Annotated in this window: 71 protein-coding genes (1 of these 71 running past the window's edge); 20 read left to right on the forward strand and 51 right to left on the reverse strand. The window is 62.0% G+C overall.

Going from position 1 to position 115,343, the window contains the following annotated elements:
- The 3 genes from repA to repC all read left to right on the forward strand — a co-directional run.
- Positions 1–1,179: plasmid partitioning protein RepA (gene repA, locus ACVTFQ_RS19820; RefSeq protein ID WP_470423979.1), on the forward strand; the 1,179-nt coding region annotated here is incomplete at its 5' end.
- Positions 1,176–2,180 (forward strand): plasmid partitioning protein RepB, encoded by a 1,005-nt coding sequence (gene repB / locus ACVTFQ_RS19825; protein WP_111560802.1) that lies wholly within the window; start codon positions 1,176–1,178, stop codon positions 2,178–2,180. The genes repA and repB, both read left to right, overlap by 4 nt.
- A 155-nt stretch (positions 2,181–2,335) precedes the next feature.
- Positions 2,336–3,682, forward strand: a complete 1,347-nt coding sequence (gene repC / locus ACVTFQ_RS19830) for a plasmid replication protein RepC (RefSeq protein ID WP_470424168.1) — start codon at positions 2,336–2,338, stop codon at positions 3,680–3,682.
- 34 nt (positions 3,683–3,716) lie between these two features.
- Here the strand turns inward: repC and ACVTFQ_RS19835 are convergent, their stop codons facing one another.
- The 6 genes from ACVTFQ_RS19835 to ACVTFQ_RS19860 all read right to left on the reverse strand — a co-directional run bounded on the left by ACVTFQ_RS19835 (position 3,717) and on the right by ACVTFQ_RS19860 (position 13,697).
- On the reverse strand, positions 3,717–5,255 hold the full coding sequence (locus ACVTFQ_RS19835) for a SpoVR family protein (protein WP_113177381.1): 1,539 nt from the start codon (positions 5,253–5,255) through the stop codon (positions 3,717–3,719).
- 12 nt (positions 5,256–5,267) lie between these two features.
- The gene (locus tag ACVTFQ_RS19840) at positions 5,268–6,587 is read right to left on the reverse strand and encodes a YeaH/YhbH family protein (RefSeq protein ID WP_113177380.1); all 1,320 of its coding nucleotides are present in this window, start codon (positions 6,585–6,587) and stop codon (positions 5,268–5,270) included.
- Positions 6,588–6,624: 37 nt separating this feature from the next.
- On the reverse strand, positions 6,625–8,574 hold the full coding sequence (locus ACVTFQ_RS19845; RefSeq protein WP_018896655.1) for a PrkA family serine protein kinase: 1,950 nt from the start codon (positions 8,572–8,574) through the stop codon (positions 6,625–6,627).
- A 283-nt stretch (positions 8,575–8,857) separates the two neighbouring features.
- Positions 8,858–11,287 carry a glucose/quinate/shikimate family membrane-bound PQQ-dependent dehydrogenase gene (locus ACVTFQ_RS19850; RefSeq protein ID WP_470423980.1) on the reverse strand — a complete coding sequence of 810 codons (2,430 nt, stop codon included), beginning with the start codon at positions 11,285–11,287 and terminating at the stop codon, positions 8,858–8,860.
- 412 nt (positions 11,288–11,699) lie between these two features.
- Positions 11,700–12,269 (reverse strand): hypothetical protein, encoded by a 570-nt coding sequence (locus ACVTFQ_RS19855; protein ID WP_113177378.1) that lies wholly within the window; start codon positions 12,267–12,269, stop codon positions 11,700–11,702.
- A gap of 183 nt (positions 12,270–12,452) precedes the next feature.
- Positions 12,453–13,697, reverse strand: coding sequence for a flavin monoamine oxidase family protein (locus tag ACVTFQ_RS19860; RefSeq protein ID WP_470423981.1), 1,245 nt, complete (start codon positions 13,695–13,697; stop codon positions 12,453–12,455).
- Between the two features lie 271 nt (positions 13,698–13,968).
- On the opposite strand from ACVTFQ_RS19860, the gene ACVTFQ_RS19865 reads away from it, so the two are divergent.
- A complete protein-coding gene (locus ACVTFQ_RS19865) occupies positions 13,969–14,862 on the forward strand; it encodes a LysR family transcriptional regulator (RefSeq protein WP_470423982.1) in 894 nt (297 codons plus the stop codon).
- 104 nt (positions 14,863–14,966) lie between these two features.
- On the opposite strand, the gene ACVTFQ_RS19870 is transcribed toward ACVTFQ_RS19865, so the two are convergent.
- Entirely contained in the window at positions 14,967–21,974 is a 7,008-nt protein-coding gene (locus ACVTFQ_RS19870) for a beta strand repeat-containing protein (RefSeq protein WP_470423983.1), read from the reverse strand.
- Positions 21,975–22,722: 748 nt separating this feature from the next.
- On the opposite strand from ACVTFQ_RS19870, the gene ACVTFQ_RS19875 reads away from it, so the two are divergent.
- The 3 genes from ACVTFQ_RS19875 to yghU all read left to right on the forward strand — a co-directional run bounded on the left by ACVTFQ_RS19875 (position 22,723) and on the right by yghU (position 25,988).
- Complete coding sequence (locus tag ACVTFQ_RS19875; protein WP_112435349.1) at positions 22,723–23,844, forward strand: mechanosensitive ion channel family protein; 1,122 nt, start codon at positions 22,723–22,725, stop codon at positions 23,842–23,844.
- Between the two features lie 206 nt (positions 23,845–24,050).
- Positions 24,051–25,037, forward strand: coding sequence for an LLM class flavin-dependent oxidoreductase (locus ACVTFQ_RS19880; RefSeq protein ID WP_112435348.1), 987 nt, complete (start codon positions 24,051–24,053; stop codon positions 25,035–25,037).
- Positions 25,038–25,112: 75 nt separating this feature from the next.
- A complete protein-coding gene (gene yghU, locus ACVTFQ_RS19885) occupies positions 25,113–25,988 on the forward strand; it encodes a glutathione-dependent disulfide-bond oxidoreductase (protein WP_112435347.1) in 876 nt (291 codons plus the stop codon).
- Between the two features lie 86 nt (positions 25,989–26,074).
- Here the strand turns inward: yghU and ACVTFQ_RS19890 are convergent, their stop codons facing one another.
- Together ACVTFQ_RS19890 and ACVTFQ_RS19895 are read right to left on the reverse strand one after the other, a co-directional pair.
- Complete coding sequence (locus tag ACVTFQ_RS19890; protein WP_112435346.1) at positions 26,075–27,238, reverse strand: low temperature requirement protein A; 1,164 nt, start codon at positions 27,236–27,238, stop codon at positions 26,075–26,077.
- 30 nt (positions 27,239–27,268) lie between these two features.
- Positions 27,269–27,436: a Thivi_2564 family membrane protein gene (locus tag ACVTFQ_RS19895; protein WP_112435345.1), complete on the reverse strand. Its 168-nt coding sequence runs from the start codon at positions 27,434–27,436 to the stop codon at positions 27,269–27,271.
- 174 nt (positions 27,437–27,610) lie between these two features.
- Here ACVTFQ_RS19895 and ACVTFQ_RS19900 point away from each other — a divergent pair, with 174 nt between their 5' ends.
- The gene (locus ACVTFQ_RS19900) at positions 27,611–27,796 is read left to right on the forward strand and encodes a DUF3008 family protein (RefSeq protein ID WP_112435344.1); all 186 of its coding nucleotides are present in this window, start codon (positions 27,611–27,613) and stop codon (positions 27,794–27,796) included.
- A 40-nt stretch (positions 27,797–27,836) separates the two neighbouring features.
- Here ACVTFQ_RS19900 and ACVTFQ_RS19905 read toward each other — a convergent pair whose 3' ends face one another.
- The 11 genes from ACVTFQ_RS19905 to ACVTFQ_RS19955 all read right to left on the reverse strand — a co-directional run bounded on the left by ACVTFQ_RS19905 (position 27,837) and on the right by ACVTFQ_RS19955 (position 38,028).
- Complete coding sequence (locus ACVTFQ_RS19905; RefSeq protein WP_413392080.1) at positions 27,837–28,874, reverse strand: dipeptidase; 1,038 nt, start codon at positions 28,872–28,874, stop codon at positions 27,837–27,839.
- A gap of 122 nt (positions 28,875–28,996) precedes the next feature.
- Positions 28,997–29,341, reverse strand: a complete 345-nt coding sequence (locus tag ACVTFQ_RS19910; RefSeq protein WP_112435343.1) for a hypothetical protein — start codon at positions 29,339–29,341, stop codon at positions 28,997–28,999.
- A 56-nt stretch (positions 29,342–29,397) separates the two neighbouring features.
- Positions 29,398–29,685 carry a helix-turn-helix domain-containing protein gene (locus ACVTFQ_RS19915; protein WP_112435342.1) on the reverse strand — a complete coding sequence of 96 codons (288 nt, stop codon included), beginning with the start codon at positions 29,683–29,685 and terminating at the stop codon, positions 29,398–29,400.
- 65 nt (positions 29,686–29,750) lie between these two features.
- Entirely contained in the window at positions 29,751–30,623 is an 873-nt protein-coding gene (locus ACVTFQ_RS19920; RefSeq protein ID WP_112435341.1) for a glycine betaine ABC transporter substrate-binding protein, read from the reverse strand.
- A gap of 68 nt (positions 30,624–30,691) precedes the next feature.
- Entirely contained in the window at positions 30,692–31,573 is an 882-nt protein-coding gene (locus tag ACVTFQ_RS19925) for an ABC transporter permease (protein WP_112435340.1), read from the reverse strand.
- 22 nt (positions 31,574–31,595) lie between these two features.
- Positions 31,596–32,828: a glycine betaine/L-proline ABC transporter ATP-binding protein ProV gene (gene proV, locus ACVTFQ_RS19930; RefSeq protein ID WP_111560786.1), complete on the reverse strand. Its 1,233-nt coding sequence runs from the start codon at positions 32,826–32,828 to the stop codon at positions 31,596–31,598.
- A gap of 435 nt (positions 32,829–33,263) precedes the next feature.
- Entirely contained in the window at positions 33,264–33,758 is a 495-nt protein-coding gene (locus ACVTFQ_RS19935) for a GNAT family N-acetyltransferase (RefSeq protein ID WP_112435338.1), read from the reverse strand.
- A 20-nt stretch (positions 33,759–33,778) separates the two neighbouring features.
- Positions 33,779–34,657 carry a carbohydrate ABC transporter permease gene (locus ACVTFQ_RS19940; RefSeq protein ID WP_018896683.1) on the reverse strand — a complete coding sequence of 293 codons (879 nt, stop codon included), beginning with the start codon at positions 34,655–34,657 and terminating at the stop codon, positions 33,779–33,781.
- Positions 34,658–34,660: 3 nt separating this feature from the next.
- Complete coding sequence (locus ACVTFQ_RS19945) at positions 34,661–35,551, reverse strand: carbohydrate ABC transporter permease (RefSeq protein WP_018896684.1); 891 nt, start codon at positions 35,549–35,551, stop codon at positions 34,661–34,663.
- Complete coding sequence (locus ACVTFQ_RS19950; protein ID WP_112435337.1) at positions 35,548–36,657, reverse strand: ABC transporter ATP-binding protein; 1,110 nt, start codon at positions 36,655–36,657, stop codon at positions 35,548–35,550. The genes ACVTFQ_RS19945 and ACVTFQ_RS19950 overlap by 4 nt, the downstream gene beginning before the upstream one ends.
- Before the next feature lie 114 nt (positions 36,658–36,771).
- Positions 36,772–38,028 (reverse strand): ABC transporter substrate-binding protein, encoded by a 1,257-nt coding sequence (locus ACVTFQ_RS19955; protein ID WP_112435336.1) that lies wholly within the window; start codon positions 38,026–38,028, stop codon positions 36,772–36,774.
- Between the two features lie 162 nt (positions 38,029–38,190).
- Here ACVTFQ_RS19955 and ACVTFQ_RS19960 point away from each other — a divergent pair, with 162 nt between their 5' ends.
- Entirely contained in the window at positions 38,191–38,988 is a 798-nt protein-coding gene (locus ACVTFQ_RS19960; protein WP_112435335.1) for a GntR family transcriptional regulator, read from the forward strand.
- 31 nt (positions 38,989–39,019) lie between these two features.
- On the opposite strand, the gene ACVTFQ_RS19965 is transcribed toward ACVTFQ_RS19960, so the two are convergent.
- On the reverse strand, positions 39,020–40,309 hold the full coding sequence (locus ACVTFQ_RS19965) for a peptidoglycan L,D-endopeptidase MepK (RefSeq protein WP_413392106.1): 1,290 nt from the start codon (positions 40,307–40,309) through the stop codon (positions 39,020–39,022).
- Between the two features lie 350 nt (positions 40,310–40,659).
- On the opposite strand from ACVTFQ_RS19965, the gene ACVTFQ_RS19970 reads away from it, so the two are divergent.
- Complete coding sequence (locus tag ACVTFQ_RS19970; protein WP_470423984.1) at positions 40,660–41,073, forward strand: hypothetical protein; 414 nt, start codon at positions 40,660–40,662, stop codon at positions 41,071–41,073.
- 64 nt (positions 41,074–41,137) lie between these two features.
- Here ACVTFQ_RS19970 and ACVTFQ_RS19975 read toward each other — a convergent pair whose 3' ends face one another.
- Positions 41,138–42,439 (reverse strand): hemolysin family protein, encoded by a 1,302-nt coding sequence (locus ACVTFQ_RS19975; RefSeq protein WP_112435333.1) that lies wholly within the window; start codon positions 42,437–42,439, stop codon positions 41,138–41,140.
- 250 nt (positions 42,440–42,689) lie between these two features.
- Here ACVTFQ_RS19975 and ACVTFQ_RS19980 point away from each other — a divergent pair, with 250 nt between their 5' ends.
- Positions 42,690–43,610, forward strand: a complete 921-nt coding sequence (locus ACVTFQ_RS19980) for a GGDEF domain-containing protein (protein WP_112435433.1) — start codon at positions 42,690–42,692, stop codon at positions 43,608–43,610.
- A 33-nt stretch (positions 43,611–43,643) separates the two neighbouring features.
- Here the strand turns inward: ACVTFQ_RS19980 and ACVTFQ_RS19985 are convergent, their stop codons facing one another.
- The 5 genes from ACVTFQ_RS19985 to ACVTFQ_RS20005 form a co-directional block, all read right to left on the reverse strand.
- On the reverse strand, positions 43,644–43,904 hold the full coding sequence (locus tag ACVTFQ_RS19985) for a hypothetical protein (RefSeq protein ID WP_112435332.1): 261 nt from the start codon (positions 43,902–43,904) through the stop codon (positions 43,644–43,646).
- A 103-nt stretch (positions 43,905–44,007) separates the two neighbouring features.
- Positions 44,008–46,137, reverse strand: a complete 2,130-nt coding sequence (locus ACVTFQ_RS19990) for a site-2 protease family protein (RefSeq protein WP_112435331.1) — start codon at positions 46,135–46,137, stop codon at positions 44,008–44,010.
- Entirely contained in the window at positions 46,134–47,516 is a 1,383-nt protein-coding gene (locus ACVTFQ_RS19995; protein ID WP_112435330.1) for an efflux RND transporter periplasmic adaptor subunit, read from the reverse strand. Before ACVTFQ_RS19995 ends, ACVTFQ_RS19990 begins: the two co-directional genes overlap by 4 nt.
- Before the next feature lie 10 nt (positions 47,517–47,526).
- Complete coding sequence (locus ACVTFQ_RS20000; protein WP_112435329.1) at positions 47,527–48,288, reverse strand: efflux RND transporter periplasmic adaptor subunit; 762 nt, start codon at positions 48,286–48,288, stop codon at positions 47,527–47,529.
- 21 nt (positions 48,289–48,309) lie between these two features.
- The gene (locus ACVTFQ_RS20005; RefSeq protein ID WP_470423985.1) at positions 48,310–49,521 is read right to left on the reverse strand and encodes a TolC family protein; all 1,212 of its coding nucleotides are present in this window, start codon (positions 49,519–49,521) and stop codon (positions 48,310–48,312) included.
- A gap of 682 nt (positions 49,522–50,203) precedes the next feature.
- Between ACVTFQ_RS20005 and ACVTFQ_RS20010 the strand changes: the two genes are divergently transcribed.
- Entirely contained in the window at positions 50,204–75,403 is a 25,200-nt protein-coding gene (locus ACVTFQ_RS20010; protein WP_470423986.1) for an Ig-like domain-containing protein, read from the forward strand.
- Between the two features lie 160 nt (positions 75,404–75,563).
- Complete coding sequence (locus ACVTFQ_RS20015; RefSeq protein ID WP_112436630.1) at positions 75,564–77,342, forward strand: diguanylate cyclase; 1,779 nt, start codon at positions 75,564–75,566, stop codon at positions 77,340–77,342.
- 342 nt (positions 77,343–77,684) lie between these two features.
- Here the strand turns inward: ACVTFQ_RS20015 and ACVTFQ_RS20020 are convergent, their stop codons facing one another.
- The 8 genes from ACVTFQ_RS20020 to ACVTFQ_RS20055 form a co-directional block, all read right to left on the reverse strand.
- The gene (locus ACVTFQ_RS20020) at positions 77,685–77,924 is read right to left on the reverse strand and encodes a hypothetical protein (protein ID WP_018896699.1); all 240 of its coding nucleotides are present in this window, start codon (positions 77,922–77,924) and stop codon (positions 77,685–77,687) included.
- A gap of 52 nt (positions 77,925–77,976) precedes the next feature.
- Positions 77,977–78,324, reverse strand: coding sequence for a CAP-Gly domain-containing protein (locus ACVTFQ_RS20025; protein WP_112436629.1), 348 nt, complete (start codon positions 78,322–78,324; stop codon positions 77,977–77,979).
- 28 nt (positions 78,325–78,352) lie between these two features.
- Entirely contained in the window at positions 78,353–78,676 is a 324-nt protein-coding gene (locus ACVTFQ_RS20030; RefSeq protein ID WP_112436628.1) for a helix-turn-helix domain-containing protein, read from the reverse strand.
- 49 nt (positions 78,677–78,725) lie between these two features.
- On the reverse strand, positions 78,726–79,712 hold the full coding sequence (locus ACVTFQ_RS20035) for a Gfo/Idh/MocA family protein (RefSeq protein WP_112436627.1): 987 nt from the start codon (positions 79,710–79,712) through the stop codon (positions 78,726–78,728).
- Between the two features lie 367 nt (positions 79,713–80,079).
- Positions 80,080–81,105 (reverse strand): hydroxyacid dehydrogenase, encoded by a 1,026-nt coding sequence (locus ACVTFQ_RS20040; protein ID WP_112436638.1) that lies wholly within the window; start codon positions 81,103–81,105, stop codon positions 80,080–80,082.
- 165 nt (positions 81,106–81,270) lie between these two features.
- Positions 81,271–82,413 (reverse strand): M24 family metallopeptidase, encoded by a 1,143-nt coding sequence (locus tag ACVTFQ_RS20045; protein ID WP_112436626.1) that lies wholly within the window; start codon positions 82,411–82,413, stop codon positions 81,271–81,273.
- Between the two features lie 142 nt (positions 82,414–82,555).
- On the reverse strand, positions 82,556–83,203 hold the full coding sequence (locus tag ACVTFQ_RS20050; protein WP_470423987.1) for a response regulator transcription factor: 648 nt from the start codon (positions 83,201–83,203) through the stop codon (positions 82,556–82,558).
- A gap of 184 nt (positions 83,204–83,387) precedes the next feature.
- A complete protein-coding gene (locus ACVTFQ_RS20055; RefSeq protein WP_047504707.1) occupies positions 83,388–83,936 on the reverse strand; it encodes a cupin domain-containing protein in 549 nt (182 codons plus the stop codon).
- A 149-nt stretch (positions 83,937–84,085) separates the two neighbouring features.
- Between ACVTFQ_RS20055 and aptA the strand changes: the two genes are divergently transcribed.
- Positions 84,086–85,420: an omega-aminotransferase AptA gene (gene aptA, locus ACVTFQ_RS20060; RefSeq protein ID WP_112436624.1), complete on the forward strand. Its 1,335-nt coding sequence runs from the start codon at positions 84,086–84,088 to the stop codon at positions 85,418–85,420.
- Positions 85,421–85,470: 50 nt separating this feature from the next.
- Here the strand turns inward: aptA and ACVTFQ_RS20065 are convergent, their stop codons facing one another.
- From ACVTFQ_RS20065 to ACVTFQ_RS20100, 8 genes are all read right to left on the reverse strand, one after another.
- Positions 85,471–87,768: an FdhF/YdeP family oxidoreductase gene (locus ACVTFQ_RS20065; RefSeq protein WP_112436623.1), complete on the reverse strand. Its 2,298-nt coding sequence runs from the start codon at positions 87,766–87,768 to the stop codon at positions 85,471–85,473.
- Positions 87,769–88,055: 287 nt separating this feature from the next.
- The gene (locus tag ACVTFQ_RS20070) at positions 88,056–88,955 is read right to left on the reverse strand and encodes a Hint domain-containing protein (protein ID WP_413391232.1); all 900 of its coding nucleotides are present in this window, start codon (positions 88,953–88,955) and stop codon (positions 88,056–88,058) included.
- Between the two features lie 321 nt (positions 88,956–89,276).
- A complete protein-coding gene (locus tag ACVTFQ_RS20075; RefSeq protein ID WP_112436621.1) occupies positions 89,277–90,458 on the reverse strand; it encodes a DegT/DnrJ/EryC1/StrS family aminotransferase in 1,182 nt (393 codons plus the stop codon).
- Positions 90,455–91,429, reverse strand: coding sequence for an NAD-dependent epimerase/dehydratase family protein (locus ACVTFQ_RS20080; protein ID WP_112436620.1), 975 nt, complete (start codon positions 91,427–91,429; stop codon positions 90,455–90,457). Before ACVTFQ_RS20080 ends, ACVTFQ_RS20075 begins: the two co-directional genes overlap by 4 nt.
- Positions 91,430–91,431: 2 nt before the next feature.
- A complete protein-coding gene (locus tag ACVTFQ_RS20085; RefSeq protein WP_112949623.1) occupies positions 91,432–92,142 on the reverse strand; it encodes an acyltransferase in 711 nt (236 codons plus the stop codon).
- A complete protein-coding gene (locus tag ACVTFQ_RS20090) occupies positions 92,132–93,238 on the reverse strand; it encodes a DegT/DnrJ/EryC1/StrS family aminotransferase (RefSeq protein WP_112436618.1) in 1,107 nt (368 codons plus the stop codon). Before ACVTFQ_RS20090 ends, ACVTFQ_RS20085 begins: the two co-directional genes overlap by 11 nt.
- Positions 93,235–94,272, reverse strand: coding sequence for a Gfo/Idh/MocA family protein (locus ACVTFQ_RS20095; protein ID WP_047504687.1), 1,038 nt, complete (start codon positions 94,270–94,272; stop codon positions 93,235–93,237). Before ACVTFQ_RS20095 ends, ACVTFQ_RS20090 begins: the two co-directional genes overlap by 4 nt.
- The gene (locus tag ACVTFQ_RS20100; RefSeq protein WP_112436617.1) at positions 94,269–94,775 is read right to left on the reverse strand and encodes an acyltransferase; all 507 of its coding nucleotides are present in this window, start codon (positions 94,773–94,775) and stop codon (positions 94,269–94,271) included. Before ACVTFQ_RS20100 ends, ACVTFQ_RS20095 begins: the two co-directional genes overlap by 4 nt.
- Before the next feature lie 300 nt (positions 94,776–95,075).
- On the opposite strand from ACVTFQ_RS20100, the gene ACVTFQ_RS20105 reads away from it, so the two are divergent.
- Positions 95,076–96,173 carry a glycosyltransferase gene (locus ACVTFQ_RS20105; protein ID WP_112436616.1) on the forward strand — a complete coding sequence of 366 codons (1,098 nt, stop codon included), beginning with the start codon at positions 95,076–95,078 and terminating at the stop codon, positions 96,171–96,173.
- A gap of 52 nt (positions 96,174–96,225) precedes the next feature.
- On the opposite strand, the gene ACVTFQ_RS20110 is transcribed toward ACVTFQ_RS20105, so the two are convergent.
- Positions 96,226–97,386: a glycosyltransferase family 2 protein gene (locus ACVTFQ_RS20110; protein ID WP_112436615.1), complete on the reverse strand. Its 1,161-nt coding sequence runs from the start codon at positions 97,384–97,386 to the stop codon at positions 96,226–96,228.
- A 183-nt stretch (positions 97,387–97,569) separates the two neighbouring features.
- Between ACVTFQ_RS20110 and ACVTFQ_RS20115 the strand changes: the two genes are divergently transcribed.
- From ACVTFQ_RS20115 to ACVTFQ_RS20125, 3 genes are all read left to right on the forward strand, one after another.
- Positions 97,570–98,640: a glycosyltransferase family 2 protein gene (locus ACVTFQ_RS20115; RefSeq protein ID WP_112436614.1), complete on the forward strand. Its 1,071-nt coding sequence runs from the start codon at positions 97,570–97,572 to the stop codon at positions 98,638–98,640.
- 614 nt (positions 98,641–99,254) lie between these two features.
- Positions 99,255–99,767, forward strand: coding sequence for a Wzz/FepE/Etk N-terminal domain-containing protein (locus ACVTFQ_RS20120; protein ID WP_112436613.1), 513 nt, complete (start codon positions 99,255–99,257; stop codon positions 99,765–99,767).
- 111 nt (positions 99,768–99,878) lie between these two features.
- On the forward strand, positions 99,879–101,075 hold the full coding sequence (locus ACVTFQ_RS20125) for a hypothetical protein (protein ID WP_112436612.1): 1,197 nt from the start codon (positions 99,879–99,881) through the stop codon (positions 101,073–101,075).
- Positions 101,076–101,572: 497 nt separating this feature from the next.
- Here ACVTFQ_RS20125 and ACVTFQ_RS20130 read toward each other — a convergent pair whose 3' ends face one another.
- Positions 101,573–102,469 carry a WecB/TagA/CpsF family glycosyltransferase gene (locus ACVTFQ_RS20130; RefSeq protein ID WP_413391226.1) on the reverse strand — a complete coding sequence of 299 codons (897 nt, stop codon included), beginning with the start codon at positions 102,467–102,469 and terminating at the stop codon, positions 101,573–101,575.
- A 138-nt stretch (positions 102,470–102,607) separates the two neighbouring features.
- Here ACVTFQ_RS20130 and ACVTFQ_RS20135 point away from each other — a divergent pair, with 138 nt between their 5' ends.
- Positions 102,608–103,810, forward strand: coding sequence for a glycosyltransferase family 2 protein (locus ACVTFQ_RS20135; RefSeq protein ID WP_112436610.1), 1,203 nt, complete (start codon positions 102,608–102,610; stop codon positions 103,808–103,810).
- 530 nt (positions 103,811–104,340) lie between these two features.
- On the opposite strand, the gene ACVTFQ_RS20140 is transcribed toward ACVTFQ_RS20135, so the two are convergent.
- The 6 genes from ACVTFQ_RS20140 to ACVTFQ_RS20165 all read right to left on the reverse strand — a co-directional run bounded on the left by ACVTFQ_RS20140 (position 104,341) and on the right by ACVTFQ_RS20165 (position 115,256).
- Positions 104,341–105,282: a glycosyltransferase gene (locus tag ACVTFQ_RS20140; protein WP_112436609.1), complete on the reverse strand. Its 942-nt coding sequence runs from the start codon at positions 105,280–105,282 to the stop codon at positions 104,341–104,343.
- 186 nt (positions 105,283–105,468) lie between these two features.
- Positions 105,469–106,872, reverse strand: coding sequence for an HlyD family type I secretion periplasmic adaptor subunit (locus ACVTFQ_RS20145; RefSeq protein WP_047504668.1), 1,404 nt, complete (start codon positions 106,870–106,872; stop codon positions 105,469–105,471).
- On the reverse strand, positions 106,869–109,004 hold the full coding sequence (locus tag ACVTFQ_RS20150) for a peptidase domain-containing ABC transporter (RefSeq protein ID WP_112436608.1): 2,136 nt from the start codon (positions 109,002–109,004) through the stop codon (positions 106,869–106,871). The genes ACVTFQ_RS20145 and ACVTFQ_RS20150 overlap by 4 nt, the downstream gene beginning before the upstream one ends.
- A gap of 30 nt (positions 109,005–109,034) precedes the next feature.
- A complete protein-coding gene (locus ACVTFQ_RS20155; protein WP_018896722.1) occupies positions 109,035–109,328 on the reverse strand; it encodes a hypothetical protein in 294 nt (97 codons plus the stop codon).
- Between the two features lie 34 nt (positions 109,329–109,362).
- Complete coding sequence (locus ACVTFQ_RS20160) at positions 109,363–110,583, reverse strand: GTP-binding protein (protein WP_112436607.1); 1,221 nt, start codon at positions 110,581–110,583, stop codon at positions 109,363–109,365.
- Positions 110,584–110,591: 8 nt separating this feature from the next.
- A complete protein-coding gene (locus tag ACVTFQ_RS20165) occupies positions 110,592–115,256 on the reverse strand; it encodes a DUF4082 domain-containing protein (protein WP_413391222.1) in 4,665 nt (1,554 codons plus the stop codon).
- 16 nt (positions 115,257–115,272) lie between these two features.
- Here ACVTFQ_RS20165 and ACVTFQ_RS20170 point away from each other — a divergent pair, with 16 nt between their 5' ends.
- Positions 115,273–115,343: the 5' end (the start) of a hypothetical protein gene (locus ACVTFQ_RS20170; protein ID WP_413391220.1), read on the forward strand. The gene runs 466 nt beyond the window's last position; the window shows 71 of its 537 coding nt (coding positions 1–71); it begins with the start codon at positions 115,273–115,275; its stop codon lies beyond the right edge, outside the window.

A 115,343-nucleotide genomic window follows, 5' to 3' on the forward strand; every position in this document is an offset into this window, starting at 1 on the left:
GTGAACCGGCACTTGAGCAGCCTCGACTTCATGCAGAGCTTTTCCACGAAGTTGGAACTGGCTCTGCAAAACCTATCGATGGCACAATATCCACCTGACGCCCGCAGAGAGCTGCGGAAGTTCACGTCGTCGGAAGTCGCATCGCTTCTTGATGTCTCCGAAGCCTATATCCGCCAGATCGTCGTGAAGGAAAAAGGGCCCGCGCCGGAGACAACGGCCAATGGCCGCCGCATGTATTCTCTGGAACAGATACTCGAACTGCGCATGACGCTCGCCGAGAAGGGCCGCAAGAAGTGGATGAACCCGCGGCGCGTCAATGGCGAAGCCTGCCAAGTTCTCGCCGTCACCAACTTCAAGGGCGGATCGAGCAAGACCTCGACCACGATCCACCTCGGCCACTATCTCGCCCTCAAGGGCTACCGCGTGCTGGCCGTCGATCTCGACCCGCAGGCATCGCTGACCAGCCTCCACGGGAACCTTGCGGATTTCAATCCGCGCGAAGACGAAACGCTCTATGCCGCGATCCGCTTCGAGGATCCAAAGCCGACGCGTTCGCTTATTCACCAGACCCACATCACCGGCTTCGACGTGATCTGCGCAGGTCTCGACCTCACCGAGTTCGAAACCGCGGTTGCTCTCGAGATGCGCAAGAGCGGTGGCACCAGCTTCCTGCTGCGTGTCTCGCAGGCGCTCGAGCAGGTTGCCGACGACTATGACGTGATCCTCATGGATTCCGCGCCGTCGCTGAACTTCCTGACGCTGTCGTCGCTGACCGCTGCTACCGCCGTCATCATTCCGGTGCCAGCGCATATGCTGGACGTCGATTCCACCGGCAAGTTCCTGGAGCTCGCATCCTCCTACATGCAGATCCTGAGCGACATGGGCGCTTCGGCGCAGTGGGATTTCGCAAAGTTTCTCGTCACCAAGTTCGAAGCCAACGATCACCCGCAGGCCAACATGACCGCACTGATGCGTCAGGTCTTCGGCGATGATCTCTTGCTGAACATGGTGACGAAATCCACGGCCGTTGCCGATGCGCTGACCTGGAAGCAGAGCCTTTACGAAGTGCAGCGCTCCAGGTTCTCCGCACCGAAGACCTACGACCGTGCCATGGAATCGATCAACGCCTCGAACGCCGAGATCGAAAAGCTACTCTGGAATGCATGGGGGCGTGAATGAGCCGCAAGGATTCGCGAGGCATGTTCGCCAATGTGCTCGGTCAGCTCGACCAGCCATCGGCGACACCGCCACAGACCAAGACAACTTCGCCGCACCTTTTGAAGGTCGCTGCCGGCGTGCGCCAGATTCAGGAGAAGGGCGAGGTTCTCGATCGTCTACTGAAGGATGGCGACCATATCGTCGACGTCGATCCCGATGACGTCGCACCCTCAACCATTCCCGATCGCTTCGACGGTGCTTATGACGATAGCGCCATCGAGGATATCGCCGCATCGATCAGCGAGCGCGGCCAGATCGTGCCGGGCCTGATCCGTCCGTTCAAGAATGGCCCCAAGCCGTACCAGATCGTCTTCGGTCGCCGCCGCCTGGCAGCCGCCAAGAAACTCGGCCTGAAGTTCCGCGCCATCGTTCGTGAGCTCACGGACGAAGAAGCGATCGTCTTCCAGGGCGAAGAAAACGCCAACCGCAACGATCTGTCCTTCATCGAGAAATGTGCCTTCGCGCTGTCTCAGGAACAGGCAGGATACAAGCGCGACATCATTTCGGCGTCGCTGGCAACCGGCAAGTCGCATATCTCGGAAATGTTGCGCATCGCATCGGCCGTTCCGCGCACCACCATGCTTGTCATCGGCTCGGCGCCGGATATCGGTCGTCGCCGCTGGATCGAGTTCGTCGATATCTTCGTGGCGCGTCCCGATGCCGCCGAATGCGTGGAAGAGGCCCTCTCGGAGGTCAAACGCAGCTCGGAGACCGATCGCTTCGCTCTGGCACTTGCGGCCCTCAAGACCGCTGCCGCCAAGCCTGCCGTTACAGAGACACCGCAAACAGCCGAGATCCGTGCCAACGGCTTTCTTCTGGCCACCGTCAGTTACCCGAAATCAGGTCCGCGCATCAGCTTCACCAAGGCGGTGCCGACCAGTTTCGTCGATTTTCTGAATGATCGCATGGAGACGCTTCACGGCGAATTCCTGCAGTCCGTAGACAACAAGAGCAAAGGATAACGCCGCAAAAGAAAAAAGCCCCCGGACGTTGCCGTCGCGGAAGCTCTTCTCATTGGTTTAGCAGCTAGAGAATCGCACTTCCTCGAATCACTGTCAAGCATCTTTGGCACCGTTTTGGTGGACGAACTTCTTTTGCCTTGGAAAAGGTGAAGGTGATGGAAGGCCAATTTGTAACGACGCCCTTTGGGCGGCGAGCGATGTCGCTTGGCATGCTCGCAAATCAGGTCAGAGCCCAGCAGATCAAGCCGGGATCTTCGATCGATAAGTGGAAGCTCTATCGTTCGCTGTGCGAGGCCAAGCCCTTGCTCGGTGTGACCGATCGTGCGCTCGCCGTCTTGAACGCGCTTCTGAGCTTCTATCCGCAGAACGAACTGTCGGAAGAAAGCGGGCTGGTGGTGTTTCCCTCCAATGCCCAGCTGTCCCTGCGCTCTCACGGTATGGCCGAACAAACCATCCGTCGCCATCTTGCAGCGCTTGTCGATGCCGGCCTGCTGACCCGCAAGGACAGCCCGAACGGAAAGCGTTATGCGCGCAAGGACCGCTCCGGCTCCATTCGCGATGCGTTCGGCTTTTCGCTTGCGCCTCTGCTTGCCCGCGCCGAGGAGATTGAGCATCTCGCGGCAAAGGTCGTGGCGGAGAAATTGTACGTCCAGCATCTGCGCGAGCAGATCAGCCTGTTTCGCCGGGATATCGCCAAGCTGATCGAAGCTGCGATCGCCGACCAGGTTCCGGGTGAGTGGGCCGAGACCTTCAACGACTTTCGCGACATTGTCGAAAGCGTTCCGCGCGCTCCAACGACCACCGAGCTGGAGGTTGTTTGCGATCTGATCGAACGTTTGCGCCTGAAAGTGCTTAACCATCTGGATCTACAACTAAAATTGCAAAATTTGAGCGCCAATCCCTATCAAAATGAGCGCCACATACAGAATTCCAATTCCGAATCTATTCTTGATTCTGAAGCGCCTCCTCAAATCGAGAACGGGCAAAGCGCGGATGGACATAACCTCGCGCAAGATCGAGAGGATGCGGACAATGCGTCTCCTCGAACGCCTGCTGTTGTCATCAATCCGTCCCTGCCTGAGCCTAAGATGATTGTCTCCCATGACAGAGCTTTGACGGTCGAATCAAAGGCTGGGGATAACCAAGGTTCGGAACTGAAATCCTTACCGCTGAGCCTCGTGCTGCAGGCATGCCCTGATATCGCGGCCTATGGGCCCGGTGGCGGCATTCGAAGCTGGCGGGATCTCATCAGTGCCGCATCCGTCGTCAAATCGATGCTGGGGGTCACACCGTCGGCCTATCACGACGCCTGCACCATCATGGGCTACGACAACGCCGCGACTGTCATCGCCTGCATTCTCCAGCGCGCCACCAAGATCAACTCAGCGGGCGGCTACCTGCGAGACCTGACGCGGCGTACGGAGAAGGGTGAGTTCGCGATCGGACCGATGCTGATGTCGCTCGTCAGAAGCAATGGAGGGCCTATCGCGCTGCAGAGCTGACAGGAGAGGGGCCTCTGGTCCGTCGTCTTCGCGATTATCCGGTCGAATGATCGTAAAGAACGTTGCCGGTCGCGCCATCGACGCCGGAGAGGCTGACCTCATATCCCCAGAGGTGACGGATATGGGTTAGAGTTTCGTTCCGGCTGGTCTCTTCGAGAAGCAGGCCGTCATTGACCGTGTGCTTCAGCCGAAGCCGGCGGTCGCCGAGGAGATCGACGTCGACGACCTGGATATCGGGCTGCTTGGCGCTGACATCGTAGCTGCGGGCGAGAGCCGAGCGGATCTCTGCGTAGCCGCGCTCGTTGTGGATCGAGGAAACCTCGCAGAACTTGTCAGCCGCCATGTCGGACAGTCTGAAGAGCCGGAATTTGCGGATCACGGCTGGGCTCAGATATTGCAGGATAAAGGATTCATCGCGGTGGTTCGCCCATGCGTCGCGCAGCGTACCCATCGGATCGTTGTTGCCGGCCATGGAGGGAAACCAGTTCCGGTCCTCGTCGGTCGGATTGGTGCAGATGCGCTCGATATCCTGCATCATCGCGAAACCGAGCGCGTAGGGGTTGATGCCCGAGAAGCGGGGATCGTCGAAGCCCGGCTGGAAGACGACGTTGGAATGGCTGCTCAAGAGCTCCAGCATGTTGCCTTCGCTGATCTTGCCCTGGTCGAACAGGCGATTGATGATCGTGTAGTGCACGTAGGTCGCGCATCCCTCGTTCATCACCTTGGTTTGGCGCTGCGGGTAGAAATATTGGGCGATGATGCGCACGATCCTGAGGATTTCGCGCTGCCATGGCTCCAGGATCAGGCTGTGCTTCTCGATGAAATAGAGAAGGTTTTCCTCCGGCAGGTTGAGCGCCTTCTTGCGTTCGGAGGCATTGCGCTCCGCCTCGTGTGGATCGCGGCTATCGACGGAAGAGGGCAGGGTGCGCCATAGGTCGCTATAGGTCTGCTCCTCATATTCCAATCGTTCACGCGCCCGCTCGCGCACCTTCTCGGAGGAGAGGCGGGGAGGGCGGCGATAGCGGAAGACGCCATTGTCCATCAGCGCGTGGGCGGAATCGAGGATCGCCTCGACCGCCTCAGTGCCGTGCCGCTCCTCGCATTTGGCGATGTATTTCTTGGCGAAGTCCATGTAGCCGAGAATGGCGCCAGCATCCGTCCATTGGCGAAACAGATAGTTGTTCTTGAAGAAGTGGTTGTGGCCGAAGGAGGCGTGGGCGATGACCAGCGTCTGCATGGCCATCGTGTTTTCTTCCATCAGATAGGCGATGCAGGGGTTGGAATTGATGACGATCTCATAGGCGAGCCCCCGGTGGCCCTTGCGATAGAGGCTGTCCTCGTAAATGAAGCGCTTGCCGAAGGACCAGTGCTGATACATCAGCGGCATGCCGACCGAGGAATAGGCATCAAGCATCTGTTCCGACGAGATGATCTCCAGCTGGTTCGGATAGATATCCAGCCCCATCTCGCCGATCGCGATATCCTGGATGGCGTCGTGGACGATCGATAGTGTTCCGAAATTCCAGTCGGAGCCTTCAAACAGCAGCTCGGAACTCTCCGCTCGCTTCGCCATATCGGTCTTCCCTCAGTTATGCGTACGCGCGCCGGCTTTGCGGCTGAAGAGCTTGCGGAAGACCGGGTAGATGTTGCCGGGTCTTGCGATGCGGGCCATGTGGAAGTTGGGGACCTCGCCATCGACCGTGCGGTAGGCGCGCCATAGCGAAGTGCCGTTGTCGGTGGCGCCGAATATCTCGGTCTCGCGTTCGTCGATGATTTCAACGTAAGCGTAATATTGGCAAAGCCGCATCAGGTCGCCGCGCAGGAGCGCCGCACATCGCTCGGAATCGCCGCTGCTGTTGTCGCCGTCAGAAGCCTGCGCCGCGTAGATGTTCCACATGTCGGCCGGATAGCGCGCCTCGATGATCCGCTGCATCTCCTCGAGAGCTGTCGAGACCACCGTGCCGCCGCTCTGCTTGCTGTAGAAGAAGGTCTCTTCGTCGACCTCATGCGCCTCGTCGGTGTGCCGGATGAAGATGATGTCGATCCGGCCGTAACGGCGCTTGAGAAAGAGGTGCAGCAGCACGAAGAAGCGCTTGGCGAGATCCTTCTCGCGCTCGCCCATCGAGGCCGAGACGTCCATCAGGCAGAACATTACGGCGTTGGCGTTCGGCACCGGCTGGCGCTCGAAGCGGTTGAAGCGAACATCGACGGGATCGACATAGGAAATCCGCCGGCGCCGGCGCTCAAGCGTTGCCAGGTCTTCGCGCAGAGCCGTCAGTTTGCGGCGGGTCTCGGCCGAGAGCGGCGTCTCGGCTTCGAGAGCGGCGATCTCGTCGGTGATCAGCTTCACTTGCCGCTCGCTCGGCCGCTGCAGGGCCATGCGCCGGCCGAAGCTGTTGCGCATCGTGCGGCCGATATTGATGTTGGTGGGAGAGCCCGAGGTGGTGAAGCCGACGCGTTGCGGCTTGAAGGTCACCGTTTCCTTGAGGCTCAGCTTGACCAGATCGGGCAGTTCGAGGTCTTCGAAGAAAAGATCGAGCACCTCTTCGCGCGACAGGATGAACTGAAAATCGTCATCACTTCCGCCGCCGCCCGCGCCATGTCCACCTCCGCCGCCCGCTCCACCATCGGGCTTCGAGATACGATCGCCGGCGGAAAACTCCTTGTTTCCCGGCAGCACATGTTCCCGGTTGCCGGATGTAGAGGAGGGGCGGAAGCTCGGCTCGCCGGCGCCGCGCGCGGGCATCGGAACACCATGGGCGGTGTCGACATCCGCTATCTTGTCGGATTTGATCTGATCCTTGATCGCCCGCTTCAGCTCATCGCGGGCGCGTTTCAGGAATCGTTGCCGGTTGCCGAGGCTCTTGTCCTTCGGGTTAAGCCGGCGGTCGATGAAATTCGGCATGCGCCAATCCCTCGCTTTGGCTCCGGTTTTGGCATCGTCAACCGGCCTTGTTCACCCGCATGTACCAATCGACCAGGCGGCGGACCTGGCGCGCGGTGTAGCCACGCTCGATCATCCGCTGAACGAATTCGTCATGCTGCTTCTCGGTCGAGCTGTCCTTCTTGGAGCCGAAGCTGATGACGGGCAGCAGATCCTCGACCTGACCGAACATCCGCTTTTCGATCACCTCGCGCAGTTTCTCGTAGCTTGTCCATGCCGGATTGCGGCCGCCATTGCGCGCCCTTGCCCGCAGCGTGAACTTCACCACTTCGTTGCGGAAATCCTTGGGATTGGCGATGCCGGCAGGCTTTTCGATCTGCGAGAGCTCGCTGTCCAGGATTTCGCGGTTCAGGATCTGCCCGGTATCGGCATCCTTGAAATCCTGGTCCTCCAGCCAGGCATCCGCATAGGATATGTAGCGGTCGAAGAGGTTTTGGCCATATTCGCTATAGGATTCCAGATAGGCCTTCTGGATCTCGTGACCGATGAACTCGGCATAGCGGGTGGCGATCTCCGATTTGATGAAGTCGAGGTAACTGGCCTCCATTTCCTTCGGAAACTGCTCGCGCTTGATCGCCTGCTCGAGGATATACATCAGGTGCACGGGATCGGCGGCGACCTCCTTGGTGTCGTAGTTGAAGGTCTCCGACAGCACCTTGAAGGCAAAGCGGGTGCTGATGCCGTTCATGCCCTCGTCGACGCCGGCGACATCGCGATATTCCTGCACGGACTTGGCCTTGGGATCGGTGTCCTTCAGGTTCTCGCCGTCATAGACGCGCATCTTGGTGTAGAGCGGTGAGTTTTCGTGACGGATGAGGCGAGTGGCCACCGTGAAGCGGCTCAGATTTTCCAGAACCTCCGGCGCGCAGGCGCTCTTGGCGAGCTCGCTTTCGCGCAGCAGCTTCTCGTAGATCTGCCGCTCCTCGGTCACGCGCAGGCAATAGGGCACCTTGACCACCAGAATGCGGTCGAGGAAGGCCTCGTTGTTGCGGTTGTTCTTGAATTGCTGCCACTCGGATTCGTTGGAGTGGGCAACCACGATGCCCTGATAGGGGAAGGCGCCGAAGTTTTCGGTGCCGTTATAGCTGCCCTCCTGCGTTGCCGTCAGCAGCGGGTGCAGCACCTTGATTGGCGCCTTGAACATTTCGACGAATTCGAGCAACCCCTGCGTCGTGCGGTTGAGGCCGCCGCTGTAGGAGTAAGCGTCGGGATCGGCCTGGCTGTAGTTCTCCAGCTGGCGGATATCGACCTTGCCGACCAGCGCCGAGACGTCCTGATTGTTCTCGTCACCCGGTTCGGTCTTGGCGATGGCGATCTGGCGAAGCCTCGATGGCATCAGCTTCACGACGCTGAAGCGCGAGATATCGCCGCCGATCTCGTCGAGCCGCTTGGTGGCCCAGGGGGAAATCAGCCCGGTGAGGCGGCGTCTGGCAATTCCGTACTTGTCTTCCAGGAGATCGGACATGCGCTCCGGCTGGAAGAGACCCAGCGGTGATTCGAAGACCGGGCTCACCTGTCCGTCGATCGCCAGCGTATAGATCGGGAAACGCTCCATCAGCTTCTTCAGCCGTTCGGCGAGAGACGACTTGCCGCCGCCTACCGGGCCGAGGAGATAGAGAATCTGCTTGCGCTCTTCGAGACCCTGCGCGGCATATCTGAAATAGCCGACGATCCGCTCGATCGTGTCTTCCATTCCATAGAAATCGGCAAAGGCGGGATAAATCTTGACGGTGCGGTTGGAGAATATGCGGCCTAATCGCTCATCGGCGCTGGTGTCGATTAGTTTAGGTTCGCCAATGGCTTCCACCATGCGTTCCTGCGCGGTGGCATATAGTCGTTTGTCATCACGGCAGGCCAGGAGGTATTCCTGGAGACTTAGCTCTTCTTGCGCGGCGTTCGTATAGATCTCCGAAAACAGATCGAATACGTCGCTTTCGCTCTTCTGCATCTTTGCTCTCCCGCGGCCGGTTGAATGAGGACGGGATCGCTACGTGTCGGCTCGCGATATAAGAACGCGTCAGACTATTTTATTACAATGCGCTTACGAAGTTCGGGACAGTCTGTAGCCGATAGCCGCGATACTCGTCAGACTCACATTATGCAGCCGACGCGGCAGATCGCCAAGGGCGCAGATAGGTTTTCACTCTTTTTTGCACGATATGTGACAAATCTCGTCCATGCACAAAAAAGGGGCCGCTGAAGGGCCCCTTTCTGTTGCTTTGCGCTGACGTTTAGTTCGGCAGAGCGTAGGCGATGACGTAGTCGCCACGGATATCCGACTGGCGTGCGCCGCCGGCCGAGATGATGACGTACTGCTTGCCTGTCTTCGGCGACTTGTAGGTCATCGGGCCGCCCTGGCTACCGACGGGCAGACGGGCCTTCCAGACTTCCTTGCCGGTCGCCGTGCTGAAGGCGCGCAGGTAGAAGTCCTGCGTACCGGCGATGAAGATCAGGCCGCCCTGGGTGGCGAGCGTGCCACCGAGCGTCGGCATGCCGATCGGGATCGGCAGACCCATCTTGATACCGAGCGGGCCGGTATCTTCGACGGTGCCGACAGGAACCTGCCAGGCGATTTTCTGCGTCTTCATGTCGATTGCCGTCAGGCTGCCGAAGGGCGGAGCCTGGCAGGGAATGCCGAGCGCCGACAGGAAGCGGTTCTTGTCGACCGCGTAAGGCGTGCCCTTCATCGGCACGAGGCCCATGCCGGTGTTGACGGATTCGCCACCGCTGTTGACGGCCTTGGTCGGTGCGGCTTCCTTCATCTGGATCCACAGGCCGAGGCGCATGTCGTTGACGAAGATGTAGTTGGAGTTCGGGTCGGTCGAAAGACCGCCCCAGTTCATGCCACCCAGCGAGCCCGGGAAGTTGAGCGCGAGGTCGGTGCCCGGAACCGTGTAGACGCCATCGTAGCGCATGCCCTTGAAGGCGATGCGGCACAGCAGCTGGTCAAACGGCGTCGCACCCCACATGTCGCTTTCGGTCAGCGTCTTGGCGCCGATCTGCGGCATGCCGACGGAGAGCTTCTGCGTGGGCGAGTACGGCTCGTTCGGGATGTTGCCCGGCTTCACCGGAACATCGTCGACCTTGGTCAGCGGCTGACCGGTTGCGCGATCGAGCACATAGAGCTGGCCGGCCTTGGTGCCGAACACCAGAGCAGGAACCGTCGTGCCGTCGGCCTTCGGGAAGTCGATGAACGAAGGCTGCATCGGAACGTCGAAGTCCCACAGGTCGTTGTGAACGGTCTGGTAGACCCACTTCTCACGGCCGGTGGTGGCATCGAGCGCCAGCATCGAGGCGCCGTACTTGTGGTCGAGATCGGTGCGGGTCGCGCCGTAAAGGTCGACCGACGGGCTACCAACAGGCATGAAGACGGTGTTGGAAGCCGGATCATAGGACATCGACGCCCATACGTTCGGGGTCGAACGCGTGTAGCTTTCGCCCGGAGGCGGCAGGAGCGTGATGTTGGGGTTGCCCGGGTCGAATGCCCAACGCAGCTGGCCGGTCACGACATCGAAGCCGCGCATGACGCCACCAGGCATGTCGGTGCTGACGTTATCGGCAACGCGGCCGCCGACCACGACCGTGGTGCCGGCAAGCGTCGGCGCCGAGGTCAGAACGTAGCTCGGATCAGCCGCCTGGCCCATGCCGACCTTCAGGTCGACGCGGCCGTTGGTGCCGAAGTCAGGGCAGAACGCGCCGGTGTCGGCGTCGAGCGCGATCAGCTCGGCGGTGATCGTGTTCATCAGGATGCGGCGTTCGCAAAGCGCGCCGGGTGAGACGTTAACCGCGGTGACCGGCGTGGAGTTCGGTGCCGAAGGCTGTTCGAGCGCACGCGTCGAATCGAAGTAAGCGAGACCACGGCAGCGCATCCAGACGGACGACTTGGCGTTGATCTCGGCCTTCCAGATTTCCTTGCCAGTATCGGCATCGATCGAGATGACGTTGTTGTGCGGGGTGCACACGAACACGCGGTCGCCGACCTGCAGCGGGGTTTCCTGGTCTTCCGCGCCGTTGGCGCCGGGGCTGATCGGCGTGTCGCCGGTGTGGTATTCCCACGCAACCTTCAGATCGCCGACATTGTCGAGGTTGATCTGGTCGAGCGCGGCGAAGCGGCTGCCGCCCGAGGTGTTGCCATAGGCTTCCCAGTTCTTCTGTTCGCGAGCGGGATCGACCGGCGTGCGGGCCGGGCCGGCGCCGCTGGCCACGACCGGCGGATGCGGGATGAACATGCCGTAGAAGGCTGCGCCGGTGCCGATCGCGATGATCAGAGCAAGGCCGAACGAAGCGCCGTAAGCGGGCGTGCGGCCAGCCGAGCGACGCAGCAGCGGGAAGGAGAGCGCAACGACGATGGAGCCGACGGCAATCGCCAGCAGTCGCGAGATCAGCGGCCAGAACTCAAAGCCGGCGTCCCAGATGGCCCAGATGGCCGAGAGCACGAAGACGAGCCCGAAGAGCAGGGCGCCCAGCGGCTTGCGCCGGATGATGAGCAGGCCAGCGATCACAAGTCCGATGCCGGCAAGCAGGAAGTACCAGCTGCCGCCCAGCGAGACGAGCTTGCCGCCGCCGACCGCGAAAAACAGCCCGGCGAGCGTGACGATCGCGCCGAGCAAGACCAGCCACAGGCGACCTAACAGCGCCGGTGGGTTCGGTGATTTATCCATTGAATAGCCTCATTGCATATCCGGCAAACGAGAATGGAAAGCCCGCAACGCGAAATGCTCGCCGCGCTCGTCCGCCGTTCGGTTAGCTGTCTTAACGACAGCAGGCGAAAAGTGGCAGTTTCGAGCGCATGCAGGCAGGCGAACCATGATCTACGAAAAGCGGCGCATTCGGCGCCAATCCGGGAAATCTGCAAAAGTCCATCAGGCTCGTCCTACGTGGTTCGAAGATTCACGCGTCAGGCACCGACGGAGGGAGACAGCACCTTAACGTCTCCAACCCTGCGCTGGATATATCGCCAGCGGCTGCATGGTGGCAAGTGCTATTTTAGACGGATGAATAACGAGCGGCGAGGGTGTCGCGGGCTGGGATTCTGCGCTGGAAGAGGCTGCCTGATTCCTGGCACTCAACGTTTCAGAACGGGTTCGTCGTGGCGCTTTCGATCTTCACCGGCTTCTTGTTCGACAGCCGTTCGATGCAGCCGGCATAGGTGGCATGCATGGGATAAATGCGCGACGTCGGAATGACCCAATCGGGCTCATTGCCCTGGAACGAGACATTGATGTCAGCCATTCCGCTGAGTGCGGCGCGAATAATGCCCTGAACACCGCCCGCGTTAGAATTCCCAGGCAGGCTCCAGACACGCAGGCTCTTGCTGTCGGCGCCGATGGCGGGCACCTCCATGCTGTTGCTCTTGCCTGTTACCGAAACCTGTGTGGAAAGGTGCTCCGGGAGCGACCATGCATCGTTCTTGATGATCCAGGAGGCATCCTTGAGGCTTTCGCGGAATTCGACGGTCTTTCCCGTCATGCTGTCCCAAACCAGCGCGCAATAGGGCTCGCCGCCATTATGGACATAACCGATCGACCATTGGCGGGACGATCCGATCCATTCCTCGGTGCCGTTGGCAACCAGCGGAGCGGCGGCGCTGAAGAGAGCGGCAGCAAGAACAACTCTCGCGGAAAGAACGGCGAACGGTCTCATTTTTCCGTACCTCAGTGCAACACGGCTTGGCCTTCAGGGCGTTGCCCTTGAACCGTCCTTGTCGCACGAACAGGTTTCAAACCGGTGAATCGCCGCGCTTCCCGCTCGTCACGACTGCCTGCTTGTGTGTCAGGGTGTCGATCGGCACGTCTCCGCCCGTTGGTATCGAGTAGGCCCGCGGCGCTACGAGTGGATGGCAGTAAGCGCTGCGATGACTTCGCGCGCCGCGCGCTGCCCGCTTTGAAGCGCACCGTGTGCGGTCGAGAAATCGGTCGTGTCGGTGGCCTCGCCGGCGAAAAAAACGCGCTCGTCGAAGGGTTTGGCAAGCGCGATACGGGCGTCGGCCTGGCCGGGCAGGGCGTGGCTATACGCGCCTCCGATCGAAGCCGTTCTTGCCCAATCGGACGCTATGAGTGGACGAAGATTGCGCCTGATGTCGCCGCCGAAGAGACGCACGAGCTGATCCGTCGCGCGGGCGAATACAGCCTCAGAGCCCTCATCTGCCACAAGGCGCGCGCCCGCACCGCCCAGGTAGCACTCGATCACGGGCTGGCCGAACGGCCGAATATAGTAGCTGCCGGTCGATGCATCCCGGGGATCGCCGATGAGGTGGGTCTCATCCTCGAAGGGCGCCGATCCCGTGATTTCGAAAAACAGTTTCTCGTTCCAGCCGAGAGGCAGACGCTGCGCCGCCTGCCGCCAGGTGTCCAAGGCGGATGGCCAGCGGATCGAATCTCCTGCCAATACGTTGGTGGATGTGGTGACGATCACCGCTTTGGCGCGCACCGCCCCTGAAGCTGTCTTGACCTCGATGCGCCGCCCCTCAAGCGCGATCGCCTCAATGGGCGTGGACAGGCTGACGATCGCCTGGGCAGGCATTGCGGCGCTGACAAGCGTGCCGTAGCCCGCGGGCACACGCCAGTTGAGATCAGTCGAGGCCTCGTCGTAGGCGGCGTAGTCCTTGCAGGAAATGCGCTGGAGTTCGTCTCCGCTGATGTAGCCGCTCAGCGCCTGCAGATAACTCGTCCACCCGTCCGCCGGATCGATCGCGTCGGCGGCGACGTCGGAGCGAGGAGGATTGGTCGCAACACGCTCGCTCCACCGTTCAAACGCCAGATACGCATCATCTCGTTCGGATTGGGTAAAACCCAGATCACGGAACTGATCGCCCCAGGCGGACGGTCCGCGATCGACATCAAAGCCGATCTCGCCCGCCAAGCGGACCCAGGGATTTCTGTCGGCGGAGTGCAGCCAGCCGCAGCCGAGATCGACGACACTGCCTGCTGCTCGTTGTGTGAAGGCGCGGCCACCGGTCCGGGGGAGGGCTTCCAGAACCAAGACCTTCAACCCGGCTTCGACGAGACCGCGGGCAGCGCCTGTGCCAGCGGCGCCGGCGCCAACGACTACGACATCAGGATCTTCGGTCATCTACATTGCCTAGGTGGTTCTCTTGGCGGCAAGCCGGGCATGAAACGGCTCGGTAAATATGAACTCTAAAATAACGCATCGATCAATTCCGGTCATGTCCCAACGGTGCCGGCGGCTCTGTGCCGGATCGTGCGGAGCATCGAATTTCTCGTCAAGCGAAATACCACCCAGTGCTTCGTTCTTCCCCTGCTATCCGGTTGCGTTTTCAGCGAGCGAGACAATCCGCGAGATCGGCGCTATACGTCGGTGGAGTTATGTCCGGGGTTCATGAATGCAGCGCGAAGAGTTGGTCGATCTGAATGCTTTCCTGATGGTGGCGGAAGAGCAAAGCTTTACGCGCGCCGCAGCCAAGCTTGGCACCTCGCAATCGGCGCTCAGCCACACGATCAGGCGTTTGGAGACAAGGTTAGGCGTCCGGCTTCTCACGCGCACGACACGGAGCCTTGCGCCGACGGAAGCAGGCGAGCGCCTGCTTGGTACGTTGCGGCCCGCGCTGGATAGCATTGCCACGGAGCTCGGTTCGCTGAGCGAACTGCGCGAAAGGCCGGCTGGAACGATCCGCATCACGACGTCCGAGCATGCGGCCAACACCGTGCTCTGGCCGACGCTCGAACGAATGCTCGTCGACTATCCCGACATTCACGTCGAGCTCAGCATTGATTCCGGCCTGATCGATATCGTCACCGAACGGTTCGACGCGGGCGTCCGGCTGGGAGAGGCGTTGGCGAAGGACATGATCGCGACGCGCATTGGTCCCGCCTTACGTATGGCCGTGGTTGCGTCACCGGCCTATTTCGATGGCAAAACCAAGCCGGTTCTGCCACAGGATCTTGCCGACCACACCTGTATAAACCTGCGCCTGTTAAGCGCGGGCGGGCTCTATACATGGGAGCTGGAAAAGCACGGGCGCGAGGTCAGAGTTCGCGTCGATGGCCAGCTTACCTTCAACAATGTCCGCATGATCGTTCGTGCGGCTGTCGCCGGCTTCGGCCTTTGCTTCGTGATGGAGGATATGGTGGCCGAGCATCTTGCTGACGGCAGGCTTGTGCGCGTGCTGGAGGACTGGTGCCCGCCATTTGCCGGCTATCACCTCTATTACCCCAGCCGCCGCCAGCCATCCGCCGCCTTCGCTGTCCTCGTGGACGCATTGCGGTATCGCGGCTGATCCACAGCGGTGCCGCCTACCCAATGGCGGTGCTCCGGCAAGAAATCAGGCGGCGCGGCATCGAGTAACGCCGCGCCCGCATTCGCATTCGAGCCGTGTCGACCCTATTCCAGATAGGACATGATCACCGACGCAACCTGAGCCTGCTCACTCGTGTCCGATGGCGTTGCGGCAGAGGCCGTCGTAGCCGATGGTGTCGTGGTCGTGGTCGTGGTCGTGGTCGCAGCGGCGGCGCTTGCGCCAGAGAGCGGGCCGTTGGTCAGCGCCTGCACCTGGGCCGAGGTCATTGCGTTGATCTGCGCCGGCGTGAAGGCTTCGGCCTGGCTCACCGTCAGCGCGCTGAGCGCTCTCGTGCTGAGCCCCGAAACCGCACTGGAGCTCAGCGCGATGATGCTCTCGGGTGAGAAGCCAGCGAGGTCATCCGGACCGAGAGCCGCGGCCTGAACAACGTTGAGCGCGCCGATCTGGGTCGTCGAAAGCATACCGATCTGCGCCGTGCTCATCGCCACGACCTGGCTGTAGCTGAGCGCCGCCACCTGGCCCGTGGTCAGCGCAGCGATGTCGTTCGACGGCAGGGTCGAAAACAGCGCTGTCGTCAGTCCCTTGATCGAGGTCGGCGTAATCGCCGCGAACTCTTCGGTTGACAGCGTCTGCAGCTGGTCAGTCGTCAAGCCGGCAAGCCCGGTCGAGCTCAGGGCCGCGATCTGGTTGGTGGAGAAGGTGCTGAACTGATCCGTGCTCAGTGCGTGGATCTGATCGCTGGTCAGGCCGGAAACCCCGGAACTGCCAAAAGCCGCGATCTCTTCGGTCGACAGCGACGCGATGAAGCCCGTCGACAGCCCCTTCATGGCGCCGGAGCTGATCGCCGCGAGCTTGGCGGGCGTCAGCGCGTCGAGGCTCGACGAGGTCAGTCCCTTCAGGGCATCCGAACTCAGCGCCGCGATCTGGCTTGTCGACAGTCTTTCCATCTGGTCGATATTCAGCGCACCGGCCTGGGCGCTGCCGAGACCGGCGATCCCCTGCGCGCTCAGCGCCGCCACCTGCTCGACCGAGAGCACGGCAATGTCGCCGGTGCTGAGCGCCGCGACCTGGGCCGAGCCCAGCGCGCCGATCTGGCCGGTGGACAGCATCTCGACTTGGCTTGTGCTCAGGGCCGCGATCTGGGCGGTGGAGAGACCGGCAATACCCGCCGTGCTCAGCGCGCCGATCTGTTCGGCCGATAGCGAGGCGATCGTCGTCGGCGACAATCCGGAGATGGCGGCCGAGCTGATCGCCGCGATATCGGCCGTCGAGAAGCTGTCGAGGTCATCCGTGCCGAGTGCTGCGATCTGCTTGGAGCTCAGCGCGCCGACTTGCAAGCTGGTCAGCGCTTCAGCCTGGTCGACGCTGAGCGCCGCGATCTGGTCCGTGCTGAGGCCGGCAATGCCTGCGGTGCTCAGCGCCGCGATCTGGCTTGGCGAGAGCGAGGCAAGGGCTGCGGTCGACAGTCCGGAGATGGCGGACGAACTGATCGCCGCGATCTCAGCCGTTGTGAAGCCGTCAAGATTGCCAGGCGTCAGAACCGCGACCTGTCGTGAGGAGAGGGCGCCGATCTGGCTGCTGGTCAGCGCCTCCATCTGGTCGCTGTGCAGTCCGACGAGCTGGCTAGTCGAGAGGCCCGCTATGCCAGCCGTGCTCAGCGCCGCGATCTGTTCCGGCGAAAACGCGCCGATGTCGGCTGTGTTCAGCGCCGCGATCTGCTTGGAGGTCAGCGCGCCGACCTGGGCGGTCGTCAGTGCTTCCACCTGATTGGTGCGCAGCGCGCCGATCTGGTCGCTGGTAAGGCCAGCAATGCCGGTGGGGCTGAGGGCCGAGATCTGGTCGCCCGAGAGTGAGGCGATCGCCGATGTCGAAATCCCCGCGATCGCGCTGGAGGTGATCGCGGCCATATCGGCGGTGCTGAAACTGTCGAGATCATCCGTTCCGAGTGCTGCGATCTGCTTCGAGTTCAGCGCGCCCACCTGAACGCTGGTGAACGCCTCGACCTGGCGCACACTGAGCGCGCCGATCTGATCGCTGGTCAGGCCCGCGATCCCCGCGGTGCCGAAGGCCGCGATCTGGTCGATCGAAAGCGCCGCGATACGGTCGGTGGCAAGCGCCCCGACCTGCCTGGAGCTCAACGCGCCGATCTGCGCTGTTGTCAGTACCTCCACCTGGTTGGAGCCGAGCGCGGCCATCTGGCCGCTGGAGAGACCTGAAATTCCGGCCGAGCTCATGGCGACGATCTGAGCCGTCGACAGCGCGCTGATCGCGGCGGTCGAAAGGCCAAGGATCGCGCCCGAGCCGATGGCGGCGATGTCGGCGGTGGAGAAGTGCGAGAGGTCGTCCGTGCCCAGGGCGGCAATCTGCCTTGAGTTCAAGGCGCCGACCTGCAGGCTGGTCAGGGCCTCGGTCTGATCGGTGCTCAACGCCGCGATCTGGTCGCTGCTGAGACCGGGTAAGCCGGCCGTGCTCAATGCGGCGACCTGGGCGGTCGTCAGCGATGCGAGGTCGTCGGTGCCAAGCGCTCCGATCTGTCGCGAGCTCAAGGCTGCGATCTGGCTCGTGGTCAGCGCGCCGATCTGGTCGCTGCTGAGCGCGCTGATGAGATCGACCGTCAGACCGGCGATGCCAGCGGTGCTGAGCGCCGCGATCTGACTTGTCGTCAGCGTCGCGAGCGCGGCTGCCGACAGGCCGGCGATGGCGCCGGAGTTGATCGCGGCGATGTTCTTCGCCGACAGGATGGCGATATCGTCGGTGCTAAGAGCCGCCGTCTGCTTCGAGCTCAGCGCTCCGATCTGCGCCGACGTCAGCGCTTCCACCTGATCGGTGCGCAGCGCCGCGATCTGGCCGGTCGTCATCCCCGTGATCGCCGCCGTGTTCAGCGCCGCGATCTGGCTCGCCGAGAGCGCCGCGATCGTGCCGGTCGACAGCCCGGCGATGGCGCCGGAGCCGATGGCGGCCATGTCCTTGGTCGAGAAGGTCGCGATGTCATCGGCGGTGAGGGCGGCGAGCTGAGAGGAGCTCAGGCCGCTGATCTGGCTGCTGGTTAGCGCTTCCGCCTGGGCGGTGCTGAGTGCCGCAAGCTGCTGGGTGGTGAGGCCCGCAATCGCATTCTTGCTCAGCGCGGCGATGTGTGCCGTGGTCAGCGCCCTGATCGTGTCCGTCGACATCCCGCCAAGCGCGCTTGATGTGATCGCGGCGATATCCTTGGTGGAGAAGGTCACGACATCATCCGGTCCGAGGACCGATAGCTGGCTGGAATTCAGCGTTCCGACCTGGTTGCTGGTGAGCGCCTCCGCCTGCGCGGTCGAAAGTGCCGCCAGCTGCTGCGAGGTCAGTCCGGTGATGCCACCAACCGAGAGAGCAGCGATCTGCGCTGTCGAGAGTGCCGCGATGTCGTCCGTGCGCAGCGCGCCGATCTGAGACGAGCTGAGTGTGGCCATCTGCTTGGTCGAGAGCGCCAGGATTTGTGTGTTGCTGAGGGCCGCGACCTGGCTGGTCGACAGGCCGGAGACGCCGGACGAGCTCATGGCGGCCAGCTGCTGTGTGGTCAGTCCGGCCATGTCGCCCGTGCTGAGCCCCGCCACCTGCTTGGTGGTCATCGCTGCGATCTGGCTGGTGCTAAGCGTATGCAGCTGCGCGCTGCTCAGCGCGTCGACCTGATCGGATGTCAGGCCCGTAATCCCCGATGGCGTCAGGACGGCGATCTGGTCCGTGGAGAGAACGGCGACATTGTCGCCCACTGCTGCGACCTGCGCCGATGTGAGTGCCTTCACCTGCACGATGGAGAGCTTGGCGATCTGGTCGGTGCCGAGTGCCGCGACCTGGGTGCTTGTGAGACTGGCCAAAGCACTCGTGCTCAACAACGCGATCTGCGCGGTGGTCAGGCCCGCGACCGCATCGGCGCTGAGGCCGGGCAGGCCCTTGTTGGTGATTGCCGCGATATCGGCGGTCGAGAAGGTCGCGATGTCCTCAGCAGAAAGCGCGGAGAACTGAAGGGACGTCAGCGCCGCCACCTGCACGGGCGACAGCGTCTCGATCTGCGATGTGCTCATCGCGCCGATCTGCAGGCTGGTGAGGCTGGCGATGGCACTGGTGTTGAGCGCTGCGATCTGCTCGTTCGTAAGTCCTTCAATAGCGTCGCCGCTGAGGCCCGAAATGGCCTTATTGGTGATCGCGGCGATATCGGCGGTGGAGAAGGTCGCGATGTCATCGGCGCCGAGCGCCGCCATCTGCGCCGAGCTCATAACCTTCACCTGCGCCGGCGATAGCGCTTCGACCTGCGCGGTGCTGAGAGCGCCGATCTGGTCGCTCGTCAGGCTTGCGACCGCACTCGTGCTCATGGCCGCGATCTGGGCGGTGGACAGCGTCGCCAGCACATCCGTGCTGAGGCCCGGCAGTGCCTTGTTGGTGATAGCTGCGATATCGGCCGTCGAGAAGGTCGCGATATCGCTAGCGTCCAGCGCGCCAAGCTGCAGCGAAGTCAGCGACAAGACCTGGAGCGGCAAGAGAGCCTCGACCTGCGCCGAGTTAAGGGCGTTGATCTGGTCGGTCGTCAGGCTGGCGATCGACGTGGTGCTCAAGGCGGCGATCTGGGCGGCGGAGAGGGCCGCGACCTGGTCTGTGCCCAGCGTGGAGATCTGTAGCGTCTTCAGCACACTGATCTGGGCGGTCGTGAAGGCTCCGATCTGGCCCGATGACAGGCTGGACACGTTTAGGCCGGGGACTGCCTTGCTCGAGAGTGCCGCGATATCGGCTGTCGAGAAGGTTGCGATGCCGTCTTCGCCGAGCGCCGAGAGCTGCAGCGAACTCAGCCATGCCACCTGCGCCGGAGTGAATGCCTCGACCTGGCTGGTGCTCAAAACCGCGAGCTGCGTCGTCTTCAGCGCGCTCACCTGCGCCGTCGTCAACGAGGCTATCTGGCCGGTGGAAAAGGTTGCGATGATATCGGTGCTCAGACCGGGGATCGCCTTGCTGGTGATCGCGGCGATATCGGCCGTCGAGAAGGTCGCCATATGATCGGCATCGATCGCGGCGAGCTGTACGGAGGTCAGCGACGCGACCTGTGCCGGCGTCAGCGCCTCGACCTGATCGGTGCTGAGTGCTGCGATCTGCATGCTTGTGAGCCGCGGGATCGTCGTCGAGTTTAGCGCCGCGATCTGGGCGGTGGAGAAGGTCGAGATGATATCGGTGGTCAGGCCGGTAACGGCCTTGCTGGTGATCGCTGCGATATCGTCGGTCGAAAAGGTGGCGAGGTGTTCGGCGTCGAACACGGCGAGCTGAACCGAACTCAGCGCCTTCACCTGTGTCGGCGACAGCGCTTCGGTTTGATCCGTGGTCAGGGCGGCCAGCTGGTCCGTTCCGAGGTTCGCGATCTGCGCGGTGGACAGCGCCGCGATCTGCGCGGTGGAGAGCGAATCCATGCTGAGCCCGGTAAAGCCCTTGCTGGTGATGGCGGCGATGTCGGCTGTCGAAAAGGCTGCGATATCGTCGGCGCCGAAGGCCGCGATCTGCGCCGCGCTCAGCGCCTTGACCTGCGCGGGCGTCAAGGCCTCGGCCTGCTCCACGCTCAGCGCGTCGATCTGGTCGGTCGTCAGGCTGGCGATCGCGGCCGTGCTCAGCGCGGCGATCTTGCCGGTCGAGAGACCTTCCAGCTGCCCGGTGCTGAAGCCAGCAATCTGTGCGCCCAGCGAGGTGATCTGGCTGGTCGAGAACGACGCAATCTGGTCGGCGCTCAATGCTTCGAGCTGGCTGCCGGTGAGATTGGCGATCAGGCTGGTGGACATGGCGGCGATCTGGGCCGACGACAGCGCGCCGATCGCATCCGTGCTCAGGCCCGACATGGCGCGGCTGGAAATCGCGGCGATGGCGGCGGTCGAGAAGGCTTCGATATCGGCGGCATCGAGCGCTGCGAGCTGCCCGGAGCTCAGCGCCTTCACCTGTACCGAGGACAGCGCCCGGAATTGTTCGTCGTTCAGAGCCCCGAGCTGCCCGGTCGTCAGGCTGGCAATCGAACCGGTGCCGAGGGCGGCGATCTGCGCGGTCGACAGCGCCGCGATGGAATCGGGGCTAATGCCGGCGATTGCCCTGCTGCTGATGGCCGCGATATCGGCGACCGAGAACGCCGCAATGCCATCGGGGTTGAGGACGGCAAGTTGGTCGGAGCTGAGTGCCTTCACCTGCTGCGGCGTGAAGGCTTCGATTTGCTCGGGGCTGAGCGCTTCGATCTGTCCGGCTGTGAGGCTCGCCAGCGCGCTGGAGCTGAGCGCGGCGATATGGCCCGGCGAGAGCGCTTCGATCTGTCCGACATCGAGCGAGGCGAGCTGCGCCGTCGTCAGCGTGTTTGCCTGAGCCGTTGTCATCGCCGAGATCTGGTCAGGCGACAGGGCAGACAAGTTCAGGCCCTTCATGGCCTTGGTGTTGATCGCCGCAATGTCTTCGAGCGACAGCATGGCGATGTCATCAGGCCCGAGTGCTGCCAGCTGCGAGGATGTCATCGCCGCCATCTGCGACGGCGAAAACGCTTCGACCTGATCGGCGCTCAATGCACTGACCTGGCTGCTCGTAAGCGACGCGACGGCGCTTGTGTTCAAGGCCGCGATCTGATCGGGAGACAGGGCCGCGAGTGAAGCCGTACCGAGACCCTGGATAGCCTTGGTGATGGCGGCGATATCGGCTGTCGAGAAGGTCGCGATGTCCTCGGGGCTGAGTGCCGCGAGCTGCGCTGTGGACAGCGCCTTGATCTGGTTCGGGGTCAGCGCTTCCGACTGCTCGGTCGTCAACGCGCCCAACTGCGACGTGGTAAGCGCCGAGACCTGGACGGATGTCAGGCTCTCGATGGCATATTTGTTGAGCGCGTGCAGCTGATCGAAGGTGAAGCCGACGATGGAGGTCTTGGCAATCGCGCTGAGCTGCTGCGAGTTCATCGCCTCGACGTCCTCGACATCGAGCGCCGCGATCTGAGAGGACGACAGGGCCTTGACCTGGGCCGTGGACAGCGACGCGATGTCGTCGGTTGTCCATGCTGCGACTGCCGCGGACGAAAGGGATCTGATCTGCGTTATCGTCAGCGTGGATGCAACCGTCGTCATGCTCATCAATCCCAAATGTTCAAATGGCGTCAATAAAAAGCCAGGTCGAAACCCCGATAGCGAACGGCAGGCGGCTTCCGGCCCAAGGTCCGAATGAGGAAACGGTCACCCAAGCCCGCGCAGCTAAGAGCCGAAGGTAGGTTGTGTGGCTTGTCTGAACCTGAAATTGCAGGTGGTCTCTCCCCAAACAGGGGCCGTGCCCGCTGCCGGGAAGAAGGTTAAGTCGCGGGCCTTGCCCGCAGCTGGTGTCGTCCTGCGCCTTCGCGCGGGCACTATCAGCGACCGCGAAATCGCGTGGCGCCGACAATTTCACACATGTCCAAAATTATCACGCAATTGTCATATGAAGGAATCACGGCTCCACTACACGGCGACGCAAAGCGATAGGATTTGCGCATGCCAAAGAGTGGACGAATGAACGTGTATGGGACGGCTCTCTCCGTGCCCTGCATTTTTACCGAGAACGATAGCGGCGGAACGATTCGCGGTTGCCCGCGATTTCTCGCGCTCGTGGCCGGAAAACAGAGCATCCGCCTGCTCGATACGATCAGCGGCAGATCAACGCCGATCGCGCTTCACCGCATCGATCGACGCGGCAGGGCACGGTTTCGCTGGCTCTGACTTCACGTTGAGACCGGCGCGCGTTCGCCTGGAGCGCGATGTTTCCCGCAAGCACGACCGGTCACGAAAACCCTGATTTTCTCCGCCCGACCTTTCCCATGCTGCATTGCACTCTAGCTCATGTCGTATGGAACGCTTCATTCTCGACTTTCAGGAGGCAACCGCATGGTTGCCTGCGTGGCTGGTCAGCATCGGTGTGCTAGCCGCCGCACTGGCCGTGGGCCTGATGATCCATCGCCTCGCTTTTCGCTTTCTAAGCCGCGTGGTCGAAACGCGGGATTTGTTCTGGCGGTCGCTGGTTTCGCGCGGTCGCCGGCCGCTGAGGCTAAGCATCCTCACCCTGACGCTCTCGCTCGGCGCCACCATCGCGCCGTTGACGACGCCGCAGGCGGAGTTCATCCGCCATATCCTGCTCTTGGGCTTCATCGCCGTCGTCGGCTGGATCAGCAAGACCACGCTGCACATCTGGATGACGGTCTATCTGCGCCGCTTCAAGCTCGACGCTGAAGACAATCTGCTAGCGCGCACCCACGTCACCCAATCACGCATCGGCGAGCGCATCGCCGCCTTCATGATCGTCGCGATCACGATCGCCGCAGGACTGATGACCTTTCCGGCCGTACAGCAATATGGCGTGAGCCTGCTCGCATCGGCCGGCGTTGCCGGCATCGTGCTCGGCCTCGCCCTGCAGCCGGTGCTGAAGAATGTATTCGCCGGCATACAGCTTGCGATCACGCAGCCGATCCGCATCGACGATGCGCTGATCGTCGAGGGCGAGTGGGGCAACGTGGAGGAGATCACCTCGACTTATGTCGTGGTCAAGCTCTGGGATTGGCGACGGCTGATCCTGCCGCTCAGCTATTTCATCGAAAACCCGTTCCAGAACTGGACGCGCGAGAGCTCGGCGCTGATCGGGACCGTCATGATCTACCTCGACTATTCTGTGCCTGTTACCGTCATCCGCACGAAAGTCGAGGAAGTCGCCGCCGCCTCCAAGCTCTGGGACAAGCGGGTGGTCGCCGTGCAGGTCACCGATTTCCGCGAAAACGTCATGGAGATCCGCATCCTCGTCTCGGCCTCTAATGCGCCGAAGACCTTCGACCTGCGCTGCGAAATGCGCGAGAAGATCATCGACTTCGTGCAGCGGGAGTATCCGGCGAGCTTGCCGCGCGTGCGGGCCGAGGGTGCCGCCAACCTTAATGGCGTGATGGGCGGCGACGCCGCGGTTCGAGCCTCGGCGCACTCCTGATTGCCGGCGACAATCCCAAGAAGATGAGCGGGCGCTGGAACCGCAAGACAGCCGCGTAGGCGGGGCTCATCGGCCGGGCGACGGCCGATCTCAAAAAAGCAGACGTCTCAACCATTGTTCGGGCGCGTCGCGGACTCCATATACCTTTTGATTAGGGCAGCCGTCTTCAGCGGTTGCCTCCACTTGTTGATTACAAAGGTATTGCCATGGCCGCTCTTTCCATCCTCGAACTTGTTCGCGTGACGGAGGAGACGGACGCCCGTGGCGCCCTCGACAACGCGCGCGATCTGGCCGCGCATGCGGAAGAGTGGGGTTACCGGCGCATCTGGGTTGCCGAACACCACAACATGATCGGGATCGCGAGTGCCGCGACATCCGTCGTTCTCGCCCATCTCGCGGCGGGCACGAAGACGATCCGCGTCGGCGCCGGCGGCATCATGCTGCCGAACCACTCTCCCTATGTCATTGCCGAACAGTTCGGCACGCTGGCGCGCCTGTTTCCCGATCGCATCGATCTAGGCCTCGGCCGCGCGCCTGGAACGGATCAGATGACGCTTCGCGCGTTGCGTCGCTCGCCGGAGTCAGCCGACCAGTTCCCGCAGGATGTGCTTGAGCTGCAGGCATTTCTCGCGCCCGCCGGCCCGAACCAGCGGATACAGGCGGTTCCGGCCGCCGGCACCGAAGTGCCGCTCTGGATTCTGGGCTCCAGTAATTTCGGCGCCATGCTCGCGGCCGAACTCGGTCTGCCCTATGCCTTCGCCTCCCATTTCGCGCCGGAACTTCTTCTCCAGGCGCTGCAAATCTATCGCACCCGTTTCAAGCCATCGGAGCAGCAGTCGCAGCCCTACGCTATGGTCGGCGTCAACGTCATCGCCGCCGAAACCGATGCGGAGGCGCGCCGGCTTGCGACGACACAGCAGATGTCCTTCACCAACATGTTTCGCGGCACGCGCGGCCTGAGCCCGCCGCCGATCGACGACATCGAGACCTACTGGTCGCCGATGGAGAAGGCGCAGGCCCAGCAGATGCTCGCCTGCTCGATCATAGGCTCGCCCGAAACGGTTCGCGCCGGCTTGGAGAGGTTGGTCGAGGAGACCGGTGCCGACGAACTGATGATCGTGTCCGACGTTTATGATCACAGTGCGCGCCTGCAATCCTTCGAAATGATCGCCGAGGTCGGGCGAAAGATCTGACGCGCACCTATCCGCATTCAGCGCAATCGAGACAGGTTGCGTATCGCATGAAGACGCCACCACTGGAGACAAAGCATGGCCAATTCGACTGAGTATACGCCGCCAAAGATCTGGACCTGGAACAAGGACAGCGGTGGGCGTTTCGCCAATATCAATCGGCCGATTGCCGGCGCGACGCATGAGAAGGAACTGCCGGTCGGGCGCCATCCTTTGCAGCTCTATTCGCTCGGCACGCCGAATGGCGTCAAGGTGACGATCATGCTCGAGGAGCTTCTCGCCGCCGGCCACAGCGGTGCGGAATATGATGCCTGGCTGATCCGGATCGGCGATGGCGACCAGTTCGGCAGCGGCTTCGTCGAGGCAAATCCGAACTCCAAGATCCCGGCGCTGGTCGACCGCAGCGGCGCCAAGCCGATCCGCGTTTTCGAATCCGGCTCGATCCTCACCTACCTCGCCGAAAAGTTTCAGGCCTTCCTGCCGACGGAGCCGGCCGCCCGCGCCGAATGCTTCTCCTGGCTGTTCTGGCAGATGGGCAGCGCGCCCTATCTCGGCGGCGGCTTCGGCCACTTCTATGCCTACGCGCCGACCAAGATCGAATATGCGATCGACCGCTTCGCCATGGAAGCCAAGCGTCAGCTCGACGTGCTCGATCGCCGTCTTGCCGAGAGCGAATATCTCGGCGGTGCCGAATACACCATCGCCGACATGGCCGTCTGGCCCTGGTATGGCGGGCTGGTGAAGGGCTGGATCTACGAAGCGGCGGAGTTTCTGCAGGTTCAGGAATACAAGAATATCCAGCGCTGGGCCGATCAGATCGGCGAGCGCAAGCCTGTCCAGCGCGGGCGCATGGTCAACCGTCTCTCCGGCGAACCGTCGAGCCAACTGTGGGAACGTCACGACGCCAGCGACTTCGACACGAAGACGCAGGATAAGATCGGCGCTGCCGGTTAAGCTTCGGATTGGTCGCATCCGGGTCGTCATTTCGGCGATCCGGATGCGGCGTTTCGCTTATGTGTCAATGAGTGGGCCATTGCGGCTCAGGCGGTGGTCGCGTTCGCCTTTCGCAATGCCAGATATTCCCACAGCGCGACGAGCAGCAGCGTGACGGTGCTCACCATCTGTATCGTGAAATTCTGCTGCACCGGCAGCAGAACGGTGGTCGCCAGCAGGATCACCAGCCCGGCGATGTGAGAGAGCGGCAGCTTGCGCGCGGCGGTCAATTTTAGCCAGATATTTCCAATCAGAAACAGTCCGGGCCCGCCGAGAATCGCGAGCGTGGTCTTCAGACTGCTGTGCTCTTCGGGATGCGACAGGCTGAAATCCTCGCCGACGGCGGTCAGGATGATGCCGGCGACGATCGGCAGATGGCCGTAGGTGAAAAGACCGTGGGCCACGGTTTCGGGCGCCGAGGTCGCCTCCGCCTTGTCTGCGGCCTTCTGCTGGCCGTGGTGGAAATAGATCCACCACATGAAGCCAGTCGTCAAAAACGCGCTGCAGAACACCATGACGGAGAGGTTCGACTGCATGTGCTCCGCCGCGGTCCTGCCCGTGGTTAGAATCGTCTCGCCGAGACAGAGAATGACGAAGAGCGCGCATCGCTCGGCCATGTGCTCGCCCGATATGTCAAGCGTTTCACGCGGGGAACTCCCCAATCCGGGCACGCAGTAGCGGGCCAAAGGCGAGACGTATTCGATCAAAAGCGCGACGGCCCAAAAGGCGACGCGCGCTTCAAGACTGGCGAAGCCGCCGATCATCCAGAAGACGCTGGAAGCGACCACCCAGACGGTGATGCGCACGAAGGTGAGGTATGAGGGCCGGTCGACGCCCCTGTAGGCGTAGAGCATGAAAACCGAGCGCACGAGCTGCATGGCGCAGTATAGCGCGGCAAATGCCGGTCCCTGATGCTTGAAGGCCTCGGGCAACGCGATCGCCAGCAATATGCCGCCGAACATAAGGGCGAAGAGCAGCAGCCGCACCGCTTCCTTGTCGGTGTCGAGCAGGTTGGTGATCCATGTCGTGTAGACCCACAGCCACCAGATCGCCAGGATCAGCAGTATCGATTCCGCCAGCGTCGTCGAACTGAAGTCCTCGACCAGCGTGTGCGACAGCTGGATGAGCGCGAAAACGAAGACGAGATCGAAGAACAGCTCCGGAAAGCTGGCCTTCGTCTTCTCGGCGCTTTTGCCACGGATCAGGCTCAATGCGATCCCTCCATCGATCGAGCCACGGCCTTAGAAAACCGCCAGATATTTCAGAAGCGAAATGATGCCGATGATGATGACGATGATCTGCACGATCTGCTTGGCTCTGGCGTCGATCGGCAGGCGGGCGACAAGGTACAAGACAAGGATGATGACCAGGAAGGTTATCAGTATTCCGATCAGTACAGATGCAGCCATTTGGATCCCACTCCGTTGAAAAATCTTTTAGTCACAGAGCGTTAGATAAATCTCTCTTTCGAAAAGGAAAGGATCGGCGATCGAGAAACTCTATCGCGCGGTTGGAATGACTGAGCAAGCTTGCAGGAACCTTCGCTGTCGCCGTGAGTTCACAATGAAAGGGAGAAGACGATCATGCCCGCAAAATCGAAAGCGCAACAGAAGGCAGCCGGCGCGGCCTTGTCCGCCAAACGCGGTGAAACGCCGAAGAGTAAGCTCAAGGGCGCATCCCGCGAGATGGTGGATTCGATGACCGAAAAGCAGCTTGAGGACTTCGCTTCCACGAAGACCAGGGGGAAGCCGGAACACGTCTCCAAATAGTCCGTGGTTTTCGGCGGTTTATGCTGCGGTTGGCATCGGCTCAGCCGCCCCAAGTGCGCTCGAGCACGTTGATCCAATTGGCGTGGGTGATCTTGACCAGCGCCTCCTCATCGAAGCCGCCGGCGCGGAACGCGTCGATCAACAGAGGAAGACCGGTCGCATCCTTCATCGCTGCCGGGATCGTTGTCCCGTCGAAGTCCGAGCCCAGGGCGACGTGGTCGATGCCGATGCGATCGGCGATATAGGCGGCGTGGCGCACCAGGAGGTCGAGGCTGGTGTCGGCGTTGCGCGTGCCGTCATCGCGCAGGAAGAGCACGCCGAAATTGATGCCGACGAGACCACCCGTGTCGCGGATCGCGTCGAGCTGCCGGTCGGTGAGGTTGCGGCTGTGCGGGCTGATCTGGTGAACGTTGGAGTGCGAGGCGACGATTGGTGCGTTCGAGAGCTTGGCGATATCCCAGAAGCCTTGCTCGTTCATATGCGAGAGGTCGACCATGATCTTGAGCTCGTTGCAGGCGCGGATCAGATCCTTGCCGGCGTCGGTCAGGCCGGGGCCGATATCGGGCGATGACGGGAAGCGGAACGGCACCCCGTAGGCAAAAATGTTCGGCCGGCTCCACACTGGTCCAAGCGTGCGCAGTCCGGTCTGATGCAGCACATAGAGCGCATCGAGATCGGCGGCGATCGCTTCGGCGCCCTCGATATGCATCACGGCCGCAAAGGCGCCGGTTTCGATCGACTGGCGGATATCGGCAGCGGTGCGGCAGACTTTCAGCCCGCCGGCGCGCTGCGCTTCGATGTCGAAGAGAATGCGGGCCATCGCCAGGGTGCGGTTCAGCGATTCCGGCTGCGCCGGTGTCAGGAAGTCGCCATTGGCGTCCTTCCCCATGCTGGGCGAGGGGATGTAGATGGCGCAGAGCCCGCCTGCCAGGCCGCCGGCGCGCGCCCTGGGAAGATCGATATGCCCCGTCGCTTCTCCCTCGATAAACGCCTTGGCCGGCTGCGCGATGCCCGAATGCTGGAGCCGGAGCAATACGTCGTTGTGGCCGTCGAAAACGGGCATGAGGGAGTTTGGCATGGTGGGGAAAGTCCTGCGTCTGTTTCTTGCGGGTCTTCGTATGACAGGTCGGCGCCCCCACGCAAACCCAAACCGCGAGCCGTGCGTTGAAAATCGCGCGGCCAGCCGGCCTTTCTGTCTGATTACTGCCTGACGTAGGCGGACGAGAGCGGGCCGAGCTCGGCCGATATCTGGCGCCATCGCGCCGGCTGGGCGCCCGTGCGCGAAATCATTGCCTCGATCAGCCCGGTGGAGACGGCGTCCTTCAGTCTTCCGTCGCCATTGCGCATGCCGAGCTCGATCAGCTCGAACACCCGCTGCTTGTCCTCAAGCGTCGAGAACCGCTCGGCAATCAGCCAGCCCATGTCGGAATAGAGCGTATGCATGTCCGCGAGATCGACAGGTGCGACGTCCTCGATGACGTTCTCCAGCGTGGAGGTAACAGGGACATGCTGTGCCAGTTCGGCGGTGATCGCTTTCGTATCCATTGTCATTTCCTTGTTCTTGTGTGCGGTGATCGGTCGGCCGCATAGCGGCTTTCCGTTCAGCTCGGCCGATGCGCGTTATCGTTCGCAACCGGCCATGTGGGTCCCGCCCCGTGGCCGCGCAGCAGCCATGCGAGGCTGACCTCAAGCGTATCGGCGATCGTTTCCAGATTGCCGGCGGCCGGCGCCGCGCGATCGTTTTCCCACGATGCCCAGGTATCGGGCGTAATGCCGAGGTTTCTCGCGGCGGCTTCGATGGAGAGCTTCACCGCGTCGCGAGCGAGCGACATGCGCCCACCCATCGTATCATCTTCGGCGTCGGTCGGTTGCAGGCGGTCGATAGACATTCATCGCTCCTGTTCGGTCGAAGGGTCGCGCCCCGCCGAAAATCGGGCGAGGCGCGATAATGCGGTCAGCCTTCGTCGCCGATCCAGCTCTTCACCTGGTCTGGATGGTCCTGGATATATTTATCCACTGCCTGGTCGTAGGACGTTTCCTGCGCGGCAAACATCGCCGCTTCGAGATCGGGGATCGGCAGGTTCATGCGCGACAGGAAGGCGGCGACCTTGGGATTGTCGGACTTGAAGTCCTTGCGGGCGAGGATATCGACATGTTCGGCTTCGCCGAGCGACTTCTTCGGATCATCGATATAGCGCAGCTTGTGCTTGCCGAACATCCAGTGCGGGCTCCAGGCGGTGGCCACGAACCACTTCTCGCCGCGCATCGCGCGGTCGACCGTCGTCAGCATGCCGGCCTCACTGGAGATCTGCAGCTTGTAGCCATCGAGCCCATAGTCCTTCAGCGTCTTTTGCGACAGCCTCGTAAGGCCCGCGCCGGGATCGATGCCCTGGATGGTGCCGGACAGCTTTTGCTGCACGTCCGCTTTCTTCAAGTCCTCGATCGAGCTGATCTGATCGGCTGGAATGTAGTCGGGGACCGCCCAGCCGAGCTTCGCGCCGTCGTAGATTGTGCCAAGGGTGTCGACCTTGTCCTTGACCTTCGCATAGTAGTCGGCATGCGTCTGCGGCAGCCAGGCCATCATCATCGTGTCGAGATCGCCGCGCGCGACACCCTGGTAGAGCGGCGCGACGTCAGCCTGCACGAGTTCGACCTTCTGGTTCAGCTTGGTCTCGATCAGCTTGGCGGCGAGCTTGGTTACGAATTCGGCGTCGGACCATGCGCCCCAGCCGATCTTCACCGGCTTGGCGTCCTGCGCCATGGTCGAGGTGACCGCGCCGCTGACGAGAGCGGCGGCAAGGCCGAGGGTTGCGAGTGTTTTGAACATGAGTGCTCCTTTTGTGAAGGTTCGCATTTGGCAGGCGGCCGTGGCCCGCCATGATGGGTTGCTGGAGATCAGGCCGTCGCCGGCTTCAGCTCTTCGCTTTCGCTTTTGCGCAAGAAGCCCTGCCAGAATGCGGCGCGCGGCTTGCCCAGGCTCTGGGTGATGCGGTCGAGAATGACGGCGAGGATGACGACGGCGATGCCGCCCTCGAAACCGGTGCCGACGTCGAGGCGCTGGATGCCGGTCAGAACCGTGTTGCCGATGCCGCCTGCGCCGATCATCGAGGCGATCACGACCATCGACAGCGACAGCATGATCGTCTGGTTGATGCCCGCCATGATCGAGGGCAGGGCGTTCGGAAGCTGCACCTTGAACAGAAGCTGGGTTGCCGTGCAGCCGAAGGCATTGCCGGCTTCAATGAATTCGCCATCCACCTGGCGAATGCCGAGATTGGTGAGGCGGACGACCGGCGGCATCGAAAAGATGACCGTCGCGATCGCGCCGGGAACGGCGCCGAGGCCGAAGAACATGGCGGCCGGGATCAGGTAGACGAAGGCTGGCATGGTCTGCATCAGATCGAGGACCGGGCGCACGAAGGCGGCGACGGAATCCTTGCGGGCCATGGCAATGCCAAGCGGTAGGCCGACGAGCATCGCGATCAGCGTCGCGGCGATGACCAGCGACAGGGTCTCCATCATCGGGCCCCAGAGCTCGATGTGGTTGACGAGCAGCAGGCCGAGCGCGGTGAAGACCGCAAAGCCGATGCCGACGCGCCAAAGCGACAGGATCACGAAGATCGCGATGCCAACGGGCATGGGGATCGCAAGCAGGGCGCTCTGAATGCCTGACGTCACGAAGCCGATCGCGGCCGCGATGAAATCAAGCACGGGTGAGAAGTTGTCGAGCACATAATTGACGGCAGCGTCGATGCCGTTTCCGATATCGAAGTTCATGATTTATCCGATGTGTTTGTGATCAGCCGGCGCGGTCGAGCGTTTCGAGCAGCGCGGATTTGCTGATGGAGCCGAGATAGCGCTTGCCGCCGTCGATGACCGGGACCGGCCAGGGGCTGGCCGCCACCTTGCCAAGAACGTTCGACAGAGGCTCGTCGGCCGGAATGGCCTCGATCTCGGGCAGGAAGGCGCCGCGATAGGGATCCGCCGTCTTTGCCCTGATCTTTTCGATCAGCGATGTCTGGCTGATCATGCCGTGATAGGTCTTGTCGCGGCCGAGGATGATTGCGTATTCGCGGTCGTAGTTTTTCATCCGCTCGAGTGCCGCCGCGGCCGAAACGCCTTCGCGCTCGATGATCGTGACCTGCGACTTGCGGGCGACATCGCCCGCCTTGAAGACATGCGCGACATCGACATTGCGGAAGAAGGAGCGGACGTAGTCGTTGGCCGGCTTGGTGACGATTTCGTCGGGGGTGCCGATCTGCACGACATTGCCGTTCTGCATGATGCAGATGCGATCGCCGATCCGCATCGCCTCGTCGAGATCGTGGCTGACGAAGACGATGGTGCGGCTGTGCTCGGACTGCAGGCGAACGAGTTCGTCCTGCATTTCGGTGCGGATCAGCGGGTCGAGCGCCGAGAAGGCCTCGTCCATGAGGAGAATTGTGGGTTCGCTGGCGAGCGCGCGGGCAAGGCCGACGCGCTGCTTCATGCCACCGGAAAGCTGATCCGGGCGGCTGTCGGCGTAGCCATCGAGGCCGACGGCCTTCAGCGCGGCCAATGCCTTCTCGCGACGCTCGGCTTCGCCGACGCCTGCGACCTCGAGACCGAAGGCGGCGTTGCTGAGAACGGTGCGGTTGGGGAGCAGCGCAAAGGACTGGAAGACCATGCTGATATCGCGGCGGCGAAGCGCGATCAGCTCGCTGCGCGACATGTCGGTGATATCGCGGCCATCGATCTTGATCGATCCGGATGTGGGTTCGATCAACCGATTGAGGAGACGCAGCAGCGTTGATTTGCCGGAGCCCGACAGGCCCATGATGACGAAGATCTCGCCGGCGCGAATATCGAAACTGGCGTCGTTTACGCCGATCGAGCAGCCCGTTGCTGCATGGATCTCGGATTTTGACTTGCCGGCGCGCAGTAGCGCCAGGGCTTTTTTCGGATGTTCGCCGAAAACTTTGTAGATGTTGTTGAGACTGATCTTGGTCGAAGCCGATGATGTCGGCGCGTCTGTTTCAGTTGCAGCATTCATATAATCTTGGCGCCGAGCTCGAGAGGCCAGGCATTCTCCTTTATTCGCATACGTCCACGATCTGCAGAATGTCTTCTGGATCAGGATGTATTATCCATTGTGTTGCTGAGACAAATCGACATTTCATAAATCAAATTCGTCCGAGGAAAATATATGTTATCGAAAATATCCATCCGATATGACAAAAGGTCATGTATTCGAATATTGATACTATCATTTCGATGGAGCGCTGTTCTCCTTATCTGCGTATATAGGGCGATATACAAAAATTGTCCATCTTAAAATCAATTTTTGTGACAGATGCACCGGTCGCCGACAGCGTCGAAACAGGCCACAACGCCTGCTGTACCGGCGAAGCAGCGCCGCGCCGGCATGACAGGTATTTTTGAAATCAAAGGCTGAAATCCGGCGCCGATGCGTCCGAAATCGTGTCCTTTACGAGGAGATTTCGCTGGGGTGGGCGAGCGACAGCATGCCTCGATAAATACCCGGATCCGAGCCCTCGATCGGGATCGCGCCGACGCTCTTGCGGTAGAAATCCATCGGCCCGGCGCCGCCGATCACGCCATAGGGATAGCCCTGCGCATGCATGTCAAGCAGCGTTTCCAGAAGAAGGGCGTGGCCGACACCCTTTCCGCGGGCTGCCTGATCAACGCCGGTGGGGCCGAAGAACCCCTTGGCGGTCGCCTCGTGGCAGGCAAAGCCGATGAGCTCCCCCGTCTGAATGGCGATGAAGCAGGTGGTCGGCTGTCGCATGGTGGCGGCGGTCGCCTCGGCCGCCCAGCCGGCGCCGAAGCGCGGTTCGATCCATGATGTCAGCGCCGGCAGTTCCGGCACCAGCACGCGGCGGATGGTGACACCTTGCGACGTCATGCGTTCGTCGAGGGCTGGGTCGCGCTTCAGCTCGTAGAGCTTCACAAGCATGTCCATGGTCTTGATCCTTGTATCTGTCAGCCTTTGACGGCGCCGGCGGTGAGGCCAGCCACGATCCGCCGCTGGAAGATAAGTACGACGGCGATGAGGGGGAGCGTGACGGTGATCGAGGCCGCCATGATCTGCCCGAACGGGTACTCATAGCGACTTGTACCCGCGATCAGGCCGATCGCCACCGGCACGGTGCGGTTCTCGTCGGTTAGCGTGAATGTCAGCGCGAACAGGAACTCGTTCCAGGCGAGGATGAAAGCGAGAATGCCGGTGCTTGCGAGCGACGGCCCCATCAGCGGCAGCAGCACCTTCATCAGGATGCGGAAGTGCGAGCAGCCGTCGATGATGGCGGCCTCCTCCAGTTCGCGTGGAAATTCCCTGATGAAGGTGGTGAGGATCCACGTCGTGAAAGGCACGGTCGACAGGAGATAGGTGAGGATCAGCGCGCTCGGGCGATTGAAGAGCCCCAGCCAGTTGATCAGCTCGAACATGCCCGAGAGCACCACCACCTGCGGGAAGATCGAGATCATCAAGACGATCATCAGGATTGCGCGCCGCTGCGGAAACTCGATACGGCCAAGCGCGTAGGCGGCCGACAGCCCGATGATCAGTGACAGGAAGGTCGTCGATATCGCGACATAGGCCGAGTTGAGCAGCGATCCCATGAAGACCGGGTTGTCGATCAGCTGCCGGTAGTAAGTGAAATCCAGCGCCGGCATCAGGGCTGAGCGATAGAGTGCTGCACCCTGCTTCGTCGAGGAGACGAAGGCCCAGTAGTATGGGAACAGCGTATAGACGAGCACGAGCAGCAGCGCGAAAATCTGCAGGCCGCGCACCACGCGCCGTCTCATGCGATAGTAGCCGGCGGGTTTGCGCAGCGCCTTTTGTGCGATTGCATTGGCCATCGATCAGGTCCCCGCCGCTTTGTCGAGGCGAAGAACCCCGATGATGATGATTGCGACCAGCGCCACGAGCAGGAAGACCCAGGTCGACGCTGCCGAGCCGACGCCGAGCTCCTGGAAGCTGATCAGCCGGTCGCGCGCATAGATCGATACGGTCATGACGTTCTCATTGCTCGCAGCCAGAACGTAAGCAAGGTCGAACATTCTGAGCGCGTCGAGAACGCGGAAAAGAACGGCGACGCCGATGGCCGGGCGCAGCATCGGAAGGGTGATCGACCAGAAGCGTTTCCAGGCGGGAATGCCGTCCACCTCGGCGGCTTCGAAGATCTCCGGCGATATCAGCTGCAGACCGGCGAGGATGAGCAGCACCATGAAAGGCGTGGTCATCCACACGTCGATGAAAATGACGACGCCCATGATCAGCGAGCTGCTGGCCGTCCAGGCAATACCGTGATCGACGACGCCTAGCCCGGTGAGGATCTTGTTGATGACGCCAAACTGGTCGTTGAGCATCCACTCCCAGATCTTGGTGGCGACCACCACAGGAATGGCCCATGGCACCAGAATGGCGGCGCGCGCGAGGCCACGGCCCGGAATCATCTCGTTGAGCAGCAAGGCGATCGCAAGCCCGAGCGCCGTCTCGATCGCGACCGAGATGATGGTGAACACGAGCGTGTTCTTCACGGCAACCCACCAGCTGTGGTCGTTGATGACCTCCATGAAGTTGTCGAGACCGACCATGGAGTAGACGGAGGGGTCGTCGAGATAGGCGTCGGTGAAGGAGAAGAAGAAGGTCCGGCTCAAGGGCCAGACGGCGACCAACAGGATGACGGCGATGACGGGAACCAGAAACAGCCATGCGGCCCGGTAATCGCGGCGGGCGAGTTTGGCGCTCATGGCTGGCTCGCCTGTTCGCTGGCCGGCTGGCTGAGCAGAACGCGCTTGCCGTCCGCCGTAAAGGCGAAGACGGCGGCGTCAGCGAAATCCAGGCCGACAGGCTGACCGATGAGATCATGCGCAGGCGCCTTCGCGACGCGGATCACCCAGACGGTGTCGTCGGTGATCCGGCAATAGGCGAAATGCTCGTGGCCCAGATCTTCGACGCGTTCCAGCGTGCAGGTGATGCGGCCTTCGTTCGCGCCAACAAGCCGCAGTCCCTCAGGCCGGATGCCGATCTCGGCGATTGGGCCCGAGGGATTGTTGGCGACCATGGCGATCGAGAGATTGCCGGGACCGACGATCGTGCCGGTGTCCGAGCCTGTCTTCGGCGAGACGGCCAGGAAGTTCATCCGGGGGCTACCGATAAAGCTTGCGACGAAGCGGTTATCGGGGGCATGGTAGAGTTCCTGCGGTGTTCCCACCTGCTCGATGCGGCCGTGGTTCAGGACGACGATCCGGTCTGCGAGCGTCATCGCCTCGGATTGGTCGTGGGTGACATAGATCATCGTCGTCTTCAGGTCGTCATGGAGCTTGGCGATCTCCATGCGCATTTCCATTCGAAGATCGGAATCGAGATTGGAGAGCGGCTCGTCGAACAGGAAGATTTCGGGCTGGCGCACCAGCGCCCGGCCGATCGCCACGCGCTGGCGCTGGCCGCCGGAGAGTTCGCGTGGCCGGCGATCCATCAGGTGGTCGACCTTGAGCATGCGCGCCACCGACGAAACCTTCTGGCTGATCGCGTCCTTGGCCATGCCCAGTGTTTCCAGCGCGAAGCCGATGTTGCGGGCGACGCTCATATGCGGATAGAGCGCATAGGACTGGAAGACGAAGGCGACGCCGCGTCTCGAGGCCGGGACATCCGTCACGTCCTCGCCGCCGATCGTCACCACACCCTTGGATGCGGCGACAAGGCCCGCGACGATGCGCAGAAGCGTTGACTTGCCGCAGCCGGAAGGGCCGACGAAGACGACGAACTCGCCGTCGTTGATCCTGAGGTCGACGCCTTGAATGACGGTGTGCGTCCCAAAATTCTTCGAAACGGATTCAAGCGAAACCGATGCCATTTTTCACCCGGACTTGATCACGATAAAAGGCTCGCCCCCTGATGGCGGCGATTTGCGATGCGCGAGACGAGGGCAGACCGATTGACCGCCTGCCCTCGTGCGTTCAGTCGAGGCTCAACGGCTTTCCTTGAGCTTTTCCAGTCGCCCGGCGAGCGAGGTCAGGCCAGACTTGATATCGCCACCGCCGGACAGCATGTCATGGACGGAGCGATAGAAGGCTTGCGACACGCGGTTGTAGCTGGTGCCGGTATAGCCCGAAGGACGGACCGCGCTATCGGCGAAGGCCTGCTGGTTGTCCTTGAGGAAGGGGATCTTGGCCAGCACGTCCGGGTCGGTGTAGAGCGCCGGGATCGATGGGTTGACCGCATCCTGCAGCGCGCGCTTCTTCTGCATGTCGGGGCCGGTGATGAAGTTCACGAAATCGGCCGCGACGTCAGGCTTGGCGCTGTATTTCGAGACGCCGTAATACATCGGGCCGAGGCATCCGCTCGATTTCTGGCCTTCCATGCCGACGGGCAGCGGCATGACGCCGACCTTGTCGACAACGGCGCTGCCTTCCTTGTGCGACGTGCCCCATACGTAAGGCCAGTTGCGGTGGAACACGGCATTGCCGGATTCAAAGACGGCGCGCGAGGCTTCCTCGTCATAGTTCAGCGTACCCTCGGGGCTGATCGAGCCGATCCAACCCTTGGCCTTTTCGATCGCTTCGGCGGCCTTCGGATTGTCGATCGTGACCTTGCCGTCATCGGAGATGATCGTGCCGCCGCCGTTCGATGCAACGAGCTCGATCGCGTCGCAGGTCAGGCCTTCGTAGCTCTTGGCCTGCCAGGCGTAACCCCACATGTCGCCCTTGCCGTCAGCGCGCTCCTTGTCCTGGATTTCCTTGGCGGTCGCGGCCAGTTCGTCCCAGGTCTTCGGCGGCTGCTTGCCGTATTTCTCGAGCAGATCCTTGCGGTAGAACATCAGTCCGACGTCCATGTAGGCGGGCATCGCGACAAGATTGCCGTCGAGCTTGGCGGCGTTGAGCGTCGAGGCGAAGTGCTTGTCCTGATCGGCCTGTGGGATCACGGTCTTCAGGTCGAGAAGGCCGTTCTTGAACATGCCGAGCCAGATGACATCCAGGAAGAGGACGTCGATATCGGTCGACTTTGCGGCAATCAGCTGCTGATAGATCGGGATGGCGTCGTCCAAGAGCGCCGGCATCTTGTTGATCTTCGCTTCATTGCCCGTCTTCTCCTTCCAGGCATTGGCGACATTGGTGCACAGCTCGAATTCCGTCGGCGCGCAAAATACGGAAATCGTCTCAGCGTGGGCCGTTCCGCTCCAAAGGGCGGCGGAGAACGCGAGTGCGGCAAGGCTCTTCTTAAGCATGGTGGGTTCCCTTGATTGTGATAATGCACGGCATTTTCGAAGCTCTTCTGGCTCCCTGCGATAATAGGACTGGTTATGACCAGTTATGTCAATATGGACTTTCGAGAGAATTGCGTTGAAGATGACATTGGCAGAGGCGGCTATGGCCCAGGGAAATCGAATTTGAAGACGCTCGAAACCGAGGACACATTGATCGCAACACGCGGCGTCATCGATCGCGACGACCCCCGGCCGCTGCACAAGCAGGTGTACGAGGCGCTGCTTGCGGCGATCAGCGATGGCCGTCTCCCGTTGCGCGGCAAGCTGCCCTCCGAGCGCGAGCTCGTCGATCTCTATGATGTGAGCCGGATCACCATTCGCCACGCAGTGCGCGAACTCATCCAGCAGGGCGTTGTTCATAGCCAGCCCGGCAAGGGGCTCTATGTCACGGAACGCGGTGGCGGCTTCGAGCTGCAGGTATTGAAGAGTTTCACCAGCATCGCGCTGGCCAATGGTCGTGCGCCGGGCCACCAGCTGATCGAGGCAAGCCTCGTCCGCGCGCCGCTCGAAGTCAGCAGGCCGCTCTTTCTCGCTCCCGGCGCGGAGGTCGTGGTGCTATCGCGCCTGCGTTTGCTCGACAATATTCCGGCGGTGATCCAGACCGACTGGATCCCGGCCGGGCGCGTGCCGGGGCTGCTCGATCTCGATTGGGGCATCGCCAACCGCTCGCTCTATGAAGAACTGCGCCAGCGCTACGGCATATTTCCGAAACGTGGCCAGACGACGCTGAGCGCCCGTCTGGCGGGCGAGGACGAGGCGCGCCTGCTGCAGCTGGCGCCGCCGGCAGCAGTCCTGACGGTCGATCAGATCGCTTTCGACGACCGCAATCGCCCGGTCAACATGACGGCGCTCGTGCACCATCCGGCCCGCTATCCGCTGACGCTGCTGCAATCGGAAACCGGCGATTTCACGCAATACTGATGATTGGTGGCGGGACCGCCGAAGGCTCGTCCTAGCCGTCGAGGGCGAACCGGTCCTCGTCGAACTCGTCTTCTGCGAATTCGTCGGCATCGCTGTCGATCGCAGGACCGACATCTTCGAGCGTCGTCAGGCGCATGCCTGATGGCCGCGGTGCGGTCATCTCGATCTTCATTCCCGGTGGCTGCAAGGCCCAGGCAACCAGCGCCTTGCCGGACATGGCGCCAACGCCTGCCGATACGATCTGCGGCTCCCGCGGAGCGACCGCGGTCATGTCGGGCCGCTTCGCCGCGCCGCCGGCAAGCGAGCCGCCTGCGTGAAGGGCAAAGAGCAGCTGGCCAGCCGATCCCTTGCCGGTGACGGCGGTGGCGAGCAGGACGGGCGTAGCTGGCGGTGGAACGCTTGCCGTGACGGTTTCATCCAGCGCCGGCCGGAAGGTCGGCAGTGGCACGGTGAGGGCGGCGAGGTCGGGAACCTTGCTATCGGTATTGTCGGCGCGCGGCGTCGGCCGTGCAAGTTGAAGTTCGAGACCGCGTTCGGCGCGGGTCTGCGGCACCGGCAGCATCGCCGTCACGAGAGCGCGGGAGGGTGCCGGACCGCCTTCGTCGTCATCGCTTTCAGGCGTACGGATGGTCTCGATTGCGACAGGGCGGTTGCGCTTCTTCTGGTCGGCAAGCGCCAGCTCATAGCCCGGCAAGGCACGGCCATCGGCCGGCAGATGCAGCGTGCGGCCGCTTGGGAAGATCCGTGCCAGCTCCTGACGTGACATGCGCGGCCAGGCGCGAACATTGCCGACATCGAGATGCACGAAGGGCGAGCCGGACGTCGGATAATAGCCGACGCCGCCCACCTGCATCTGCATGGCGAGCGCGCGCAGCGTGGCGAGCTTCACGCCGGGAATGTAGAAGTCCATCGCCTTACCCAGCATGTGCTGGCTCTTCTTGGCGACGCCTGTGGTGCGCGAGCGGGTGCGCAGCATGTTGTTCGTGGCGGGCGAGCGATAGGCGGAGACGACGTGGATGGGCTCCTTGGCACCGCTGCGCTGATAGACTTCCCACACCAGATCGAGCAGGCGCGGATCCATCTTGGTCGGCTCGTTGCGGCGCCAGTCGCGCAGGAAGCGGTTGATCTGCGCCAGGCCCTTCGGATCGAACTTGCCGTTGCGCTTGAAGACGATGGTGGCCCGCTCTCCCGTGTGGGTGAAATAGAGCTTGAGCGCGCGGTCGTCGGCGGCTGCCTGCGCGGCGCCGGCCATGGCCGCGAATATGACCAGGGCGATCATCACCATCCGGTGCGCGGCTAGCGACACAGCCAGGGTCAGCATGGTCACGGGAACGGAAAAGACTGCATGGTACACGAACACGACTTCCGTCATTGTTGATGGGGTGCGAGAGCCGGATTCTTGCGATCGGCGAGGTCGCTGTGCAGTCGATTATGGTCAACAGTTCCCTAACGTATCGTTTATGAGGAATGAATTATCGGCACAGTTGGGCCACGCGTGGACTCATTGCTTGGGCGTTCGGCGGATCGGGCGCGGCGCGGAAGGTGGGGAAGGCGCGCGCAGCCGGGTGGCCGTTTGTCGCGCCTTCTGCAAAGCGACGTGACTGCAAGAAAAGCGTGCGGCGGCCACAATCCTGTCGCTTCGATCCTTATCTCTTGGGATATGATTCCAGAATGGAGGAGCGTGAATTGAATAATCTATACAAGATGTTGGCAATTGCGGCGGGAACCATGGCAACGATGGTCGCGCCGATTGCGGCGGCTGAGACGCCGCCCGCCGACCCGCTTGTCGGTCGCGCGTGGATCGAGACCAAGTCGCAATCCGGTCTTCCCGGCGTGATGATGGTGTTCATGGCAGATGGCAGTCTGCTGATGGATTCCTGCTGGGAAACCTATGCGCTACGCAAATGGAGCCGCACTTCTCACGATACCGTTACCTGGGACGAGGATGGCGCCAAAATCACCGCGAAGGTGAAATCGGTTTCGCCGAGCCAGCTGACACTGAGCGTGAAAGCCGGAAAGGATACGGTCGAGCACCGCTACAGCGTCGCCAAGGTGCCGTATATCTGCCCTGACATGAAACGCTGATAGGCATTACGCCGCGAGCGGATATCCTGTATGGATACCGCTCGCGACATGTCTTCCAACCCGACTACTCGACGTCGGCCGTCTGGCGCGTGTCCAGCGAACTCACCAGGATCTTGTCGATCCGTCGCCCGTCGAGGTCGATGACTTCGAAGCGCCAGCCGTCCTTGGTAAAGCTTTCTCCCAGCACCGGAAGGTGTTTCAGCTCTTCGAGAACGAGACCCGCGACGGTCTGGTATTCGAGATCGTCGCCAAGCTTCAGGCTCATGAATTCCGCGAACTCGTCGATCGGCGTCCAGCCAGAGACCAGATAGGAGCCGTCGTCGCGGCGCGCGATCGCCTGTTCGTCGATCGGACCATCCTGCAGCGCGCCCATGATCGCTTCCATGATGTCACCGGAGGAAATGACGCCTTCGAAGTGTCCGTACTCGTCGAAGACAAGCACCATGTGCACGGGCGACGTCCGGATCGCCTGGATGACGCTGATGGCATTGGAAAGATCCGAGACGATCGGCACGTCCTGCGTGATCGCCTTCAGGTCGGCGGTGCCCTGAACCGACATCGCGTCGTAGAAATCCTTGACCGCGAGCACGCCCAACACTTCGTCCGAGCTGCCCTTTCTGACCGGCAGGCGCGAGCGCTTGGTGTTGTGCAACTGGGCGCGTATCTCCTCCAGGCTGTCGTCGACGTCGATGATCTCGACATCGCGACGCGGCGTCATCAGCGCGCGCGCCGTGCGGTCGGCAAGGCGCATAACGCCGGAGATCATGGCGGATTCCTCGCTTTCGATCACGCCTGCGGATTGCGCTTCTGCGAGAACCGTCTTGATCTCCTCATCGGAGACATTGTCGCCGCCCTTGCCGGATTGCCCCAAGAGCTTCAGCACGAGTTTGCCGGAGGCATCAAGCAGCCAGACGAGCGGCAGTGCCATTTTCGACAAGACCGCCATGGCGGGCGCAACCTTTGCGGCCACTGCTTCCGGCTCACGCAGCGCGATCTGCTTCGGCACGAGTTCGCCGACGATCAGCGACAGGTAGGTGATGGCGATGACCACGGTACCGACGCCCACTGCATCGGCCACGGTCGGCGACATGCCCTGAAGCTGCAGCCAGGCTGTCAGGCGGCTACCGAGCGTGGCGCCCGAGAACGCGCCGGAGAGAACGCCGACGAGCGTAATGCCGATCTGCACGGTTGACAGGAACCTGCCGGGGTTTTCGGCAAGTTTTATGGCTTGTGCGGCTCCTCTGCTTCCGTGATCGGCGAGAACTTTGAGGCGGGCGGCCCTTGAGGACACGACAGCCAATTCCGACATGGCGAGCACACCATTCAGGATGGTGAGCAAGACCACAATTCCAATTTCGAGAAACACAGGAGCCCTTGTTCGTTGACGATGATGACGCAAGATAGGTGCAATCACACCGGTTGCAAAGCGGCGGCTCCGATTTTATCGCGCACGGAACCCGAGAATTCATCGTCGCCATGTGTTTGGTAAATTAGCATTTTAAGTCAGAAGAGCTTAACTTTCGTCTGTTACACAACCAGCCATACTTGTTGCGATCACGTGTATGGCCGACGAAGAGATACTTCCACCAGAGATCCTGACTTCGATATTGATGCGAATGTTCGAGTTCGCACCGATCGCCATGGCTGTGTCGACCAGCGATACCGAGACATCCAGCTACCTCAAGGTAAACGACGCCTATCTCCGGCTTACGGGCCTGAAATGGGAGGATATCAGCGGTAGAACGTTGATAGCGGAAGGGGCCGCGATCAGCAGCCCGGCACGCGATCGGCGCCATCGCATGCTCGCCGAAGACGGCGGGTACGTGCTGGAGGAAGTGGATATCCGCCATGCCGACGGGACGATCCTGCCGACGCTGATCTCCGCGCAGCGCACTGTCATCGATGGTGTGTCCTTCGATGTAGAAGTCATTCTCGACGTATCGGCCCGCGTGCGCCATCAACACGAGATCGAGCTTGCGCTTCGCGCTTCGGCGCGCACCGATGCGCTCTCGGGCCTGCCCAATCGCGCCTGCTTCGACGAAGTTCTGGCCGAACACCTTGAGCGGCGCGACGACACCGACAAGCTCCTGGCGTTGGCCTTCATCGATTTCAACGGCTTCAAGGCTGTGAACGACACCATGGGGCACGCCGCCGGCGATGAGGTGCTGAGGATCATCGCCAGCCGGTTCCGCGACAGCTTCCGCGCCAATGATTTCATCGCGCGCATCGGCGGCGACGAGTTCGTCGTTCTTCTGGAGGTCGATCCCGCGCATCTGAACGACGTGGAGCTCACGCTCAAGGATGCGGTCGATCGCATCTTCAAGCCGATCGCCGTCGAAGGCGTGGTTGTCGAACTGGGTGCCGCGATGGGTGTCACTCTCCTGCAGCCGGAGGACGACGCGGCTTCCTTCGTGAAGCGTGCTGATAACTACATGTATCTGGCCAAGCAGACCGGTGATCGGCTGGCCATGATCTGGCTGGGTAAGACAGACAGCCATCTGGTGAAGGCGAAAACCGCCACCGGTGCTACGGGCTGACAAGCGCTATCGCCGTGGCGTCTACCGGAAACACTAGTATTCTGCCGGTGCCGGTAGCTGGTCGGCGTTTTCCTCAAGTTCGGCCTGCGCGGCCCTCAGCGTTTCTTGCTCGCTCGCAAACGGGCTGCTGTCGACGGCGGGCAGTTCACCGCGCATATCCGTAACGCGATAGAACCAGCGTTCGTCCGCACCATTGATCGTCAGCCGAAAGCGTCCGTGGCTCGCAAAGGCGCGGCCCGCGTTGTCGCGTTGCCACAGACCATGATGACTTGTTCTTCTCTTGAAGAGGCGCATTTTCGCATCCTTTCAGTCGATTCCTCATCATCTCAAATACTATCCTTGGTAAGCTATTCAAGGGTACGGTGCCGCCTATGGTTTCATAGTTGTTACGAAAACGTCAGGCGCCGGCCTCGCGGACCAGAACTTTTACAACCTGACGCCAGACACGGCCGGCAATACTTTCGCCTTTGCCGTTCAATACAACCACGCCTCTGACGGTCTCCGACAAAGCCTTGCCGGATACCTCTGCGGCAATCGCATACTGTGCCGAAACAGGGCTGAGGCGCAGACGTTCATGGGCGTTCTGCGGGTGGACCGCGATCTCGCCGTGATATTCGGATGTCAGCTGCGGAATATCGATCTCGGAGGCGCCCGCCGAGGCGATGGAGGTGAGTTGCACGGGCAGCGAGGACTGCGTGAGGTCGTCGGGGATGAAGTGGCCGGTGGCGCCGACTTCGAGGCGCCCCCGGTCGCTGCCGGACACGAAGCCGCGCGCCGCCATGCCGGACGCGCCAGCGATGGTCGCGAGCTGATCCTTGCGGCTGATCCAGCGGCCGAGATGAACCTGCGGATCGATGTCGATGACAGTGCCATCGAACGGCGCGCGAACGATGAGCGATGCCTGCCGGCGCGCAAGCCCGTCACGCTTGGCCTCGAGTGCGGCCAGTTGCGATTGAAGGATACCGCGGTCGACGAGGTTTTGTGGATCGGCCAGCACGCGTGCCAGGCGGTAGCGCGTCAGCTCCGCCTCGATCTCGGTGGTGCGAAGCTCCTGCTGCAACTCGGGGCGGACGATGGAAAACAGTACGTCGTTCTTCTTCACGACATCGCCGCGCTTGATCCCTATCGCCTCGATCTTTCCCGGCTCCATCGGGAAAAGCCGCGTGAACTCGTTGGGATAGAGCGCCGCCGGGGCCGACACGCTCTTGAAGATCGGCAGCGAGAGCAATGCGACGATGGCAAGGAAGATCGCCAGCGACAGATAGCTGCGTCTGCTCGTGATGATGTCATGGCGCATGGTCCACCACTCCCGGAGTTCTGACAGGATCGGCCGAAGGATGAAAAAGCCGATCTCGACGGCAAACAGCATCACGCCCACGATCTTGATCGTGAAGTGATAAACGAGCAGCGCGATGCCGAAATAGAGAAACAGCCGGTAGATCGTCGTGGCGATCGCATAGAGCGTCACGATCACGTCGAGCTTCGGACCGAAGCGATCGGGCCGTTCCTCGCCGGTGTTGAACAGGAGGTTCCGAATCCGCCAACGCAGATGCCGGAAAGCGCGCGGCTGCAGGTTCTCGACACCAAGGAGATCGGCGAAGATGTAGTAGCCGTCGAAACGCATGAAGGGATTGAGATTGACGATCAGGCTCAGCACCCAGCCGGTCGCCGCAAGAACGAAAGCCGCGGATCGAAACGGCCCGTCGGGCAGAAACACCCAGAGAAGCAGCGCGAAGACGGCGATATGCATCTCGGTCAGCACGCCTGCCGTGTCGATCTTCAGCCGATCGAAACGCGACTTCAGCCGCCATGCATCGCTGACGTCAGTATAGAGCAGCGGCACCAGCACCATGAAGGCGATACCCATGGTGGGAACGCGGCAGCCATGGCGGTGCGCGACATAGGCATGGCCCAACTCGTGCATCGACTTGATGAAGCCGACCGAGATTACCGAGACCACGATGCCCTCGAGCGTGAAGATGTAGGGAAACGTGCCGGTGAAGGCATCCCATTGCCGGGACACCAGATAGAGTCCGAGAATGGCGGCGCATATGGTGAAAGCATGGAAGGCAGGGCTGAAGAGCCCGGTGATGTAAGGGGCTGTCTTGCGGATGAAGCGATCCGGCCTGACCAGCGGAATACGGAAGAAGAGGTAATTGTGGATCAGCCGCATGAAGAGCGAATGGCGGCGCGTCGCGCTGGCATGAAGTGCGCGCCATGTCGCGGATGCCGGCTCGGTCACGAAAAAGCTTGTCTCCAGCATCCGCATCGCGGCATAGATTTCTTCCTGCTCGGGAAGCCGTCCGAACTGCGCCTGCACGGCCTGGATGAGGCCGCGCAGCGAGCGTGCGAAGTTCCAGAGCGTCAGCAGCTGAAACATTTCGAAGGTGATGCGGAAGAAGCGGTTGCGGACCGGGTCGAGCACGATCCAGACCGGCTCGCCAGACAGGCTAGTGCCACCGCGCACGATCTGCAGATCCTCGCGCAGGGGCGGCAGTCTGAGATCGGGCGAGGGTGATACACTCATAGACCCAGCCGCTGCCTGATCGCGGCAATCGGCCGCCGGAACAGATAATAGGCCAGCGGCACCTTCTCGCCGAAGATCTGCGATGTTCCGCGAATGCCGAGACGCAGGCCGCGCTCCGGCACCGTGTCAAATCCGGCATAGATGCGATAGGCCAGAATGTTGCCCTCTATCATCTGCGGATCGAAGGAGGAGGACAGCGTTTTCGCCGCGACCGGGTGCAGTGGATCGGCATCCAGAAACGCGCTGACAGCAGCGCCGTTCTCGACCGCGATGGCATCAGCCACCGGCACGTCGATGCGTAGCTGAACGCGCTTAGGGTCGGCCACTTCCATCACGCGCTCGCCGATCGACACAGGCCGGCCGATCCAGTCGCGCTTGTCGGTGAAGATGACCACGCCGTCGGTTTCTGCTTTCACGCTGGTGCGCGCCAGCATGTCGGCCGCGTAGTCGCGCTTGGCCGATGCGACGCTCAATTCGCTTCGGGTGACCGCCAGATCGCGCCGGGCTTCCGGGTCGGCGATGGCGCGTTGGCTGATCTGCATCAGCTTCGCCTGCGCCACTTTCACATCCTGCTCGGCGACGCGCAGCTCGTTTCGAAGGGCGGTGTCGGCCAGCCTGAAGAGCGGCTGTCCCTTGACGACGGTTGCGTTCGGATTGACGAGGATCTCCTCGATCGCGCCATCGAGCGGTGCCGCGACGATCTCCGGCGCGACCGGAACCACCTCGCTCGGCGCCAGCACCGTCATGTGTACGGGTATGAACATCGCGGCGATCGCCAGCACTGCGACGGTACCGATCAGCGGCTTGATCGGCAGATTGCGCTTCAGGCGTCTTGGTCCGCTCAGCGCCCGCCAGGCGTGGGAATAGGTCTCGGCCAGCCTTTCGGCCAGCAGCAGATCCGCCTCCGGCCATGGCGTTTCGCGCGCCAAAAGCATGCCCGCGAAGATGTGGCCGTCGCGCAACTGAAACGGCACCCAGGCCATGAAGCGGAAGGGATAGCTGTCCTGCTCGATCTCGCCGGGCGGACAATAGGCGGGAAGGGTGAAGGCCTTGATCTTCGCGAGCCCTGCCTCGCGCGACAGCTGCCTGATGACGCCCTCGACGAAGCGGATGCGCGGGGCGTTTCTGTCCACCGCGCCGATCGAAGAGACCGTCTCGACCTTGAAGACACCCTTGGATACCGACAGCACGAAGATCTGCCTGGCCTTGGTGAGCTTCATTGTCTCGTTGGCGATGAGGAAGCGCAGTTCGCCGACGCTTTCGACACGGCGCGCATCGGCTTCGATCCTGAGCAACAGTTCGTAGGCGTGCTGGGCGGCGGCCGCTGCCGGTGGCTGAAGCTTGATGGGATCGCTGGCTGGCTTTTCGACACCTTGCATCTGCGTATGCCTACTCACTCGGGATTTTGAACACTGTGGGGCCACTCATGCCCGGCAGGACGCCGGTGGCCTGGCCGGAAAAACGCCCGGTCACCTTCACCGTCTGGCTGACCGGATCGACGGTCGCGCCGATGCTGATAATGTCGACCGGCAATGTCTTGGCGGTCTCGTCGACGCTCAACGAAAACGCTTCGCCTTCGCGCAGCCAGCGCAGCCAGACGGAGGGTACCAGCACATCGACAAGCAAGTCGTTGCTGGCGACGATGTGCATGATCGGGCGGCTCGGTTCCGGGGTTTCATGCGCGTGGGAGGGCATGGCGCCGATCCGGCCGTCGAAGGGCGCTCTTATCGTGCAGCGCCCAAGCTTGCTGCGATAGGCATCAGCCTCGCCTGCTGCCTGGTTTGCCTTGGCGCGCGATATGTCGACCTCGAATTTGCCGGCAGCATTCGAGCGTGCCAGCCGCTCGTCATTGGCAACGGCGATCTGCGCGGCCGCCAGCGCCGCCTCGGCGGATTTGAGCTGGGCCTGGATATCCCCGCATTCGAAGGTGGCGAGGATATCGCCCTTGTTGAAGCTCTCGCCTTCCTTGAAGGGCAGGGTGGCGATGGCAAAGCCGAGATCGCTCGATATCGAGGCTTCATCGGCGGCGCGAACGATGCCGCGCAGCCCTTCCAGCGATGCCGTGGCATCCGCCGCATCATTGCCGGCGGCGTAAGCTGCGCCACCTGCCAAGAGCTGTATCATCAGAACGGATGCCGCTATGTGCTTCATCACGGTCTCCCATGCCGGCGGTTATTTCGCCGCAACGAGGTCTGTCTTCAATTCACCGCGCTCCAGCCACATGTCACGCAACTCGCCAGCCATTTCTTTCACGGGTAGGGTGGTGCGCAGCGTTTGCGGGAACGGATCGATGCCGAGCGATGCATAAATGTTCGCATAGGCGTTCTGCAGGTCGGCATAGGCCATGTCGAGCTTCGCATCCGCGAGCAGCGCGTTCATCTCCTCGCGGATTAGCATCTGCTCGCTGGTCTTCTGCGCGTCCGTCTCGGTGCGCACCTGGGTCAGGATCCGGTGCGAGACGTTAGAAAGTGCGGCCGCCGTCGAATAGGAGTGCTTCAGGTGGGCATAGCGGGCGCGGCTGATATGGACCTGCGTCATCACAGCCATCGCGACAGAAAGCGAGCGCGTATCCAGCATCTGCTTTTCGGCCTCGATCTTCTTGTTGACCGCCGGCAGGGTCGCGAGCTTCATCAAATTGAAGCTGACCTTGGCGCCCCAGGAGACCCAGTCGTTGGTGGCGATATAGTCGTTGGAATCGTAGTTCGGGCCAGCGTAAAGGTTGATTCCGGGCAGCAGGTCGAGCAGCGCCGCATCCACTTCGCGCTCGTTGATCCGCAGCCGGTAGGAGATTTCGCGCATCTCCGGGCGGTTGGTCGCGGCGATATTGAACATTTCCTGCGAGGTGTAGCTGATTTTCAGCTGCGTATCGCGGCGCTTGGGAACCTCAAGCGTGAATTCCGTGCCGGGCTTCACGTTCATCAGAGCGGAAAGCTGCGTCTTGGCGACCAGCAGTTCGCCTTCCAGCAGCTCCACCTCGCGCTTGACCTCGATCAGTTCGCGCTCATAGGTCAGCGCCACCAGCGGCGACGTTTCGCCGTTGGACGAAAGATTGCGGGTATCCTTGAGCGCGCGGGCGACGCGGCCTTCCAGCGCGCGCATGCGGCCGACGAGACGCTGGTAGCTCACCGCGCGCCAATAGGCCGTGCGCACATCCTCGATGACCTTGTTGACCATCCGCCGCTTCATCTCGTCCTGAACCAGCACTTCGTCGGTCGCCTGCTTAGCGCGCACATAGGAGAGGCCGAAATCGAGGATGTTCCAGGAGGATGTTAGGTCGGCCGTAACAATACTATCATCGCGAGTAGAGGCCTCGGTGGGGTCCGCTTCGCTGCGGCCGGCATACCCTGCGCCGGCTACAATCTTAGGCAGTGCGGAATAGCTCACCAAATCCGCCTCCCGCAATTTTAGCGCCGCCTGCATAACCTCTACCTTCGTGTCAAGATTGTATTTGAGGGCTCTTGCCATGGCTTCGTACAAATCCACCCTATCGGAGATGGGCTCCTGATTTGCGGTGGCAAGGGCAAGTCTCTCCTTGCCGAAGTTTGCATGCGCTTCTGGGGGCAGCGGTTTGGGGGTAACGGTGCATCCTGTCGCAATCAGACTGACGGAAACCATTAGAAAGACTGGGAGTTTCATTCCATTCATTCCTCGAACCTGTTCCGTATACGACTAAGCCGCAGGTAGCTCGTGTCTACGGATATGCAATTGCGGGGCGTAAATTCGGCAATCAGAACGCGCTTTAGCAATACGAAACTGTCGTCTGAGTACGTTCAGTCTTTGCTAACATGGTTAATCAACACTTAACAAAACACAATCTTTCAGGGCATTCTTTATTGATGTGTGCTAAATGATGTGTCGGATGGATACGGTGACGGGCTCCTGTCATGGTTGATTTAGAGTTGACTAATTCCTGTTGGTCGAAATTAGGAAATTGTTAATTCTCTGCTCACTACGGTTGCGAAAGCCGACATTGGGAGTCGGTTTTTGAGGCTGACTGACAAAGCTGACATGCCGGGCGAATAGGGCACCCGGCCAAACGAAAACGATCTGTCGTGGAGGAAACCCCATGAACGAACGCTACGTTCGCCCCGCCCCTGACCGCATCGAAAAGGTGCGGGGTAGGAATGCCAAGCCGAAATACGGCTCGATGTTGATGGAGTTGGAACAACGCATCGCATTCGACGCTGCCGGCGCGGCGACCGTGGAAAAATCCCAGGAAAAAGCTCACCAGGATCAAGGGGATCACGGCTCCGCCGAGACCTCGCAGCACGACGGCGCCAGCGATGGCCATGATGCGCTGGTCGCTGCACTTGCCGAACACCAGGCCGCCTCGGCAGCACCCGAGACATCAGCCGTCGCACAGCCGCGTCAGGTGGTGGTGATCGATTCCTCCGTGCCCGATTACCAGGCGCTGGTCAAAGACCTGGGCGACAATTTCAAGATCATCGTGGTCGATCCGAACGAGAACGGTGTTCACGAACTCGCCGAGACGCTTTCGTCCATGCACGATGTCGAGGCGATCCACATCATCTCGCACGGCAAGGAAGGCTTCCTGCAACTCGGTTCCGCGTCGCTGACGGCAACGACGATGGCGACCGACTACGCCGCCGACCTGACGTCGATACGCGGCTCCTTGACCGACAATGCCGATATTCTCGTTTATGGCTGCAATTTCGCTGAGGGCGAAACGGGCACGAATGCCGTCAAGATGCTCGGCTACCTCACCGGCGCCGACGTCGCTGCCTCAACCGACCCGACCGGAAGTGCTGCCCTCGGCGGCAATTGGGATCTCGAATATCACGATGGCGATATCGCCTCCGACCTGATCGGCACAGACAAGAGCCATGCGGATTACGCCGATACGCTGAACATCGCCTCGTCGAACGGCAATGGGGCGCTACTGGTCTCGGCCGGGCGCTCGATCTACAGCGTCGACGTGCTGACCGGCAAGGCGACGATGATTACGACGGTGCCGGGAAGCGTCGGCGGCATCACCATGTCGGACACCATCAACTCGCTGGCGGCCGATCAGTCAAATGGCCTGATCTACTACACCGATAGCAACGCCGTTTCAGGCAACAGGGCTCTGTTTGCCTATGACTACATCAACAACACCCATATCCTGGTCGATTCCGATCTGACCACGGGTGCCGCGACCAATATTGTTACGGGCACGACCGGCGTCGGCGGCGGCGCCGCGACATTCTACAACGGCGGCCTCTATCTCGGCGTCGAGAACGTTTCCGGCAGCAACGACCAGATTTACCGCATCACCTTCACCAACAACGGCCGCACCATGGCCGGCGCGACGGCATTCGGCGCACAGATCACGGCTGCGAACGACTGGGGCGACTTCGCCATAGATGCGACCAACAACACGCTGCTTAGCATCACCACGCTTGGCATTACCCGCTACAATCTGACGACCGGCGCGATTATCGACAGCATCACCAATGCCACGGGCGGCACAGGTGCGCAAGGTGGCGGCGATATCAACGGCAACACCTATCTGATCGGCACCGATATCCGCCAGATCAATCCGGTCACGGGCGCCGCCATCGGATCGGCTGTCACGATCACGACCAACGGCACGACCGCGCTCACCGGCATTTCCGACGCCGCGCGCTGGACGCCGCCGACGGGAACGATCGGCGATAAGATCTTCGCCGACAACGATAAAAGCGGCACCTTCAACACCGGCGATGGCGGCATCGGCGGTGTCACGGTGCAGCTGATCGATGATGTCAACGGCGACGGCCTTGTCAGCACCGGCGAACGCATTCTGGCGACGGATACGACCGACGCCAACGGCAACTATCTCTTCACCGGCGTTCTCCCCGGCCAGTACATCGTGCGCGTCACCGACGCGAACGGTGTACTTGGTACGGCGACGCTTACCACCGGAAGCACGACCCAGCAGCTCGCTCTCGCCACGATCGGCGCCGCCAACCTCGCGGCCGACTTCGGCTATTATGCCCAGGCCCCCATCGTCGATCTCAATTCCGGCACGACGCCAACGCAGATCATCACCAATGGCGGCACGCCGGGCTCGACAGGCTGGACGGTCGGCGGCACGGGCGCCCAGGCCAATGGCGGCTTTGCCTGGACGCTGAACGGCGGAACCGGCACTCTCACACAAGCGAACGTGTCAGGCTGGACTGACGGTCTTGCGCCATCTGGTGCAGCGCAGCTGACGTTCGATGTGGGCTGGAGCAACGATCTGTTGCTCGGCATCTCAAACGACAACAACACGCCGGCGACCGTGGATGTCACCATCGGCGGCGTGCTCTATGCACGCATCACCACGGGTACACTGAACGGTACGCCGAACACTGCAACGATCACCTATTTCAACGGTGCGACCGGATCACCGTCCACGGTCGCCGCATCCGCCGCCGGCACCACGGCCTGGGGTCGCACCGCCGTCACCATCAACCTGCCCTCGACGGTGGTCGCCACGGGCGACCTCGTCTTCAGCTATTCCGCAGCCGGCGGCCTTCTGACGCCGAGCACGGATGATATCTTCATCGACAATGTCAGCGCCTTCCGCAATGTCGATACGGTTGCCGGCGTCAACTATACGACGACTTACACGGAAAACGGCGCCGGCGTGTCGATCGGCAGCGCCGCGACGGATGTGCGCGATCTCGACAGCACCAACATGCGCTCCGCCACCATCGTGCTGACCAACGCGCAGGCCGGCGATGTGCTGACCGTTGGCACCTTGCCGAGCGGCATCACTGGATCGGTCGACACGTCCGTTGCCGGGCAGGTCACCGTCACGCTGACGGGCTCGGCCACCAAGGCGAGCTATGCCACGGCGATCAAGGCCATCACCTTCTCCAACACCGGCGACAATCCAAGCACGACGCCGCGCGTCGTCAACGTCACCGTAAATGACGGCGACATGTCGTCGGCCGTCGCCACCTCGACCATCTCGGTCGTCGCCGTCAACGATGCGCCGGTCAATAATTTGCCCGCCAGCTGGACGACCAACGAAGACACCAGCTTGGCGCTGTCGGGCCTTTCGGTCACCGATCTCGACGCCGGCACCGGCTCGATGACGGTCACGCTGAGCGTCGCTTCAGGCACGATCACGGCAACAGCTGGTGGCAGCGTCGGCGTGTCGGGGTCCGGAACCGGCACCGTCGTGCTGACCGGCACGCTCGCCAATATCAATGCCTATCTCGCGTCTGCTTCAGCCCCAATCTACGTCCCCGTCGCCGATGCCAACGGCACCGTCATGCTGACCATGACGACCAACGACAACGGCAACACCGGCACGGGCGGCGCGCTCACGGATGTCGATACGCGCAACATCATCATCAACCCGGTCAACGACGCGCCCGTGCTCGATCTCGATGGCTCGACGACTGGAACCGGCTATTCGGTCGGTTACACGGAAAACGGCACCGGCGTCGCGATCTCGAATACCAACAGCAGCGTCATCGACGTCGACAATACCAACATGGCCTCGGCCGCGATCGTGATCACAAACGGCCAGGCCGGCGACCTGCTTACGGTCACCGGCACCCTGCCGGCGGGCATCGCCGCCAGCTACAACGCCACCACCTTCACCCTGACGCTGACGGGCTCGGCCACCAAGGCCAATTACGAGGCCGCACTGCGCCAGGTGCTCTACACCTCGAGCTCCGACAACCCGACGCTGAACGGCGCCGCCGCATCGCGCAACATCAGCGTCACCGTCAATGACGGCGCCGCCAATTCCAACACGGCCGTCACCGCCGTTGCGATCACCGCCGTCAACGACGCGCCTGTTAATACGCTGCCCGTGAGCTGGACGACAAACGAGGACACCAGCGTCGCGCTGACAGGCCTGTCGATCACCGATCCGGATGCCGGCACAGGCTCGATGACCGTCCGGCTGCAGGTGCCGACAGGCGTCTTGACCGCTACGGCCGGCGGCTCCGTCACCGTCTCAGGTTCTGGCACCGGCACGCTGGTGCTGACCGGCACGCTTGCCAATCTCAACGCCTACCTGGCATCGAGCGCGGCTCCCGTCTACGTGCCGGTGGCCGATGCGAATGGCAGCGTCACGGTGACGATGACGACGAACGACCTCGGCAATTTCGGCACCGGCGGCCCGCTGACCGATACCGATACCGCCGTGATCAACATAACCCCCGTCAACGATCCGCCGATCCTCGATCTGGACGCATCGGGCGCCGGCACCGGCTTTACCACGACCTACACCGAAAACGACCCCGGCGTTGCGATTGCCGATACCGATGGCGTGATCACCGACATCGACAGCGCCAACATGGCCTCGCTGTCGGCGGTCATCACCAATGGTCAGGCGGGCGACCTTCTGGCTGTCGCCGGCACGCTGCCCTCAGGCATCACCGCGAGCTACAATTCCACGACCTTCACCCTGACGCTTACGGGTTCGGCCCCGCGCGCGAGCTATGAGACCGCGCTGCAGCAGATCCGCTTCCTGTCGAGTTCGGAAAACCCATCCACCACGCCGCGCAGCATCAACGTCACGGTCAACGACGGCGCCGCCAATTCGAATGTCGCGGTCGCGACCGTCAACGTCATCGCCGTCAACGACGCGCCGGTGAATACGGTGCCGACGTCAGTCACGCTGAGCGAGGACGTGCAGACGGCGATCTCCGGCATTTCCGTCAGTGACGTCGACAGCGGCTCCGTCACGGTCACGCTGTCGGTCGCGAACGGCACGCTGTCGCCTTCGGTGATAGCGGGAACCGTCACCGGCAACGGCACGGCCTCGGTCACCGTCTCGGGCACGCTTGCGCAGGTCAACAGCGTGCTCGCTTCGCTGCGCTACACCGGCCGCGCCGATTACAATGGCTCGGATACGCTCGTCGTCTCCACGTCGGACGGTTCGCTGACGGACGCGGACAACGTCGCGATCACGGTCACCCCGGTTGCCGACATTACGCCGGATACGGTGGCGACGGCCGAAGACACGGCAATCACCTTCAACGTCATCACCGGCACCAATGGCGCCACGCCCGATACTTTCAAGGATCCCGGCCGCGCCGTCACGTCGGTCACGCAGCCGCCCACCGGGCAGGGCAGCGTCACCTTCGCCGCCGACGGAACGCTGGTCTATACGCCATCCGCGAACTTCAACGGGCAGACCACCTTCACCTATACTGTCACCGCGGGCGGGGTCACTGAGACGGCCACCGTCACGGTCAATGTCAGCGCTGTCAACGATGCGCCGGTCAACAGCCTGCCGGCATCCGGCTGGAGCACCAGCGAGGACACGTCCATCGCGCTCTCCGGGCTGTCGATTTCCGACGTCGATGCCGGCACCGGCACGATGACGGTGACGCTTGCTGTCTCCGGCGGCACGGTTTCGGCGATCTCGGGCGCCGGTGTCACCATTTCCGGATCGGGATCGGCGTCGCTGACCTTGTCGGGCACGCTTTCGGCGATCAACGCCTATCTGGCGTCGGCCGCCGCTCCGCAATTCAACCCGGCCGCCAATGCCAGCGGTTCGGTGACGCTGACGATGACGACCAACGATGGCGGCAATACCGGCTCCGGCGGTGCGCTTACCGATATCGACACGCGCACCATCACCATCGATCCCGTCAACGACGCGCCCGTCAACACGCTGCCGGCGGGCGGCTGGTCGGTCAACGAGGATACGGCGCTCGCGCTGACCGGGCTTGCGATCTCGGATGTCGATGCCGGTAGCGGCACGATGACCGTCGTGCTCGGCGTCAATTCCGGACAGCTGACCGCCGTGTCCGGATCGGGTGTCACGATCAGCGGCTCCGGCACCGCGTCGCTGACGCTGTCAGGCACGCTCGCCAGCATCAATGCCTACCTCGCCAGCACCGCGCGGCCGGTCTACACGCCCGTGGCCGATTTCAACGGCGCGGTGACGCTGACGATGACGACGAACGACGGCGGCAACACCGGGTCGGGCGGCGCGCTGACCGACGTGGATACGGCAACCATCACCGTCATCGCCGTCAACGACGCGCCGACGCTCGATCTCGACACATCCGCAGCCGGCACCGGCTACGCGACCAGCTACACGGAAAACGCCGCCGGCGTTGCCATCGTCAACACCGGCGTTCTCGTCGCCGACGTCGACAACACCAACATGGCATCGGCGACGATCGTGATCTCCAACGGGCAGGCGGGCGATGTGCTGTCGGTCACCGGCACGCTGCCATCTGGCATCACCGCCAGCTACAACGCCTCGACCTACACGCTAACCTTGACCGGCTCGGCAACAAAGGCCGCCTACCAAACGGCGCTCGGCCAGATCCGCTATGCGTCTACTTCCGACGATCCGGGTGCGGTCACCCGCTCGATCAACGTCACCGTATCCGACGGTGCGGCGGCGTCCAACACGGCTGTTGCGACGGTCGCGGTCACGCCCGTCAACGACCCACCCGTCAACACGCTGCCTGCGGGCGGCTGGACGATGAACGAGGACGGTACGCTGTCGCTGACCGGCCTCTCCGTGGCTGATCCCGATATCGGCTCGGGCACGGCGACCGTGACGCTGTCGGTCGGCTCCGGTGTGCTGACGGCCGCAAACGGCCCGGGCGTGACCGTCACCGGCTCGGGTACCGCAACGATCACCTTGTCTGGTACGCTCACGAGCATCAACGCCTATCTGGCAAGCACCGCTCGGCCGAACTATGCGCCGGTCGCCGATTTCAACGGAAGCGTCACGCTGACGATGACCAGCAGCGACGGCCAGCTGACCGACACCGACACGCAGACAATCGCGATAACCGCGGTCGCGGATATCGCCAACGATACAGCCACGACCAACGAGGACACGGCGGTCGTCATCGCCGTCGATGCGAACGACAGCTTCGAGAACGCCGGCCACACGATCACCGCGATCAACGGCTCGGCCATCGTTGCCAACGGCGTCGTCAACGTCACCAGCGGCACGGTCCGCCTCAACGCCGATGGCACGCTGACCTTCACGCCATCCGCCAACGTCAATGGCAGCACCAGCTTCACCTACACGGTCACCTCGGGTGGCGTGACCGAGACCGCGACCGTCAACGTGACCATCGTGCCGGTCAACGATGCGCCGGTGAATACCGTTCCGGGCGCCCAAACCGTTGCCGAGGATACGCCGCTGGCGGTTTCAGGCGTATCGGTCGCCGATGTCGATGGCGACGTGCTGACGACGACGGTCACCGTCACCAACGGCATCGCCAACGTGACGACGGGAACCGGTGCGACGATCGCCAACAACGGCACGTCATCGGTCCGGCTGTCCGGCACGGCCGCGCAGATCAACGCGGCGCTGGCGGGCCTCACCTACACGGCCACCGCCGACTATAACGGCGCGGCGCAGTTGACCGTCGTCACGACGGATGGCTCTTTGACCGACACCGATACGGTGGCGATAACAATCACGCCGGTCGCCGATATTGTCGCCGACAACCTGACGACCAATGAAGACACGGCCATCACCTTCAACGCCATCACCGGCACGAACGGCGCCTCGGCCGACAATTTCGAGAATGCGGGCAGGGCGATCACATCGGTCACGCAGCCCCCGGCCGGCCAGGGCACCGTCACCTTCGCCGCCGATGGCACGATCACCTACACGCCGGCAGCCAATTTCAACGGCACGACGAGCTTCACCTATACGGTCACATCAGGCGGCGTGACGGAGACCGCAACAGTCACCATCGTGGTCAACCCGGTCAACGACGCGCCCGTCAACACCGTGCCGACAGCACAGACGACGGCAGAAGACACCTCCATCGTCTTCTCGTCCTCCGCCGGCAATGCGATCGTCGTCTCCGATGTCGACAATGGAACGCTGACGGTCACCGTCACCGTCACCAACGGCTCCTTCTCGCTTTCAGGCACATCCGGCCTGTCCTTCAGCGCGGGCGACGGCACGGCCGATCAGACGATGACCTTCACCGGCACCACGGCGGCGATCAATACGGCGCTCGCGGGCGCAAGCTATGCGCCGGTTGCTGATTATAACGGCTCGGCTCAGATTTCGGTCCAGACCTCCGACGGTTCGCTCAGCGCCACCAGCACCATCCCGGTGACCATCACCCCGGTCGCCGACATCGCCAATGATTCCGTGTCGACGGATGAAGACGTGCCTGCCGTCATCTCGGTGCTCGCCAATGACAGCTTCGAGAACCCGGGTCGGGCGATCACCGCCGTCAACGGCACCGCGATCACCGCAGGCGGCGCGGCTGTCACCGTTGCCAACGGTACGGTGCGGTTGAATGCCTCCAGCCAGCTGATCTTCACGCCGACGCTCGACTACAATGGCGTGACGACCTTCACCTACACCGTCACCTCGGGCGGAGTGACTGAGACCGCGCAGGTCAGTGTCGCCGTCGCTTCGGTGAACACGCCACCCGTCAATACGCTGCCGCCTTCCTTCACCGCGATCGAGGATACGTCTCTCGGCCTCGCCGGCCTGCAGATCAGCGATCAGGACGCCGGCTCCGGCACGATGACGGTGACGCTGTCGGTCAATTCCGGTGTGCTCTCGGCGCTTGGCGCCGGCGGTGTCTCGGTGAGCGGCTCCGGTTCCCAGGCACTGACGCTGTCCGGCACTCTGACTGACATCAACGCCTATCTCGCTGGAGCAACGCGCCCGAGCTTTACACCATCAGCCAATTCCACCGCCAGCGTCACGCTGACGATGACCACCAACGACAACGGCAATACCGGCGGCCCGTCGCTCGTCGATATCGACACGGCAACGATCGCGATTACATCAGTCAACGACGCGCCAGCCGGCACGGACAATACCGTCACGATCAACGAGGACAGCGTCTACACCTTCTCGGCCGCGAGCTTCGGCTTTACCGATCCCAACGACAGCCCGGCCAACAGCCTTGCCGCCGTCGTCATCACCACCTTGCCGACCAACGGCGTACTCTCCCTCGGCGGCACCGCCGTCACGGCCGGCCAGGTGATCTCCGCCGCCAATCTCGGCAACCTCACCTTCACACCGGCAGCCAATGCCAACGGGACCGCGCTCGCCTCCTTCACCTTCCAGGTCCGCGACAACGGCGGCACGGCGAATGGCGGCCAGGATACCGACCAGAGCCCGAACAGCTTCACCTTCAATGTCACGGCCGTCAACGACGCGCCGGTCAACACGCTGCCGGCGAGCTTCGGCACCAACGAGGATACGGCGCTGTCGCTCGCCGGCCTGCAGGTCGCTGATGTCGATGCCGGCTCCGGCTCGATCACCGTGACGCTCCGCGTCAATTCCGGCACGCTCGCCGCCACCGGCGGCTCCGGCGTCACGGTCAGCGGCTCCGGATCGGGCACGCTGGTGCTGACCGGCACACTTTCCAACATCAACGGCTTCCTTGCCGCAGCTGGCACCCGGCCGGTGTTCAACCCCGCCGCCAACGCCAATGGCGCGGTAACGCTGACGATGGTGACCAACGACAATGGCAATACCGGCAGCGGCGGCGCCTTATCCGATACCGATACGGCGACAATCACCGTGGCCCCGGTCAATGATGCGCCTGTCGGTTCCGATACAGCGATCACGACCAACGAGGACACGGCCTTCTCCGGCACGCTGCCTGTTGCGACCGATGTCGATGGTGACAGCCTGACCTATGGCGCCGGATCGATCGCCCCATCGCACGGCACCGTCGTGGTCAATCCCAACGGCACCTACACCTACACCCCATCCGCCAATTTCAACGGCACCGACAGTTTCACTTACAGCGTCAGCGACGGCACGGTTACGGTGCAATATCTGGTCAGCGTCACCGTCAATTCGGTCAATGACGCGCCTGTTGGCGTCAACGATACCGCCCAGACCAATGCCGGCGTCAGCACGAGCCTCAACGTGCTCGCCAACGACACCGACGTCGACGGCGACGTGCTGCAGGTCTCGGCCATTAACGGCGTCGCCGGCAATGTCGGGCTTGCCATTACAGGTTCGAACGGCGGCACTTTCACGATCGGCGCCAATGGCGCGGCGGTGTTCAATCCGGGCACGACCTTCACCGATCTTCCGGCCGGCCAGAGCCGCACCTCCAGCGTCACCTACCAGCTGTCCGACGGCCATGGCGGCTTCTCGACGGCGACTGTCACGGTGACGGTCACTGGCGTCAACGATGCGCCAATCTCGACGCCGATCGCCAACCAGACCGGCAACGATGCGGAGACGGTGACGCTCAATGTCGGCGGCAATTTCAGCGATCCCGATACCGGCGACACGCTGACCTTCACCGCGACCGGCCTTCCTCCGGGCCTGACGATCAACGCCACCACCGGTGTCATCTCCGGCACCATCAACCGCAGCGCCAGCGTCAACGGTCCCTATGCCGTCACGGTGACGGCAACCGACAGCAGCGGGGCGACAGCGAACCGCAGCTTCACCTGGGCCGTTCTCAACCCGCCTCCGGTGGCCGCCGCCGACAATCTGGCGACGAACGAGAACTCTCCGCTCTCAGGCTCAGTCTTCGCCAACAATGGCAACGGTGTCGATTCCGATCCCGATGGCGACCCGATTTCCGTCTCCGCGGTCGGCGGCAGCGGCGCCGGTGTCGGCCAGGCCGTGGCCGGCTCGAACGGCGGGACGTTCACGATCAACGCCGATGGCACCTACGCCTTCAACCCCGGCACCGCCTTCGACGATCTCGCTGCCGGCGCAACGCGTGTCACCACCGTGACCTACACGATCACCGACGGTCAGGGCGGCTTCTCGACGGCAACCGTGACCGTCACGGTCACCGGCCTGAACGATGCGCCGGTCGCGGTGGCCGACAGCTTCACCACCAACGAGGACACCTCCGTCACCTTCGACGTGCGCTCTAATGACAGCGATGTCGACGGCGGTACGTTGAGCGTCACGGCGATCAATGGCACCGCCATCATTACCGGCGGCTCGGTTGCCGTCACCGGCGGCGTGGTCACGCTCAATGCGGATGGCCGACTGACCTTCACGCCCACGGCCGATTACAACGGCAGGCCGACCTTCACCTACACGATTTCCGACGGCCAGGGCGGCACGGCGAGCGCGACCGTCACCGGCACCGTCAATCCGGTGCAGGACCCGCCGGTTGCCGCCAACGACAGCTTCACCACCAACGAGGATACGGCGGTCACCTTCGATGTGCGCGCCAACGACAGCGACGTCGATGGCGACGCGCTTGCCGTGATCCAGATCAACGGCTCGAACATCGCGTCCGGCGGCTCGGTCGCCGTCACCGGCGGCAGCATTCGGCTGAACGCCGATGGCACGCTGACCTTTACGCCATCGGCCAACTACAACGGCAATCCGAGCTTCAGCTACACCATCTCTGACGGCCACGGCGGCACAGCGACGGCAACCGTCAACGGTACCGTCAACCCCGTCCAGGATCCGCCCGTCGCGCAGAACGACAGCTTCACGACGCCGGAGGACCAAGCCGTCACCATCGCCGTTCTTACCAATGACAGCGATCCGGATGGCGACGCGCTGACGATCACGCAGATCAACGGCACCGGCATCACCGTCGGTAATGCCGTGACGATCACTGGCGGCAGCGTCACGCTGAACGCCAACGGCACGCTGACCTTCACGTCGACGGCGAATTTCAACGGCAGCCCGAGCTTCACCTACACGGTCTCCGACGGCAATGGCGGCACCGCGACGGCAACCGTCAGCGGTACGGTAACGCCGGTCAACGATATACCCGTCGCTGTCGCCGACAGCTTTACGACGGCAGAGGATACGGCCGTCACCTTCGATGTGCTTGGCAATGACAGCGATGTCGATGGCGACACGCTCACCGTGACCGCCATCAATGGCGCCAATATCGCGACCGGTGGGGTGGTAACCGTTACCGGCGGCACGGTGCGGCTGAACGCCAACGGCACGCTGACCTTCACGCCGACAGCGAATTTCAACGGCAGCCCGAGCTTCACCTACACCATCTCCGACGGCAATGGCGGCACCGCGACGGCTACCGTCAGCGGCAGCGTGACGCCGGTGAACGACGCGCCGGTTGCCGTCAACGACAGCTTCACCACGCTTGAAGATACAGCCGTGACCTTCGATGTCCGCGGCAACGACAGCGACGTGGATGGCGATGCGCTCAATGTGACCGCGATCAACGGCACCGCGATTGCGTCCGGCGGGTCCGTGGCGATCACCGGCGGCAGCGTCAGGCTCAATGCGAATGGCACGCTGACCTTTACGCCGGCTGCCAACTACAACGGCACCCCATCCTTCACCTACACCATTTCAGACGGCAATGGCGGCACCGCGACGGCCACCGTCAGCGGGACCGTCACGCCGGTCAACGACGCGCCCGTCGCCTCTGATACCACCGTCTCCGTAGATGAAGATGGCGTTATCTCGAGCACCCTGCCCACCGCGACCGATGTGGACGGCGATGCGATCACCTATGCCGCCGGCAGCACGACGCCGGCCCACGGCACCGTTGTCGTCAATCCAAATGGCACATACAGCTATACGCCATCGGCCAATTTCAACGGGACCGACCGGTTCACCTATGTCGTCAGCGATGGCAAGGGTGGCAGCAACGAGTATACGGTCACGGTCAATGTCGCGAGCGTCAACGATGTGCCGGTCGGTACTCCGCTTCCGGCCCGCTCGGGCGCCGATGGCGCAGCCGTCACCTTCGATGTCTCCGGCTTCTTTACGGATGCCGACAACGACACGCTGACCTATTCCGCAAGCGGCCTGCCGGTCGGCCTGTCCATCAACGCGGCCGGCGTGGTGACCGGAACGATCGATCGCCAGGCGAGCGTCGGCGGACCAACGGGCAATGGCGTCTACACGGTGACCATCAGCGTCAATGACGGCCATGGTGGCACGGCCAGCCAGAGCTTCTCCTTCTCGGTCAGCAACCCGCCGCCGGTCGCCGTCAACGATGCGGTCACCGCGACGGAGGATACGCCGCTCACCTTCAACGTGCTCGACGGCTCGGCGAGCGGCGGCGTGCCGGATAGCGATCCCGATGGAGATCCGCTGACGGTCACGGCGGCCAGCGCCGCCAACGGCACGGTGACGCTTGGCTCCGGCGGCCAGATCACCTATCAGCCGAACGCCAACTTCAACGGCACCGATACGATCACCTACACGATCTCCGACGGAAACGGCGGAACGGCGACCGCGACGGTCACCGTCACCGTGCTCGCGGTCAACGACGCACCCGTCGGCCAGCCAATCGCCGACCGCACGAGGAACGACGGCGATACGGACAGCCTCAATATCTCCGCCTTCTTCTCGGATGCCGATGGCGATCCGCTGACGTATGCCGCGAGCGGCCTGCCTGCGGGGCTCACCATCGATCCGGCCACCGGCCTGGTCTCCGGCCGCATCGCGCCGGAAGCTTCGGGTCCGACAGGCGAGGCTGTCTATACGGTGACGGTGACGGCATCGGACGGCAAGGGCGGCACGACCTCGGTCACCTTCCACTACACCATCCTCAACCTGCCGCCGATCGCGCGCGACGATTTCGCGACCACCAACGAGGACACGCCCGTCGATATCGACGTGCTCGCCAATGATGGCGATCCGGATGGCGACAATGACGAGGTCATCCGCGTCAACAATGTGGTGCTGCAGCTGAACGGCCCGGCAGTCGCGACGACGAACGGCACGGTTCAACTGGTCGCCGGCCCGACCGATCGGCCGGTGCTGCGCTTCACGCCGAACGCGAACTATAACGGTCAGGAAAGCTTCAGCTACTCGATCGACGACGGCAATGGCGGCGTCGATACCGCGACGGTGACGATCACGATCATCCCGCAGAACGACGCGCCCGAGGGGACCAAGCCGATACCGGATCGCGTGCGGGCCGATGGGCAGCAGCTGATCTATCGCGTCTCGGATTTCTTCGACGATCCAGATGGCGATACGCTGAACTACACGATCACGGGGCTGCCGGCCGGTCTGAGCTTCGACGCGGCAACCGGTCTCATCTTCGGCACGATCGAACATGACGCCAGCCAGGGCGGCGCCGCGGGCTTCTACCAGATCACGGTCACGGCGCATGACGGGCCAAATGGCACTGGCGCGTCCGTGTCCCAGACCTTCGAGCTCCAGGTGACCAATCCGGGCCCGACTGCTGTCAACGACAATCTCGCGATCAACGAGGATCAGTCCGCGACGTTCAACGTCATCACCGGCGCGGGAACGGCAAGCGGCACCGCCGGAGCGGACACCGATCCGGATGGCGATACATTGAGCCTGATTGCCGCCTCCGCCGGGCACGGGACGCTGACCTTTGCGGCGAACGGTTCGATCACCTATGTCCCGGCTGCCGATTTCAACGGCACCGACACGATCATCTACACCATCTCCGATGGGCAGGGCGGCGTTTCGACGGCGACTGTTACTATCACGATCAATGCCGTCAACGACGCGCCCGATGTCAGCGGCCCGCTTCCGGCTCAGATGGACAGCGACGGCCAGACCGTCTCCTTTGATGCCGGCATCTATTTCTCCGATCGCGATGGCGATACGCTGAGCTATGCCGCGACCGATCTCCCGCCCGGCCTGCAGATCGACGCCGCGACCGGCGTGATCTCGGGGTCACTTCCAAACAACGCGTCGCGCCCCGAGCCCTATGTTGCAACGATCAACGTAGCGGACGGGCAGGGCGGCACGATCTCGCGCACGATCACCTGGATAATCAGCAACTTCCCGCCCAAGGCGTTCAGCGATTCTCTGTCGGTCGGGCAAAACGCCAGCGGTGGCGGCAATGCGCTGACCAATGATACCGACCCCGATGGCGACGCCCTGACCATCGACCGGATCAACGGCCAGGCGGCAAGCGTCGGCCAGGCGGTCGCCGGTTCGAACGGCGGTACCTTCATTGTCAGCGCCACGGGGGTCTATACCTTCAATCCGGGCACGGATTTCGCCGATCTTGGCGCCGGCGAGACCCGCACGACGTCGGTCACCTACCGCGTGACGGATGCCGATGGCGAAAGCGATACGGCGACGATCACCGTCACGGTCACCGGCGTGAACGACAATCCGACGGCAACGCCCATTCCCGCGGTGACACTCGCTGATGGCCAGTCGCTCGATGGAAAGCCGATCGACGTCAGCGATTTCTTCAGCGACGTCGATGGCGATACGCTGACCTTTACGGCATCCGGCCTGCCGGCAGGCCTGTCGATGGACGCGAATGGCGTTATCACCGGCACGATCGCCGCCGACGCATCAAAGGGCGGCCCGATCTATACGGTGGCAGTGGTGGCGAACGATGGCCAGGGCGGCACGTTCAGGACAACCTTCAACCTCACCGTCACTAATCCGGCTCCGACCGCCGTCAACGATACGGCGACCACCACCGAGGACGTGCCCCTTCTCAACATCAACGTGCTTGGAAACGATACCGACCCTGATGGCGACGTGCTGACGATCGATCCCGATTTCCCGCCGCAGGCCGGCCACGGCACGGTGACCGTCAACAGCGACGGAACGTTGAACTATACGCCCGCAAAAGATTTCAACGGCATCGACACGGTGGTCTACCGCGTGACCGACGGCCAGGGAGGCCTCAGCACCGGCGTGCTGACGATCACGGTGGGCGCCCAGAATGACGCGCCGATCGAAACTCCGATCGCCGACATGGAGCGCAATGACGGCGACACGATCAGCTTCGACATTTCGAGCTATTTCGCCGATCCCGAGGGCGGGGTGCTGACATATGACGTTCAAGGCTTGCCACCAGGCCTTACCTTCGATCCCGAAACCGGCATCATCAGCGGCCGGATCAGCGCCGGCGCATCCGGCCCCATGGGCCTCTCCAATTACGTGGTCAAGGTCATCGCTACCGACGACGGCGGCCTCACCGCCGAATCCGATTTCACCTATGTCATCCGCAACATCGCGCCCGACGCGATGAACGACACGGCAAGGACGCAGGAGGACCAGCCTGTCGATATCGATGTGCTCGCCAACGATGTCGATACCGACGGCGATGCCAAGAGCATCGTTCTCGTCAACGGCGTCAACCTGAGTGTCGATGGCGCGGCCGTGCCGATCTCCAACGGCTCGGTGCAGCTCGTGCTTGTTAACGGCGCGCAGGTGCTGCGCTTCACGCCTGCCGCCAACTACGCTGGAACCGCTTCCTTCACCTACACGATCAACGATGGCAATGGCGGCAGCGACACGGCGACGGTGACGGTCACGGTCGATCCCGTCAACGATGCGCCCGTGGCGACCCCGATCCCCGATCGCGCGCAGGCCGATGGCTCTGCCGTCAGCTTCGATGTCAGAGGCTTCTTCAGCGATGTCGATGGCGACACGCTGGCGATCTCTGTCAACGGCCTGCCGCCCGGCCTCGGCTTCGACCCCGCGACCGGTCTCATCAGCGGCACGCTGGATGCCAATGCATCGGCCGGCAGCCCATACACTGTCGTGGTATCCGCCGACGATGGCCATGGCGGCCAGGTCTCGACGCAGTTCGTCTTCTCCGTCAGCAACCCGGCGCCGATCGCCGCCAATGACGCGGTCGCGACCAATGAAGATACAGCCGTTACCTTCAACCCGATTACCGGCGTCGGCACGGCCGGCGGTGGTGTGGATGTCGATCCCGACGGTGATCCGCTGACGATCGTTGCGATCGACGGCCAGCCGATTGCCACCAATGGCACGGTTGCCGTTGCGGGCGGCATCATCCGTCTCAACGGCGATGGATCGCTGACCTTCACGCCAACGGCCGATTTCAACGGCACGGTCCCTCTGACCTACCGCATCAGTGACGGCAATGGCGGATTTGCGGAAGCATCGATCGTCATTACCGTCGCGGCGGTCAACGATGTCGGCGTCGTCGATCTCAACGGCGCCGGCGCCGGCGTCGATCTCACCGTCTCGTTCAACGAGGGCGATGCACCGGTCGCGATCGCCAGCGGCGATGCAACCGTGTTCGATGTCGAGAACGGCATCACGTCGCTGAACGTCGCGCTTGGCGGCTTTGCCAATGCCGGCTCCGAGATCATCCACCTGAACGGCTCCGTCGATATCGTCTACGGTACGGCCAACACCGGCACGATCATCTTCGGCGGCACGACCTTCCGCTTCAGCTATGACGGCGCTAATGCGCTCTCCATCACCAATGCGGCCGGCGGCACGATGGGCAACGCGGCGACGAGCGCCCTGCTGCGCGCCATTCAATATGAAAACAGAAGCGACAACCCGACTACGGGCGACCGCACCGTCTCGATCACGGTGACCGACGATGGCGGCGCGACCTCGGCCGCGGCGGTCGCGACGATCTCGATCGGTGCCGTCAACGACGCGCCTGTCGCCGTCGATGACACGGCGACCACGGATGAAGACACCGCCATTGTCGGCGCCGTGCCCGGTGTGCTGGGCAACGATACCGACGCTGACGGCGACGCGCTCGTCGTCTCGGCCGTCGGTACCGGCGCGCCCGGCGCGGCGGTCGCCGGCTCGACGGGCGGCAGCTTCGTGATCAACACCGACGGCAGCTATCGCTTCGATCCCGGCGCCGATTTCCAGAGCCTCAAGGCCGGCGAAACACGGGTTACCTCGGTGACGTACGCGGTATCGGACGGCCATGGCGGCACGGCGGACGCCACGCTGTCGGTCACCGTCGTCGGCGTCAACGACGCGCCGATCGGAAGTGACGGGAACTTCCAGACCGCCGAGGATACGGTTGCGACCGGCTCCCTGCCCATCGCGACAGATCCCGATGGCGATGCGCTGACCTATGCCATCGCCACGCCGCCCGCCAATGGCGTCGTCACGATCAGCGCCGACGGCAGCTATCGTTACACGCCGCCAGCCAATTTCAACGGCAGCGACAGCTTCATCTATAGCGTTTCCGATGGTCGCTCGACGGTCACCTACACCATGACTGTCACCGTCACGCCGGTCGATGACGCACCCGTGGGTACGCCGATCGCCAACCAGGCCTATCAGGATGCGCAGACCATCAGCTTCGATGTCTCGGGCAACTTCAGTGATATCGATACGCCCAGCCTGACCTTCACCGCGACGGGCCTGCCGACAGGTCTCTCGATCTCGTCGCAGGGCGTCATCACCGGGACGGTCGACCGCGACGCGTCGCAGCTCAATGGCGGCGCTTACTTGGTCACGGTATTTGCCAGCGACGGCACGAGCTCGGCGAACCAGACCTTCATCATCGCGGTCACCAACCCGGCGCCCATCGCCCGCGACGACGCCGCCAGCACCGGCGAGAACACTGATAACGCCGGCTCGGTCTTCGCCGACAATGGCAATGGCGCGGACAGCGATCCGGATGGCGACACGATCGTGGTCAGCGCCGTCAACGGCGTTGCCGGAAATGTTGGTGCGTCGATCGCAGGCTCGGCGGGCGGGCGGTTCGTGATCGGCACCGATGGCAGCTACACATTCGTGCCGGGCACCGACTTCGACAATCTGAAGGCCGGCGAACAACGCACCACCAGCATCACTTACACCATCTCCGACGGCCAGGGCGGTACTTCGACCGCGACCTTCACGGTGACGGTATCGGGCGCCAACGATCTCCCCGTCGGTTCCGACGTCGCGGTCACGACGCCCGAGGACACGGCCCTCAGCGGCCGGTTGCCGGCGGCGACCGATGTCGATGGCGATCCGCTGACCTATGGCGTCGGCAGCCAGCCGGCGCATGGCAGCGTCACGATCGACCCGACCGGCGCCTACGTCTACACGCCGGCCGCGGACTTCAACGGCGCCGACAGCTTCACCTATACGATCTCGGATGGCACCGCCGTCGTCACGCATACGGTGACCGTGACAGTCAACCCGGTCAACGATGCGCCGGTTCTGCAGGATGTCGCGGTGTCGATGAATGAAGACGGCACGGCGACGGGCCAGATCGTTGCAACCGATATCGATGACGCGCCGGCGACGCTGGTCTATGGTCTTCAGACCGCAGCCGCGAGCGGGACCGCTGTCGTCAACCCCGACGGCACCTACAGCTACACCCCCAATCCAAACTTCAACGGCACAGACAGCTTTGTCGTGGTCGTCACGGACTCGAGCGGCGCCACCGCCACGGCAACGATTACGATCACGGTCGGCGCGGTCAACGATCCGCCTGTTGCCGTCGATGATGCCGCCGCGACCACCGAGAACACCGCGATTTCAGGCAATGTGATCGTCGGCGGGCCGGGTGCAGACAGCGATCCGGATGGCGACACGCTGACCGTTGTCGGCGTCGGTGCGGCCACCGGCAATGTCGGGGTCGCAACCCCCGGCCAGGGCGGCGGGAGCTTCCTGATCGCCGCCGACGGCTCCTATACGTTCGACCCAGGCACGGACCTCGACGGCCTTGCCGCCGGTGCGACCGCGACGACATCGGTGAGCTACACGATCTCCGATGGCCATGGCGGCACCTCCACCGCGACGCTGACGGTTACCGTCACCGGCCTCAACGACGCGCCGAATGCGCCGGCCTTGCCACCACAGGCAAGCCTCGATGGTGCCGTGATCGTGCTGCCTGTTGGTGCTCAGTTCACCGATGTCGATGGCGATCCGCTGACCTTCGATATCACCGGCCTGCCGCCGGGTCTCGTCTACAACACCCAGACCGGCGAAATCACCGGCAACATCCTCCCGAACGCCTCCGGCGCGACCGGCAGCGCGGTCTACAACGTCACGATCACGGCGAGAGACGGCCTCGGCGGCGAAGCCGTTCGCAGCTTCGCCTGGACGGTGACCAACCCGGTGCCGGATGCGGTCAACGATGCCTTCACGATGAACGAAGGCGGCCAGTTGAGCGGTTCGGTTCTCGTCGCCAACGGCAATGGCCCCGACACCGATCCCGATAATGATCCGCTCACTGTTTCCCTGGTGACGAATGCCGCGCATGGCGCTCTCGTACTCAATGCCGATGGCACCTTCACCTACACGCCGACCGCAGGGTTCAACGGCACCGACAGTTTCGTCTATCGCATCGATGACGGAAATGGCGGTACCGACACGGCGACGGTGACGATCACCATCAATCCGGTCAATGATGCGCCTGTTGTTGTCAACGACAACTTCACCGTCGCCGAGGACGGCCAGGTGGTCATTCCGGTCCTAGCGAACGACAGCGATCCCGATGGCGATACGCTGACGATAACGGAGATCAACGGTCAGTCGATCGGTGTCGGTGGCAGCGTTGCGCTCGCGTCAGGAACGGTAACCCTGAATTCCGATGGTACGCTGACTTTCGCGGCGGCGCCCGATTTCGCTGGCAATGCCAGCTTCACCTACACGGTCTCCGACGGAACCCTGAGCGTGCAAGGCACGGTCAGCGGCACGGTGACAGGCGTCAACGACGCGCCTGTTAACAGCCTGCCGCCGACCTTCAACGGCACCGAGGATACGGCGCTGCCGCTTGCCGGCCTGTCGATCTCTGATGTCGATGCCGGATCGGGCACCATGACGGTGACGCTCTCGGTCGATGCCGGCACGCTGACGGCTACCGCCGGCGGCAATGTGGCCGTGACCGGCAACGGTTCGGGCGCGATCACGCTCACCGGCACGCTCGGCGATATCAACGCCTACCTCGCCGGTGCATCGGCCCCGGTCTATCATCCGCTCCTGAATTCGAATGCGCCGGTGACGTTGACCATGGTCACCAGCGACGGCGGCAATAGCGGCGCCGGCGGCGTCCAGACCGATACAGACCGGGCAACGATCATTCTCGCGCCAGTCAATGATGCGCCTGTCGCGACCGGCTCGATGATCCAGACGCGCGAAGATGTGCCGGTGTCGGGCGTGGTGGCCGCCACCGATCCGGATGGCGACCCGCTGACCTACGCGGTGGCAACTGGCCCGCGCAACGGCGCCGTCGTCATCGATGCAGCGGGCCGCTACCTCTACTCGCCCAACACCGATTTCAACGGCACCGACAGTTTCGACATCAGCGTCAGCGACGGACAGGGCGGTGTCACGACCGTCACGATCGCGGTGACCGTAACGCCTGTTAACGACGCGCCCGTCGGTTCGGATGCGACGGCGACGGTGGCCGAGGACCAGACGCTGAACGGACAGCTGCCTGTTGCGACCGACGTGGACAGCCCCAGTCTGACCTACGGGCTTGGCGGGCAGGCGGCGCACGGCACGGTGACGGTCAACTCCGACGGCACCTACAGCTACGTGCCGGCCGCAAATTATAATGGTCCCGACAGCTTCACCTACACCGTCTCCGACGGCCAGGCGACGTCGACCTACACGATCTCGATCACCGTGACCGCGGTCAACGATGCGCCTATGAGCTCGGGAACCTCGATCTCCACCGAGGAGGACGAAACGGTCACCGGTCAGCTGCCGCCGGCCACCGACGCCGACGGCGACCCGATCACCTACGGGCTCGCCGCCCAGGCCTCCAATGGCACCGTGGTCATCAACTCCGACGGCAGCTACAGCTATACGCCGACACCCGGCTATAACGGCTCCGATAGCTTCAGCTTCAGCGTCTCGGATGGCAGGGATTCCACGACCTACGTGGTCAATGTCACCGTAGGCGCGGTCAACGATCCGCCGAGCGGCTCCAACGCCGCGATCACCGTTGCCGAAGACGGTCTGGCCAGCGGAACGCTGCCGCTCGCGACTGATCCGGACGGTGACGCGATCACCTATGGGTTGGGTGCGCCAGCCGCGCACGGCACGGTCACCGTCAATACCGACGGCACCTACACCTATCGGCCGAACGCCAACTACAACGGCACCGACAGCTTCACCTACACCGTCTCCGACGGCATCGATCAATCGACCTACACGGTCTCGATCACCGTGACGCCGGTCAACGACGCACCGGTCGGATCGAACACCGCGATCACCGTCTCCGAGGACGTGCCCTTCGACGGTGTGTTGCCGGCCGCCAGCGATGTGGACGGCGATCCGGTTCGCTATGTCGTCGGCACGCAGCCCATGCATGGCTCGGTGACCGTCAATCCCGACGGAACCTACCGATACGTGCCGGCAGCCGATTATAACGGCGCCGACAGCTTCACCTATCAGGTGACCGATGGCCAGGCGGTCTCGACCTACACGGTCGCGATCACGGTGACTGCGGTCAACGACGCGCCGGTTGGCAGCAACGTTTCGATCTCTGTCGATGAAGACGGCTCCGCGTCGGGAACGCTGCCGCGCGCCGTCGATGTCGATGGCGATCCGCTGACCTATCTGCTGCAGAACGGTCCGAGCCACGGCGTGGCCACCGTGCAGTCCGACGGCCGCTACACCTACGTCCCCGCCGCCAATTTCTCTGGGACTGATACTTTCACCTACGCGGTGTCCGATGGCACTGTGCTGTCCGTCTACACCGTGACGGTGAATGTCGGTGCCGAAAACGATGCGCCGACGGGCTCGGATCTGGCAATCAGCATCTCCGAGGATACGAGCTTTACCGGCTCGCTTCCATCAGCCTCCGACGCGGATGGCGACACCATCGTCTACGGCCTTGGCACGCCGGCCGCCCATGGTGCCGTCACGGTCAATCCCGACGGCACCTTCAGCTACGTGCCGCAGGCGAATTATGCCGGGCCGGACCAGTTCACCTACACCTTGTTCGATGGAACCGTGACGGTGACCTATACCGTGACAATCGACGTCCAGGGTGTGAACGACGCGCCGGTCGGCGCCGACACGGCCATCTCGCTTGCCGAGGATACGGCCTTCTCAGGCCAGCTTCCGCCGGCCGTCGATCCCGATGGCGATGCGGTCACCTACGCTCTCGCCGGCGCGGCAAGCCACGGGACCGTCAGCATCAATGCCAACGGGACCTACAGCTACACCCCCGACAACAACTTCAACGGCACCGACAGCTTCAGCTATTCCGTCAGCGACGGAACAGCGACCAACGTCTACCGCGTCTCGGTGACCGTCAGCGCCGTCAACGATGCGCCGATCGGCTCCGATACGTCGATCTCGGCGCAGCAGGGCACGATCGCGACTGGCAATCTGCCGCCGGCTTACGATATCGAGGGAAGCCCGGTCGCCTATGGACTGGGCGCGCAGGCCGCGCACGGCACCGTGGTGATCGGAGCAAACGGCAGCTACTCCTACCAGCCCAACAGCGGCTTCAGTGGAAACGATCAGTTCACCTACACCGTCTCCGACGGAACGGCGGTGTCGATCTACACCGTCACCGTCTCCGTCGGCGCCGTCAACAGCGCGCCCGCCGGCCAGGACACGACGCTGACCGTTTCCGAGGATACGCCGTTTACCGGCCAGTTGCCGGCCGCGACCGACGCGGATGGCGACGCGCTGACCTACGGCCTTGCCGCGGGACCGGCGCATGGTGTTGTGACCGTTTCGGCGAACGGGCAATATTCCTTCACGCCAGATCGCAATTTCAACGGCACCGATCAGTTCAGCTACTCGGTCAGCGATGGCCGGGCGACGGTGGTCTACCGCGTGTTCGTTACGGTCACGCCAGTCAACGACGCACCGGTCGGATCGGATACCGCCATCTCGCTCGCCGAGGACACGAGCTTCACCGGACGGTTGCCGACGGCCTCCGATGCCGATGGCGATGCCATCACCTATGGCCTGGCGACTGCTGCCGGTCACGGCACGGTCAGCATCAATGCCGATGGGACCTACAGCTACACACCCAACGGTAATTTCAACGGCACCGACAGCTTCAGCTACTCGGTGAGCGACGGCACGGTCACCAACGTCTATCGCGTCACCGTCACCGTCACCGCCGTCAACGATGCGCCTGTCGGGTCGGATACGTCGATCTCGGTGCAGGAGGGAACGGTCACGACCGGCACCCTGCCGCCGGCCTTTGATGTCGAGGGCGCGCCGGTCACCTATGGTCTCGGCGCCAATCCCGTCCACGGCACGGTCACGATCGACCCGAACGGCAACTACAGCTACGAGCCCGACGCTGGCTTCAGCGGCAGCGATCAGTTCACCTATACGGTGTCCGATGGCACGGCGACGTCGGTTTATACCGTGACGGTCTCCGTCGGCGCGGTGAATGGCGCACCCGTCGGCAGTGACACGACGCTGACCATTGCCGAGGATACGACGTTTACCGGCAGGCTCCCCGTCGCCACCGATCCCGATGGCGATCCGCTGAGCTACGCGGTTGCCGCCGGGCCCGCCCACGGCGTCGTCACGATTGCCGCGGACGGTCGCTATGTCTTCACGCCGAACGGCAATTTCAACGGCACGGACCAGTTCAGCTACTCCGTGAGCGATGGTCGGGCGACCGTCGTCTACCGCGTGTTCGTCACGGTCACCCCGGTCAACGACGCGCCGGTCGGGTCCGGCACGGCGATCGCGGTCGGACGCGACCAGACCGTCACGGGCACCTTGCCGCCGGCCTTCGATGTCGAGGGATCGCCGATCACCTACCAGCTCGGATCGGCCGCAGCCCACGGCGTCGTCGCCGTCAACCCGGATGGCAGCTACAGCTACACGCCGGCGGCCGGCTATGAAGGTGGCGACAGCTTCACCTTCACGGTCTCCGACGGCGACGCGACATCGACCTACACGGTCACCATTGCCGTTGGCGCTGCAGTGCCGCCCACGGAGCCGCCGACCGAGCCGCCGGAAACACCGCTAGGCGAACGTCCGCCGCTCGAAAGGGATCCGCCGGTCGTGTTCCCGGTCGATCCGAACGATCCCGGCGCGCCTGACTTCGGCGACCGCCCGGAGGAGATTGGCGGGGCATCGAAGGAAATCATGGACGATCTCGGTGCGATATCGGATGATATCACGGTGGATGGCCCGATCGACGCCGTCGTCAACGCCGCGCAGCCTCTGAACGGCATCGGTTCGCTGCCGCGCCACGGCGCGGTGCTGCATGCCGTGCGCCAGATTTCCGAATGGATCGAAAGCGGGCGCCGTCTTGACGATATCCACATCGGCTTCTTCAAGGGAGGATCGAATATTCACATTGCCGGATCGGGTGACGACAGTACCTGGTTCACGGTCGATACGATCTTCAACGAGAACTTCCTCTACATCCTGCCTGCCTATGGCAGCCAGACGGACAAGACGACCTTCAGCGTGACGCTGTCCGACGGCCGCGCGCTGCCGGACTGGATGACGGTGACGCATGGTGGCATGATCATCGGCCGACCGCCCGTCGGCGCCGTCTCGATCGATATCCGCGTATGGGGCACCTCGCGCGACGGTACGGTGAGCGACACGCTGAGGATCGACCTGCAGACGGGAACGGTGCTCGACCATGTCAGGGACCGGCGCGCCGATCTCGGGCCAGGGGCGCTGTTCTCCAGCCAAATGTTGGCCGAGGCGAACATAAGCGGTGGGCAAGGCGACCGGCTCTGGAGCGCCCTGCGCGGGCAATGATACCGACTGCGGCGACGCTGCGCCGTGTCTTCAGGCGCTCTAGCGGCGGCAGGATGAGCTTGCCCGCGAGGCGAGAAGCTGCCGCTGCGGATTAAAGGGACGGAAAGAAAATTGATGTAGTTGGGTTCTCTGTTGTCCTGAGTTCCAGACCAGACCATCGATGAACGCAACTTGGCAGATACTGCTCGGAAACCTCGCCATCACCGCGCTAGCAATATCGCTGTGGTCGCACGCCTATTATCACACGCGTGCCCTGTCCGAGCGCCGGCGCAACCAGGCGTTCGGCATCGCCATGGGCCTCGGTGCGATCTGCTCCATGATGCTGGCGGTGCCGCTGGATCAAGGCGTTTTCGTCGATCTCCGCTATACGCTGGTGGCGGTTTCGGCTTTGTTTGGCGGCCCCTTCTCCGTGCTCCTGACGATCGTGATCGCCTCGGTGTTTCGCCTCTCCGAGGGCGGGGCGGGTGCGGTCGACGGGGTAACCAGCATATGCGTCGTCGGTATGGTCGGTCTCTGCGGTTATCTGATCGTGAGAAGGCGCAAGGTCAGGCTGGCCGATGCGGCCGTGCTTGGTATCGCGGTATCGGCCACGCTGCTGGTGGTCATGTCGGTGCTGACGTCGCAGGCCAATGCACGCGCCGTCGAACTCGTCGGGTTCCCGATCACGGTTCTCAATTTCCTCAGCATGATGATCGCCGCCTTTGTTTTGATCCAGTTCGAAAGAATGGCGCATGACCGCGATATCCTGTCGGCGGCGCTGACGCAGACGCCCGACTTTCACTACGTGAAGAACCGCGAAGGCAAGTTCGTCATCGTCAACAAGAACGTTGCCGAGCACCACCACTACCCGTCACCGGCGGCCATGGTCGGCGCGTCCGATTTCCAACTGGCGACGCAACGCCGCGCGGAGATGCTCTATGCTGAAGAGCAGGCCCTGATGGAGAGCGGGCAGTCGCAGTTGGACAAGATCGAGTATCTGAGCGAAGGCGGCCGCGATCGTTGCTATTCGACATCGAAGGTGCCGCTACGCGACCGGACCGGCACCGTCATCGGGCTTGCGGGCGCGACGCGCGATGTAACCGAGGAACGAAAGATCGAGCAGGAACTGCGCGAGAGCAAGGATCTGCTGTCGCTCGCCATGGCCGGCATGTCGGATGGTTTCGCCATGTTCGATCGGACAGGCACGCTCGTCTTCAGCAACACGCAATATGCGGCGCTCTTTCCGCTGTCGGGCGAGGTCCGGGTGCCCGGAACGAATATTCGCGAGATACTGAAGAAGGTCGTGGAATCGAATGAGCGACGGGATTTCCGTCAGGAGATCACCGATGAATGGCTGTCGGAAGCCGCCGCTGCGTTGTTCTTCGACAAGGAAGAATACATCGAACTCTATGACGGACGTTGGCTCAGCCTGCGCACCCGTGTCGCCGACAATGGCATGGCGCTCGTTGCGGTCTCAGACATCACGACGATGAAGCAGGCCGAATTCGCGCTCAGGACTGTCGCCGAGCAGATGAAGAGCCTCGCAGAGACCGACGCGCTGACCGGGCTGCTCAACCGCCGGGCCTTTGACCACGCGATGTCGGTTGCAGTGGAGCGAAGCCGCCTGGAACGCCGGCCAATGGCGGTGTTGATGATCGACGTCGATCGCTTCAAGGCCCATAACGACACCTACGGCCATCCTGAAGGCGACGCGTGTCTGAAGGCGATTGCGGATTGCCTGCGCCACACGATGAACCGGCCGCAGGACGTGCTGGCGCGGTTCGGCGGCGAGGAATTTGTCGTTCTGCTGCCCGATACCGATGAGACCAAGGCGCTGGCGTTGGCGGAGCAGTTCCGCAGCAGTTTGCTCGCGCGGGCTATCGCTCACACCGGCAGCGAATATGGTGTGGTGACGGCCAGCATCGGCATTTCGGCAAGTCCAACTGGAAGCAACAGATAAGCGCCGCCGAGCTTATTCTTGGGGCCGATCAAGGCCTCTACCAGGCCAAGCGCGATGGCCGCAATCAGGCAGTATCGTGGAACCCGCCAAGGACCAGCAGGGCGGCGCGGTAGCTTTTTCCACCGCCGCTGCAGCCTGCCGGCGCATATTTTCAGCCAATCCGGTAAAGAAAAAGGCCGGGGCGAAACCGCACCGACCTTCCTCGACCCGTCTCGACAACGACTGCCAGTACCTCCGTGGTCAGCCGTCAGAGACGAATTATGTAAGTTGAGTGTAACGCAACTTCTGGGAAGTTCAAGCGCCATTTATGGGTTCGTTTTGCGCGAAGACTACCTATTTCGGTCAGCCTGAAACGATTGCGGAAAGGCGATCGAGATCGACAAGCTTGACTTCGAGCGGGACGGGATCGGTCTGGGCGGCGCGAAACCACTCTGCTGCCTCGCGCACCCGGTCGCCGTGCGGCTGAGGATAGGAGCCAAGTCGGATGACCCACTCCCTGACCGTTTCACGCTCCATGCGACCTGCCAGATAGCGTGCGTGAACGGTCTTTGCGGAGGCGACGAGATCGGAAACGCTATTCAAGAATTGTCCTCAAATTAATGGGTCGGTTCGATGAGGCCATATGGCATCGAGCTCAGACCTCTTCCTTCTTCTTGACCTTCACCTTCGGCTCCACCGGCGCATCGGGTGTTGGCGCAAGCAGTTTGCGCAGCGATGAAATCTTGTCCTTGACCAGCGGGCGGAAGCGGGTGGCGCGAAATGGCATGTCGGCGGCGCCGTAGCCCTCAGGACCGTCGTCGTTGCCGCGATGCAGTTCCTCCAGCTTCACGCCGAAGAAGGTGCCGTCGATATAATGCGTGTATTCGCCGACCCAGCGCAGCGTGTAGATCTCGCCCTTGCGGATACCCTGATCGATGCTGACATGCTTGAACGTGTCATCGATGCACACGACCTTCTGGCCGACATGAAAGTCGTAGCTCATCTCACAAACCTCAACCTCAACCTCAACTTCACCCGCCGGCACCGGGAGGTGCGTCGTTCTTCATGAATTCCGGATATTGAACAACTTCCGTCTCGACCGTGTCGAACGACTTGCCCGCCGATTGCGCCAGCCGCACGCCCGGCCCGCCTGATATCAATTCTCCGTCCGCTTCGAAGATGATGCCCGAGGCTTCGAACGCCTGCTTGACGGCGAGAAGTGTGGCGTCGGCGCTTTCGGCTCCGCGCTCGATACGGTCGAGATCCGCTACGGAGATGCCGGCGGCATCGGCCAGTTCGGCTTGCTGGAGACCGAGCATCGCGCGGGCGCCACGTATCTGTGCTGACGTTATCATGATGATTTTATATAACCGGATCGATCTTTTTCTCAAGCTGGACGACCGGTTACGCCCGGCAGCATCGCTCCCATTCGGTCAGCAACTGCATGATCTCGATCGAATCGGAAAGGCGCGGGGAGGGGCGCGGCGCCTGCTTCAGCCCCTTGCGTAGGCAGTCTTCGACGAGGCGAACCTGATGGCCGAAGGCGTCATGGTCCGACGGAACGACGATGCGTTCCGCGGGCAGGCCGTATTCCTCGATCTCCAGCAGATTGTCGCCGGCAACGGGCAGCCACGGATTGGTGAGGAATCGGACCGAGGCGCGGTCGCCACGCACGGTGAAGTCGAACGACATGCCATAGCTGTCCGTCGATTGCAGCGTCGCCAAAACGCCCGAGCCGAAGCGGGTGGTGAGCGCCGCGTCGCAGATGTTGCCGTCGTGGCTCGACCGGTTGCCATGTCCCGAGATCACGCGATCCGCGAAGGCGTCGGCGCCGAAGGCCGTCTGGATGACGTAGTGCATCAGCGAGGCCGGATAGCAGCCGAGATTGTAGAGCGTTCCGCCGCCCGCGGGATTGACGACCCGCCAGATATCGGCGGCATAGGCGCCCGAGATCGAGCGTATCGTGCCGAGACGGCCGGACCGGATGATGTCGCCGAGTTCGAAGATGACGGGATGGCTGAGATACATCAGCCCTTCAAGGAAGAAGATGTCGGCCTGCTCGACAGCGGCGGCAAGCGCATGCGCTTCTTCCATCGTCGTGGTCAGCGATTTCTCCGAGAGCACCGGCTTGCCGCGCGCCGCCGCCTTGATGACCGCGTCGTGGTGCACGTTGTTAGGCAGTCCAACGTAGATCACGTCGATATCGGGATCGTCGACAAGCGCATCGATGCTGGGATGCCTGACGGAGATGCCGTAGCGGTCGGCAAAGGCTGCGAGGCGCTCGGGATCGCGACCGAAGACCGCGCCGATCACCGATCCGTCGCTGCCATTGATGGCCTCGGCCACCGTGTTCGAGATGAAACTCGTTCCGAGAATTCCCCAGCGCAGCATTCAGTGTCGCCTTTCACCAGCATTTCCGCGTGACTGCTGGTTCTATAGTTGGATCGGTCGATCAGTACAGGGGCTTCGTGCTCCGACGGCCATATCGAGAGCTCCGCGCCAAGCGCATGGCGCATGGCTGCCTTGCGCAAACTTGCCTACCGTTTAGGCGCGTGGGTGTGTACATACATATCCATCGAAGCGATGCATCCTCCTTCCGCAGAGCTTCGACTTTGCAAGTGCCTCACTCCTCCTCCCAGAGGGACTTGCGCGAACAGTAGCACTCCTCCTCCCAGCTGCTGTTCATTTGTTTTAAAAAGCCTGTCGCACCTCCTCCCGCGACAGGCTTTTTTATTTTCTGCTCTATCCCAAGACGATCTCAGGACATCGCCACCGGTTTGGAGCGCAAACGGCTCGCCGTTGCCGGATCCGCACGCCGGCAAAGCTGCGGCGGCAGGCCTTTCATGATGAGTTCGGCATCGGCGACGGCCATTGTGCCGAGTTCGTAGAAGGCATCGCGCGTGCCGCCGGTGCGGTGAGCCGAGAGCAGCAAACCCGGCAAACCGCGCACGGGGTCGTCGCCGGCCACGGGCTCTTCCGGAAAGACGTCGGTCGCGGCGATGATGTGGCCGGATTTCACCGCCTCCAGCAACGCGGGAAAATCGACCACTGCCGCGCGGCTCATCAGCAGAAAGGCGGCGCCCGGCTTCATCAGCTGAAACTCGCGACGGCCGATGAAGTGCTCGTTCTCGCTGGTCACGCTGGCGAAGACGAAAACCACCTGGCTCTCGCTCAATGTCTCGTCCAGACTGGATGGCACGCAATCCAGCCGCTCGATGACCTCGCTGGGCAGCCATGGGTCGAACACGCGCACCGTGTTCTTGAACGGGCGGATCAGATCACGCAACTGCCTACCGAGATCGCCGAAGCCGATGATCCCGACCGGCGCGCCGGCAAAGCGGAAGACGCCGTCGTTGCCGGCCAGCCCATATTCTTCGGTTCCCACACGGAAGTCGCGGTCGGCCCGGGTGATGCCGCGTGCAAGATCGAGCGCCATGCCGAGTGCCGCCTCAGCCACGGGCGATGCGAAGGCCGATGCCGGCGTGATCACCCAGATGCCACGTTCCACGCAGGCCTGGTAATCGATATTCGGCATGAAGTTGGATTCGACATTGATGATCGCCTTCAGCTTCGGCGCCCGGTCCAGTCGCTCCCGCGGCATGTCCGTCTGCCCGAAGATCAGCACCGTCTCGGGAAGCAATGCGTCGACCTGCTCAGCCGGCATCTGCCGATCTTCGGAAATCACCAGCTCGCCGAGATTTTCCAGCCGGCGGCGAACATCCGGCTTCATGATCAGATCGAGCGTTCGTGGCAAAGGGTCCACCAGAACAATATTGCGGCTCATCACATCCTCCTCCATTCCCCGAGAGCAAGACTTATCAGCAAATGCCGCTTGGAACAGGGGGCAGTGGGGACCGTCGCCGTAAAACGATGAGAGGCCGCTGCGCGGGCAGCGGCCTCTCGCTTCCATTCTGTCCGGCGACAGCTCAGTCAGGCGATGTCGTGCATCTCACGCAAACGGTTCGGTCGGGCTCTTGCCTGGCTGCGTGAACCATGCCGCGCCCGTCTCGGTCATGTGGATATGATCTTCGAGGCGGATCCCGTAGCGGTCGGGGAAAACGATCATCGGTTCGTTCGAGAAGCACATGCCAGGTTCAAGCGCCGTCTTGTTGCCGCGTACGATATAGGGCTCCTCATGGATTTCCAGGCCAAGGCCGTGGCCGGCCCTGTGCGGCAGGCCGGGCAGCGCGTAATCAGGCCCAAGGCCATGGCGAACCATGACCGCGCGCGCCGCGTCATCCAGGCTGGAGCAGGCGGCGCCGAGCTTGGCGGCGTCAAAAACGGCCTGCTGCGCCTCGCGCTCGATCGCCCAGGCGCGGGCAAAGTCCGCATCCGGCTCGTCCAGGACATAGGTGCGCGTCAGATCGGAATGATAGCCGTCGATCCGGCATCCGGTATCGACCAGAATGACATCGCCGGCCGCATAGGTCTGCTCGCCGTCGGCGCCATGCGGCAGCGAGGTCGCCTCGCCGAAGGAGACGATGCAGAAGCTCGATCCATCAGCAGCACCAAGCGCGCGGTGCTGTTCGTCGATATAGCGCACGACATCCGATGCGAGGACGCCGGGCTTGATATAGGTATGCGCGCGGCGGTGGACTTCTAGCGTCAGGTTCATCGCGTATTGGATGATGCCGATTTCGGCCGCGGACTTGCGCAGCCGGATATCGCGGATCAGGCGGGCGCCATCGACAAGGCGCTCCGCGCCGAGCGCCTTGGCAAGCGCGTGATAGACGAATAGCGGCAAGGCGTCGTCGAGCGCAACGCGGGCCTTCGCCGTGAGCAGGGCGGCTACGGTCTCGGCGCTGTTTTCGTCTTCCTCCCAAGTCACGATCGCGCCGTCGAGTTTCGGCAGGCTGTCCACGCGGCTGCGCTCGAAACCCGGCACGACGTAGAAGAGGTCCGCCTGGGTGATCAGCGCGCCGACCAACCGCTCGCTCTGATGCCAGACAAGGCCGGTGAAATAGCGCAAGCTCTCCGTCGAGCCGAGGAGCACGGCGTCCACGCCGGCGGCACCCATGCGGCTGCGCAGCGTCGAAAGCCGCTCGCGGCGTTCGGTTTCGGAAATCGGGGCGGGGCGGGGTGTGGCCGACATGGCTATTCCTCTTGATATCGATCCGCTGTTTTGTCGGCGCACCTGCACCGCCTCATCAGCAATCAAGTCGCGGCTTGATCGCGCGCAGCTAGTCCTGCTCCAGCCGTCAAGTCAACCGGAAGCGGGCTGTCGATGTCAGTTGTTACGGCTGGCGCGTGGCCAGCAGCTCGACCTTGCGCACGAGATCGGCGACCGAGCGAACCTCCATCTTGCGCATGACGTTGCCGCGATGGAGCTTTACGGTGATCTCGCTGATCCCGAGATCATAGGCGATCTGCTTGTTCATCAGCCCCTTGCTGACCGCCATCATCACCTCACGCTCGCGCGGGGTCAGCGTCTCGGCCAGGGTAACGACAGCATCGCCCTCGGCATTGTCGCGGCGTTGCACCGCGTCGCGCTCTATCGCCGTGGAAACGGCATCGAGCAGGTCCTGATCGCGAAACGGCTTGACGAGAAAATCCACCGCGCCGGCCTTCATCGCCCGCACACTCATCGGAATATCGCCGAAACCGCTCATGAAGACGATCGGGAGCTTGCTTCCCATGCGCTCCAGCTGCCCCTGGAAATCGAGGCCGCTCAGCCCCGGGAGACGAACGTCGAGCAGAATGCACCCCGGCCGCTTCAGGTCCGCGCCGGCAAGAAGCGCTGCAGGACTGTCGAAAGCGGACACATCGATCCGGACCGATTGAAAGAGATCGACAAGCGCCTCGCGCACGGAAATGTCGTCATCGACGATCAGCACCATGGGGGATGCCGGCTGCACCACGGTCGCTCGTCGCATGTCACTCACGGCATTTCTCCAGAGCTGGGTCATTTCGCGGAGCTCCTCATCCTGTCGCTTCGAATGCGGGCGTGCTCGTCCCTGCACGTTGTGCCCGCATCTTTGCAGCGAAGCAACCATAGCCAGACATGAAGACCGGCCACACTATACTTAGGTTTGGGGTCCTGATGTTCGTCCGCCAATTGACGTTGCATCAGAACGTCGGCGGCGTGCAGGCGCTGATCACCTCGCATGGGACCGGTCCGACGCAGCGAAAGCGGTGTGGGCGCCGGCTCTCGAAATAATAGGCATCGCCGGGGCCCAGGATGCGGCGCTCGTCTTCGACCGTCACTTCCATGCGGCCCGAAAGCACGATGCCGCCTTCCTCGCCTTCATGCACGAGCATGACCTTGCCTGTGTCGGCGCCCGGTTGGTAGCATTCCTTGAGGATTTGTAGCTGTCGACCGAACAGGCTCTCGCCGATCTGCCGATAGGAAATCGGCCCCTTGCCGATCTCAACCAGCTCCTCGGCGGCGTAAAACGCCTTGCGCGATTTCTGCGGCTCGAAGGCGAAGAACTCGGCCAGGCCGATCGGGATTCCATCGAGAATACGCTTCAAGGCGCCCACCGATGGGTTGGATGAATTGGATTCGATCAGCGAAATGGTGGAGTTGGTAACGCCCGCCCGCTTCGCCAGTTCGCGTTGCGAAAGATTGTGAAGCATGCGCAAATGGCGCAAGCGCTGGCCGATATCGACGGACATGGTGTTTCCAAAGTTTCGAATGTTCGAAATATAACAACATTCGACTTTGAAGGCCATGATTTTCAATGGGTTGAAAACAGCGAGAAAAGGGCTTGTTCGAGAATCTGAATTGGCCGATCACTTCATCATCACCATTCCGGAGAGACCTCATGGACCAGATCAGCAAAGCAAACAGCCCGTCGCTCGATAACTTCTGGATGCCGTTCACGGCCAACCGCCAGTTCAAGGCGGCCCCCCGTCTGCTCGCTTCCGCCGAAGGCATGTATTATACCGATGTCGACGGTAATATGGTGCTGGATGGTACCGCCGGTCTGTGGTGCGTGAATGCAGGCCACGGCCGCAAGCGGATCGCCGAGGCTGTCGAGCGTCAGCTGATGACCATGGATTTCGCCCCCACCTTCCAGATGGGCCATCAGATCGCATTTGATTTCGCCGAGCGCCTTGCCAAGATCGCCCCTGGTGGTCCGAGCGCGCAGCTTGATCGCGTGTTCTTCACCGGTTCCGGTTCTGAATCCGTCGACACGGCGCTGAAGATCGCCATCGCCTATCAGCGCGCCATCGGGCAGGGCACCCGCACCCGCATCATCGGCCGCGAAAAAGGCTATCACGGCGTTGGCTTCGGAGGCATCTCCGTCGGCGGCCTCGTCAACAACCGCCGCGTCTTCCCGCAGATCCCGGCCGATCACATGCGCCACACGCTCGACGTCGAGCGCAACGCCTTCAGCAAGGGCCTCCCGGCCCATGGCATCGAGCTTGCCGAAGATCTGGAACGTCTGGTCGCCCTGCACGGCGCGGAAACCATTGCGGCTGTCATCGTCGAGCCGATGTCCGGTTCCGCCGGCGTTATCCTGCCACCGAAGGGCTATCTGGAGCGCCTGCGTGCGATCGCCGACAAATACGGCATCCTGTTGATCTTCGACGAAGTCATCACCGGCTTTGGACGCCTTGGAACGCCGTTCGCGACCGATTACTTCGGCGTCGTGCCCGATCTCGTCACCACGGCCAAGGGCCTGACCAACGGCGCGATCCCGATGGGTGCTGTGTTTGCAAGCCGCAAGGTCTATGACGCGATGATGACCGGCCCTGAGAACGCCATCGAGCTCTTCCACGGCTACACCTATTCCGGCCACCCTGTTGCCAGCGCCGCCGGCATCGCCACGCTTGAGGTTTACGAAGAAGAAGGCCTGCTGACGCGCGGCGCCGGTCTCACGGAAACCTGGCAGGAAGCGCTTCACTCGCTGAAGGGCCTGCCGAACGTCGTCGATATCCGCAACCTCGGCCTGGTCGGCGCCATCGAGCTCTCGTCGCGTGAAGGTGCGATCGGCGCCCGCGCCTATGACGTCTTCGTCGATTGCTTCAAGAAGGGGCTGCTAATCCGCGTCACCGGCGACACCATCGCGCTCTCGCCGCCGTTGATCATCGAAAAGGATCAGATCGAGACGATCGTCTCGATTATCGGCGACGCGCTGAAGCGCGCAGCCTGATCAATTTGTTTCGGGCCTCGTTTAGACGAGGCCCGAAACACACATCAAGCCTACTGCGCGGTTGCGCCGGTGACCGTCACCGGGACGCCCTTGTAGGCGGGCGTGCCCGAAGTGCGATCATAGGCCGAAAGCGCGATCAGCGCGTTCATCTCAGGGTAATAGCCGGCGATCGATCCTTTCGGAATATTGTACTCGATCGCGGTCAGCCCGCGCGCGCTGCGCGACTTTCCGTCCGCCGAAGGCAGGGAGACGACATTGATGATGTCGCCATCCGCCAATCCGCGTTTTGCTAGATCGTCCTTGTTCATGAAGATCACGTCGCGACGGCCGAATACGCCGCGATAGCGATCGTCCATGCCGTAGATCGTGGTGTTGTACTGGTCGTGGCTGCGCAGCGTTGTCAGCACGAGTGCGTCGGGGTTCTTCACTAGCGGGTCCTCATGCAGGCCGCGGCCGATCAGAAAATTCGCCTTGCCGCTTTCCGTCTTCCAGCGACGCTCAGAGGCCGGCACGTCCAGTCGGAAACCGCCGCGCACGCGCACGCGCTTGTTGAAGTCGAAGAAATCGGGAAAGACGATTTCGATCTTGTCGCGAATCCTGTCGTAATCAGCGACCATGCCATCCCAATCGATGCCATAGCGATCCCCGAGCGTCGCTTTCGCGATGCCGGCAACGATGGCGGGTTCGGATTTCAGCATCTCGCTCGGCGGGTTCAGGAAGCCGCGCGACGCATGCACCATCGACATGGAATCCTCGACGGTCACCGATTGCGGGCCCGTCGCCTGGGTGTCGAGGTCGGTACGGCCGAGGCAGGGGAGAATGATCGAGGTCTTGGCGATCAGCAGATGCGAGCGGTTGAGCTTGGTGGTGATGTGTACCGCGAGGTCCAGCTTGCGCATGGCTTCGAAGGTGACCTCGGTGTCGGACATGGCGACCGCCAGATTGCCGCCAAGGCAGATCAGCGCCTTCGAGGTGCCCTCCATGATCGCTTCGACGGATTCGATCGCGTTGTGTCCCTTCAGGTCGGTCGGGCGGAAGCCGAAGGCCCGCTCCATCCCGTCGATCAGCGCCTTGTTGGGGATCTCGGTGATGCCGACCGTCCGGTCGCCCTGGACATTGGAATGGCCGCGCAGCGGGCAGATGCCGGCGCCGGGGCGGCCGATATTGCCGCGCAGCATCAAGAGATTGGCGAGCTGCTGGACATTGCCCGTGCCGTTGCTGTGCTGGGTGATGCCCATGCCGTAGCACAGGATGACGCTCTTGGCCTTCACATAGACATCGGCAGCACTTTTCAGCGCTTCCCCTGTCAGCCCGGATACGGTGACGATGCTGTCCCAGCTGGTGTTGTCGATATCCTCGCGCAGCGCCTCCAGGCCGGTCGTGTGCTCGGCGATGAAGGCGCGATCAAGCACGCCAGGACCGCCGGCTGCAACATCGGCATCATCGATCTCGAATACGCACTTCATCAGGCCCTTGAGTGCTGCGAGATCGCCGCCGGTGCGCACCTGATGATAGGCCGAGGCAATCCGTGTCGACGACAGCGTCGCCATCTCGACAGGGTCCTGCGGCGAAGCGAATTTCTCGAGTGCGCGCTCCTTAAGCGGATTGAAGACGATGATCGGTACGCCACGTCGCGAGGCCTCGTGCAGCGTCGCCATCATGCGCGGATGGTTGGTGCCCGGATTGTGGCCGAAGCTGAAGATCGCATCGGTGTGGTCGAAGTCCTCAAGGAGGACCGTGCCCTTGCCGACGCCGATCGACTTCGGCAGGCCGACGCTGGTCGCCTCATGGCACATGTTCGAGCAGTCGGGAAAATTGTTGGTGCCATAGGCGCGCACCAGTAGCTGATAGAGAAAGGCGGCCTCGTTGGACGCGCGCCCGGATGTATAGAACTCCGCGTGATGCGGGTCGTCCAGCCGGTTGAGCTCGGCGCCGATGCGCGCGAAGGCATCGTCCCACTCGATCACCTCGTAGCGATCGGTCTCGGCGTTGTAGATCATCGGATGCGTCAGGCGGCCTTCGTCCTCGAGCTCGTGGTCAGTCCACTCCCACAATGCAGACACCGTATGCTCTGCAAAGAAGCTCGGGTCGACACGTTTGGCGGTGGATTCCCAGGTGATGGCCTTGGCGCCATTTTCGCAGAACTCGAAGGACGAGGTGTGCTTGGGATCCGGCCACGCGCAACCGGGACAATCGAAGCCCTCGGGCTTGTTGGCCTTCAGGAGCGTTGCCGTTCCTTGAGCGACGACCTGTTGGTGGGCAAGCGTCTTGGCGACCGCGCGCAAGGCGCCCCATCCGCCGGCCGGTGCGTCGTATTTCTCAATTCCCTCGGGGCGCTTCTTCGCCATATTCCTGCTTCTCCACACTCGGTCCAGCCAGCATAACACCTGTCGATGCCGCACTGCACTATACCCAAGCATAGGATGTTGCCATAGCGCTATAAGCGGTGTCCGACGCCGCAAGATACTCCACGCTGATCGCTGGAGCATGAGAATGCCATACAAAAGCGGCCGGTACCTGTTGGTCCCAGCCGAGCGAGCGCCAAGCCGCTAATAATGTGTGGTCACATAGAAACGGATTGGCGCAGGACCGCGCCAATCCGCAATGACGAGCATGAGTTGTCAGCCGGCTATTATCAGCCGACCAGTTCGCCGACGCGGCTCGAAATCCGCCGCGAAACGGTCTTGAACGGATCACGCAGCGGAACGATAGGCGAAACGCTGAGCAACAGCAGAGCTTTCAGATGCTGCCGTCCGCTTTCTTCGCCGACCACAGGCGCATAAGGCGCCATGCGGGGCCGGCGCTCGGCGGGATAGAGCTTTTCGAGTTCGACAAAATTATCGAAGCTCTCGTAGTCGCTGCCGCGAAGCTGGAATGTCTCTACCGGCGTGCCATCGGCGATCACTACGTCATGGCTGTCGAGCAGCACGTTATAGTATTCGACCGTTTCCCTGCCATCCGGCAGGGCCAAGACAATCGAGCTGCCGTTGATCAGATCCTTGACGCGGACGAGAGCGCCATCGACATAAAGCGCGTGGCCGGCAGAGATGTAGAGATCCTGGCTCGGCATGCCGTCATCAAGCGCGCCCTTCGAGATGCGCACCGGCATGACGGTCGGGTGCCAGGACGCGACGCTCTTGCGAAACGTCTGGCGGCCGATCCAGCGGATTGGCTTGGCGTCGCCCGAGATCGTTTCGACGAGGTCACCAAGGCGCAGATCCTCGATCGCGACTTCGCCTGATGGTGTTGCAATCAAGGTGCCGCGCAGCAGGCACTTCGCCCCGCCGTCACCACCACCCGAGTGTCCGCCACCGGAATGGCCGCCGCCACCGCCGCCACCGGAATAACCTCCACCGCCATGTCCGCCGCCGCGACCGCCACCCCAATTACGTCCCATTGCTTTCGCGGGTGAAGACGCAATTGCCATGGTCGCAACAGCGATTCCGGCAACTCTTGCGCTGGTAGCCGCCGCAACACCGAGAAAATGTCGGCGTGCACGGTTAGAGGGTGTTTCTTCCGGGTCCATCGATGACATAATGCTCTCCGTCTTTTGGGTTACACCTATCTATTCCTGATTGCTGTTAACCATCGTACACCAACTTCATCCGCGATAAACTCAGCCGAATAGGTTCACAGCTACTCAAATAGCGGTAGGTAACATAGCGTGCGGAAAGTCGCGCGAATGTCCCGATATGGACAACCTATAAGAGATATTTTGCTGGCCGCCGTTGCTGCTGCCAGGCGCTCTTCTGTCTCGATTGATTGTGTTTCGGGATTCCCGCCACATCGGGAACGCCTTGAGCGCAAGGCATGGCGCCGCTCCGCTGCGTCGCCGTTCCCATGTCCAGAGTGTCGGTCAGCCGGCCTTGGCGATCGCGGGTGTGGAAGGCGCCAGGCTGCCCGCGATGGCGTCCGCGACCTCGCCGAGTTCGGCGTCTGTCATCTGCACGAATAGCGGCAGAACGACCGTCCGGTTCTGGGCGTTGACGCTGTTGTGCAGATCGCCCGAGACCCGGTGCGAAGTCTCTGCCGCGTAGGCCGGCTCGAGATGGCTGTTCATGATTCCACGTCGCGTCGAAATGCCCTGATCGAGCAGCCCCTGCATGAACTCCTGCTGGTCAAGATGATCAGGCAGTGTCATGCAATAGCTCTGCCAGTTGCTCCGTGCCCAATCCGGCTCGAAGGGAGCGCGCATGCCGTCCAGCTTTTCGAGCGCCTGCGTGTAGCCGGCGGCCAACGCACGCCGCTTGGCGACGATGTCAGGCAGCCGTTTCAGCTGCTCTCGGCCGACCGCGGCCTGCATGTCCGTCATCCGGTAGTTGAAACCGACTTCCGGGTAGCTTTCGTATATCACCTGCTTCGAACCATGGCGCACGCTGTCGGTGACGCTCATGCTGTGCTGGCGCCAGAGGCGGAACTTGCGGTCATACTCCGGGTTCGCGGTGGTCAGCATGCCGCCGTCGCCCGTGGTCACCACCTTGCGCGGGTGGAAGGAGAAGCAGGCGATATCGCCATGCGGTTTGCCGATCTTCTCCCAACGGCCCTTCCATAGGATCTCGCTGCCCGTTGCGCAGGCAGCATCCTCGATAACGGGGATGGCGTGCTGCTCGGCGATCGCGACGATGCGGCTCAAATCGCATGGCATGCCGAGTTGGTGCACGCAGATGATCGCCTTCGTGCGCGGCGTGATCGCCGCCTCGATCAGCTCGGGATCGATGTTGAATCCATCGGCCTGGATATCGACGAAAACAGGCGTCGCGTTGCAATAGCGGATCGCGTTGGCGGTGGCGATGAAGGAATGGCTGACGGTGATGACCTCGTCGCCGGCTTCGACGCCGACCGCGAGCAGTGCCAGATGCAGCGCCGTCGTGCAGTTCGAGACAGCGCAGGCATGCGAGGCGCCGACGAAATCGGCGAATTCGCGTTCGAAGGCGGCGACCTCAGAACCCTGCGTGACCCAGCCCGACAGGATGACGCGGCGGACCGCCTCGACTTCCTGCTCGTCGAGAACAGGTTTTGCGACAGGAATTTGGCTCATGCCGCTTCTCCGGTGCTCAGCATCTTTTCATGCCGCCACCAGGCGACGAGATCGCGCAGGCCTTCTTCCATGCTAATTTCGGACTTGAAGCCGAGCATGCTCTCGGCCTTGACCGTCGAGGCAAGGCGACGGGGAACAGCATTGACCTTGCGCGCCGGCCCGTATTGCACGTCCATCGATGCGCCCATGACCTTCATCAGCAGTTCCGCGAGATCGCGCAGGCTGGTTTCTTCGCCGCTCGCCACGTTGAACACTTCGTCGGTGACGTCAGACTTGGCCGCAAGCAGGTTTACGCGGGCGATATCGTGGACATGCACGAAATCCATGGTGGACAGGCCGTCGCCGTGGATGATGGGCGGAAGACCGTTGGCGATGCGCTCCATCCAGCGGATCAGCACCTCGGTATAGACACCGTGCACGTCCATGCGCGGTCCATAAACGTTGAAGTAGCGAAGCGCGACGTAGCGCAGGCCGTACATCTCGGCGAAGCTTCTGAGCAGCCCTTCATTGAAGGCCTTTGCGGCGCCGTAGATCGTGCGGTTGTTATAGGGATGGTGATCCTCGGTGGTCGGGAAGCTCTCGGCAAGGCCGAGCACCGAGGCGGACGATGCCGCGACAACCTTGGAAACCTTTGCTTCCACGGCGGCCTCGAGCACATCGAAGGTGCCGCCGGCCAGAACATCGAAGGCCAGACGTGGCTCTTCGGCGCATTGGGTGATACGGATGGCCGCCTGGTGGAATACGGTGTCGATACCGGCGAATGTTTCCTTGAGCAGCTTGCGGTCGCGGATATCGCCCTCGATGATCGTGACGGGTGCTGCCTTGATCGCCTCGGCCAGATTTTCCCGGCGACCACGCCCGAAGTTGTCGATGATGACGATCTCGCGGGGCTCTTCCAGCGCAACGAGGTCCGCGATATGCGAGCCGATGAGGCCCGCGCCGCCGGTGATCAGAATTCGCTGGTTCTTCATGACTACTCCACGCTTTTTACAGTTGAGGGATCGGAGTCTTCGCGCCACCGGATGAATTTCGCCGGTACGCCGGCAACGACCGAGAACGGTTCCACATCCGCCACGACAACAGCGCCGGCGCCAACGATCGCGCCCTTGCCGACGGTAACGCCGGGCAGGATGGTGGCGTTGGTGCCGATATCGGCCCAGGCGCCGATGCGTACCGGCTTGATTTCGAGGTCGGTGCGGATGATCGGCACGTCGACCGGAAGGGCGGTATGGCTGGAGCCAAGAACCTTGGCCCCCGGCCCCCAGCCGACGCATTCCTCAAGGATGAGATTGCGGGCGTCGAAATAGGCCTGCGGGCCGATCCACGTATTGTCGCCGATCTTGCAGGTGCCGTCGAAACGACCCTGGATATAGGCCTGGGCGCCGATGAAGACGCCGTTGCCGATCTCGAAGGTTTCGGGGTGCTTGAACCCGGCGCCGCTGCCGACCTGCAGGCCCGAGCCGCATGAGCGAGTGAAGCTGTTCCAGATCACCTTGCGCATGAAGGCGTCGACGAAGCCGTCGCCATTGGCGAAACGCGCGTAGAGCTCCACCAGCCCCGCCAGCCCATAGGTCTGGCGCAGCTCTTTGGCGAGCTCGCTCTGATAGAGCGGATCCGTAGCGTTTTCCTTCAGGCCATGTACCGATTGGACAAGCCGGACGAGGGAGGCTGGGTCAGCTGACATAGGCGTCCTGCTCCACCGCGGCAACGACCTCTTCTACCTGGCGCATCGTCAGCTCCGGATAGATCGGCAGCGAGAGCACTTCGCGCGCCGCTGCTTCCGAAACCGGGAAATCGCCCACCTGATAGCCGAGATCGGCATGCGCTTCCTGCAGGTGAACCGGCACGGGATAGTGCAAACCTGTATGGATACCTTCGTCGCGCAACGCCTGCTGCAGGTGATCGCGATCAGGGGTGCGCACCGCGTAGACGTGATAGACATGGCGGCGGTCGCTTGCGGCAACCGGCGCTTGGACGCTTCTCGATCCGGCGAGCAGCGCCGAATATCGCGCGGCGCGCGTGCGGCGGGCTTCGGTCCAGTCTTCGAGATGCCTAAGCTTGATCCTGAGGATCGCGCCCTGGATCTCATCCATCCGGTAGTTGTAGCCCTTCATCACGTGGTGATAGCGCTTCTCCTGGCCCCAATCGCGCAGCATGCGCATCGCCTTGGCCTGCTCGTCGTCATTGGTGACGATGATGCCGCCTTCGCCGCAGGCGCCGAGGTTCTTGCCTGGATAGAAGCTGAAGCTGCCTGAAAGCCCGATGCTGCCGGCGCGCTTGCCCTTGTATTCGGCGCCGTGCGCCTGGCATGCGTCCTCGATGATGGGCAGGCCGTATTTGTCGGCGATCGCCTGAATGGCGTCCATATCGGCCATCTGCCCATACAGATGAACCGGAACGATCGCCTTCGTCTTCCGGGTGATTGCAGCTTCCAGCTTCGCAGGGTCCATGGTGAGCGTTACAGGCTCCACATCGACGAAAACCGGCCGGGCGCCCGTGTAGCAGATGGCCGCCGTCGTCGCGACGAAGGTCAGCGATACGGTGACGACCTCGTCCTCAGGCCCGACGCCGGCTGCGAGCAGCGACAGGTGCAGCGCGCTTGTGCCAGTGTTGACGGCGATGGCGTGTTTCGTGCCGCAATAGCGGGCGAATTCCTCTTCGAAGCGCGCGACTTCCTCGCCGAGAACATAGTGGCCGGAGGCAAGTACGCGGAGAACCGCGGCATCGACATCGTCCTTGATCGACGCGTATTGAGCCTTCAGGTCGAGCAACGGGATCATGCTATCAGCCTTGCCTGTTCGAGTTCGATGACACGGCCGCGCTGGGCAAGCGATTGCGTGGCGGCTTCGAGGATGCGCACTACGCGCAGGCCGGCGTGGCCATCGGCAAGCGGCTGCGTGTTGTTGGCGACGCAGTCGACGAACTGCTTCAGTTCGCGGCCGAGCGCTTCCGTCATGTCGAGCTGCGGCGCGTACATGTCGCCGGTGCGGTAACCGACGCGCATCTCGTAGACCTTGTCGCCGTTCTGTTCGGCATTGCCGTTCAGCGTAATGCCCTTGTCGTAAACCTTGATCTTTTCGCTGGGCTCGAGATCGTCATAGACGATCATCTTGTTGCTGCCGCCGATCAACGTGCGCCGCACCTTCACCGGCGCCAGCCAGTTCACGTGGATATGCGCGATCAGCTTGCTTTCGAAAAACAGCGTCAGATAGGCGATATTCTCGGGCTCGCCGGCCACATGTCCCATGCCGGTAGCCGAAACCGCGACCGGCTTTTCCGGCAGCACATAGTCCATGATCGAGAGGTCGTGAACCGCCAGATCCCAGACAACGCTCACGTCGTGCTGGAAGAGGCCGAGATTGACGCGCACGGAGTCGTAATAATAGACGTCGCCGAGACCGGTCTCGATAATCTCCCGCATCTTGCGGACGGCGCCGGTGTGGATGAAGGTGTGATCGACCGCGAGGATCAGACCTCGGCGGTTGGCTTCTTCCACCATGCGCCGCGCCTCTTCCGAGGTCGAAGCCATCGGCTTCTCGACGAACACGTGCTTGCCGGCCATCATAGCCTGCATGGCAAGCTTGTAATGGGCGAACACGGGTGTGGCGATCGCGATCGCGTCGACGCGTGGATCGCGCAGGACCTCGTCGAAATCATCAGTGATCTGGACGGTCGGATAGCGCATCTGCACGGCGCCCAACCGGTCCTTTTTAAGATCGCAGACCCACAGCAGCTGCGCGCCCGGCGTTTCCGCGAAGTTTCGGACCAGATTGGGTCCCCAATAGCCATAACCGACGACGGCAATACCGATCATCGTGCCCTCCCAGATGACAGAATTTCGACTGGAGCGTCCTTGGCGCGGCCAATGACCCGCGCGGGAACGCCTGCTGCAATTGCGTATGCCGGAACATCCTTGGTCACGACCGCGCCGGCGCCGATCTGCGCGCCTTCGCCGATCGTGACGCCGGCGACGATGGTCGCGTTGCTGCCGATCGAGGCATAGCGCTTGACGAGCGTCGGGACGACCGCCCAATCGGCGTCCGACTGAAGCGAGCCATCGAGATTGACGGCACGCGGCTGGAGATCGTTGGTGAACATCACGCCATGGCCGATGAAGACGCCGTCTTCGATCGTCACACCCTCGCAGACGAAGGAATGGCTGGAGATCTTGCAGTTTTCGCCGATCAACGCGCCCTTCTGGATTTCGACGAAGGTGCCGACCCGAGAGCCCGAGCCGATCGAACAGCCATAGAGATTTACAAGATCCGGGTGATGAATGACGACGTCGTCACCCAGCTTTACACTCGAAGCAATCATACTTGAGACCCCACGCCCGACATCGCTGATCGATAATTGTCGTCGATCACCTTTGTGTACTCGTGAGGTCTAAGGAATAGATTTTTCGCCAGTCAGTAAAGAATAACAAATGTTGTATTGGTGTCGCCTAAAGGCGTATATGTTCTCAATATTATCTTCGTCGTAAAGTAATTACTTTACAGAATTGAATATCGGCATCCGTTGAAATTATATGTCGGTACGGTGTCTCGCCAGCGTTTGAGCAAGCCCGGAATTGGCATTGTCTTACGTGCATTGATGTCTTGGTTCGGGAGTATGTCCATGAGTATGCGGAACCAGAACGCGATCGATTTTTCGACACGCCTCTCCGTTGCCTTGAAGTCCGTCGTCACCGCCTACCGGGAAAAGAGAGATCGGTTGCGGGTCAATGCCGGTGCGGAGCATACCACCAAGCCGACGGTCTTCTTTCTAACGCCAGACCATCAAGCGCCAGCAGGAGGAATCCAGGTCATCTACCGCCACGTCGATATACTCAATAGCGCGGGTATTAATGCATGCGTCCTGCATCAGCGGCGCGGATTTCGGTGTACCTGGTTCGAGAACGAGACGCCGGTCTGTTATATCGACGACACGCGCGTGCTACGCGGAGACGTCCTGGTTCTGCCCGAGATAAACGTCAGTGTGGCCAGTAGTCTGCCATCGGGTGTCCGTTATGTGGTCTTCAACCAGAACACTCATCTGACTTGGAAGAACGACAATGAGGCGGTGCGAAGTGCCTACCGGGCCTCCGTGGATTTTGTCGGGGCGCTGACTGTGTCAAAGCACAATAGCGACATGCTGCAATACGCTTTTCCCGAAATCGAGGTGTCCCGCATTCATTTGGGGATCGATCCCGAGACCTTTTATCCCGCGAGCTCATCACGGTCTAAGCGCATCGCCTATATGCCGCGGCGCGGGCTGGATGATGCCAAGCAGGTCCTGCGATTGCTTGAGAGGCGTAGCGCGCTCGACGGCTGGGAGATAGTCGCGCTGAGCGGCCTGTCACATCAGCAAGTGGCCGAGGAACTGAGCCGCACCCGTATTTTCCTCGCGTTCACTCGTCAGGAGGGATTTGGTCTGCCCGCAGCCGAAGCGATGGCATGCGGATGCTATGTGATCGGCAACGACGGCTTTGCCGGCAGCGAATTTTTTAAGGACGAGTTTGCCTCATCCGTCGCAGCCGGTGATGTTCTGGGGTTTGCGGAGACCGTTGAGCGTATTGTTGAACACGAAGCGGCCGAACCGGGCTGGTGCGAGCTACGCGGCAGCCGTGCGTCACGTTTCATACATGCGGAATATGGCCTGAAGCGCGAGCGTGACGAGGTCGTCTCGGCCTACACGTCGTTCCTCGGTATTCAAAAGGAACGTGCTCTCGCCTGAAGGGCCGGTTTAATATTGTGCAACGCCGCTTCTAACCGAGCAGAAGCGCGCTTTACCACTCGCCTGTTCGATGCCATTTCCAGCGCGAGTAACGTCCTGAGATGCCCCGAGCGACACGCTCGATGATGCATCGAAGGTCTCTACGTGTGCCCTTTGCGCCCAGCACCATCCGCCGCTCGAGACTGCGCCAATCGGGCAAGGCTTTGACGTCGGCAACCATTGCCGTTGCTATCTCACGTAACTTTGCTATTTCCGAGGCGTCGAGGTAGCCGCAGTCGTAGCGGTTGATCGCAAGCTTCACGGCACCCGACGCAACGGCAAGTCGAGCCTTTCCACGGAACGCGTCAGCCTGCGGGATCTGGCCTGCAATTCCCGAAAATAATGTCTCGAATGCGTCCCTTCGCTCCATGACATCGCGAAGAGGATCCACCTCCATCGCTGAGAGGCTTTTCGGGTGCTCGCGGTGCCAAGCCTGATCCGCGCCTTTGATGTAGGCGACATCACAGAATGCCGCCATCCGCAACCACATCTCCATATCGTGCGTGTGCGCCAGAGGCATCTGCCCGCCAACGATATCGACCACCGCGCGGCGCATCAGGACTTCCGGAGAGGTAATAACGTTCGTGCCGGTCCTGCAGCGGGTTTCGAGCCAATCGCGCCCGGGCCACACGGTCCAAGATGTCGGCTGGTCGCGATGAGCTTTGCGCAGGGGATCTGTAAAATGGATCGGATGGCCATAGACCAAGCCGACGCTTGGGAACCGTTGCATGACTGCTACCGAACGCAGAAGCGATCCCGGCGTCAGAAGGTCATCTGCATCGAGACGAACGAGATACTCGCCTTCCGCCACGGCGAGGCCGTCATTAAAGGTCTTTACGGCCCCGTAATTGATCTCGTGTGCGATAACGGTAATACGAGGATTTGCGGCCGCAAGCTTTCTTGCAACTTCCAAGCTGTTGTCGCTCGACCGGTCGTCGACCACAATGACATCGACTACGACGCCTGCTTGTGACAGGGCGCTGTTGACTGCTTCGGGCAAGTACCGTGCGTAATTGTAGCAAGGGATAACGACACTAACCGTTGCCAGCCGCGTCGCCGGTCGCACCTGTGCGCGCAATTTGCGCTGGATCGACGCCTTTGCTTGCGCCTCGGACGCTGGCACGATTGGGCCCTGCAAACTCGCCTCGCCGGACTTCCTAATGCCAAATTGCATGCGACAACCTCAATAGTAATATTTCCGCAATATAGAGCGTGATACTGAGAAGATACAGATTATCTTTTTGTTTAGCTTGGATATTGCCGCCGTACGTCCAATGGGCATGGGGGGTATATTGTGTTGGATAATGCAAAGTTTACAATGTAAATCCGATATATCAAAAACCAGAGCGAATTTATCATGGTTTCAGTCCAGGTACTCATCCCTTGCTACAACTACGCAAAGTATCTCGAGCGATCGGTTCACAGCGCGCTCAGTCAACCGGGTGTCGACGTCAATGTTCTGGTGATCGACGATTGTTCGCCCGACGATACGCCCGATGTTTGCCGTCGGTTGACGGCGCAAGATTCGCGCGTGAGAACCATACGCCACGAAACCAACATGGGTCACATCGCGACCTACAACGAAGGTATTGCGCAGATCAGGGGCGACTACTTTGTCTTGCTTTCGGCCGATGATCTCCTAGCGCCGGGAGCCCTGTCGCGTGCAACGGCACTGATGGAAGCAAATCCCAGCGTCGGCATGACATACGGCCATGTCGTGAGCTTCGATGGGAACGAGCCTCCCCAGGCGCGCCTGGTGTCGCCGGGAACGTCGGTATGGTCGGGGACGGAGTGGATCCGGAAGGTATGCAGGGCGGGAAAGAATTTTGTCGTTTGCCCCGAAGCCGTGGTGCGCGCCAGTGTCCAGACGCGCATTGGCGGCTATGATCCGAAGCTTCCACATTCCGGTGACATGGAGATGTGGTTGAGGATTGCCTCCATTTCCGACATCGGTCACGTCGCCGGGGCGGATCAGGCCTATTACCGGGTTCATCCCCAAAGCATGCAGCGGACCATCCACTCGGGGTTCCTGTTCGACCTCGTCGGCCGGCGTGAGGCATTTCGATCCGCATTCGCAAAGGAGGGCGCCTCGTTGCCTGGCCGCGATAAACTCCACCTGCTGGCAAAGCGCTCCCTTGCCCTGACCGCTATTCAGCACGCCCGCATGCTATGCGATTTTCCCAACGAAGATACGGTTACGGCGAGCGAGTATCGCGATTTTGCCGTTTCTATCTTTCCACCGATTGTCAATACCGGTCGCTATCGGTCACTTCTGGCCAGTGAGCGACAGGACAAGGGTGCGCTGTCCAATGTGATGTCTCAGTGCAAGGCGAAATTGCGCAGGTTCGCTCACGAGGAGATACTGAACCGGGTCGAGTATCGTTGGGCGAGGCGCACGGGCGTCTACATTCCTCGCTACTATCTTTAAGGTGATTTCAGCGCCATAGAAATTATGCCGCCGGACTGCGCGGCAAAGCCTATTCCGTGAATGGCGGAAGACCACGGGGACCCAAATACAATAGAGCAAAAGTCCGACATTCGCCATGCTAGCAGGCCGGCACGCACCCGCCTTCTGCCGCACGATCGCAAATGAGACCAGGGTCTGTCAGCCGAACGTGACAAGCCGTCTACAACAGACAGGTTGTGCACCACCAGCTTATGGGCGGTTTCCCCCTTGACCTGCAACTGAACAGCCGTGCCTCGGCCAGTCGGCGAATCGTGATCAGCATGCGCTTGTCGGCCTAAACGGCATTCCAGTGCCCCTCGTAGTCGTGGCTGCAAGCAATAGAAATCATGTTTACCAGCGCTTTCCGCCATCCCTTCACGCACCCTTAAACTGTTCGCGCTCGCAGGATCACAAGTATCCCACCAGTGCACGCGCATGCCTGAAGGCAAAATTCGTAAATTGGAACAAAATTACCCAAATGTATTAGAACGGTTTCACGCACTTAACCTATCGATGAGATACCATTTGCTTGAGAGAAGAATAATATAGAAGCGGATGGGTGCGTCATCGGCTTGTGGGGCTTAGGTTATCTCATAATGAACGCCATTGATTTGAATTTTTATCTGTCATTTCTCATTCTGAGATGGTCACATGTGCTGATTATCATCTGCCTGTACGCGGCGACATTAATCGTCGTCGCGCTGCTGATGCCGCACCAATATCAGTCGATGGCAACGATTCTCGTAGAAGCGCCCCAGAGCCCGTCGGAGGTGGCCAGGTCTGCGGTGCCGACCAGCGCGCTGCAGCAGCTGCAGATTGTCCAGCAGCAGATAACCACCCGCCAGAACCTCGTCGAGCTGGCAGACAAGCTTGATATCCATGGTGGAGAGCGAGCACAACTGGCCGCGGACAAACTCGTGCGGGAAATGCAGTCTCGTATCAACTTCCTGGAATCGCCGCTGAGCAGGGGCGGCATGGGTGGTGCGACGCTTATCAGCGTTTTCTTCGATGCGGAGACACCTGCCCTCGCGGCCCAAGGCGCCAATGAGGTCGGATCTCTGAGAGAAGTGGTTTGGCGTGACGAAGGCTCTTTCGCCGTTGCTGCGTAGCATCGAATTTTCCGTTGTTTTGGTCCGACATACAGTGCGGCTGAGACATTTTCCGCGACCGGTGCGACTTGCGACGTCGCCCGCCCGACTTGAGAGAAAATGAGGTACTAAATGAATGAGACAAAACGACGTAACGTTCTAAAGGCAGTAGCTTCGTTGCCGCTGGCAAACCTCGGCTTGTGGATGAGCGGCATGAACGCCGTTCATGCAGCAGCAGAGCGCTCTCTGCTTCCCGGACCGCGCTTCTTTGTGCGCGGAGTTTACCAGCAGCCGGTTGAAAAGATGGCGCACTGGAAAGCCCTCGGCGTGAACACCATCTTCACGATGAACGGTGGCGCGGACCAAGCAGAATGGACGAGAGAGGCGGTAAAATACGGGCTATACATGGTCCGAGAGCCAGCCGGCTTCGATGGCGACTACGTGCTCACAGACGCCGCGGCATTCAAAGAAGACATTGCTAACCCCTATTTTCTGGCGGTTGCCATGGTTGATGAGCCGTCCAATTTGAAAGAGGGCGGCCAAGGGATCACCTATGAGGATGTCTCGGTGACGCCCGCTAAAGTCGACACCATTGCGCGGGTCTTGTCCAGTGGCGGGAAACCCTTGTGGATCAATCATGTCGGAAACCACGTCAACAACATCTATCTAGAAAAGATCATGTCTGACTACGCCGATAGTCCATACATCGATTGGCTGGGACACGACTCTTATCCGATCGCCAGCGGAAACGATCTCGTCATCGATATCGATGACTATGCTTCAACACAGCAGGGCCACGCGATTGACCGGCTGTCGCGATGGAGCGGTGGCCGTCCGCAGTTTTCGTTCATCGGACTGACTAAATACGATGCGTCATCGCCGGGGCGGGAAACAACGCCGGCGGAATTCCGAGCGCAGGCGTGGTCCTCCATCATTCACGGCGCGGTCGGTATTATCTATTTTCCGTTCATGTTCTCCCCGGAGTTTTCGTACGATGCGACGCCGGAAGAACTGCAGAAGGAGCTGTTGGCGTTTCACTTGGAGATCGATCATATCGAAGACATTCTTGTCGACAAGGTGAAAGGCGGCAGGCGGCCCTACACGCTGCTCAAGTCTGTCCGGACGACGGAAAAACAGCCGGACGGCGCCCTGCCCTTCCCATTTGAAGCATCTGCGATACCGACTAACTCTGGTGAATACAGGATTATCCAGAACCTGTCGCCGGAACCGGCCGAGCTCACTTATGAAGTGTGGGGACTGGATCAGGTCAAGTTCCAGCCATACGAATGCAAACGAGGTTTTACGGTAGCGGATCTTACCAAGAGTTGACTTGTTGTTGCCTTTTCAGATTGATCTCACTGGTCGCTACCTGTCGGACCGGTGGTCCGGATCCGGATTGCGTCTGCGCCGATGCGTTGGATCGTCATGTCGGCGCTACGGTCGCCGCTGACGAGCTTGGACCAGCGAATGGCGAGCTAGAAGGCCTCAGAAGCTTCCGGTCGGGCCGACATAGCGACCGGCATATCTGCTGTCGGTCGCGGTCAACTGAGCCGACGGCGTGGGAGGCGACAAGCAGACCGCGGCATTTGCCGGTCACCGACATCTCATTGCCATTGGCGCCCTATTGAAAGCTGCAATCCAGGTTGATCGGAGACGCGGTCCCCACCACCTGGAAGCAGTGCCCGCAGATGCCATTCGGGACCAATTCGGCCAAATTGCCCAAAGCCGCTCATCGACGACAGCGCTGCTTCAAGGTCTTGGGCTGACGCATATGAACCGATGGCGGCTAGGCGCCGCCGGTTTCGCTCTCTCGCCGAGCGAGCCGTCTACCGGCGCAGATGACGGCGGGTGAAGAGTTCCTTGGCGAACAATTGCAACAGCGGACCAACGGCGAAAACATATCGTCGCCACAGCCGTCTGGGATCCGATGCGAGCCGGTGCGCCCACTCCAGCCCCAGCTGGCGCATCCAGATCGGCGCCCGCTCCTTGGCCCCGAGAAGAAACTCCAGCGATGCGCCGATGCACAGGCCCACACCGCATGCCTCCGGCCGCTGGGCAAGCGCATAGGCAATCTTTTCGGACTGGGGCGATCCGATTGCAATGAAGACAAAGCGTGCCGGCTCCGCGGCCACGAAATCCACGCAGGCTTGCAAGCCGGCGGGGTCTTTCAGGACATTTGGAGGAGGAACGAAGCTTCGGAAACGGACGCCGGGAAACATTGTTTCCATCTGCTCCGCGACCATCGAATTGGCCGCGATCAGGGTAATGCGATCGCCCGACCGGATTACCGTCTTGAAGATACGTGCCGTCAGATCCGATCCCGTGACGAGCGGCAAGTCGAGCGCCACGGCGTGCGACAGCGTCGAGATCGGCTTGCTGTCGCAGAGCGACATCCAGGCATCATCATAATACGGCGCAAGCAACCGATCGCCGTTGAGGCGGACGACATGATCGACATTCGGCGTCACGATATAGCGAAAGCGATCCAGAGATTCACTGTTCCTCACGAGATCGACCGCCGCATCCTGCGCAATCGTATCGAACGGTGCGCCGAGAAAATAATGGCGCGTCCGGCTTGTCGGCGGAGCAGTCCCCGGAGAATGAACTTCCAGTAGCGGCATCTGCCCCTCTCTTGTGCGCAGGCAAGCGTCGGCGCGGCGCGACGCAGCAAAAACGTCTATTCTCTTCAATCTCCAAGGTAATTTATCGGCGAATTCGAGCAATTGACCGAAGTTCAGCAATTGGATGTATTTATTTCCGCGCGATTTAATCCGTCTCATCAGAAGGGACTACAGTCTAGCGATGGGATAAATAATCATTGCTGTGGTAATAATTTTAAATTCCGCACAAACGGAGAGGCGATGCTTTTGATATACATGATAGCGCTTCTGTTGCTCACGGTGGCTGGCATTGCCTGTCTCGTGCTTGTGGCCATCTTCGCAATCGAATGCATTGCTGGCGTCTGGCCTTCTGGCCGGCGCCCCGAACGGGCGCTATCCATTCGACCTGCAATTGCCGTTCTGATACCGGCCCATAACGAAGCGCTTGGGATTGCCGCGACGCTGAGGAGCATCGGCGAGCAGATTCACGGTGGCGACCGGATCGTCGTTGTGGCCGACAATTGCGATGACGAGACGGCGGCGATTGCCCGCAGTTTTGGAGCAGAGGTGATCGAGCGGCGCGATGCCGTCAATCGCGGCAAGGGCCACGCGCTGGCTGCGGGCGTTGCGCATCTGCGGCAGGCGCCGCCGGCGATCGTCGTCTTCATCGACGCGGACTGCCAGATTGCAAACGGTACGCTGGATGCGCTCGCCGCCGATGTCATCGCGTTCGAACGCCCGGTGCAAGCGCGCAACCTGCAGGTGGCGCAACCGGGCGCGAGCATAGGCCTGGCGATCGGCGAGTTCGCCTTCCGTATCAAGAACCATGTCCGGCCACTCGGAATGAGCAGGCTTGGTCTACCATGCCTGATGACGGGGACCGGCATGGCGCTGCCATGGAACCTCGTGGAACAGGCGAACCTTGCAACAGGGCACCTCGTGGAAGACATGAAGTTCGCGCTCGAGTTGGCGCAGAAGGGCGCGCCACCGCGTTTCTGCGAGCGGGCCCTGGTGACAAGCCTTTTCCCAACCTCCACGGAAGCCGTGGAAACGCAGCGGCGTCGCTGGGAAGGGGGGCACCTGGCAATGATGCGCTTCGCAGTCGGCGCGCTTTCCCGTCCGAGCGCATGGCGCAGCGCGGCCTACTGCGCCCTCCTTCTTGACGTGCTCGTGCCGCCGCTGACACTGCTTGCTGCGGCCGTTGCTTTCATGACATTGGTCGCCGCATGCGCGGCCATCCTGAGCGTCGGCCTGCTGCCGCTGACAATTGCAGTGGCCGCCGCTTTGCTGTTTCTACTGGCAATCGGCCTCAGCTGGGCGGCATTCGCGACCGAGCTTTTGCCGCCGAGGCAGCTCGTCAGGCTGCCTGCCTATGCCATCGCGAAACTATACAAATATCCCAGGATGCTGCTTTCATCCGGCCGCCACGAATGGGTGAGGACCGATCGTTCGCGCCCGCAATGAAGACTGACACCGTCCAGGCAGGTCGCAGCGCTCGAACCACGGCACAGCCATTGCGGAAGAGGCGCTCTGCCGCCAGGCTCATTGTCCAAGGACGATACGTGTCGCCTCAGGGGTGCGGAATTCGTACCATCAGATCTCGCCCATCGAACCTTCGCTATAGACATGACATTGGACTTCTGGCGCCTTGGCAAGCCGGCTGCGGATGCGCCTTTTGCGCCGGCGCCATGGCGCCTGCCGGTCTTCGAAGTCCGATCAAGTATCTGCAAGTCGCTCACGATAGATCGGGGATGCTCGCCCATTGACATTATAATGCGCGGAATACTCGCCGGCGAACGAACTGGAGCGAATCCAACACTTTGCGTTTGGGGCCTGGACGCCGCTCTCGGTTGTCGTCGCGATCAGTCTGTTTCTCCAGCTTGCCGCTGATTTCCTGCACGTTGGACAACGCGCGCGCGAGACATGGAGCGGCCCGCCTGCATCCAGCGCGAGACCGCAGGAATGCACAGTCGGCGATCAGCCCGTCTAATCCATCAGCTCCTGAGCAGCATGAAATCCGCACCCTTGAGCAGCGGTCGCAAGGAATTCGAGAAGGCTGCGCGGTGTGATGGATTACGCCAGCAGCGTAGCGCCTCACCGGTGGCAACGGCGGCGCGGAACACCAATGTTGCTAGAGTGCCGTGGTGCAGGGCATAATAACGGATACGATTGGCGGTCTGAAGCGCAAAAAGCTTGGGATTTCGACCGCTGCCTCCACCGGCGTGCATGACCTTGGCGCGCGGCTCGTAAAGAACACCGAACCTGGCCTCCCGCACGCGCCGGAGAAAATCGACTTCCTCGCTATACAGGAAGAAAGACTCATCCCATTGACCGACTGCCTTGCGGGCCTTCGCCGATACGAGGAGTGCCGAACCCGTCGCCCAATCGACCAGACCGGACCTATCATAGGAACTGGCTTTGGTTATCGTCTCTCCCAGGCCGAGTCGCCCCGCGATGCCACCACCCAAAAGCGCGTCCGCCCAAGCCGTCATGATAGACGGTTCCCGCCTTAGGCTTGGATCGACATGCCCCTCTTCGCTATAGTTCGTGGGCACAACGACACCCACGGAGGGGTCGGAAAGTCGCTCGAGCAGCGGCATTGCCGCGCCGGGATAGAGACGCAAATCAGGATTGAGGACGAGAATGGCGCGATCGCCGTCCACGGTCGCGACGGCGGCGTTGATTGCCGCAGCATAACCCGCATTGCGCCCCATGCGGATCACTCTCGGGCCGGCGAGATGCGCTTCAGCCAACTCTGCCGATCCGTCATGAGAGGCGTTATCCGCGATCACGATCTCAAAATCGTCCACCCCTTCCAAGCCGGGGGGGATCGAATCGAGAAGCGGAAGCAGAGCGTCGGCACTGTTGTACGTCACGATCACCACAGCCAAACTTGTCTGGCCGTCTTGCCGATCTCGCTGTGTTTTGCCTGACATGCGTTTCTTCCTCACCCATCTATTGTCTTGTGTCGACGTCCGCTCGTATCCCCAACCATCCGGCGATCCCGTCGTGATATGCGGCGCCCGTTCTTTTATTTAGTCATCACGAGCCGCTGGAAGGTAGTTAAACAAAAGTACAATTTAGCCGTAAGGCTGACGCGCGGTTCACCCGATGCCGCCGCCTCAAGGCTCCCGGATCGCTGTGTCCAAGCCCTTCAGCAGCGGATACAGGAAATACGAGATTACCGTCCGCTGTCCGACCATGATCTCGGCCGAGACCGCCATGCCCGGAAGAAGCCGCACAGGGTCCTTGTCTGTTCCAAGGCTCTTGTCGGCGAGCAGAACGCGGGCCTTGAAGAAGGGCTGGTTGGATTGTGTGGCGGCGGCGTCTTGTTGGGTGGGGGTGAAGGTGTCGCGGCTGATCGTTCGGACGGTGCCTGATGCCGTGCCGTACTTCTGGAACGGATAGGCGTCGAACTTGATGCGTGCCTTTGTGTCCGTTTCGATCCTGCCGATGTCGCGCGAATTGACGGAGACCTCGGCTTCGAGCGGGACATTCAGGGGAACCAGCGTCACGATCGGCTCGGCCTCCTTGACGACGGAGCCAACGGAGCGCTGGGCGAGATCGAGCACCACGGCATCCGCCGGCGCGGTCAAGACGACCATGTTGCGGCGCAGTTCCATCTTCTTCAGCTCTTCGCCAGCGGTGTCGCGCTGGCTTCTGAGATCGACGAGCTGCTCCATCGACGCGCGACGGAAGTCCTCGATGAAGGCTTGGCGGTCGGCTTCGAGCTTCGCATAGGCGTGCTCGGCTTCATCGGCGCGACCCTTGACCATTGACAGGCTTGCCTCGACATCAAGCCGGGCGTCGCGGGAGGCGAGCAGCGTGATCAGCGATCCGCTTTCGCGGTCATAGAGACGTTCGCGGGTGGCTTCGATCCGCGAAAGGTTTTCGCGGCGATCGACCAGAACGGCCTGTTGCGCCTTGCTGGCGGCAATCGTCGAGGCCTGGCCGGCGAGCTGTTGCTGGAAGTTCTGGAGCTGCGCCGTGTAGAACGCGCGGCGCTGCCCGAAGAGCTGTGCCTGCAAGATCTCGTTTTGCGTGGCGCCGGCGATCGACGAGTAATCGACGCCGGAGAGTTCCGCTTCGATGCGCTTCACCTGAGCGTCGAGCGCGGCGAACTTCGCGGTCAGTTGATCCACGTCCGCCTGGCTGAAGGTCGCGTCCAGCGTTGCCAGCGTCTGGCCGGTATGCACGAGATCGCCGGCCTTCACGTTGATCGTTCTAACGATCGAGGTTTCGAGCGGCTGGACGACGATCGTCGGCTGCGTGGTCACGAGCTTGCCGGGTGCAATCACCACCTCATCGATCGAAGAGACCGAGGCCCATATGATCGCCGAGACGATCAGCGCGGTGACGCAGTAGAGCGTCATGCGGGCGACACGTGGCGGAGCTCGCTCCTCGAGCTCGACGGCATCCGATTGGAACTCGGAGATGACGGGCGAGAACCCGCCGCGCGAGGCCAGCTGATTGTCGTGTGGTCCGACGGGAACGGGAAGGTTTGGCTTTCCAGCGTGCGCGTTCATGCTACCTGCCTCATCTGCTGCGACCAAAGGTGACGATAGGTCATGCAGCGCGTGACCAGCTGATCGTGGCGGCCGATATCAGCGATCTTGCCGCGTTCGACCACGAGAATGGCGTCAGCGTCGACAAGCGTGGAGAGACGGTGCGACACGATGATCACCGTCCGTCCGGCCGCGATCTGGCTCAAGTTTTGTCGGATGATCGCCTCGCTATCAGGGTCGAGCGCGCTGGTCGCCTCGTCGAAGATCAGCAACTTGGGATCGGTGATCAGCGCGCGGGCGATCGCCAGCCGCTGTTTCTGTCCACCGGAAAGGTTGGAGGCGTTCTCCTCAAGTATCGTCTCGAAGCCGCGCGGCAGGCGCTCGATGAACTCCTCGGCGCCGGCGATGCGCGCGACTTCGACGATCTCCTCGATGCTGGCATCGGGCTTTGCGGCCGCGATGTTCTCGCGAACGGTGCCCTTGAACAGGAAGTTGTCCTGCAGCACGACGCCGATGCTGGTTCTGAGATGCACGAGGTCGATCTCGCGGCTGTCATAGCCGTCGACGCGCACCAGGCCTTGCTGGCTCTGGTACAGACCCTGGATCAGCCGGGTGATCGTCGTCTTGCCGGAACCGCTCTTGCCGACGACGCCGAAAACGGACCCCTCCGGAATGCTGAAGGTGACGTCGTCGAGCGCCGGCGCGCCATCAGGCGCATAGCGGAAGGTCACCTTGTCGAAATCGATGCGTCCGCGAAGCTGCGGACGAATGCCGCGGCCGCGGCCGAACTGTTCCGGACGCTGGTTCATGATCTCGCCGAGCATGCGAACGGAGAGCGCGACTTCCTGGTACTCATGCACCATGGTGACGATCTGCACCAGCGGTCCGGAGACGCGGCCGGCCAGCATGTTGAAGGCGACGAGCGCACCGACCGTCATCGAGCCGTTGAAGACGTCGAGCGCGCCGAGCCCGATGATTGCCACGCCCATCAGCTTTTCCAGAAGACCGGTAAGCGACTGGGCAACGGTCGAGATCTTGTCGACGCGGAAGCGCACCGAGATCGCCTGCGCGGAATGGTCGTCCCAAACCTTGCGCTGGCGCGGCTCGAGCGCGAGCGACTTGACGGTGCGCATGCCGTGCACGGTCTCGACTAGAAGTGCCTGTCGATCTCCTTCAGCCTTGTAGAGCGCCTGCAGGCGCCGCTGGAACGGGCCGACCAGCAGCATCACCACGAGACCGACGAGAGCGGCGAAGCCGAGGACAACGAAGGTGAGCTTGACGCTATAGAGAAGCAGGATCGGGATAAAGACCAGCAGCGACAGCCCGTCGAGAAGCGTCAGAAACAGGCGACCGGTCAGGAATTCGCGAATGCGCCCTGTCTGCTGCATGTGCTTGACGATGACGCCGGCGGAGGCCTGCTCGAAGAGCGCGATCGGAAGATTGAGCAGGTGGCCGAAGGTGCGGGTGGCGATGCGGATATCGATCCGGTTCGTCGCGTAAAGCAGCAGATAGCGCCTGAGGAAGCTGAAGGTCGCGTCGAAGATCAGGGCGACGGCGATGCCGATCGTCAGCACCGTCAGCGTGGCATAGCTTTGGTGCACCAGCACCTTGTCGATGACCAGCTGGAAGAACATCGGCGTCGTCAGCCCGAGGCCGTAGAGTACGAAGGCGGCGAGCGCGACATCGCGGAAGAAGCTGCGCTGCTTGATGACCTCTGGAATGAACCAGCGGAAGCCGAACGGCTGGTCGTCGTCGCTCATGCGGTGGCTGCGCTTCATCAGCAAGACCGAGCCACGCCAGGACTTGGTGAACTGCTCTTCGTTGAGCAGTATGAATTCGGGTCGGGTCGCCAAGGGGTCCAGCACGCGAACCTGCTTTTCCTCGCCATCGACCGCGCCGGCCACCACCACCCAGTTGCCGTTCTCAAGCTCGGCAAGAATGGGATAGGCGTTGCCCAGCTGGAAGAGCGATGGCCAGGTCAGCGTCAAATGCTTGGCCTTCAGCCCGGAGTCTTTTGCCATGCGCAGAAGCTGGCGCACGGCGACAGGTTCCTCGCCCACGGCATAGTCATGCTGCAGGCGCTCAGGCGAGAGATCGACGCCGTGGTGACGCGCGACGAGAGCGAGACAGTGGAGATTGGTGTGCAAAAACATACGCGTGGCCCACCCGGATACCGATAGCGTTTAGTTGAAATTCGGAGAAGCGTTCTGCGACTGAGCCGCATCCGCCGCTGGAGCCTGCATGTCGCTGATGCGGCGAACGGCACCCGCCTCGACGAGGCCGCCGAGCGCCTTCTGCATCAGATCCACCGCGTTCGCGAATGCCTCGACCGGCATGATGATGCGCTGGCGGAATTCAGGCTTCGGGTTGTTGCTGGCATCGCGTTCGGTCGCCGAAAGCGACATCAGGTCGATCCTGACGATCGATCCGGTTACCGTGATTTCGCCGATGCCATCGGAATAAAGTTCGCTGCTCATTGTGTTCCCTCTGGTTTGGTTGTTTCAGAAAGTGTCACGCATGGCCGTGCTGCCATGCTGGAAAGGGATCGTGCATGCCCTGTGCCAAGTGCTGGTCGAAGTTGGTCTCGTTGCCGACAAGGCAGTCGTCGAGCGCCGCGCAGACGGCCTCCTGATCAAGCCCCGCGCCGATGAAGACGAGCTCCTGCCGGCGGTCGCCCCAGGTCTCGTTCCAGTGCTTGTCCAGCAGCTGCCGGAATTGCGGGTAGCGTGGCCATTGCGCCTTCGGCACCGTCGCCCACCAGTAGCCCCTGGCGGTGATCTGGCGCTGAACGCCGGCGATCGACAGCTGGCCGATCTCCGACGGCCGTGTCGCGAGCCAGAAATGGCCCTTCGCGCGGATCAGGCCGGGCCATTCCATGGCCAGAAAACGCTCCAGCTTCACCGGATCGAACGGCCGGCGCGCGCGATAGACGAAACTTGAAATGCCATATTCCTCCGTCTCCGGAACATGGTCGCCCCAACCGTAGAGCTCCTTGTGCCACAGCGGATGGCGGGCGGACTTGGCTTCGCTGAAGAGGCGCGTATCGAGGATCGAGCCGAGGGGCAGGTCACCGAAATCCGTCTCGACCACGCGGGCATCCGGGTTCAGCGACGCCACGATCTGCCGGATCATCAGGCGCGTTGCCGCATCGACCTCCGAGATCTTGTTGATCACGATCACGTCTGCGAATTCGATCTGGTCGACCAGAAGGTCAATCAGCGAGCGGTTGTCTTCGTCGTCGCGCACTTCGCCACGATCGCTGAGAAAATCGGTGCTCGAAAAATCAGCCAGGAGATTGGCCGCATCGACAACCGATACCATCGTGTCCAGCCGGGCGATATCGCAGAGTGCTGCGCCGTTCTCGTCGCGAAACGAGAAGGTGGCGGCGATCGGCAGCGGCTCGGCAATGCCGGTTCCCTCGATCAGCAGGTAGTCGAAGCGTCCCTCGGCGGCGAGCCGGCGGACCTCCGTCAACAAGTCGTCGCGCAGCGTGCAGCAGATGCAGCCATTGCTGAGCTCCACCAGTGTCTCGTTGGTGCGCGAGAGGTTGGCGTCGCCGCCACGAACGAGATCGGCGTCGATGTTGACCTCGCTCATGTCGTTGACGATGACCGCCACGCGGCGTCCCTCGCGATTGCGCAGGACATGATTGAGCAGGGTGGTTTTGCCGGCGCCGAGGAAGCCCGCCAAAACCGTGACCGGAAGCCTGTTTTCGTTCGCGCCCCGTTCCATGTTGATCCCTAAGCCGCCAGTTGGGGCCGGAAGGCCACGTCGACATAGTAGTTGGTGTTGTTGTAGGTGCTGGTCGGGAACAGCCCGGCCGCGCCGTAGGCATAGACGCCGTTGCCGCCGCTCAGAGCAGATGACATTGCCTCGAGATTGCCGTTGGATACGCTGTTGTCGAAGTAGTTGGCGGTCGCCGAATAGTTTCCGTTGGTGCTGTAGGAAACAACGTAAGTCGTGTTCGCGGAGACCGCCACCTGGTTCAATAGCGTGACGGATTGCCAGCCGCTGGCGCTTTCATTGGTGAAGGTCGCGCTGGCAAGCAGATCGCCGGTCGCGGTCCAGAGATAACCGGTGTGCGTGCCGGTGTTCGTGGCGCCCTTGTAGAAGCTGATGCCGGTGATCCAGCCTGCAGCGTCTGCCTGGAACTTCATCCCGAGATTGACGGGCGAATTGTCGTTCACAGACACAACCGTCGGCGTCGCGTTTGCGGCAAAGACGCTTTGTGTGGGTGTCGTCGATTGCGGATTGACGGTCAACGACACCTGCGCCGACGCCGTTCCGCCTGCTCCGTCTGAAATCGCGTAAGAGAAGCTCGCCGAACCCGAATAGCCTGCCGTCGGGGTGAACGTGATGGCGTTCGTCTGGCTGTTGAAGGTGACGGTGCCGTTCACGGCGTTGCTGACGGTGGTAACAGACAGCGTGTTGCCATCGGCATCCGTGTCGTTGGCAAGCAGCGCCGATGCCTGGATCGTCAAAGCGGCGCCTGTCGTCGTTTGGAAGCCTGTGTCGTTCACCGCGACCGGCGCTGTGTTCGCCACGGCCTGTGCACTGCTCTGGTAGACCACGTCGACCCAATAGTTGGTCGCGTTGTAGCTAGCAGTTGGGAAGAGGCTTGTGGAGCCATAGGCATAAACGCCGTTGCTGCCGCTTGGCGCCGTCAGCCCGCCATTCGAATAGTCGGCGGTGAAATAGTTCGGCGTGGCGGCGTAGTAGCCGTTCGAATGGTAGCTGGCGACGTAGGTAGTGCCTGCGGTGATGGTGATCGGTGCATTGAGCGTGACCGTCTGCCATCCGCTTGCCGTCTCGTTGGTGAAGACTGCGGAGGCGAGGAGGGCGCCCGTGCTGCTCCAGAGCGCGCCGACATGGGTGCCGGTGTCTTGAGCGCTCTTGTAATAGCGAATAGCCGTGATTTGTCCGCCGGCGGACGCAACGAACCTGACGCCGAGTTCGACCGAACTTGGGTCGCTATCGGCCGCGATGGTCGGCGTTTGAGACGAGGAGAACAGGCTTGATGTCGTTGGTGGAGTGGTTGGCTGGCTGACCGTCAGGTTGACCTGCGCCGACGCCGTGCCGCCACGCCCGTCCGAGATCGTGTAGGTGAAGCTTGCGGCGCCGACATAGCCGCTCGCCGCGGTAAAGATGACGGAATTCGTCTGACTATTGAAGGTAGCGGTACCGTTCGTCGCCCCGCTCACGCCCGTTATCGAAAGCGCATCCCCATCCGCGTCCGTATCGTTTGCAAGAAGCGTCGCCGCGGCAATCGATAGAGCCGTGTTTGAATAGGCTTGGAGCCCGTTGTCGTTTGCCGCGACCGGTGCCGTATTGCTGACCGTCGACTGGTTGAAGACGATATCGACCCAGTAGTTCGACGCTTGGTAGCTTGAGGTCGGGAAAAGCGGGTTCGCACCGTAGGCATAGAGGCCATTGCCGCCGCTTGCGGCACTCGAAAGCCCCGTCAGCACACCGTTTGTGTGGTCGGTCGCGAGGTAATTGGTGGTTGCGACGTAGGAGCCGGTCGTATGATAGGATGCGATATAGGTGACGCCGGCGGTAATCTGGATCGCGCTGCCGAACGTCGCGGTTTGCCAGCCGCTCAGCGATTCATTGGTGAAGGTTACGGTTCCCACCAGCTGCCCGTCCGCGGTCCAGATGGATCCTGTATGGGCGCCCGTGTCACCGTCGGCCTTGTAGAAGCTGATACCTGTTATAGTGCCACTGGCCGACGAGACGAACTTCATCCCGAGTTCCACCGGCATCGCGTCGTGAATTGCCGAACCGGTCGGTCCTTCGCCAGCGGTAAACAGCCCGACCCCTGCCGGAGCCTCCTGAACCGTCAGGCTGACATTGCCTTGGCTGGTGCCATTGCGTCCGTCCGATAGCGTGTAGCTAAATGTCGCGGGGCCGCTGTATCCAGCGGTCGGTGTGAAAGTCACCGTACCGGCCTGGGTGTTCAAGGACACCGTCCCGTTCACGGCATTCCCGACAGCGGTTATCGTCAGAGCATCGCCATTCGCATCCGTGTCGTTCGCGACGAGTGCCGCGATGGAGACGGTAAGCGCATCGTTGCGCCCGATCGTGAAGCCGCCGTCGTCATGCGCGACTGGGGCGGTGTTGGCACCAGCGTCAAATACGACGTCTACCCAGTAGTTCGAGCCGCCGGGGCTGAGGTTCGGGAAGACGGAACTGGGGCTGTAGGCAAAGACGCCGCCGCCGTCGACGGTCTTCAACAGTCCGCTGCTGTACGTCGATCCGAAATAGTTCTCGGTGACTGAGAAGTAGCCGTTGCTGTGGTAAGAGGCGGTATATGTCGTTCCCGCCGTGATCTGCACGGGGCTCGAGAACATGACGGTCTGCCAGCCCGAGAGCGATTCATTCGTGGAAATGCCTGTTGCGAGCAGCGTTCCGTCAGCGTTCCAGAGGCTGACGACATGTTCGCCGACATTGTAGAAGCCCTTGTAGAAGCGGATGCCCTGAACGAAACCGCCTGTGGTCGACTGAAAGCGGACGCCCAGCTCGACAGGATCACGGTCGATAGCCGTTTCGGTCGTCGGCTTCGATACAAGCGTCCAGAGACCTTGCGTCTGCGGCAGCGACACGGTTACCTGGGTGCCGGCCGATGGCGTCTCCAGATTGACGCTGTCATCGACCGCGCGCGACATGATCGTGTAACTGCCGCTTGCCTGGACAACCCAGTTGTAGCTCCAGTTTTCGCGGCCGGTCGCCTTGAACCAGTGCTGCCCGCCGTCGGTCGAGACCTCGACCCCGGCGATGATGCCGCCGCCGAAATCGATCGCGGTTCCGGTCACGGTGACATGCTGACCTTCGAGGAAGCTGCCGCCGAGCGTCGGCGACGTGATCGTCGACGTCGGTTTGAGGGTGTCGGTCGATTGCGTGGCGAGAACCAGGCTGGCGTCCAGCGTCGTCGGCTGGATGCCCATGTCGGCGAACATGTTGACCATGGCCTGTTGGACATTCGGATCGGTCGGCGTGGCCGGACCCTCATGGTCGGCATTGAGGCCCCATGACCAGAAGACCGTTCCGGCGCCGAAGACCAGCGCGCCGCTTTCGGCGCGATACATGGTCAGGCTGTGCGTCGCGATGGCGCTGCCGACGGTCGTTCCGTAGTCCCGCAGATACGTGTCCACGGACACGCTGGAGAGAGACAGGTTGATCAGGCCGGCCGGCCGGAAGCCGTTCTCTACATCGGAGTCCCACTCGTAGCCGAGAAGGTTCTGCACCAGGCTGTAGGTTTCACCCGGCTGCAGGTTGGCGACATCGGTGTTTCGCCAGAAACGCAGGTTCGAATAGTCGTAAGGGATGGTGATCGTGTCCTGCCGGTAGCTGTCCACGGTGAACATCGTGCCCGTCAGCGAATTTTCCGGTTCCTGGCCCGGATCGGCATAGCGCGGATCGCGCCAGGTGCCGGTGCCGATATTGCTCGGATCGCTGCTGGTTCCCCAGGTCTCCTTGTAGCAGACCATCGTGCGATAAGGCGTGCCGTTGCCGTCGATGCTGGTTTCCCAACGGATCTTCCAATAGACCTCGTTGCCGCTCCAGAAGGCCAGGTTGACGCCGTTGTCGCGCGCCGCTTCCACGTTGGCGCGCTGCTCGGCCGACCAATATTCGTCGTGGCCGACGGAGAGGAAGGCATCGTGGTTCAGGAGCAGGCTGCCGCTTCGTGCGGAATCGACGCCTGAGATGTAGGAGACGTCGTAGCCGTTCTGCTCCAGCCAGGAGATGGCCGAGGCTTCGACGCCAAAGATGTAATCGTGAGTGCCGCCGATTGGGCTGGTATTGGTGATGATCGGACGGTTGTAGCTGACGGCGGAGGCACGGCCGATCGCGGTCAGGCCACAGCTGCAGTTCGGCGGCAGATAACCGATCATGTCGGCCGGATCGACCGGGACTTCGCCGTAATAAAGGCTGGCGCCGCCCCATGCGTTATAGGCCTGCCACGTCGTGTCCGATGTCTGGAAGACGATGTCGCTGGTCGATGCGTCGTCCCGCACGATAAACGGAATGATGCCCGCGTCCTCGACGCCATCCTCGCGCACAAGCTTGGCGAAGTAGACGCCCGAGACGGCGTCCGCTGGGATCTCCCAGCTGGCCGATACCGACCAGTTGCCACAGTCGATCAGCCCCAGCGACATATCGACGATCGGGTGCGGTTGAATCTGCGCCGTCGTCAGCGATTTGTCGATAGAAGCGACCTTGCGGGCGCCATCGCCTCCATAATAGCCCATGCGATAGATATCGATGCGGTAATGCGTCGAATCCGTTGCGATCTTGAAGTCGACGGTCTGGCCGATGTTGGTGCTGATTTCTGTCGCAAAGCCCTGAATGGTGCCGTTGCCGTCTCCATCGAGCGTCCACTCGCTGCGCGCTGTGCCCTGCTGCATGTTCTCGAGGGCGATCTTGTTCGGAGTGGCGGCAACCGCTGCGGCCGCCGGCGCTACCAGCGCGGTTGCCGTCGCGCTGGGCTCGCT

The organism is Rhizobium sp. O111 (assembly GCF_055616315.1).

What these genes read in the sequence shown, in the direction of transcription:
- ACVTFQ_RS20010 (WP_470423986.1), top strand. Translation starts at nt 50,204, where the DNA reads ATGAACGAACGCTACGTTCGCCCCGCCCCTGACCGCATCGAAAAGGTG.
- ACVTFQ_RS20025 (WP_112436629.1), bottom strand. Translation starts at nt 78,324, where the DNA reads ATGAGCTACGACTTTCATGTCGGCCAGAAGGTCGTGTGCATCGATGAC.
- ACVTFQ_RS20145 (WP_047504668.1), bottom strand. Translation starts at nt 106,872, where the DNA reads ATGAACGCGCACGCTGGAAAGCCAAACCTTCCCGTTCCCGTCGGACCA.
- ACVTFQ_RS20000 (WP_112435329.1), bottom strand. Translation starts at nt 48,288, where the DNA reads ATGAAGCACATAGCGGCATCCGTTCTGATGATACAGCTCTTGGCAGGT.
- ACVTFQ_RS20100 (WP_112436617.1), bottom strand. Translation starts at nt 94,775, where the DNA reads ATGATTGCTTCGAGTGTAAAGCTGGGTGACGACGTCGTCATTCATCAC.
- ACVTFQ_RS19965 (WP_413392106.1), bottom strand. Translation starts at nt 40,309, where the DNA reads ATGCTGACCCTGGCTGTGTCGCTAGCCGCGCACCGGATGGTGATGATC.
- ACVTFQ_RS19925 (WP_112435340.1), bottom strand. Translation starts at nt 31,573, where the DNA reads ATGAACTTCGATATCGGAAACGGCATCGACGCTGCCGTCAATTATGTG.
- ACVTFQ_RS20150 (WP_112436608.1), bottom strand. Translation starts at nt 109,004, where the DNA reads ATGTTTTTGCACACCAATCTCCACTGTCTCGCTCTCGTCGCGCGTCAC.
- ACVTFQ_RS19860 (WP_470423981.1), bottom strand. Translation starts at nt 13,697, where the DNA reads ATGACCGAAGATCCTGATGTCGTAGTCGTTGGCGCCGGCGCCGCTGGC.
- ACVTFQ_RS20105 (WP_112436616.1), top strand. Translation starts at nt 95,076, where the DNA reads ATGAGTATGCGGAACCAGAACGCGATCGATTTTTCGACACGCCTCTCC.
- ACVTFQ_RS20155 (WP_018896722.1), bottom strand. Translation starts at nt 109,328, where the DNA reads ATGAGCAGCGAACTTTATTCCGATGGCATCGGCGAAATCACGGTAACC.
- ACVTFQ_RS19870 (WP_470423983.1), bottom strand. Translation starts at nt 21,974, where the DNA reads ATGACGACGGTTGCATCCACGCTGACGATAACGCAGATCAGATCCCTT.
- ACVTFQ_RS19985 (WP_112435332.1), bottom strand. Translation starts at nt 43,904, where the DNA reads ATGCGCCTCTTCAAGAGAAGAACAAGTCATCATGGTCTGTGGCAACGC.
- ACVTFQ_RS19900 (WP_112435344.1), top strand. Translation starts at nt 27,611, where the DNA reads ATGCCCGCAAAATCGAAAGCGCAACAGAAGGCAGCCGGCGCGGCCTTG.
- ACVTFQ_RS20160 (WP_112436607.1), bottom strand. Translation starts at nt 110,583, where the DNA reads ATGGAACGGGGCGCGAACGAAAACAGGCTTCCGGTCACGGTTTTGGCG.
- ACVTFQ_RS19895 (WP_112435345.1), bottom strand. Translation starts at nt 27,436, where the DNA reads ATGGCTGCATCTGTACTGATCGGAATACTGATAACCTTCCTGGTCATC.
- ACVTFQ_RS19990 (WP_112435331.1), bottom strand. Translation starts at nt 46,137, where the DNA reads ATGAGTGTATCACCCTCGCCCGATCTCAGACTGCCGCCCCTGCGCGAG.
- ACVTFQ_RS19850 (WP_470423980.1), bottom strand. Translation starts at nt 11,287, where the DNA reads ATGGATAAATCACCGAACCCACCGGCGCTGTTAGGTCGCCTGTGGCTG.
- ACVTFQ_RS19995 (WP_112435330.1), bottom strand. Translation starts at nt 47,516, where the DNA reads ATGCAAGGTGTCGAAAAGCCAGCCAGCGATCCCATCAAGCTTCAGCCA.
- ACVTFQ_RS19840 (WP_113177380.1), bottom strand. Translation starts at nt 6,587, where the DNA reads ATGCCGAATTTCATCGACCGCCGGCTTAACCCGAAGGACAAGAGCCTC.
- ACVTFQ_RS19865 (WP_470423982.1), top strand. Translation starts at nt 13,969, where the DNA reads ATGCAGCGCGAAGAGTTGGTCGATCTGAATGCTTTCCTGATGGTGGCG.
- ACVTFQ_RS19880 (WP_112435348.1), top strand. Translation starts at nt 24,051, where the DNA reads ATGGCCGCTCTTTCCATCCTCGAACTTGTTCGCGTGACGGAGGAGACG.
- aptA (WP_112436624.1), top strand. Translation starts at nt 84,086, where the DNA reads ATGGACCAGATCAGCAAAGCAAACAGCCCGTCGCTCGATAACTTCTGG.
- ACVTFQ_RS19955 (WP_112435336.1), bottom strand. Translation starts at nt 38,028, where the DNA reads ATGCTTAAGAAGAGCCTTGCCGCACTCGCGTTCTCCGCCGCCCTTTGG.
- ACVTFQ_RS20035 (WP_112436627.1), bottom strand. Translation starts at nt 79,712, where the DNA reads ATGCTGCGCTGGGGAATTCTCGGAACGAGTTTCATCTCGAACACGGTG.
- ACVTFQ_RS19915 (WP_112435342.1), bottom strand. Translation starts at nt 29,685, where the DNA reads ATGTCTATCGACCGCCTGCAACCGACCGACGCCGAAGATGATACGATG.
- ACVTFQ_RS20040 (WP_112436638.1), bottom strand. Translation starts at nt 81,105, where the DNA reads ATGAGCCGCAATATTGTTCTGGTGGACCCTTTGCCACGAACGCTCGAT.
- ACVTFQ_RS20165 (WP_413391222.1), bottom strand. Translation starts at nt 115,256, where the DNA reads ATGCAGCAGGGCACAGCGCGCAGCGAGTGGACGCTCGATGGAGACGGC.
- ACVTFQ_RS19905 (WP_413392080.1), bottom strand. Translation starts at nt 28,874, where the DNA reads ATGCCAAACTCCCTCATGCCCGTTTTCGACGGCCACAACGACGTATTG.
- ACVTFQ_RS20045 (WP_112436626.1), bottom strand. Translation starts at nt 82,413, where the DNA reads ATGTCGGCCACACCCCGCCCCGCCCCGATTTCCGAAACCGAACGCCGC.
- ACVTFQ_RS20125 (WP_112436612.1), top strand. Translation starts at nt 99,879, where the DNA reads ATGAATGAGACAAAACGACGTAACGTTCTAAAGGCAGTAGCTTCGTTG.
- repB (WP_111560802.1), top strand. Translation starts at nt 1,176, where the DNA reads ATGAGCCGCAAGGATTCGCGAGGCATGTTCGCCAATGTGCTCGGTCAG.
- ACVTFQ_RS20075 (WP_112436621.1), bottom strand. Translation starts at nt 90,458, where the DNA reads ATGAGCCAAATTCCTGTCGCAAAACCTGTTCTCGACGAGCAGGAAGTC.
- proV (WP_111560786.1), bottom strand. Translation starts at nt 32,828, where the DNA reads ATGAATGCTGCAACTGAAACAGACGCGCCGACATCATCGGCTTCGACC.
- ACVTFQ_RS19910 (WP_112435343.1), bottom strand. Translation starts at nt 29,341, where the DNA reads ATGGATACGAAAGCGATCACCGCCGAACTGGCACAGCATGTCCCTGTT.
- ACVTFQ_RS19980 (WP_112435433.1), top strand. Translation starts at nt 42,690, where the DNA reads ATGTTCGAGTTCGCACCGATCGCCATGGCTGTGTCGACCAGCGATACC.
- ACVTFQ_RS20135 (WP_112436610.1), top strand. Translation starts at nt 102,608, where the DNA reads ATGCTTTTGATATACATGATAGCGCTTCTGTTGCTCACGGTGGCTGGC.
- ACVTFQ_RS19875 (WP_112435349.1), top strand. Translation starts at nt 22,723, where the DNA reads ATGGAACGCTTCATTCTCGACTTTCAGGAGGCAACCGCATGGTTGCCT.
- ACVTFQ_RS20055 (WP_047504707.1), bottom strand. Translation starts at nt 83,936, where the DNA reads ATGTCCGTCGATATCGGCCAGCGCTTGCGCCATTTGCGCATGCTTCAC.
- ACVTFQ_RS19945 (WP_018896684.1), bottom strand. Translation starts at nt 35,551, where the DNA reads ATGAGCGCCAAACTCGCCCGCCGCGATTACCGGGCCGCATGGCTGTTT.
- ACVTFQ_RS20115 (WP_112436614.1), top strand. Translation starts at nt 97,570, where the DNA reads ATGGTTTCAGTCCAGGTACTCATCCCTTGCTACAACTACGCAAAGTAT.
- ACVTFQ_RS19855 (WP_113177378.1), bottom strand. Translation starts at nt 12,269, where the DNA reads ATGAGACCGTTCGCCGTTCTTTCCGCGAGAGTTGTTCTTGCTGCCGCT.
- ACVTFQ_RS19920 (WP_112435341.1), bottom strand. Translation starts at nt 30,623, where the DNA reads ATGTTCAAAACACTCGCAACCCTCGGCCTTGCCGCCGCTCTCGTCAGC.
- ACVTFQ_RS20080 (WP_112436620.1), bottom strand. Translation starts at nt 91,429, where the DNA reads ATGAAGAACCAGCGAATTCTGATCACCGGCGGCGCGGGCCTCATCGGC.
- ACVTFQ_RS20065 (WP_112436623.1), bottom strand. Translation starts at nt 87,768, where the DNA reads ATGGCGAAGAAGCGCCCCGAGGGAATTGAGAAATACGACGCACCGGCC.
- ACVTFQ_RS20120 (WP_112436613.1), top strand. Translation starts at nt 99,255, where the DNA reads ATGAACGCCATTGATTTGAATTTTTATCTGTCATTTCTCATTCTGAGA.
- ACVTFQ_RS19940 (WP_018896683.1), bottom strand. Translation starts at nt 34,657, where the DNA reads ATGGCCAATGCAATCGCACAAAAGGCGCTGCGCAAACCCGCCGGCTAC.
- ACVTFQ_RS20095 (WP_047504687.1), bottom strand. Translation starts at nt 94,272, where the DNA reads ATGATCGGTATTGCCGTCGTCGGTTATGGCTATTGGGGACCCAATCTG.
- ACVTFQ_RS19845 (WP_018896655.1), bottom strand. Translation starts at nt 8,574, where the DNA reads ATGCAGAAGAGCGAAAGCGACGTATTCGATCTGTTTTCGGAGATCTAT.
- ACVTFQ_RS20140 (WP_112436609.1), bottom strand. Translation starts at nt 105,282, where the DNA reads ATGTCAGGCAAAACACAGCGAGATCGGCAAGACGGCCAGACAAGTTTG.
- ACVTFQ_RS19950 (WP_112435337.1), bottom strand. Translation starts at nt 36,657, where the DNA reads ATGGCATCGGTTTCGCTTGAATCCGTTTCGAAGAATTTTGGGACGCAC.
- ACVTFQ_RS19835 (WP_113177381.1), bottom strand. Translation starts at nt 5,255, where the DNA reads ATGGCGAAGCGAGCGGAGAGTTCCGAGCTGCTGTTTGAAGGCTCCGAC.
- ACVTFQ_RS20090 (WP_112436618.1), bottom strand. Translation starts at nt 93,238, where the DNA reads ATGATCCCGTTGCTCGACCTGAAGGCTCAATACGCGTCGATCAAGGAC.
- ACVTFQ_RS20110 (WP_112436615.1), bottom strand. Translation starts at nt 97,386, where the DNA reads ATGCAATTTGGCATTAGGAAGTCCGGCGAGGCGAGTTTGCAGGGCCCA.
- ACVTFQ_RS20070 (WP_413391232.1), bottom strand. Translation starts at nt 88,955, where the DNA reads ATGTCATCGATGGACCCGGAAGAAACACCCTCTAACCGTGCACGCCGA.
- ACVTFQ_RS20015 (WP_112436630.1), top strand. Translation starts at nt 75,564, where the DNA reads ATGAACGCAACTTGGCAGATACTGCTCGGAAACCTCGCCATCACCGCG.
- repC (WP_470424168.1), top strand. Translation starts at nt 2,336, where the DNA reads ATGGAAGGCCAATTTGTAACGACGCCCTTTGGGCGGCGAGCGATGTCG.
- ACVTFQ_RS19935 (WP_112435338.1), bottom strand. Translation starts at nt 33,758, where the DNA reads ATGGACATGCTTGTGAAGCTCTACGAGCTGAAGCGCGACCCAGCCCTC.
- yghU (WP_112435347.1), top strand. Translation starts at nt 25,113, where the DNA reads ATGGCCAATTCGACTGAGTATACGCCGCCAAAGATCTGGACCTGGAAC.
- ACVTFQ_RS20030 (WP_112436628.1), bottom strand. Translation starts at nt 78,676, where the DNA reads ATGATAACGTCAGCACAGATACGTGGCGCCCGCGCGATGCTCGGTCTC.
- ACVTFQ_RS20085 (WP_112949623.1), bottom strand. Translation starts at nt 92,142, where the DNA reads ATGTCAGCTGACCCAGCCTCCCTCGTCCGGCTTGTCCAATCGGTACAT.
- ACVTFQ_RS19970 (WP_470423984.1), top strand. Translation starts at nt 40,660, where the DNA reads ATGGAGGAGCGTGAATTGAATAATCTATACAAGATGTTGGCAATTGCG.